This is a genomic window from Streptomyces sp. NPDC038135 (genome assembly GCF_055601245.1).
Genome location: NZ_JBVJXS010000002.1, coordinates 696,203 through 808,020, shown reverse-complemented (window position 1 = coordinate 808,020; position 111,818 = coordinate 696,203). Strand labels below are relative to the sequence as shown.

The following is a 111,818-nucleotide window of genomic DNA, read 5'->3' as shown; positions in this document are numbered from 1 at the left end:
GCGGGTGGCCGCCGGCGGCACGGCGATGGACCCGCAGGTGATCCAGCAGCTGCTGTCGCGGCGGGCGGCGGACGACCGTCCGCTCGCCCATCTCACCCCGCGCGAGCTGGAGGTGCTGGAGCTGATGGCGCAGGGCCGCTCGAACGCGGCGATCGCCGGTCAGCTCGTGGTGACGGAACGGGCCATCGCCAAACACACCTCCAACATCTTCACCAAACTGGGTCTCGAGGTGTCGGACGACGACAATCGGCGCGTACTGGCGGTGCTGGCGTACCTCGACCGCGGTCGGTGATTCCAAAGTCAACTACCGCTGGTCATGGGCCATTTGAGGCCCGAGTCGCAGGGCGTTCCGCCGGCTGTTTCGGGAGACGGCTGAACACCTCCGGGGCGGCGTCCGTATGGAAGGACGCCGCTTCACTCCTGTCGGGCGCCTCGATGCTGCCCCGCAAGGAAGTCAGAGGAGTTCCATGGGACGCAACACACGAAAACGCCGTACGCCGCTGGCCAACAAGGCCATAGCCGCATCGGCGGCCCTAGCGCTCGGTGGGGGCGGGCTGATCTGGGCGAACTTCTACGCCTCGGCGCACGAGTCGAACAACCAGTCGTGGGGAGGCAACCAGACCAAGGCCGCGACGGCGCAGGTCGCGACGATCTCGTGTCCGGACGTGGGCCAGAAGCTGACCAACGTGCCGAACCAGGCGCGGGGCGAGGTCGCCGGGGAGCTGTCCAACCTCGACCGCCAGATCACCGACGCCTACCAGCGTCTGGCGACCACGCGGGACGCGCAGGCCAGAGACACCAGCTTCGTCCAGAACTCCATCCTGCAGCCGCTCCAGGACCGGCGGAAGGCCATCCTGGACCGGATCAGGCTGGAGATCACCCGCGTCGGCGGCACCGCCCCCGGCGACCTGGACACCCTGGCCACCTGCACGGCGCAGAACGCCAACCAGACCACCGGCGGCCAGCAGCAGAACGGCGGCCAGCAGCAGGGCGGTCAACAACAGGGCGGCCAGCAGCAAGGCGGGCAGCAGCAGGGCGGGCAGCAGCAGAACGGTGGCCAGCAGCAGGGCGGTCAACAACAGGGCGGCCAGCAGCAGGGCAACAACGGGCAGCAGCAGAACAACGGCGGGCAGGCCGGCAACGGCCCGGCCGCGGCCGACTTCGTCGACATCACCAAGGTGCAGGCGAACGTGCAGGCCAAGCCCCGCAAGTCCCGCAACGCGTCGACCGGCACGTTCACCACGCGCTGCGGCGTGAACGCGAACAAGAACCACAACACCGACAACGTGATCGTGGCCCCCGGCGTGACCAACGGCGCCCACCACCTGCACGACTACGTCGGCAACCAGAAGGTCAACGCGTTCTCCAGCAACAACACGTTCCTCCAGGGCGGCACGAGCTGCCAGAACAGGAACGACCTGTCGTCGTACTACTGGCCCGTGGTCCGGGTGCAGGACGGCTCGCAGGACTTCGACCAGAACGCGGACGGCGGCGGCAAGGAGGGCAACGTCGGCAAGATCCTGGTGCCGGCCCAGGCCCAGATCAAGTACGTGGGCAGCCCCACCTCCAAGGTCGTCGCGATGCCGCAGTTCCTGCGGATCATCACCGGTGACGCCAAGACCACCACCAACGGCCTGGCCAACGCCAACGCGCACTGGAGCTGCACCGGCTTCGAGAACAAGGTGCAGCTGACCACGCAGTACCCGATCTGCCCGCAGGGCAGCAAGGTGGTGCGCACGTTCGCCTTCCAGAGCTGCTGGGACGGGCAGAACGTCGACAGCGCCAACCACCGCACGCACGTGGCCTTCGCCGACGCGAACGGCAACTGCCAGAACGGCTTCAAGGCCATTCCGCAGCTCACGATGCGCCTCGTGTACAACATCACCCCGCCGACCGTCCAGAACGGCCAGGTGAAGAACGCCTACGCGGTGGACGGCTTCCCCGAACAACTGCACAAGCCGGCCACCGACCACGACGACTTCATCAGCGTCACGACCGGCGGACTGGCCAACAAGATCGCGAACTGCGTCAACCGCGGCCAGAACTGCGCCTGATCCCCCGAGGCGCACGGACTGAAAGAGGCCGGTGGCGGGTCCCTCCCGCCACCGGCCTCCGCCGTGTCCGCGCGGCCGGCTCAGCCGCTGTGCGCGTGGTGGTCCGTGCCGATCTCCACGTCGCCGCCGAGCGTGCCGCGCAGCGCCTTCACGACGCCGTCGTCGCCGACGGCGACCCACTTGCGGCCGACCAGGTAGTAACCGCCGTAGTCCTTGGCGTCGTTGATCCACTCACGCTGGCCGCGGTCGGTGGCGAAGGTGGCGAGGACGAACCTGCCGTCGCCGTTGCGGCAGAGGGCCTGGCGGATCTCGTCGGCGTCGGTCTGCATGTTCGGCTTGCACCGCACCTCGGCGGCCAGGCTCTCCAGGCTGCCGGTCGCGGTGGGCGGCACCTTCTCGCCCTCCCCGCCCGCCCCGCAGCCCGCCAGCGCCAGTACGGCCGCGGCGCCGAGCACCGCACGTGTCACCCTCATCGTTCCTCCGGTCCTGGTACGCCCCAGCATGCCGCGTGGAGCCCCGGCACGGGGCCCCGCCCAACGGATACGGCCGCGGCGCCCGGTGCGCTCAAATGCGGCGCGGTGACGGGCACGGATGTGCGAGGGTGCTCCGGTGAACCAAGACTGGGAAGACCGCGTGACCGCCGCCTGGGCCTCTTTCGACGACTATCCGGAGGAGCGCGCGCAGGAGTTCCGCGACCTGATCGACAAGCTCGTGGCCGAGCTGCCGGAGGGCAGCCCGCTGGGCCCGTTCGAGCAGGCCTGCGCCTGGGACTCCACCGGCCACTCGGACCGGGCGGTGCCGCTGTACCAGGAGGCGCTGGCGCGGGGGCTCGACGGCTACAAGGGCCGCCGGGCGCGGATCCAGCTCTCCAGCTCGCTGCGGAACACCGGGCGGGCGGAGGAGGGGGTCGCCCTGCTCACTCCTGAACTCGATGCCCCGTCGGACGAGTTGGACGACGCGGTGCGCGCCTGTCTCGCCCTGTGCCTGTCCAGCCTGGGCCGCGACCGCGAGGGCCTGTCCCTGGTGCTCGGCGCCCTCGCCCCGCACCTGCCCCGCTACCAGCGGTCGATGGCCAACTACGCGCGCCTGCTGGTCGAACCGGAGGAGTGAGCCGCCCCGGCGGCCCGCCCGCGGTACGCCGCCCGCCCCGCGGTGACCTGCCGACGGCTCGCTCGTTCACCGGGATGTGCAGTCACAGGATGTAGCCCAGCGTCACACGAAAACCGCGGCCGGTCCGGAGGTCGGCGTCGACCAGGCCGAGGCCGCGCTCGTCGAGCACTACCCGCGGCTGGTCCGGCTCGCCTACCTGGTCCTGCCACCCGGCCTCGGCCGCGGCCGCCGGGTGCTGACGGCACACGCCCTCGTCCAGCGCGCCCTGCCCCGGGGCCGCCGGCGGAAGTCCGTGATCCCGGCCCAGTCCGCGGGCCGGGACGGCGACCCGGGGTACGCGTTCGTCCGGCAGGAGGTCGTGCGTACGGCGCTGGCGGCGGCCCGCAGGCGCCGGCCGCGGCTGTCGACACCGCCCCCGCTGCTCCCCCGGGTGTGGGGCCTGAGGCTGTTCCCGAGGTCCGGTGGGGCCGACGAACTCGCGCTGGACCAGCGGCTCTCGGCGCTCTCCGGCCCGGCCCGCGCCGCGTACGTGCTGCGCGGCCTGGAGCGGCTGCCGGACTCGGCCGTCCGCGGGATCCTCGCGTCCGCCGGCGCCGACCGGCCCGAGGCCGCGCTGGCCGAGGCCAACGGGGTGCCCGCGCAGGACGCCCTGCTCCACTCCCCGGAATTCGACCCCTGCTCGCTGCAGGCCAGGCCCACCGACCTGGTGCGCCGCCGCCAGCACACCAAGGCGGCGCTCGCCGCGGCGGCCGCGCTCGTGGTGTGCGGGGCGCTGGTGACCCTGCCGGGCGGCGGCTGGGGCCCCGACGGCGCCGCCGCGCCGCTCTACGCGCGGAACCCGGCCGCCGAAGCCGCCCTGGATCCCGGCAAGCTGGTCCGGGTCGCCCCGGCCGCCTGGCGGTCCGCCGCCCGCACCGACTTCTCCGTGTGGCCGGCGCGCGGCACGCTCACCGGCGACCGGGCGCTGCTGCGCCGCGCCCTCGCCGTCTGGGCCCGGCCCGGCGAGACGGTCCGGGTCTCCGCGACGCCGGGCACCCGGACCGGCGGTCCGGCGGGACCGCCCCAGCTGCTGTACGCGGGCGACGTGGACAGCGCGCGCGTCGTGATCCTCTACGACGGGCTGCGCATCGCCCGCTACGCCGAGCCAAGGGACGGCACGGTGGGAGCGGCCCTGGACTTCGCCCGGGTCGACGGCGCGACCGGCACCGAGGCGAGCGCGCTGGTGCTCGGCCGCTCCGACGGCAACGTGCGCTATCTGACCGCTCCCTGGGTGCGCGGGGCCGCGCAGCGGGACCTGATGAAGCCGGACGCGGCCCCGCTGCCGCTCCCCGTCACCGACGGCGTCACCGCGCCGCTGGCCAGCCCGGCGCTGCGGACCGGCGGCTGCACCTCGTGGAACGTCCTCCAGCTCACCGGCCCCTCGGGCGATCAGCTCCACACCGACCTGGGCGAGCTGGTGCCGGCCCATCTCACCGCCGGACGCCCGGGCGCCCCCGTCGAGGCGGCCGGGGCCGAGGGGCTGCACGCCTGGGCGCCGTTCGCCTGCTCGCTGGCCACGGAGCGCTCGGTGGGGGTGCGGGGCGTCAACGCCTGGGCGTTCGCCGAGCAGCGGCTGCCCGACGGGAGCGGTGCGGGCCAGTGGGTGTGCACCAGGGCCGAGACCTGGCGCGGCGGCGGTACGGCGGCGCTGGCCCAGTTCCGGACGCCGGGCCGGACTGCCGGGGCGGTCGTCGCCAAGGGCGCCGATGTGGCGGCCTGCGGCCCCCGCGATCCGCAGGTGCTGGCCGGGGTGTTGTGGAAGGCGAGGACCGGGGACTGGTATCTGCTGGCCGCGGGCGGCCCGGACGTCACCGCGATCCGGGCGAGCGGCGGGATCACCGCGGCCGGCCAGGGGCCGCTGCTGGCGGTCAAGGCCGGCCAGGGCACGCGGGCCGATCTGAACGGGACGCTGAAGGACGGCAGGACGATCGGCGGGCTGCGCTAGGCCGGTGATCGGGAGAGCTAGTTGACAGTGGCGTCAACAAGGCGGCGCGAAGGGGTTCTCAGCGGGCCTACCCGTCAGTACATTGACGCCATGTCCAACAAGCAGGCCCGGCCGGTGGAGTCCGAGCGGATACCTCTCAAGGCCCGCGACGTGTCCTTCTCCTGGCAGGACACACCGCTGCACTGGGTGCCCGGCGACCCGTTCACCACCCACACCATCAACGTGCTGCACCTGCTGCTGCCCGCCGGTGAGCGGTGGTTCGTGCACGTGTACAAGCAGGTGCTGCCGCTGATCCGGGACGACCGGCTCCGCGAGGACGTCATCGGCTTCATCGGCCAGGAGGCGATGCACTCCCAGGCCCACGACGAGGTCCTGCCGCACCTCAGGGAGCAGGGGCTCGACCCGACGCCGTACACCGCGCAGGTCGACTGGTTCTTCGAGAAGCTGCTCGGCGACCGCACCCTGCCGCCGGGCCGGGCGCGCCGGTGGTGGCTGCTGGAGCGGGTCGCGCTCATCGCGGCCATCGAGCACTACACGGCGTTCCTCGGCGACTGGGTGCTGAACGCCGGTGAACTGGACCGGCGGGGCGCCGATCCGACCATGCTGGACCTGCTGCGCTGGCACGGCGCCGAGGAGGTCGAGCACCGCTCGGTGGCCTTCGACCTCTTCCAGCACCTCGACGGCGGCTACCGGCGCCGGGCGCGCACCTGGGCGGCCGCCTTCGGCGCGCTGGTGTTCCTCTGGCAGCGCGGGGCGCGCTTCTTCATGGAGAACGACCCCACCCTCGTGGACGGCAGGGCCTCCTTCGGGGAGTTCTACCGCAGCGGCCGCCGGGGCACGCTGCCCACCGCCGGCGCCATGCTGCGTTCCGTCCCCCGCTATCTCAGCCGCTCCTACCATCCCTCGCAGGAGGGTTCCACGGCCCAGGCCGTCGCCTATCTGGCCGTCTCCCCCGCCGCGTCGGCCGCGCGGAAGGGCGGGTCGTGATGCCGAAGCCGCTGACCGTCGCACTGGTCGCGGGCGCCGCCGTGCTGACCCGGCGGGCGCTGCGCCGCCGCGTGCGGGCCTCTCCGCTGTGGCCGCTGCCCGCCCTGGACCCGCCGGTCTCCGGCCGTCCCCGCGCCGGCGCCCTGCGGCCGCTGCTCACCGGGATCGAGACGATCGCCGAGGGCGTCGTGCAACTCCGCCTGGAGGGGCCCGGCCTGCCGCGCTGGGAGCCCGGCGCGCATCTGGACCTGGTGCTGCCGTCGGGTCTGGTACGGCAGTACTCGCTGTGCGGCGACCCGGCGGACGCCTCGTCGTACACGCTGGCCACCCGGCTGGTGGCGGACGGGCGGGGCGGCTCGCGTGAGGTGCACGAGCGGCTCGCCGAGGGGATGGCGCTGGAGGTGCGGGGCCCCCGGAACCGCTTCCCGCTCCGCCCCGCGCCCTCGTACGTGTTCGTCGCCGGCGGCATCGGCATCACCCCGATCCTGCCGATGCTGAGCGCCCTGCCGGACGGCGCCGAGTGGCGGCTGCTGTACGGCGGGCGGACGCGGGCCTCGATGCCGTATCTGGAGCGGGTGCGGGAACTCGCCGGGGACCGGCTGACGCTCGTCGCCGAGGACGAGGACGGACGCCCGGACCTGGACGCGCTGTTCGCCGGTGTGCCCGAGGGCACGGCGGTGTACTGCTGCGGGCCCGAGGGGCTGATGGCGGCGGTGGAGGCGCGGCTGCCCCGGGGCGCCGCGCTGCACCTGGAGCGGTTCGCCGCCGGCGCGTCCGCCGCGGGGGACGCCGGGTTCGAGCTGGAGCTGCGGCGCAGCGGGCGGACGCTGACCGTGCCGGCCGGCTCCTCCGTGCTGGCCGCCGTGCGCCGCGAACTGCCGGACACCGCCTACTCCTGCGAGCAGGGCTTCTGCGGGACCTGCCAACAGCGGGTCCTGGAGGGCGAGGTGGACCACCGGGACGAGCTGCTGACGGACGCGGAGCGTGCGGACTCGATGCTGATCTGTGTGTCACGGGCCAGGAGCGACCGGCTGGTGCTCGACATGTGAACGCCGACGGCCGAATTCGATCGGTAAGGTGTTCGTATGACTACCGGGGTTCGCCGCAGGATGGGCGTGGAGGAGCGGCGGCAGCAGCTGATCGGTGTCGCCCTGGACCTGTTCAGCAGGCGCTCGCCGGACGAGGTCTCCATCGACGAGATAGCGGCCGCCGCGGGTATCTCGCGCCCGCTGGTCTACCACTACTTCCCCGGCAAACTCAGCCTGTACGAGGCCGCGTTGAAGCGCGCCTCGGAGGATCTGGCGAGCCGCTTCGCCGAGCCGCACGAAGGCCCGCTCGGCGCCCGGCTGCTGCGGGTGATGCGCCGCTACTTCGACTTCGTGGACGAGCACGGCCCGGGCTTCTCGGCGCTCATGCGCGGCGGCCCGGCGGTGGGCTCCTCCACCACCAACGCGCTGATCGACTCGGTGCGCCAGGCCGCGTACGAGCAGATGCTCGCGCACCTCGGCGTCACCGACGCTCCCCCGCGCCTGGAACTGGTCGTCCGGAGCTGGATCTCGCTGGCCGAGGCGACGGCGCTGATCTGGCTGGACGGCCGGCGCGTCCCGCGTGCCGAACTGGAGGTCCAGCTCGTGCACGACTTCGCCGCCCTGGCCGCCGTCAGCGCCGCACACGACGCGGACATGGCGCGGCTGCTGCGCACGATGGTGCGGAACGAACCGGCCGACGGCCCCTTCGCGGAGCTCGTCGGCCGGCTCATCGCCCTGGCCTCCTAGGCCGGGGCGCCAGACCCTTACCGGTCGAACTTCCGGTAGGAGGGGTCGAGGTCGCGGACCTCGGCGGACCCGTGCACGCGCGGGCCCCCTTCGCCGATGTGCTCACCGAGCAGTTCCAGCACGGCCTCGGTGAGCCGTGCCTTCGTCTCGTCGCTGCGGCCGGCGAGGAGCCCGATGGTCACGTGCACGATCGCGTGCCCGTGGTCCGCCGGGTCCTCGTACCCGTACGCCGTGTGCGCGCTCGGCCGGAACTGCGTCTTGCAGGCCTCCGGCTTCGCCGCCGCGATCCCGACGGTCGCCTCGTGCAGCGCCCGCGCGAAGCCGGCGCGGTCGAAGGCGTCCTCCAGCGTTCCGGAGTAGTCGACGGTGATCTGCGGCATGAGCACTCCTGTTCTCGGCGTCGGCCCGACCCTACTCGGCCGGCCGGCTGAACACCGCCACGGTCCGCGCCGGGACGCTGAACGTGCCCGTACCGGTCGCGAAGGAGGCGGTCCTCACCACCGGGTCGGCGCCCTTGGCCTGCGCCGGGTGCAGCCGGAAGTGGCCGCCGGCGAGGGCGCCGATCCGCTGCTCCTGCCGCTGCGGCGTGGCGTTGAAGACGACGACCAGGTCACCGAGTCGCATGGTGATCACGCCGGGCGTCTCGTCCTTGCCCGACAGCGGGAAGGACAGCCGGTCCTGCACCTGTGCGGCCGTGCCGAGGGAGAAGGCCTTCTCCGAGGTACGGATGCGCAGCAGGTCCTGGTAGGCGGCCGAAGCACCGGTGATCTGCGGGCAGCCCACCTTCACCGTGCTCAGCAGCGGCTTGGCGTACGGCCACTTGGACTCGTTGTCGGCCGCCATGGGCAGTCCGCGCCCGAAGCCGTTGCCGTCCGCGCAGTTCCAGTGGATGGCGTTGAACCAGTCGCCGCTGTCGAAGGAGTTGCGGTCCAGCGACTTCGAGCGCAGCAGGTCGGTGCCCGCCTGGGAGAGCGCCGGGCCCTGCGAGAGGGCGGCCGTGGCCATCGCCAGGACCTGCATGCGGGCCCGGTCGGACGCGGAGGTGCCCTTGGGGAGCTTGTAGGTCAGGGCGTCGAACAGCGACTCGTTGTCGTGCGCGTCCACGTAGGCGAGGGCGTCGCCGGGCGCGGCCGCGTAACCCGCCGGGGCGCCGTTGTAGTCGATCTCGGCGCCGGTGACCTCCTTGCCGGCCGAATCGGTGAAGCGGTACTTGGCGAGGTTGCCGCTCAGGCCGACCTTGATCAGGTCCTGGTAGTGCAGCAGCCGGGCCTTCTGCTCCGCCTCGGTGCCGTTGGCCGTGGAGGAGTTGGGGTCGGTGTACAGACCGGAGGCGAAGCCCTGGACGCCGGGGTCGGAGTCGAAGGGGCTGCCGCCGCGGACCGCGTCACGGGCCCGGTCGGAGAAGGTGGCGATGCCGGTGCCGGCCATGTTCTTCTGCGTGGCCTGCACGAAGCGCGCGTCGTCCGCGACCTCGCCGAAGTTCCAGCCCTCCCCGTACAGGATGATCTTCTTGCCGTCGACGCCGTCCTTCTTGACGGTCAGCGCGTCGAGGGCCTTGCGGACCGCGAGGATGTTGGCCTTCGGGTGGTGGCCCATGAGGTCGAAGCGGAAGCCGTCGACCTTGTACTCCTTGGCCCAGGTGACGATCGAGTCCACGACCAGCTTGCCCATCATCGCGTTCTCGGTCGCGGTGTTGGCGCAGCAGGTGCTGTTGGCGACCGAGCCGTCGGCGAGGAGCCGCTGGTAGTAGCCGGGCACGATCCGGTCCAGCACGCTGGTGTCGGCCTGGCCGCTGGCGGCCGTGTGGTTGTAGACGACGTCCATGACGACCCGCAGGCCGTCCTGGTTGAGCGCCTGCACCATCTTCCGGAACTGGACGGTACGGGCGGTGCCGTCGGGGTCGGTGGCGTACGAGCCCTCGGGGACCGTGTAGTGGTACGGGTCGTAGCCCCAGTTGTAGGCGTCCTTTGCTGCGGTCTTCGCCACGCACTCCTGCTGCTTGTCGGAGTCGGCCGGGTAGGAGGCCAGGTCGCAGTCGGGGCTCGCCTGGTCGGCCTTCTTCTCGGGGATGGTGGCGATGTCGAAGGCCGGCAGCAGGTGCACGTACGAGGTGCCGGACTTCGCCAGCGCGCGCAGGTGCTTCGAGCCGTCGCTGTTCTTGTCGGTGAAGGCCAGGTAGGTGCCCTGGTCCTTGGCCGGGACCGTCTTGTCGGCGACCGAGTAGTCCCGGATGTGCAGCTCCTGGATCTGCGCGTCCTTCAGCGGCACCGCCTTGGGCTTGCTCAGACCCGCCCAGCCGCTCGGGGCGAGGGACTTGTCGTTCAGGTCGACGACGAGGCTGCGCTCGGAGTCGGTGGTCAGGGCGACCGAGTACGGGTCGGTGACCTTGTTGGTGACCAGCTTGCGGACGCTGGGCGCCCACACCTTCACGACGTACCGGTAGGGCTTGCCCTTCCAGGACGCCGGGCCGGTGACGGACCAGACGCCGGTGGCGGCGTCGCGGTGCATCCTCACGGCCTTGCCGTCGAGGTCGAGGTGGACGCTCTGCGCGGTCGGCGCCCAGACGGCGAGCGTCGGCCTGCCGTCGTGGAAGGTCGGCCCGAGGGCGGCCTTCGTCGCACCGGGGTACAGGTCGTCCAGCACCCCGGCGATCTGCACGCCGGTCGCGGCCAGCACGGCGCCGTTGGCGGCCCGCTGCGAGGCCACGAGCTGCCCGTTCAGGGCCGCGCGCACCCGGTCCCGGTCACGCGGGTCGACGGACCAGGCGGTGTAGTTCTTCAGGTGCGGGAACTTCGCCTTCTGGGCGTCGGTGAGCGCCGTCTTGGTCAGGCGCAGCCAGTGCTCGTCGTCGCTGGTCAGCGCCCCGTCCTTGACGGCGATGGAGCCGTGCGGGGAGTAAAGGAGCTGGGTGGAGGCGGCGCCGTCGGCGCCGTTCCAGGCGACGGTGTCCCGGTCGATCCAGACCGCCTTGGAGGTGGTCAGGTCGAGGGCGGCGGCGCTGCCCGCGGGCTGCGGCAGCAGGTGCTGCTCCTGCCCGTTCAACAGCCACACCTCGTGCCCGTCGGCCTTGAGGTCGAGGGCCTGGTCGGTGGGGAGATCCTTGTCGTCGCCCTTGTGGATGATGTAGCTGAGGCTGGTGGCACCCTCGGTGAGGGGAACCTCGAAGACCGCGCCATAGGCGTCAGTCTTCACCGGCTTCAGGGGGTTCGACCAGTCGGTGGGGTTCGCGGCGCCCGTCCAGACGTGCAGGCCCCAGCCGTCGTAGTCGCCGTCGGCGCGGTGGTAGTGGACGACCGCCTTGGCGGTGTCCTGGGCCGGGTAGTCGGGCTTCTCGGTGAGTACGCCGTCCTTGCCCTGCTCGATCCAGACCTCACCCGTCCGGGTGACGTCGATGGACCGGTCGGCGGAGACGTCCTTGTTGCCGTCCTTGTCGATGACCAGGAAGCCGACGTTGGAGGCGCCGGGCTTGAGCTTGACGTAGGCGAAGGCGCCGTAGGCGTCGCGGCCGACGAAGGGGTGGCTGGCGGGCCAGTCCGTCGCCTCGCCGTCGGCGAGGTCGCCCCAGGCGTACAGGCCCCAGTCGGCGTAGTCGCCGTCGGTGCGCTTGTAGTGGACGACCGCGTAGTCGCGGGAGGAGGCCGTGGGGACCTCCGGGGCGGCCGGGGCGCCGGTGGTGCTGGTCGCGGTGGCGCTCGCGGTGTGTCCGGCCGAGTCGATCACGACCGCCTTGTAGCGCAGGGCGGTGCCGGCCGGCACGTCGTCCCCGATGGCCTGGGTGACCTTGTAGGGGGCGTGGTCGGCGGAGCCGAGCGTGCGCCACTTGCCGTTGCCGACCTGTGCGGCGAAGACGACGCGGTTGAGCCGCCCGCCCTCGACGTCCGCGCTCGGCTCGACGGTGCCGGTCGCCCCGGCGGCCGGTGCGCTCAGGGTGATGGCCGGCTTCGTGGCGGGCTTGGCGAGGGCGCCCGCGGCCCGGTAGACGACCGTGGCGCCGGCCGGGACGGTGACGGTGAGCCGGCGGTCGGCGTCGGAGGCGCGGGTGTCGTCGGCGCCGTAGACACCGCGGTAGGACATGCCGGCCGAACCGGTGGTGAAGGTCGCCGTCTTCGCCTCGTCGGCGTTGTTGAGGGCGACGACGTACTCCTGGCCGGTCTTCGCGTCCGTGCGGGTGAACGCGTAGACGCCGGCGCCGTCGGCGGCGTAGCGCTCGGTCTGGACCCCGTCGGTGAGCGCCGGGTTGGCCTTGCGGAGCTTCGCGAGGGCGGCGATCTGCCGGTACAGCGGGGCGCCGGTGTCGTAGGCGTCGCTCGCGTGGGTGCGGGCGGTGCCGATCTCGTCGTCGTCGAGGTAGTCGGCGACCTTCGAGGCGAACATCGTCTGGCGGGCGTCCTTGTCGCCGCCGGAGCCGGTGAAGCCCTGCTCGTCGCCGTAGTAGACGACCGGGTTGCCGCGGCTGAGGAACATCAGCTCGTTGGCGAGCTTGTCCTTCTTGAGGATCTCGGCGTCGGTGGCCTTGGGGTTGTCCTGCTTCAGGAAGTACCCGACGCGGCCCATGTCGTGGTTGCCGAGGAAGGTGACCTGCTCGTACGCGTTGGCCTTGTCGGTCGTGTACTTGTAGTCGTCACCGAAGACGCTCGCCAGCTTCCGCGCGCTGCCGCCCTGGGAGGCGTAGGCGCGGGCCGCGTCCTGGAAGGGGAAGTCGAGGGTGGCGTCCAGCCGGCCCTGGGTGACGTACGGGGAGGTGACGGAGGTGTCGGCGGAGTAGACCTCGCCGAACATGAAGAAGTTCTTCCGCCCGTGCGCGGCCGCGTAGGCGTCCAGCGCGGTCGCCCACTGGGTCCAGAAGTCCATGTCGACGTGCTTGACGGTGTCGATGCGGAAACCGTCGATGCCGTAGTCCCCGACCCACCGCTGGTAGATCTTCTCCATGCCCTTGACGACCTCGGGGCGTTCGGTCCACAGGTCGTCGAGGCCGGAGAAGTCGCCGTAGGTGGTGGACTCGCCGGCGTACGTCGAGTCGCCCCGGTTGTGGTACATCGTCGGGTCGTTGAGCCAGGCCGGGACCTTGCTCCTGCTCGTGACCTTCGGGGTGTAGGGGAAGGAGCCGGCGTCGGTGGCCGGGAACTTCCGCGTGCCGTCGGCGTAGTCGGCGTCGTCGAAGGGCCTGCCGTCCTTCGTCAGGTACGGGAAGGCGCCCTTGGACAGGTAGCCGTAGGACTTCTCCCGGTAGTCGACGACGTCGGCGGTGTGGTTGGTGATGACGTCGAAGAAGACCTTCATGCCCTTGGCGTGCGCCTTGGAGATGAGGGTCGCGAGGTCCTTGTTGGTCCCGAAGTGCGGGTCGACCTGGGTGAAGTCGGTGATCCAGTAACCGTGGTAGCCGGCCGAGGCGTTGTCGCCGGCGCCCTGGACGGGACGGTTCTTGAAGATCGGCGCCATCCAGATGGAGGTGGTGCCGAGCCCCTTGATGTAGTCGAGCCGCTTGGTCAGGCCCTTGAGGTCACCGCCCTGGTAGAACCCCTTGTCGGTGGGGTCGTAGCCGGTGCTCAGGCGCGAGCCGGTGAGTCCGCCCTTGTCGTTGGAGGCGTCCCCGTTGGCGAAACGGTCCGGCATGACGAAGTAGAACTGCTCGCGCGTGTCGTCGTGCCGGGCGGCCTGGGCGGCCAGCGCGGCGTCGGAGGGAGGCGCGGGCGGTGTGTCCGCGTGGGCGGACACCGGCTGCACGAGGGCGGCGGCGAGGGCGGCTGCGGTCACGACCGCGGCCCTGCGCCGGTACGGGGTACGGCGCGTCGAGGGCGCCGGCCATCTCGGTATCACAGGCGGGAACTCCTAGCGATTACGGCTCTTCTGGGTCCGACCCCACGCCGCGGCTCGGCTCCGATGCCGGGCGCCCGCGCGACCGTACCGCCCGCGAAAGGGTTGCAGCAAGAGGCTTGAAAGCATCGGTAAGCAATTTCAACCGAGTTGGCCCGTGCCGCCGTGCGGGCGGCGGCACGGGCCTCATCGCGTCAGCAGCTCGACTTGCCGGCGTAGATGGCCAGGGCCGTGTTGGAGCCGAGGGTGGCCGAGAACTGGCCGCTGGAGTTCACGGTCACGGTGGTGTTGTTCTGGACGTTGCAGTAGGTGCCCGCGGGCAGCGAGGTCTGGTAGGTGCGGGTCAGCGCGGAGGACTCGTGGTTGATGGCCACGTAGCCCTTGCTTCCCCGGCCGAACGCGATCGCGTTGTTGCCGTTGTCCCACCAGTTGGTGACCGACTGGCCCCGGGTGGCGTTGCGGAAGGGGACCATGCCGATGATCTCCGGCCACTTGTGCTGGCACTTCCAGCCGTCCTGCCAGCAGGCGTTGACCTGACCGCCGTTGGGCGGGCCGGCGTCCGCGTCGGACCACTCGTAGCCGGAGTTGACGTCCGGGGCGCCGTAGGGCCAGGCCAGCATGAAGACGTTGGCGAGGGTGTAGTTGGCGCCGCTCTTGTAGTTGAGGGTGGAGCCGTTGCGCTCGGTGTCGTGGTTGTCCACGAAGACGCCGGCACTGGCACTGCTCAGGTAGCCCCAGCCCTCGCCGTAGTTGCTGAGGTAGGCCAGCTTCTCGTTGTTGAAGACCCGCTTGAGGTCGTAGGCGTAGCGGAACTCCTGGACGTCGCCGTTGCCGGTGTACTCGGTGGGCTGGACGGCCTCGCCCGCGCCGTAGATGACCTCCTGCTTCCAGTAGACGCCGGGGTTCGTCAGCCGCGACTTGATGTTGGCGAGGTCGGCGCTGTCGATGTGCTTGGCCGCGTCGATGCGGAAGCCGTCGACGCCCAGCGTGAGCAGGTCGTTCATGTAGCCGGCGATGGTCTTGCGGACGTACTCCTCGCCGGTGTCGAGGTCGGCCAGCCCGACCAGTTCGCAGTGCTGGACGTTCCAGCGGTCCTGGTAGTTGCCGACCTGGGAGGTGCAGTCGTCGAAGTCGTAGGACGAGTACAGGCCCGGGTAGTTGTACTTCGTGTACGACGAGCCGCCGGTGCCGGTGCCGCTGCCCGCCGACATGTGGTTGATGACCGTGTCGACGACGACCTTCACGCCCGCCGAGTGGCAGGTGTTCACCATGTTCTGGAAGGCCGCGCGGTTGCCGAGGCGGCCGGCGATCTTGTAGCTGACGGGCTGGTACGAGGTCCACCACTGCGAGCCCTGTATGTGCTCGGCGGGCGGGGAGACCTGGACGTAGCCGTAGCCGGCGGGGCCGAGGGTGCTGGTGCACTCGCGGGCCACCGAGGCGTAGTTCCACTCGAAGAGCACCGCGGTGACGTCCTTGGCGCCGGGCGGGGACGCCTGTGCGGTCGTCGGGGTCATGACAAGGGCGGCGGCCGTGAGGGCGACCGCCGCGGAGAGGGTTCTGCGTGCCATGTGGGGTTCCTTCTTCATCGAAGGGTGTGGGGTACCGCCGATGGCGCTTGCTGAAATGTTTCAGCAAACTTGCGGTGACGCAGATGTTAAAGGCCCGCTGCCTGAAAGGCAGCGGGCCGGTGTGAAGTTGATGCAAGAAATTTCAGAGCGGGCGTCAGTCCGCCGCGGTCCACCAGACGGTGGTGTCCGCCGGCACCTTCGCCTCGCCGCCGGCCTCGGTCACCTCACCGCTGGCGAGCAGCACCCGGCCGTACGCCGGCATGGTCACCGACTCGCCGGTGGTGTTGGCGACGCACACGAACTCGCCGCGCCGGAAGGCCACCACGCCCTCCGGGGCCCGCAGCCACTCCACCGACTCGCCCGCGCCCAGACCGGGCTGGGAGCGGCGCAGGCCGAGCGCGGAGCGGTACAGCTCCAGCGTCGAACCGGGCACGCCGGTCTGCGCCTCCACGCTCAGTTCGGCCCAGCTCGCCGGCTGCGGCAGCCAGCTCCCGCCGCTGCCGAAGCCGTAGCTGGAGCCCTCGCGGGTCCACGGGATCGGCACCCGGCAGCCGTCGCGGAAGCCGTCCTGGCCGGCGCCCCGGAAGTACGCGGGGTCCTGGCGCACCTCGTCCGGGAGGTCCACCACGTCCGGCAGGCCCAGTTCCTCGCCCTGGTAGATGTACGCCGAGCCGGGCAGGGCGAGCATCAGCAGGGAGGCCGCGCGGGCCCGGCGCAGGCCGAGGTCGCGGTCGCCGGCGGTGCGGATCTGGGTGCCGAGGCCGGGCGGGTTGGCGAAGCGGGTGGCGTGCCGGGTGACGTCGTGGTTGGACAGCACCCAGGTGGCGGGGGCGCCGACCGGGCGCATCGCCTCCAGGGTGCGGTCGATCACGGTGCGCAGCTCGGCGGCGTCCCACTCGGTGCCCAGGTACTGGAAGTTGAAGGCCTGGTGCAGCTCGTCCGGGCGGACGTAGTTGGCGGTGCGCTCGACGGTCGGGGTCCACGCCTCGGCGACGAAGATACGCCCGCCCGTCTCCCGCCCCCGCCCTTCTGCGGAAGGCCCTTCGGGCCCCATTGCATCCGCGTACTCGTCGAGGACCGTGCGCCACTGGCGGTAGACCTCGTGCACGCCGTCCTGGTCGAAGAACGGCATGACATCGTTGCCCAGCAGCTTGAGCTGGTCGTGGGAGCCGAGGTCGGGCAGGCCCTCGGCCTTCACCAGGCCGTGGGCCACGTCGATGCGGAAGCCGTCCACGCCCATGTCCAGCCAGAAACGCAGGATGGAGCGGAACTCGTCGCCGACGGCCGGGTGCTCCCAGTTGAAGTCGGGCTGCTCGGGGGCGAACAGGTGCAGGTACCACTCGCCCGGGGTGCCGTCCGGCTCGGTCACCCGGGTCCACGCCGGGCCGCCGAAGATGGACTCCCAGTCGTTGGGCGGCAGCGCGCCGTCCTTCCCCTTGCCGGGACGGAAGTGGTAGCGCTCGCGCAGCGGGGAGCCGGGGCCCTCGGCGAGGGCGCGCTTGAACCACTCGTGCTGGTCGGAGGAGTGGTTGGGGACCAGGTCGACGATGACCCGCAGGCCCAGCCCGTGGGCGTCGCGGATCAGGGCGTCGGCGTCGAGCAGGTTGCCGAACATGGGGTCGACGGCGCGGTAGTCCGCGACGTCGTAGCCCGCGTCCGCCTGCGGGGAGGCGTAGAAGGGGCTGAGCCACACGGCGTCGACACCGAGGTCGCGCAGGTACGGGAGGCGGGAGCGCACGCCCTCCAGGTCGCCCATGCCGTCGGCGTTGCTGTCGGCGAAGCTGCGCGGGTAGACCTGGTAGATGACCGCGTCCCGCCACCAGTCACGGCTGGTGGCGACGGTGGCGACGGCGGAGTCGGTGGCCGGGGCTGCAGAATTCTGCTGGCTCATGGCGTCCTTGATGCGGTGGGGGTCCCCCCTCCTGGGCGGGGCCCGGCGGGGGGAAGGGTCAATGGTGGGCGTGGGTACGGCGGCGGGGCCGGTGCGCTGCGAGGCGGCCGCGGTGCCGGCGGGGTCGGATGGACACCGCGGCCGCCTACCCGCGCGCACTGCGGCGCGCGGGAGCATTCCTCCGGCGGGCGTCAGCCCTTGGTGCCGCCGGCGGTGAGGCCGGTGACGAGGTTCTTCTGCACGAGGTAGAAGAACGCGGACACGGGTATCGCGACCAGCACGGCGGTGGCCGCCATCAGGTTGCGCTGGGCGTCGTGCTCGCTGACGAAGCTCTGCAGACCGACGGCGAAGGTGTACTTGGTGTCGTCGAGCATGAACGTCGAGGCGAAGGCGACCTCACCGAACGCGGTGATGAAGTTGTAGAAGGCGGCGACCGCCAGGCCCGGCTTGGCGAGCGGCAGGATCAGCCGGAAGAAGGTGCCGAACGGGGTGAGGCCGTCGACCCGTCCCGCCTCGTCGATCTCGAACGGGATCGTGTCGAAGTAGCCCTTGAGCAGCCAGGCGCTGTAGGGCACCGCGGTCGAGCAGTAGACCAGGATCAGGCCCAGGTAGCTGTCGATGAGCTGCAGGTCCGAGAGGATCTGGTACATCGGCACGATGAGCACGGCGATCGGGAACATCTGGGTGACGAGCAGCACCCACATGAACTTCTTGTAGCCCGGGAAGCGCATCCTGGACACGGCGTAGCCGGTGGTGGCCGCGACGAAGACGCCGATGACCGTGGTGCCCAGCGAGACGATCAGCGAGCTCTTCATCCAGTCGAAGAAGCCGGTGTGCTGCAGGACGAACGAGTAGTTGCTGAACGTCATCTTGTGCCAGATGCCGCCCGGGTGCAGGTAGTCGTCCTTGTCCGGGCCGAGGGAGAGGAAGATCAGCCAGGCGATCGGGAACAGGGCGATCAGGCTCGCGACGGTGAGGATGCCGTGGGAGGCGAGGGCGGCCAGGGGGCGGCGCTTGCCCCGGCGGGGGGCCGGGCCGCGGTTCAGGGCCTCGAGGACCTGGGGGGTCACCGGCTTCTGGGCGGTGGCCTCGGGAGGTGTCGTGGTGCTCATGGGGACTCCTGCCTCAGATCGCGAGCTGCTGCTCGTTGCGGTTCAGCCAGCGGCGGTAGAACGAGGTGAAGACGATCAGAATGGCCAGCAGCAGGATGCCGTAGGCGGCCGACTGCGCGAAGTCACGCGGCTGCTGTCCGAAGCCCAGGTAGTAGGCCCAGGTGACGAGGATCTGTGCGTCCGGCGCCGTGTTGCCGAAGAGCAGGAAGATGACCGCGAACTGGTTGAACGTCCAGATGATGCCCAGCAGCACGACGGTGGAGCTGACCGACCGCAGGCCCGGCAGGGTGACGTAGCGGAAGCGCTGCCAGGAGTTCGCGCCGTCCATCTCGGCCGCCTCGTAGAGCGAGGAGTCGATGGACTGCAGGCCGCCGAGCAGGGAGACCATCATGAAGGGCACACCGCACCAGGTGTTGACCATGATGGCGGCGAACCGCTGCCAGAAGGTGTCCTCCAGCCACAGCGGGGCCGGCAGGTGCAGCGCGTCGAGCGCCGAGTTGATGATGCCCCCGTCGGCGAGCATGAAGCGCCAGCCGAAGACGGTGACGAAGGTGGGCACGGCCCACGGCAGGATGAGGATCAGCCGGTAGAAGGTGCGGCCGCGCAGCTTCTGGTTGAGCAGCAGGGCGAGGCCCAGGCCGATGCAGTAGTGCAGCGCGACGCAGAGGACGGTCCAGGCGATCGTCCAGATGAAGTGCGACCAGAAGCGGTCGTACGCCGTCGGGCCGAACAGGATGTCCTTGTAGTTGTCGAGCCCGATGAACTTGTAGGTGGCGTCGATGTGGTTGACGCCGATGGTGCGGGCGGTGTTCAGGCTGTTGGCGTCGGTGAGCGTCAGGTACAGGCCGTACACCAGCGGGTAGATCACCAGCGCGCCCAGCACGACCGCCACCGGGGCGATCATCGCGTACGCGTACCAGTGTTTCTGGTAGCCACTCTTGATGCGCCGGCCCAGCCCGGGCCGAGGCGCGCGGTCACCGCGGCGCTTGCCGGTCGCGCGGTCGATGGCGACTGTCATGGTTCGACACCTTCTGGAAGATCAGGGTTGGGCCGGGCACAGGGCGGCGGCCGCCGGATCCTTCCCCCCTTCGAGGAGAGGATCCGGCGGCCACCCGGGCTCACTTGCTGAAGTCGGGCACCAGCTTGGCGACGGCCAGCTCGGCGTTGCTCAGGCCCTTGTCCAGCGACTCCTTGCCACCCGCGATCTTGGGCAGCTCGGTGTCCAGCGGACCCCACAGGGAGCTGTACTCGGGCAGCGCCGGGCGGGGCTGGGCGGCGGAGAGGACGCCCTGGTAGCCGGCGATGCCGGGGTCGGCCTTGACCTGGTCGGTGTAGGCGTCGCCGCGGGTCGGCAGGGTGGAGTTCTTCAGGGCGATGGTCTCCTGGGACTTCGCCGAGGTCATGAACTTCACGAACTTCAGCGCCGCGGCCTGGTGGGCCTTGTCGGAGCCGGCGTAGACCGAGAGGTTGTGGCCGCCGGTCGGGGCGCCCGCCTTGCCGGACGAGCCGGCCGGGACGGTGGCGATGCCGAGGTTGTTCTTGTCCTTGAAGGCGCTGCCCTTGTAGAAGTTCGTGATCTCCCAGGGGCCCTGGATGATCGCGGCGACCTTGCCGTTGACGAACGCGTCCTGGATGTGGGCGTACGCGTCGGCGGTGGTGTCGGCCTTGTGCAGGCCCTTGCCGGAGAACAGGCTCAGCCAGGTGCCGTAGGCCTTCTTGGCGGCCGGCGAGTTCACCGTGACCTTCTTGGCGGCGGCGTCGACGGTGTCGGTGCCCTCGCCGTACAGGAAGGACTGGGCGTAGTAGGCCTGGGTGGAGCCCCAGTAGCCGGGCACGCCCGCCTTGGCCTGGACCTTGGCGGCGTCGGACTTCAGCTCGTCCCAGGTCTTGGGGGCCTCGGTGATGCCGGCCTTCTTGAAGAGGGCCTTGTTGTAGACCAGGGCGAGGGTGTCGGTGACCAGCGGCGCGCCGTAGGTCTTGCCCTCGTACTGGGCCTGCTTGATCAGGTTCGGCTCGAACTTGGCCTGGTCGGCCAGGGCGTCGGTGCCGTCCAGCGGCAGGAAGTAGCCCTTCTTGGCGAAGGCCGGGGTCCAGCCGACCTCGGAGCGCAGCACGTCCGGGGCGCCCTTGGAGCCGGCCGCCGTGTCGAACTTGTTCTGCGCCTGGTCGAAGGGCACGTTGACGTACTTGACCTTGACGTCCTTGTTGGCAGCCTCGAACTGCTGGACCAGGGCCTTGTACGTCGGTGCCTCGTTGGTGGCGTTGGAGGTGTCCCACCAGGTGATGGTGACCGGGCCGTCCGACTTGCTGTCGCTGTCGCCACCGCCGCACGCCGTCGCCGCCAGGGCGAGGGACGCCACCAGCGCGGAGGCCGCTATGCCACGCCGCATGAGTTCTCCTTGAGGGTTAAAGCCCGTGTGATGCAGGGGCGGTCCCGTCCGCCGGCCCTGCTGTCTTGCCGACTGCGCCGTTGCCGCGGCCGGGCGACCAGGAACGTAACAGCGATGTAAGCCCCGCGAAAGACCTTGCAGCAAAAAAGTGCAAGAGAACACGAGGGTTACCTCGCCGTGACCTGCGCTAGATCCCACCGAAACCCTTATCCGTCGCCGGTACGCGGGTTGACGGACACTTGTGCAAGACTCTGCAAGGCCTTGCCATCCGTCTCCGTCGCCGGAATCATCCCCTTGCGAGCGGACACCGGCTCGACAAGGACCTCACAAGGGACCGTGAAGGACGAGGAGCGCGATGAGGCAGCAATCCACCGCAGGCCGATCAGCCGCCCGCGCACGGCGTCCCGTCGGTGTGCAAGGAGGAGTCCGGCCGGTACAGTCCGGTGCCGTGACCACAAGGCTTGCGGACATCGCTGCGCAGGCGGGGGTGAGCGAAGCGACCGTCAGCCGCGTTCTCAACGGCAAGCCGGGCGTCGCGGCCACCACCCGCCAGTCCGTGCTGGCCGCGCTGGACGTGCTCGGCTACGAGCGTCCGGTGCGGCTGCGGCAGCGCAGCGAGGGGCTCGTGGGGCTGATCACCCCCGAGCTGGAGAACCCGATATTCCCGGCCCTGGCCCAGGTCATCGGCCAGGCGCTGACCCGGCAGGGCTACACCCCGGTGCTCGCCACCCAGACCCCGGGCGGGTCGACGGAGGACGAGCTGACCGAGATGCTGGTGGACCGCGGGGTGGCCGGGATCATCTACGTCTCGGGGCTGCACGCCGACACCACCGCCGACATGCAGCGCTACGAGCGGCTGCGCGCGCAGGGCGTCCCGTTCGTGCTGGTGGACGGGTTCTCGCCGAAGGTGCAGGCGCCGTTCATCTCGCCGGACGACCGGGCCGCGATGTCGCTGGCCGTGACGCACCTGGCGTCGCTGGGCCACACCCGGATCGGGCTGGCGCTCGGCCCGAAGCGGTTCGTGCCGGTGCAGCGCAAGATCGAGGGCTTCGTGCGCGCGGTGCAGGAACAGCTCGGGCTCCCCGCGCAGACGGTGGAGACCGAGCTCATCCAGCACTCGCTGTACACCCTGGAGGGCGGCCAGGCGGCCGCGACCGCGCTGATCGGGCGGAACTGCACGGCGGTGGTCTGCGCGAGCGACATGATGGCGCTCGGCGCGATACGGGCCGCCCGGCAGCTCGGCCTGGAGGTGCCCCGGGACGTCTCGGTGGTGGGCTTCGACGACTCCCCGCTGATCGCGTTCACCGACCCGCCGCTGACCACGGTCCGCAAGCCGGTCCCGGCGATGGGCCAGGCGGCGGTGCGCACGCTGCTGGAGGACATCGGCGGGACGCCTGCGCCGCACAGCGAGTTCGTGTTCATGCCCGAGCTGGTGGTGCGCGGTTCGACCGCCTCCGCCCCGGGGGACCGCGCCCGCGGCTGAGCCCCGCGCGGGCCGCAGGACGTGCGGCCGGGAACCGGGCTTGGGATGATCTGTCGGAGAAGTCTTTTCTGGCAGACTGCGTGGCTATGAGTGACTCGACCGTGACAGAGCCGGAAGGTCGCGAGGAGGTGGCCGTTCCGCGGGCCGTCACGGGCGAGGACAGACAGGGTCGTCGGCGCGGCCTGCGCAGTCCGCGCCGGCCCCGGCTGTGGTTCGAGATCCTGCTGATCGCGGTGAGTTACTGGACGTACTCCCTGATCCGCAACGCGGTCCCGGAGCAGCGGGCGAAGGCGCTGCGCAACGCCGACTGGGTCTGGCGGGCCGAGCACCAGGCCGGCATCGCCGTCGAGCAGTCCGTCAACCATGCCGCCAACGCGGTGACTTGGCTGATCGTCGGGATGAACTACTACTACGCCACGCTGCACTTCGTCATCACCATCGGTGTGCTGGTGTGGCTCTACCGCCGGCATCCCGGGCGCTACGCGGCGACCCGGCTGGCGCTGTTCGCGACGACGGGCGCCGCGCTGGCCGGCTACTACCTGTTCCCGCTGGCCCCGCCCCGACTGATGCACGGCGGGCGCTTCGTCGACACGGTGATGGTGCACCACACCTGGGGTTCGATGGCCTCGGGCGACCTGAAGCACATGTCGAACCAGTACGCGGCGATGCCGTCGATGCACATCGGCTGGTCGCTGTGGTGCGGTCTGACGGTCTTCGCGCTGGCGTCGGTGCCGTGGGTGCGGGTGCTGGGACTGGTGTACCCGGCGGTGACCCTGCTGGTGATCGTCGCCACCGCCAACCACTTCTGGCTGGACGCGGTGGGCGGGGCCGTCTGCCTGGCCTTCGGCTTCACGGTGGCCCGCCTCTGGTACGGCAGCCTGCCGTACGGGCTGCCGCGCAGGCCGGCGCCGTCCCGGGCCGCCGCGCGGGCTCAGGCGCCGTCCGCGTAGAACTGCTGCTCCACGACCGTGCGCGCCCTGCGCGTGGTGCGGCGGTACGCGTCCAGCATGTCCCCGACATGCCCGGAGCCGTAACCGAGGTAGCGGCCGACGGCGGCGAGTTCGCGCGGCTCGGTGGGGAACGTGTCGCCGGCCCGGCCGCGGACCAGCATGACCGCGTTGCGCACCCGGGTGGCCAGCACCCACGCCTCGTCCAGCACGGCGGTGTCCTCGGCGGAGAGCAGCCCGGCCTCCCGGGCGGCGGCCAGGGCCGCACGGGTGCGGGTGGTGCGCAGGCCGGGGACCTGCGCGCCGTGCCGGAGCTGGAGCAGCTGCACGGTCCACTCGACGTCGGACAGGCCGCCGGGGCCGAGCTTGGTGTGCAGCTTGGGGTCGGCGCCGCGCGGCAGCCGCTCGGACTCCATGCGGGCCTTGAGCCGGCGGATCTCCCGGACCGCGTCCTCGCCGAGCCCCGCCTCGGGGTGGCGCAGCGGGTCGATCAGCTCGATGAAGCGGCGGCCGAGGTCGGCGTCCCCGGCGACCGGCTCGGCCCGCAGCAGCGCCTGCGACTCCCAGACCAGGGACCAGCGGCGGTAGTAGGCCGCGTACGACTTCAGGGTGCGCACCAGCGGTCCCGACTTGCCCTCGGGGCGCAGACCGGCGTCGATGAGCAGCGGCGGGTCGGCGCTGGGGAGCTGCAGCAGCCGGCGCATCTCGGCGACGACCTTGTTGGCGGCCGCCGCGGCCTCCTGCTCGGCGACGCCGTCCTGCGGTTCGTGCACGAACAGCACGTCGGCGTCGGAGCCGTAGCCCAGTTCGTTCCCGCCGAAGCGGCCCATGGCGATGATCGCGAACCGGGTCGGCAGGGTGTCGCCCCAGCCCTCGCGGACCACCGCGCGCAGGGTGCCGGCCAGGGTGGCGGCGGTCAGGTCGGAGACCGCGGCGCCGACCCGGTCCACCAGGGCGCCCTGGTCGGCCTCGGCGTCGCTGGTCTCGGTGCCGTAGGAGCCGACGATGTCCGCGGCGGCCGTGCGGAACAGCTCGCGGCGGCGGACGCCGCGGGCCGCGGTGACGCCCTGGGCGGCGTTCTCCGCGCGGCGGACGGCGGCCAGCACCTCCTGTTCGAGCTGCCCGCGCTCGCGCGGCTCCAGGCCGGCGCCGCGGTCGCCGTCGCCGAGCAGCGCGACCGCCTCGGGGGCGCGCATCAGCAGGTCGGGGGCGAGACGGCCGGCGGACAGGACGCGGGCCAGGTTCTCGGCGGCCGCGCCCTCGTCCCGCAGGAGCCGCAGGTACCAGGGGGTCTTGCCGAGGGCGTCGGAGACCTTGCGGAAGTTGAGCAGACCGGCGTCCGGGTCGGCGGAGTCGGCGAACCAGCCGAGCAGGACGGGCAGCAGGGTGCGCTGGATGGCGGCCTTGCGGGTCACCCCGGAGGCGAGGGCCTCCAGGTGGCGCAGGGCGGCGGCCGGGTCGGCGTAGCCGAGGGCCACCAGGCGCTCGCGGGCCGCCTCGGCGCTGAGCCGGGTCTCGCCGGGTGCGAGCTGGGCCACCGCGTCGAGCAGCGGCCGGTAGAAGAGCTTCTCGTGCAGCCGCCGTACGACGCCGGCGTGCCGCTTCCACTCGCGCTGCAGGCTGGTCACCGGGTCGGTGCGCAGGCCCAGTGAGCGGCCGAGGCGGCGCAGGTCGTCCTCCGCCTCGGGGACGAGGTGGGTGCGGCGCAGCCGGTAGAGCTGGATGCGGTGCTCCATGGAACGCAGGAAGCGGTAGGCCTCGTCGAGCCGGGCGGCGTCCTCGCGGCCCACGTAGCCGCCGGCCGCGAGGGCCCGCAGCGCGTCCAGGGTGGTGCCGCTGCGCAGGGTGGCGTCGGTGCGGCCGTGCACGAGCTGCAGGAGCTGTACGGCGAACTCGACGTCCCGCAGGCCGCCCGGGCCGAGCTTGAGCTGGCGGTCGAGTTCGGCGGCGGGGATGTTCGCGATGACCCGGCGGCGCATCCGCTGCACGTCGGCGACGAAGTTCTCCCGTTCGGCGGCCTGCCAGACCAGGGGGCCGAGGGCGTCGGCGTAGGCCTTCCCCAGCTCGGCGTCGCCGGCCACCGGGCGGGCCTTGAGCAGGGCCTGGAACTCCCAGGTCTTGGCCCAGCGCTGGTAGTAGGCGAGGTGGCTGCTGAGGGTGCGCACCAGGGGGCCGTTGCGGCCCTCGGGGCGCAGATTGGCGTCGACGGGCCAGATGGAGCCCTCGACGGTGGTCTCCGAGCAGATCCGCATCATGTGCGAGGCGAGCTTGGTGGCGGATCTGAGCGCCTTGTCCTCGTCCGTGCCGTCGGCCGCCTCGGCCACGAAGATCACGTCGACGTCGGACACGTAGTTCAGCTCGTGGCCGCCGCACTTGCCCATCGCGATCACCGCGAGACGGCAGGCGGCGGCGTCCTCCGGGGCGGCCTGCCGGGCCTGCGCCAGGGCGGCGCGCAGGGTGGCGGTGGCGAGGTCGGCCAGCTCGGCGGCGGTGTCGGCGACGTCGATGGTGCCGCAGACGTCCCGGGCGGCGATGGACAGCAGGCAGCGGCGGTAGGCCACGCGCAGGGAGACGGGGTCGGTGGCCTCCGCGAGGCCCCGCTCGAACTCCTCCACGCCGGGGTGCAGGTCCCGGGGCTCGTAGGTGACCAGTGCCTGCCAGTCGCCGGCGTGCCGGGCGAGGTGGTCGGCGAGGGCGGCGGAGGCGCCGAGGACGCCGAGCAGGCGGTCGCGCAGCGGCTTGGCCGCGGTCAGGGTGTCCAGCAGCTCGCGGCGGGCGGTCGGGGCGGGCTGCGCCTCCAGGAGCCGGGCCAGTCCTTCCAGTGCGAGGTCGGGGTCGGCGGTGGCGCCGAGGGCCTCCAGCAGCACCGGGTCGTCGCGCACCGGCGCCAGCTCGACGCCGTCCAGGAGGCGCTCGGCGGCGGACGGGTCGGTGAAGCCGTGCCGAAGCAGCCGCGTGAAGGTACTGCTCCTGCGCCCCGGCGTCATGCCCGGCCTCCCCTGCGATCAGTGCACCTCATCCTGCGCCGAGCCTAACCGCACCGGGGCCGGGGCCGCCTGATACGAACGACGCGGGTGCCTGCGGCGCCCCCGCCCCGCCGAGCCCGGCCGGCGGCACACGGCTGGGCCCTCGCTCAGGTCGGCTCGTGGCAGGTGGGGGTCGGCTGGTGCGGGACCGTGGCGTGCAGCAGGCCCCGCATGGTCTCCGCCGCCCTCGCCGCCGCGTCCGCGCAGCAGTTGTTGAACAGCAGGTGCACCTCTTCGGTGCGGGCCGCGAGCGCGCGGACGCGGGGCAGCCAGCCGGCGAGTTCCCGTTCGGTGTAGCCGTGCCGGAAGCGGTCCTCTTTGCTGCCGGTGCCCCAGTGCGGGCTGCGGCCGTGGAAGCGGACGACCGCCAGGCGGGCGGTGGTCACCGGCGCGACGGGGGGCATGGAGGTGGGCAGGCCCTGCACGGTGTCGACGGCGACGGCGGTGGCGTCGAGGTCGGCGAGCAGCGCGGTCGTGGCGCGTTCCCGGTCCGCCCGCCACCAGCCGGGGTCACGGAACTCGACGGCGAAGGGCCAGTCGCGGGCCCGTTCACGGCAGTTGCGGAGGAAGGCCTCGGCGGCCGGGCCCGGGGCGAGGGAGGGCGGGAACTGGAAGAGCAGGGTGCCCAGGCGGCCGGACGCGCGCAGCGGCTCGAGCGCCTCGGCGTAGCGGGCCCACACCTCGTCCAGCAGGCCGTCGTCGCGGGCGCGGCCCCGTAGGTCGGCGGGCAGTGCGGCCGGACGGGTGGGGTGGCCGGTGAGCAGCGAGTGCGCCTTGACGTCGAAGCGGAATCCGGCCGGAGTGCGCTCCGCCCACAGCCGGGTGGTGCCGGGGCTGGGGAGCGCGTAGTACGGCGAGTCGGCCTCGACCACGGGGAAGCGGCCGGCGTAGTACCGCAGCCGGCCCTCGGTGTCCCGGTGGCCGCGCGGGTACCAGCCGCTCGTCACCAGTGCCCGGTCGGTCCAGCCGCAAGTGCCCACGTGAATACGCGTCATGGGCGCGTGGGTACCCGCTCGCGCGGGACCGGCACCCAGCAGTTCACCCGCTCTTCATCCGCGGGGTCCGGGCCCGTGGGCCACGGGGTTATTGGCGTGTGCATGCTCTGTCTGCACCGCCAGCCCCGTACCCCTCCCGGAGGTTGATGTGTCCGGCAGTCCCGTGCACCGCCGTGTCCGTACGCTCGTGGCCTCGGCGACCGCCCTCGCCGCGGCCGCCATCGGCCTGTGGACCGGGCTCGGCGGTGAGTCCGCGCACGCCGCGGGCGCCGTGCCGAGTCCGGACCACGTGGTCGTCGTGGTCTTCGAGAACCACGCCTACAGCCAGGTCATCGGCTCCTCCAGCGCCCCGTACATCAACTCGCTGAAGTCCGGCGGCGCCAACCTGAGCCAGGCGTACGCCGAGACGCACCCGAGCCAGCCCAACTACTTCGCCCTGTTCTCCGGTTCGACGCAGGGCGTCACGGACGACAGCTGCTACACCCCCGGCTTCACGTCCGCGCCGAACCTGGCCTCGGAGATGATCGCCGCCGGCCGCAGCTGGGCGAGCTACAACGAGACGCTGCCCAGCCAGGGTTCGACCACGTGCAGCAGCGGCAGCTACGCGCGCAAGCACAACCCGTGGTTCGGCTTCAGCAACGTGCCGACGTCGACGGCCAGGACCTTCGCGCAGTTCCCGGCGGACTACTCGACCCTGCCCCAGCTCTCCTTCGTCGTCCCCAACCTGTGCAGCGACATGCACGACTGCTCCGTGTCGACGGGTGACACCTGGCTCAAGAACAACCTGGGCGCGTACGCGACATGGGCCAGGACCCACAACAGCCTGCTCGTCGTCACCTTCGACGAGGACAACCGGCTCAGCGGCAACCGCATCCCGACCGTCCTGTACGGGCAGCCGGTCACCCCGGGCGCCTCGTCCTCCACCACCTACAACCACTACGACCTGCTGCGCACCCTGGAGGACACCCAGGGCCTGAGCACGCACGCGGGCAACGCGGCCTCCGCCAAGGACATCACCGGCGTCTGGGCGTCGTGACGTGCCCGTAGCGGACGGCCGCGGCGGCGTCCGCGGACGCCGCCGCGCCCCGGCCGGTGCGGAGCGGCCGCCCGGTACCGGCCGCGGCGGACGGGCGCCCCGGCCGGGTGCGCGGCCGTCCGCCGCGGCGGGCGGCCGGGTGCGCGGCGTTCCCCCCGACCCCGCGTCCCGGGCGCGCGCCCCGCGTCCCGGGCCCACCGGAAGGCACCACGACGGCATGACCGCACGCACCCGCATCCTGATCCTGCTCACGGCCGTCGCGGTGCTGGCGGCGGTCGCGCTGACGACCGTGCTGCACGCCTCGGCGCGCGCCGACCGCCGCGACCGCCCCCAGGCCGGCGACCCCGCGGTCGCGCCGGGTCCTGTGACACTGACCGGGCCCGGCCGGATGGTCTTCCGCAACATGGCGTGGGGCCCGCACCGCGACGAACTGGTCGCGGTCCCGGCCGCCGACCCGTCCGGGCCGCGCACCGCCTCGGGCGTCAAGTGCCTGCGCTTCCACGCCGCCGCCGGCATCGGGGTGTGCCTGCAGGCCGTGCACGGCCCGGTCTCGGACACCTACCGCGCGCTCGTCCTGGACGCGCACCTCAGGGAACGGGCGCACTACGACGTCCCCGGCATCCCCTCCCGGGCCCGGGTCTCCCCCACCGGGCACTTCGCCGCCTGGACGGCGTTCGTGGGCGGGGACTCGTACGCGGGCACCGACTTCTCCACCCGCGCGGCCATCGCCGACACCCGTACCGGCAGGCTGATCCCGTCCCTGGAGTCGTTCCGGATCGTCAAGGACGGGCGTGCCTACCGGGCGGCCGACGTCAACTTCTGGGGCGTGACGTTCGCCGCCGACGACCGCACGTTCTACGCGACGCTGGCGACCGGCGGCAGCACCTACCTGGTGCGCGGCGATCTGCGCACCCGCACGGTCACCACCCTGCACCGCAACGTCGAGTGCCCGTCCCTCTCCCCCGACGGCACCCGCGTCGCCTACAAGAAGCGGGTCGAGGGCCTGCCCCGGGACGCCCCCTGGCGCCTGTACGTCCTCGACCTGCGCACGATGCGCGAGACGCCGCTGGCGGAGACCCGGAGTGTGGACGACCAGGCGCTGTGGCGGGACGGCCGCACGGTGGTGTACGCGCTGCCGGGCGACTACGGGGCCGACCTGTACGCGGTCCCGGCGGACGGGACCGGCACCGCCCGGCGCCTGCTGACGGCGGGCCTGTCCGCCGCTTTTCCCCGTTGAACGCCTTTTTAACGGAGTATTCGACTCTTCATCAGAAATGACGTCCCACTGCTCCGTCCGGATCAGACTCACTCGAATGCCGCGCATCCGGAGGAGGCCGGTGGCGTTAGCGGAATATGACGAACGCAAGGCGCTTGAGGGTGCTCGAAGCGGCCCAGGGGGACCTCGGCCGGCGCCGGAACGACCAGGGACGCTGCGGCTGCCACGCGGCCGGCTGACGGGGGCGGATCTCTTCCGTGAACAACGAATACGCGGATTTCTATTCGACGGCACCCCTGGAGGAGAGCTGGGACCCGGTCGAAGAACTCACTTATCTGCTGCAGGACGCGGCGAGCGCGCAGGCGGCACAGCAGACGGCCGCCGTGCCGCCGCCGCGCAGCGGGTATCCGTACGGCTCGGAGCCGGTGTACGGCGTCGCCGAGCCGGTGTACGGCTCCGGGACCGTGTACGGGGGTGAACCGACGTACGGCACCGGGACCGTCTACGGGGGTGAGCCGGCGTACCGGGGCGAACCGGCCTTCGCGGCCGAACCGGTGTACGGGGTCGAATCGACGTACGGGGCCGAACCGGCCTACGGCGCCGAGCCGTCGTACGGCGCCGGCGCCGAACCGCCGTACGGGGCGGGCCCCGAGGCCCCCTACGGGGCCGAGCACGGCACCGGCGACCCGCTGGAGAACCTGGCGCGGATCGCCAGCGAACTGCCGCCCATCCGGCGCCATCCCGCCGGGCACCGGAAGGTGCGGACGCGGAAACTGCGCATCACGTGGCTGCAGACGGTCAGCTTCCTGATCGCGGCGCTCGCCGCCGTCATCGTGGCGATGGTGAGCGTCTTCGGCGGCCTGGCCGCCTACGCCCCGCTGCAGCACATCGCGGCCAGCACCCGGAGCGGCCCGCTGCACTGGTGGCCGCTGCTCGTGTACGGCCCCTGGATGGTGGCCTCGCTGTCCATCCTGCGGACCGCGCTGCACCGGCGGCGCGCCCTGCACTCCTGGTGCGTGGTGCTGCTGTTCTCCTCCGTCGCCATGACGCTCTGCGTGGCCGAGGCCGAGCGGTCCTTCACCGGGGTGGCCGCGGCCGTCCTGCCGGCCCTCGCCGCCCTGACCTGCTTCCAGCAACTGGTCCGGCAGGTCACCCTGACCCGGCCGCCGCGCCAGCGCATCTCCCGCCACCGGCAGCGTCCCGCCCCGGGGGCCCGGGGCCGATGACCCGCGCGACGGGCCACCGGCGTCCGGTGGCCCGTCCGGGGCGGTCCGCCGCCCGGACGGTGGTGTGACCGGCGGTTCCGGATTGCGATCACACGGTCCCCGTGAACCATTCATTACATGATCAGACACGCGATGCGCACGCTCTGCGCCGCCGCCCTCGTGGCCGCTCCCGTCGCCCTGACCGCGACGCCCGCCCAGGCCTTGACGTCGTGCACGGTCAACGGCGTTCCCGTCTCCGGCACGACCGTCAGCGGCACCGCCGGCTCCGACTTCATCAGCTGCGGCCCCCTCGCCCCGGGCGACACCGTCAACGGCCTCGGCGGGAGCGACTACATCACCGTCAGCGGCGTCGTCGCCGGCACGGTCGACGGTGGCGCCGGCGGTGACACCGTCATGGCCAACTCCGGTACGGCGGCGGGCGGCAGGGTCCTCGGCGGCGACGGCGGCGACTCCCTCTTCGTCGGCCCGAACGCCGGGACGGTCGACGGCGGGCCCGGGGCGGACTTCTGCCGGGTCGCCTCCGGCAACCCGCCCGTCAACTGCTGAGCTCCCGTCGGGGAGTTGCCTAGTCCTCCGGCTCCCAGGCCCGGAGCAGGGCGAGGAGTCCGGCGTCCCCGTCGATCCGCACGGAGTCCGCGGGGACCCGGTCGTAGAGGAAGAGGACCAGTTCCCCGGCCGTGCCCCGGACGGAGACGCCGGTCTCGTCCGGGCCCTCGCCGGTGGCGGGCAGACGGGCGAACCGCGCGCCGTCGCCGTCGACCGTGAGGCGCCAGGAGCGGCCCTCGGTGGCGTGGAAGTCGAACGCGGTGGGCTTGTGCGGCCAGGCGCTGGTCGTCGCGCAGCAGGTGGACAGGAACTCCTCGACGCCGTCGAGTCCCACCTCGTCCGGCAGCGGCCGCGGGGCGCCCAGGGTGAGCTGGGCGTCGTAGGTGTGCACGGCGCTCTCCTGGACCCGGTGCCGGGCGACGCCACCGGAGGTCCGCGGCGACTGCGACGCGCCCCACCAGGTCCAGCAGCCGCGGTCGGGGCCCGCCGCGCGCAGCGCGTCCAGCAGCAGCCCCGTCGACTCGGCCAGCCAGGCCACGAGGGCCTCGCGCTCGCGCGGCGCGGTCACGGAGGCGCGCGCGGCGACCGCCTCGGCCGACGGGACCTCGGCGGACCCCGCGCCCACGACACCGGCCCAGAAGCGGTCTCCCCCGCCCAGGTGCTCGGCCAGCTCGAACAGCGTCCAGTCGGGGCAGGTGACCACCCGCGCGTCTAGACCGGGCGCGGAGGCGACGGCATCCCGGAAGGCGCCCGACCGCTCGTCGATCAGCCGCAGCAGACCGGAGAACTCCAGATTGTTTTCCACTGCGGCTGTCTATCACCGGGCCCCTGAGCCGGGACAGCGCTTTTCCCCGCCGCGAGGCCCGACCGGCGACGGCTCGGCCGGAGAAGAACCTCGGCGAGCAGGCCCGGGCGGCCCTTGCCGCCGTCCGCGGCGGAACGCCGGTCGAGGCCGGCGCGGAACGCGTGACAGACGGTATTCACAGCGAACCCACCCTGACCAAGGGCAGGACCTACCGGATCAGCCTCGCGTGCGCCGGCAAGGGGGCCGCGGAGCTGACCTTCGTGCCCGCGAACGCCGGCACGAAGACCACGGTGCCGTGCGACAGGTCAGTGGTCCAGCAGCGGATCATCGCGGAAGCGCCGGTCCACGTCGACGTCGACGGCACCAGAGGATCGACCGGCGTGATCGCCTGGCAGATCAGCCCTCTGTAACCCGATCGCCGGCCGAGACGCCGTGTGGCCGGCCGCCACAGGCGGCCGGCCACGCGGAACGGTCCAGGCTCGACACCGCTGACCGGCGCCTACAGCACCGGCAGGTTCTTCCGCAGCTCGAAGGCCGTGACCTCGGACCGGTACTCCTCCCACTCCGACTTCTTGTTGCGCAGGAAGAAGTCGAAGACGTGCTCGCCGAGGGTCTCGGCGACCAGGTCGCTGCTTTCCATGAGGGTCAGGGCCTCGCCGAGGTTCTGCGGGAGGGGCTCGATGCCCATCGCGCGGCGCTCGGCGTTGGACAGGGCCCAGACGTCGTCCTCGGCGCCGGGCGGGAGCTCGTAGCCCTCCTCGATGCCCTTCAGGCCCGCCGCCAGGAGGACGGCGTACGCCAGGTACGGGTTGGTGCCGGAGTCGAGGGAGCGGACCTCGACGCGCGCGGAGCCGGTCTTGCCGGGCTTGTACATGGGGACCCGGACCAGCGCGGAGCGGTTGTTGTGGCCCCAGCAGATGTACGAGGGGGCTTCCCCGCCCGCGCCCGCCGTGCGCTCGGAGCCGCCCCAGATCCGCTTGTAGGAGTTCACCCACTGGTTGGTGACCGCGGAGATCTCCGCGGCGTGCCTGAGCAGGCCCGCGATGAAGGAGCGGCCGACCTTGGAGAGCTGGTACTCGGCGCCCGACTCGTAGAACGCGTTGCGGTCGCCCTCGAAGAGGGACAGGTGGGTGTGCATGCCGGAGCCGGGGAACTCCGAGAACGGCTTCGGCATGAAGGTCGCCTGGACGCCCTGCTCCAGCGCCACCTGCTTCATGACCAGGCGGAACGTCATGATGTTGTCCGCCGTGGACAGCGCGTCGGCGTAGCGCAGGTCGATCTCCTGCTGGCCGGGGGCGCCCTCGTGGTGGGAGAACTCCACCGAGATGCCCATCGACTCCAGCATGGTGATCGCCTGCCGGCGGAAGTCCATGCCCACGTTCTGCGGGGTGTGGTCGAAGTAGCCCGAGTTGTCGGCCGGGGTCGGGCGGGAGCCGTCGACGGGCTTGTCCTTGAGCAGGTAGAACTCGATCTCGGGGTGGGTGTAGAAGGTGAAGCCCAGGTCGGAGGTCTTGGCCAGGGCCCGCTTGAGCACGTAGCGCGGGTCGGCGAAGGACGGGGAGCCGTCGGGCATCAGGATGTCGCAGAACATGCGGGCGGTGCCGGGGGCCTCGGCGCGCCAGGGCAGGATCTGGAAGGTGGAGGGGTCCGGCTTGGCGATCATGTCGGACTCGTAGACCCGGGCGAAGCCCTCGATGGCGGAGCCGTCGAAGCCGATGCCCTCGTCGAAGGCCTGCTCCAGCTCGGCCGGTGCAACGGCCACGGACTTGAGGAAGCCCAGCACGTCCGTGAACCACAGGCGTACGAACCGGATGTCGCGCTCCTCCAACGTCCGGAGCACGAACTCCTGCTGCTTGTCCATCTTCCGCTTCCCCATCCTTGCTGGTCAGGCCGCCCGGTTTCCCACATCGCGGGGGCAGGCGGTCGGGCACCTGAGCATCACACCACAACACCGTTTCACGTGCGTTGCGGACCTTGATCACCCGGGCGTCCTCGGCCTGAACGCCTCACATACGGCAGGTGTACCGCTCTGCCGCCCATCTTGCCTGTCCGGGGCGGCATCCGTAATGGCCGGTCCGCTTCGGGCGTGACCGACACCACCACTCTTAAATTTGCATCTCAGATGCAAATTTCTCTACCGTTCTGATCAGCCGAGCGATCGAGCGAGTCGAAGCGATCGAGCCCATCGAGGAGTCCTGATGCTGTCCGAGCAGTCAGCAGCCACCGTCCGCGCCACCCTGCCCGCCGTCGGCGCGGCCATCGGCGAGATCACCGAGCGCTTCTACGCCCGGCTGTTCGAGGCCCACCCGGACCTGCTGCGGGATCTGTTCAACCGCGGCAACCAGGCCGCCGGCGTCCAGAAGCAGGCCCTGGCCGGCTCCATCGCCGCCTTCGCCACGCACCTGGTGAACAACCCCGAGCAGCGGCCCGACGCGATGCTCGAGCGCATCGCCCACAAGCACGCCTCGCTGGGCATCGTGCCCGAGCAGTACCCGGTCGTCCACGAGCACCTGTTCGCCGCCATCGCCGAGATCCTGGGCGACGCGGTCACCCCCGAGGTCGCCGCCGCCTGGACCGACGTCTACTGGCTGATGGCGAACGCCCTCGTCGCCATCGAGAAGCGGCTGTACGCGCAGAGCGAGCAGCGGGGCTGGCGCGAGTGGCGGGTGGTCGAGCGGACCGACGAGACCGCCGACGTCGCGAGCTTCACGCTCCGCCCGGTGGACGACGGCCCGGTGCCCGGCTACCGCGCCGGCCAGTACGTCTCGGTCGGCGTCACCCTCGCGGACGGCGCCCGGCAGATCCGCCAGTACAGCCTGACCGCGGCCCCCGGCTCGCCGGAGCGGCGGTTCGCCGTGAAGCGGGTGGCCGGCGCCGGCGCCGCGCCCGACGGCGAGGTCTCCGACCACCTGCACGCCCACGTGCGCGAAGGTGACGTGCTGCAGCTCTCCGCGCCCTACGGCGACCTGGTCCTGGAGGACACCGAGGCGCCGCTGCTGCTCGCCTCGGCCGGCATCGGCGTCACCCCGATGATCGCCATGCTGGAGCAGCTCGCCCTCACCGGTCACCGTGCCCCGGTGACCGTGGTGCACGCCGACCGCTCCCCCGCCGCGCACGCCCTGCGCTCCGACCACGAGGCGTACACGTCGAAGCTGCCGGACGCGAGGCCCTTCTTCTTCTACGAGGAGGACGCCGAGGGCGCCGGGCGGCCCGGCCTGGCCGACCTGACGGACGTCGACGTCCCGGCGGGCACGCACGCCTACCTCTGCGGTCCGCTGCCCTTCATGCGCGCGGTGCGCGCCCAGCTCATCGAGAAGGGCGTGGCCCCCGCCGACATCCACTACGAGGTGTTCGGCCCGGACCTCTGGCTCGCCAAGGCGGCCTGACCCGGACGTGCGCGAAGGGCGCCTCGCGGGACCTCACCGGTCCCCCGAGGCGCCCTTCGGCGTCACCGGGTGCGTCCCCCGCCCCCTGCCGAAGTCGGGGACCGCTCGATCACCGGCGCTGCGGCGCCCGGCCGATCTCCAGCAGCAGCGGAGCCGTCGGGTCCACGACGATGTCCTGCACCGTCACCGGGTCCAGCGCCGCGTAGAACGCCTCCTGGGCCTGGCGCAGGGCGCCCCGCAGCCGGCAGCCCGAGTTCAGCGGGCAGGGTGTGACGCCCTGGCCGGCGCCCTCGCAGTCGACGACGTCCGCGTCGCCCTCGAAGGCGCGTACCACGGCGCCCACCGACGCCGTGCGCCCCTTCTCGGTCAGGCTCAGGCCGCCGCCCCGGCCGCGGCGGGCGTCGACCAGCCCCATGTGCTGGAGTTCGGCGACGACCTTGGCGGCGTGCGTGTAGGGGACGTCCATGTCCCCCGCGACCTGCCGGGTCGTGGGACTGGTCGGGTCGGGGACGGTGAGTCGCATGAGGACCCGCAGGGCCAGGTCGGTGGAGCGCAGCAGCCGCATACCACGAGGGTAGGTAATGCGCATCGCACGTTCAAATTACCCGGTCCCGTGCCCTCGCTGGGGAACGGCCGCCCGGGCGCACTACGATCGGCGAGCCGCAACGTCCACGCCTCTTTCCCCAGAAGGACACGTCTCATGGGTTCCGCGAAGAACAGCAGCGCCGCCGCGCGCAAGGCACGCGTCGAGGAGATGCGGCGCGCCGAGCGCGTCCGCGCGCGCCGCAACCGGGTGCTCACCGTCGCCGCCAGCGTGGTGGTCGTCGCCGGCCTCGCCGTCGGCGGTGTGGTGCTGGTGAACTCGCAGTCCGGCAAGAAGGACTCGGCCGCGAGCGGCGACGCCAAGAACGCCGGCGACTCGGGGCACTTCACCACCGGCGCGGACGGGGTGCGGACCTGGTCCGGGAAGCTGTCGCGGACCCATGTCACCAGCAAGGTGTCGTACCCGATGCACCCGCCGGTCGGCGGCAACCACAACCCGGTGTGGCTCAACTGCAACGGCGACGTCTACACCGACCCGGTGCAGGACGAGAACGCCGTGCACGCGCTGGAGCACGGCGCGGTCTGGGTGACGTACACCGGCAAGGCCGCCAAGGCGGACGTCGACGCGCTCGCGGCGAAGGTGAAGAAGACGCCGTACTCGCTGATGAGCCCGTACGAGAACCAGGCCGCCCCGATCATCCTGTCCGCCTGGGGCCACCAGGTGACCGTGAAGAGCGCGAGCGACCCGGAGGTGGACAAGTTCTTCGCCGCCTACGTGCAGGGCAAGCAGACGCCCGAGCCGGGCGCCTCCTGCACCGGCGGGGCGATGAAGTGAGGCGGCAGCACGTCGGCTGGGCGGCGGGCGCGGCCGCGGCGGTGCTCGTCGCGGCCGGGGCGATCACCTACGCGGTGGCCGAGGACGCCGGCGGGACAGACCCGGCGACGCCGGCGGCCGACTCCGCCGACGCCGGGTTCGCGCGGGACATGGCCGTCCACCACCAGCAGGCCGTCGAGATGTCGTACATCGTGCGGGACCGCACGAAGAACGAGGAGGTGCGCCGCCTCGCCTACGACATCGCGCAGACGCAGGCCAACCAGCGCGGCATGCTGCTGGGCTGGCTGGACCTGTGGGGGCTGCCGAAGGTCTCCGCCGACCCGCCGATGACCTGGATGGGCATGGGGGACATGCCCGCCGGCAAGGACGGGGCGCTGATGCCGGGGATGGCGACCGACTCCGAGATGAAGAAGCTCGGCACGCTCAACGGCAAGCAGGCGGAGGTCCTCTACCTCCAGCTCATGACGGACCATCACAAGGGCGGCGTCCACATGGCGCAGGGCTGTGCCGCCAAGTGCACGGTAGGGGTGGAGAAGCGGCTGGCCCAGGGCATGGTCGAGGCCCAGCAGTCGGAGATCGAGCTGATGGCCGGAATGCTCAAGGAGCGTGGCGCGCAGCCCCGTTCATAGCATCACCATCCGGGCTCTCATCCTAAAAACCTCAAATCGCCTTGAATGAAGGTTCTTTGAGCTTCTCTTGACCTTCGCGTTCCCCTGACATGAACGGTTCATCGCAAGAGTGGCCATCGTCGTGTGATCCATTCGCCGGTCCGAACCGCCGCGGACCGGTGTGTTCCTCCACGACGTACCAGCCACTACGTGCATGCGAACCGCATCGCAGGGGGTTCTATGAGATCCAACCGCGCCAAGGTGCGCGCCGGCGTGAGCATGGCAGCGACGCTGCCGATGATCGCCGGCGCGCTGGCGCTGGGCATACCCACGGCGCACGCCGCGGACGGCCCGGCCCGTGACGCGCTGAAGGGCACCCGGCCCGCTTGGGCCACCGCCAAGGCGGACAAGGGCGCCACGTCGAACAACGCCCAGGTCAAGGCCCGGGTCTATCTGGCGGGACGGGACGCGGCCGGTCTTTCGGCCTACGCCAAGGCCGTGTCGGACCCGAACTCGCCGCTGTACGGCAAGTTCCTGAGCGCCAAGAAGGCGCAGGCCCGCTTCGGGGCCACCAAGGCCCAGGTGGCCGCCGTCAAGACCTGGCTGAAGTCGGCCGGCCTGACGGTCACCGAGGTCACCTCGCACTACGTCGCCGTCTCCGGTGACGTGGCCGCCGCCGAGAAGGCGTTCGGCACCCAGTTCCACAACTTCGCCAAGGGCTCGAAGACCTACCGCGCCCCGGCGAAGACCGCGTCCGCGCCGGCCGGCCTGAAGGGCGCCGTCCTGACCGTCACCGGTCTGGACAACGCCCCGCACAAGGCGCACCACAAGGACCAGCTCCCGCCGCCGGACGCCGTGTTCAAGAACTCCGGGCCGTTCTCCTCGTACTACGGCTCGAAGACCGCGAGCACGCTGCCGGACGCGTACGGCGGCAAGGTCCCGTACGCGATCAAGGGTTACACCGGCAAGCAGCTGCGCGCCGCCTACGGCGCCGGCACGTACACCGGCAAGCACGTGCGCATCGCCATCACGGACGCGTACGCCTCGCCGACCATCGCCTTCGACGCGGGCAAGTACGCGGTGAAGAACGGTGACGCGGCCTGGAACACCAGCCAGCTCCACCAGGTGCTGCCGAAGAACTACACGAAGACCGAGGAGTGCGGCGCGGCCGGCTGGTACGGCGAGGAGACCCTCGACGTCGAGGCCGTGCACGCGGTCGCGCCGGCCGCCGACGTCACGTACGTGGGCGCCGCGTCCTGCTACGACGACGACCTGCTGGACTCGCTCAGCAAGATCGTCGACGGTCACCTGGCCGACATCGTCTCCAACTCGTGGGGCGACGTCGAGGCCAACCAGACGCCGGACCTCCTGGCCGCCTACGACCAGGTCTTCCAGCTCGGCGCGGTACAGGGCATCGGCTTCTACTTCTCCTCCGGTGACAACGGCGACGAGGTCGCCAACACCGGCGTGAAGCAGGTCGACACCCCGGCCAACTCCTCGTGGGTGACCGCGGTCGGCGGCACCTCGCTGGCCGTCGGCAAGGGCGACAAGTACCAGTGGGAGACCGGCTGGGGCACCGAGAAGGCGTCCCTGTCGGCCGACGGCAAGAGCTGGACGGGCTTCCCGGGCGCCTACACCTCGGGCGCGGGCGGCGGCACCAGCAAGACCGTGCCGCAGCCGTACTACCAGAAGAACGTCGTCCCGAAGGCGCTCGCCACGGCCAACAACGCCGCCGGCAACCGCGTCGTCCCGGACATCGCGGCCATCGCCGACCCGAACACCGGCTTCCTGGTCGGCCAGACCCAGACCTTCCCCGACGGATCCGAGCAGTACAGCGAGTACCGCATCGGCGGCACCTCGCTGGCCGCCCCGGTGATCGCGGCGGTCCAGGCCCTGGCCCAGGAGGCGAGCGGCGGCAAGGCGCTCGGCTTCGCCAACCCGGCGATCTACGCGAAGTACGGCAAGACCGGCGTGTTCCACGACGTCACGGACAACCCGACGGGCTCCGGCCTGGCGGTCGCCCGGATCGACTTCGTGAACGGCTTCGACGCCGCCGACGGCCTCGCGACCTCGGTCCGCAGCCTCGGCAAGGACAGCTCGCTGTCCGCGGTGAAGGGCTACGACGACGTCACCGGCGTGGGCTCGCCCGCGAACGGCTACGTCCAGTCGTACCGGCGTCACTGATCCGCTGACCCGGTAGGAGGGGCGTGGGGTGCGTGCACCCCGCGCCCCTTCGTCGTCCGTGGGCGCGGCGCACACCCCCGCACCCCCATCGTGTCGCTCTGACGATTACACTGGGCCCGTGCCTGCGATGAACTTCTGGTCGATCTATCAGCACGGCTTCGCACGGGTCGCCGCGTGTACGGGTCACACCGTCATCGCCGACCCGTACGCCAACGCCGAAGCGGTCCTGCGTCACGCGCGCCGGTGCGCCGAGGAGGGCGTCGCGGTCGCCGTCTTCCCGGAGATGGTGCTGTGCGGCTACTCCATCGAGGACCTGCTGCTCCAGGACGCGCTGCTCGACGAGGTCGAGACGGCGCTCCAGGACGTGGTGGCGGGGTCGGCGGAGCTGCTGCCGGTCCTGGTCGTCGGAGCACCGCTGCGCCACCGCAACCGGGTCTACAACTGCGCGGTGATCGTGCACCGCGGCCGCGTCCTCGGTGTCGTGCCGAAGTCGTACCCGCCGAACTACCGCGAGTTCTACGAGCGCCGGCAGATCGGCGACGGCGCCGACGAGCGCGGCGGGACGATCCGCCTCGGCGGCGAGAGCGTGCCGTTCGGCGTGGACCTGCTGTTCGCGGCCGGGGACGTGCCCGGTCTCGTGCTGCACGCGGAGATCTGCGAGGACATGTGGGTGCCGGTGCCGCCCAGCGCGGAGGCGGCCCTCGCCGGCGCGACCGTCCTGGTCAACCTCTCGGGCAGCCCCATCACGGTCGGCCGGGCCGAGGACCGCAAGCTGCTGTGCCGCTCGGCGTCCTCCCGCTGCCTCGCCGCGTACGTCTACGCGGCGGCCGGTCTCGGCGAGTCGACCACCGACCTGTCCTGGGACGGCCAGGCGATGGTCTACGAGAACGGCGTGCTGCTGGCCGAGACCGAGCGCTTCCCGCTCGGCGACAGCTACGCGGTGGCCGACGTGGACCTCGACCTGCTGCGGCAGGAGCGGCAGCGGATGGGCACGTTCGACGACAACCGCCGTACCCACAAGGCCCGCACCGACGACTTCCGCACCATCGCCTTCGAACTCGAGGCGCCCCTCACCGACCTGGGCCTGCGCCGCCGCCTGGAGCGCTTCCCGTTCGTGCCGTCCGACGCCGACCGCCTCGCCCAGGACTGCTACGAGGCGTACAACATCCAGGTGGAGGGCCTTCAGCAGCGGCTGGGGGCGATCGGCGGCCCGAAGGTGGTCATCGGGGTGTCCGGCGGCCTGGACTCCACCCACGCGCTGATCGTCGCCGCCCGCGCGATGGACCGCGCGGGCCGCCCGCGCAGCGACATCCTGGCCTGGACCCTGCCCGGCTTCGCCACCAGCGACCACACCAAGGACAACGCCCACAAGCTGATGGAATCGCTCGGGGTCACCGCCGCCGAGCTCGACATCACGCCGACCGCGCGGCTGATGCTGCAGGAGATGGGCCACCCGTTCGCCTCCGGCGAGCCGGTGTACGACGTCACCTTCGAGAACGTGCAGGCGGGCCTGCGCACCGACTACCTCTTCCGGCTGGCCAACCAGCGCGGCGGCATCGTGCTCGGCACCGGTGACCTCTCCGAGCTGGCGCTCGGCTGGTCCACATACGGCGTCGGCGACCAGATGAGCCACTACAACGTCAACTCCGGCGTGCCGAAGACGCTGATCCAGCACCTGATCCGCTGGGTCATCAGCAGCGGGCAGTTCGGCGAGGAGACCGGCCGGACGCTCGCCGCGATCCTCGACACCGAGATCAGCCCGGAGCTGGTCCCGGGCGAGGAGATGCAGTCGACGGAGTCGAAGATCGGCCCGTACGCGCTGCACGACTTCACGCTCTTCCACGTGCTGCGCTATGGCTTCCGGCCGTCGAAGATCGCCTTCCTGGCCTGGCACGCCTGGCACGACCCGGACGCCGGCGACTGGCCGCCGAACTTCCCCGAGGCCAAGCGGGTGGCGTACGACCTGCCGGAGATCCGGCGCTGGCTCGAGGTCTTCTGCCGCCGCTTCTTCGCCTTCGCGCAGTTCAAGCGCTCGGCCATGCCGAACGGGCCCAAGGTCTCCGCCGGCGGCTCGCTCTCCCCGCGCGGCGACTGGCGCGCTCCGTCCGACGGCAACGCGCGCGCGTGGCTGCGGGATCTGGCCCGCTTCGACGACCCTACGACTTGAGCGCGTCCACGAAGGGAGCCCAGGCGGCCGCGCCGAGCAGGACGGCGGGGCCGTCCGGGACCTTGGAGTCACGGACGGGGACGAGGCCGGGGAGGTTCCGGGCGACTTCCAGGCAGTTGCCGCCGTCGCCGTTGCTGTAGCTGCTCTTGACCCAGAGCGCGTCACTCAAGTCGGTCCCGATGCTCGCCATTTCGGTAATCCTCTGCCGCTGCCTTGATCCTGGCCAGGGACGTGACTGGTGACAGCGCGACGGCCCTGAGGCGATCGTATGCCTTGCGGTACTGCTTCACGAGGCCTGGATCATCGATGGTGTCCCCACTGTAGGACGCCTCGGTGTAGATCAATGGCGGCGCGTCCGGGAAAGTCATGACCATGATGGAGGCCGCCATCAACGGATACGGACCGCAGTTCCGCGGCACGATCTGCGGAACGATGCGGCGCCGCTCGGTCAGCTTCACGATGCGGTCGAGTTGCTCGACCATCTCGCCCGGCGCCAGGAAGGCGTCGGTCAACAGCGACTCGTGCAGGATCGCCCAGTATTCCGGCACGGCGTGGTCGTCCTCGAAGAGGCGCGCGCGGTCGAGCCGTGCCTGCACCTTCTCCTCGACCCAATCGTCGGAGGCCGCGGGATGGGCCGACCTGACCAGCGCCCGAGCGTACGGGGCCGTCTGAAGCAGCCCCGGCAAGGTGCTCGGAGACCATTCCTCGATGGACTCCGCGTGCCTCTCCGCCTCCAGAACCCGCTCGAAGTAGGCGGCGTGCGGCCCCCGCCGCGCCCTCCGCACATCCTCGCAACGCCGCTCGAAGAACCCGTCGGTGCCCAGCACCCGGTCCGCATGCCGGGCCAGGTCCATCGGCATGCGTCGTTCACCGCGCTCGATGTCGCTCAGATACGTCTTGCCGTAGAAGCTGCCCTCAAGGAACGCTTCCAGCGACAGCCCCGCGGCCTCCCGCTGCCACCTCAACTCCTTGCCGTAGAAGTCCGGGACGCTGACCGAACCGTCGATGTCCTTGCGTCGGACCACGTGCTCACCGCCGTAGCTCACCTTGCCGTTTCCGCTGCTCGCGTCGCGGACGCGAGACCTCTTCCACGGTAGCGAGGCGGGCGACACTCTGTGAGGTGTTCGTAACTCACCGCACAGAAGGCCGGAGCCCCCCATGCCCGACCACTCCCCCACCGCCCACGACGTCACCCTCTGCGCGGAGAACCTGCGCGCCCTCGCCCTGCACGGGACGGCGGCGGAGCGGTGACCTTCGAACTCGACCTGCTCGCCACGCCGAAGGCCGTACCGGACCTGCGCCACCGCCTGCGCGACCTCGACCACGAAGTGCAGCTCTGTGCCACGGAGTTGCTGACGAACGTCATCGACCACCTCGGTGCGGGCACTCCGGTCACGGTCCGGGTGACCGGCACGCTCCACGGCCACACGCGCGTCGAGGTCACGGACCCCGCCGCGCACGCCCTCCCCGTCCTGCGGCCGGCCACCGACACCGCCGAGTCCGGCCGGGGCCTGGTCCTGGTCGAGGCCCTCGCCCGGCGCTGGGGCGTCGACCAGGGTCCGGGCCACAAGACGGTCTGGTGCGAGCTACCGGGAGACCGCGGAGTTCGTGCGCGTTGAGGGCGCGCGTCGGAGGGCGGCCCGTGAGGCCGGATGGGATGGTGCGCGGAACTGTGGCCTCCACCATGGCGGAGATGGTCATGTCCCTGATGAGATCACCGGGTGCTCGGTCTACTCCTCCGCGTCCTGCCCTTCTGGGTCCGCGAACCCCTGCTCATCGTCGTCGGCTCCGTCTTCGGCGTGCGCATCATGTACCTCGCCGTCGTGGAGCGCAGCTGGGTCGCCGCCGGCATCGGCGCGGTGTTCCTCGTGTTCACCGCGATACGCGTCCACACGGTGGTGCGGGCACTTCAGGCGCGCCGGAACCCGGGTCCGGGTCCGGCCGCCCCGGCTCAGGTGCGGGTTCCTGACCCGGCTCAGGCGCAGGTCCCGGACCCGGCTCAGGTGCGGGTTCCGGCGCAGGTGCCGACACCGGTGCACGTCCCGGCCCAGGCGCCGGCCCAGGGGCAGGTTGCGGCTCAGGCCGCGGCGACCCCGCGCCCCGCCGCCGGGCCGCCGGAGAAGGACCACAACGCGTGGGGCCAGGCCCTCGCCGCCGTGGGTGTGTTCGGCGCCCTCGCGGCCGCCGTGTGGCTGGGCCCGCGTGTGATGCCGTCCGCCGACAACACGCCGCAGCCCGCCTCGTGTTCGGACTCGGAGCACGAGAAGCTGCCGAAGGCGTACGAGAAGACGCCCCGGCCCGTGACCGGCGACGAACTGTGCGAGGCGCTCAACCGGCCCGATCTGGCCCGGCTCCTGGGCACGCCCCGGGAGATCGCGGACACGGCTTCGGGCAGCAACGGCACCGCCGCGCTGACCGACGGGAAGGTCGCCGAGCCGGAGGCGGAGATCAAGTTCGACACGTACACCGTGAACCTCTCGGCCACCTACAACCACCTGTCGACCGCGCAGTACGTGAGGCTGTTCGACATCGCGGGCGACAGGATGGAGAAGGACGTCAAGACGCTCAAGGTCCTCGGCCGGCCCGCGTTCTTCTCCTCGGACCACACCATGAAGTTCCAGATCGACTTCAGCAAGGAGCACCAGAGCGCACCGGTCCAGGAGGGCCCCCTCGCCAGGACGCTGTCCGTCGCCCTGGAGCGGAAGGACCGGGGCGGCTTCTACGACCTCACCGTGTGGAGCGAGTCCGGCGCCCTCCCGGACGACGGGGTCCTGGTCGACATCGCCGAGAAGGTCCTCCCGAAGGTCCTCGAACGGAGCGCTCACTGAGCCGTCCCGCGCTCTACGTGCCGCCGCCGTGCGGGCGCGGGCGCTTCCGGCGCCGCACGCCCACGGCTCCGGCGAGGAGGAGTACCCCGAGGACGACCGCCGCGGCCTCGTAGCGGCCGGGAGTGGCCCAGGAGGGGCCGGGCCAGACCGCCACGGCCACCTCGGCGGTGTCGTTGGCGGTCGTGGCGTCGAGAGCGGGGCGCCCGGCCTCGCCGCCGGAGACGGTGACCCGTCCGCCGTGGTGGGGGCCGCCCCGGTCGATGCGGAGGGTGAAGGGGAAGGTCTTCGTGGCGCCCACCGCCGCGCTGCTCGCCGTGCACACGTACCGGCGCGCCGTCGGCTGTCTCAGGGACGGCTCGGCCAGGGGCGTGCCGTCCGGGGCGAGGGCGCGGCACTCCTGGTCGATCACTTCCTCGTCCCTGTCGAACTCGTAGGGGGAGGACACGACGGTGGTGCCCGACGGCACGGTGAACTCGACCCGCACCGGGGCCGGCAGCGCGCCGGGGCCGTCGTTGCGCACGCCGACCCGCACGTCGGCGAGGCTGCCGACGGGTCCTCTGGCGGTGCCGGCGACGGCGGCCAGGTCGGCCTCGTTGCGCACCGGCACCGTCAGCTCCGACGGGCTTCCGTCCGCCTTCCCCGCGCCGCCCCGGCCGCCGGCGGGCACCAGGCGGAGCGCGGCGCCGTCGCCCGGCTCGTACTGCGACGCCAACTCGTCCGGGGGCACGTAGTCGGTGCCGAGGGCGGCGGCCTGGAACGAGACGCTGGGGTAGGTGGCGTCACGGCCGGCCCTGAGGACTTCCCGGGCACCGAGGCGGTAGGACGCGCCAGGGGGGATGACGACGTCGGCGGCCGGCAGCCGGCACCACGTCGATGTGGCGCCCCGGTAGCGGCAGTTGCCGTGCTTCACGGCCGGTGCGAGGCCGTCCCGCGTGCTCATGAAGAGCGCGACTCCGCGGGCGGGCACGTCGCCGGTGTTGCGCAGGGTGAGCGAGACGCCGAGGGTGCCGCCCGGGTCGACGTCGTGCCGGTCGGGGCGCGCGTCGACCGCCAGAACCGGCTTGCCGACGACGATGCGGGTGCTTCCGGTGACGGCGGGCGAGCCGGACGAGGTCACCCGGTAGCGCAGCACGGCCGACTCGCCCGCCGTGGCGCCCCGCGCGGGACTGAGGCGGAAGTGCTGGTGGATCCCGCTCCGGGAGATGTCGTCCTGCCCGGTGCAGCGGAAGACCGGCAGCCGGACGGGACAGATGTCCATCGCCGTTCTGACGACGGCGACGCCCTCGAGGTCGCGGGCGTCGAAGGTGACCGTGACGCGGGCGGCCCCCCGCTCCTGGACGTCGAGTTTGTCGGTGCTGTCGGGGTCGCGCGAGACGTAGAAGACCGACGGCACGACGAGCTCGGGCTCGTCGGAGGGCGCGCAGCCGGCGAGACCCGCCAGCACCGCGACCAGGAGGAGGACGGGCCCGACGGTCGCACGAAGCAGCTCGGTCGGGGTGGCGCCCCTCCTCCGCCCCGTCCCCTGGCGGCAGTTGACTCCCTCACGCATGTCCACCGGGATCACCCTGCCAGGAGGACGTCACGTCGGTGCATCGGTACGGTCACGCGGCCCCGCCGCGCGCAGGGGCCTGCCCGGCGGATCCCGCCGGGCAGGCCCCTGGTCCCGGGGAGGGCTCAGCGCTTCAGCGTGAAGGTGAAGTCACCGGAGATCCTGCCGTTCAGCCGGACCGCCGAGACGAGCTTCCCGGCAGCGATGAGCCGCTCCACCTCGGCCCGTGAGAGACCGCAGCCGTCGGCGATCAGCCGCACGGGCCGGACGGGGATCGGCGCCGCGAAGCGGACCGACACGTCGATCACCTCGCGGTCCAGGTGATCCGAGCCGCCGGTGTCGAGCCGCCAGGCGCCGTCCCAGTCGAGGGCGATGCGATTGCGTCGCCGCACCACCGGGTCCCGGAGCGACTCGGCCGCCAGGGCGGGGTCGTTGCCGTGGGCCCGGTCCAGCAGTTCGGGCCGTACGGAGCGCACGTTCGCCCGCTCCAGGACCGTGATTTTCGTCGTCTCCCCGCAGCCGGCGCAGAGCGCGAGGAGCCAGACGTCGATGAGTTTGTGGTTCGCGTTGACCCGGAACTTGCCGGTCGTCCGGAAGCGTTCGGACGCGCAGGCGTGACAGCGCCGGAGAACCGTCGGCAGGCAGGTGGGCATGACCACCCAGCTATTGAGCACAGAAGTACACCGTCTTCAGTGAGAAGTCCGCAGCAGAAAGCAGCGCGGCGCGAAACGCGCGACGCGCGACCAATCAGCACTCGGGGGGTCTCACACGGTGTACAACGGCACGTCCTTGCCTGGGCGACTCGGTTCGGCAGCACGGTAGTTAGAGCCAGCGGTACCGCTCAACAGGTTTTCGAGGAGAGTCTGACGAACTGGGAGCTCTACAAGATCAGCCTGGTACAAGGGAGGAAGGGTGGATGCCAACCCCTGCAAATGATGACGTCGATCCCGCCGTCATGTTCAAGTCCGACCGGACCTTCAGGGTCTGGCGTTATGGGATCGGTCATTCCCAACTGCTGCTTCGGGCGGTTCCCGACAGCGGGAACCCCGCTTGCCTGGATCTGCGCTTCGAGGGCGTGAGCGCCATGCAGTTGGTCCAGCAGTACAAGTCGATCGAGCTGTGCTCCGCGAACGTGACCGAGGCCGAGAAGATCTTCGGTTTCTCCGGTGTCGGCCCGTCCGGCAGGGAGCTCCACCTGCCTGTCGTCCTCCGCTCCGGAAGCGGGTCGGGGTTCGTGCTGTGCCGAAGCGTCACCGCTGAGCGTGGCGGGGAGGACCCGGTCGGACCCGGTCCCGGACGCGAGGACCGCAGCGTCGTCTGGAGCAGCCGCCCGCGGTCATAGGCGGACCGGAGGCGCCGGGGCGGGTGGAGGGCCGAGGTCCTCCACCCGCCCGGACGGCGTCTCAGCGGTGCAAGGCCCCCGCCTGCTCCGGCACGTGTGTGGCGACCACGCGGCCGTCACGGGCGACCTCGTGGCGGCGGTCCACCGCGTAGGCGACGCCGGCCACGCCGAGACCCAGTACCGCCAGGGCCGCTCCCGCCAGGGCCGGTGAGGTCACGCCGAAGCCCGCCGCGAGGGCGATCCCGCCGATCCAGGCGCCGCCGGCGTTCGCCAGGTTGAAGGCCGCCTGGTTGGCGGAGGAGGCGAGGGAGGGGGCCGTCGTGGCCTTCTCCATGACCATGAGCTGGAGGGGGGAGCCGGTGACGAACGCCGCCATGCCGAGGAGGGCGACCGACAGGGCAGCGCTCCACTCCGCCCGCATGAGGACCGGGAAGAGCAGCAGCACCACCGCCAGGGAGGTGAGGCCGCCGAAGAGGGTGCCGCGCAGGGAGTGGTCCGCCAGGCGGCCGCCGAGGAGGTTGCCGGCCGTCGCGCCGACGCCGAAGAGCGCCAGCAGCAGCGTCACGTTGGTCTCGGCGAAGCCCGCCGCGTCCGTGAGCATCGGGGTGATGTAGCTGTAGGCGGCGAAGAGGGCGCCGAAGCCCGCCACCGTGGTGCCCAGGGCAAGCCACACCGGCACCGAGCGCAGCGCCGCCAGCTCGCCGCGCAGGCCGGTGGTGGGGGCGGCGGCCCGGTCGTGCGGGATCAGCAGGGCCAGCGACGCTATCGCCGCCAGGCCGATCGCGCTCACCCCGAGGAAGGTCGCCCGCCAGCCGAGGTGCTGGCCCATCAGCGTGGCGGCGGGGACGCCCGCGATGTTGGCGACGGTCAGGCCGAGGAACATCAGGGACACCGAGCGGGCCTTGCGCTCCGGCGCCACCATGCTCGTGGCGACCACCGCGCCGACGCCGAAGAACGCGCCGTGCGGCAGGCCGCTGAGGAAGCGGGCGGCCAGCAGGGCGTCGTTGCCGGGGGCGAGGGCGGAGAGCGCGTTGCCCGCCACGAAGAGCCCCATCAGGGCGATGAGGACCGTGCGCCGGGACATGCGCGCGGTCACGGCGGCCAGCAGCGGCGCGCCGATGACCACGCCGAGCGCGTACGCCGAGACCAGGTGCCCGGCGGCGGGGATGGAGATGTGCAGGTCGTCCGCGACGTCGGGGAGCAGCCCCATCATCACGAACTCGGTGGTGCCGATACCGAAAGCGCCGACGGCCAGTGCGAGCAGGGCCAGGGGCATGAAGGGCCTGTGCCTTTCGAAGGGAGAGCGGAGTTCCGTTGCAGAGTATGTTCTCGTCCGGAACAAAGTCTCCCGCGCCCGCTATTCCAACCGGTTACGCGGACGTGTCGAGCTTCACACGGGCGGCGATCGGCAGGTGGTCGCTGTCGGTGCGCGGCAGGGTCCAGGAGCTCTCCGGCTGGACGCCCTTGACCAGGATCTGGTCGATCCGCGCCATCGGGAACGACGCCGGCCAGCTGAACCCGAAGCCGCTGCCCGCCGCGCCCTGGGTGGAGCGGAGCTGGGAGGTGACGGCGTTCAGCGCGCGGTCGTTCATGGTGCCGTTGAGGTCGCCGAGCACGACCACCCGCTTCAGCGTCTCGTCGGCGATGGCCTCGCCGAGCGCGTCGGCGCTCTTGTCCCGCTGGCGCGCGGTGAACCCGGCCTCCACCTTGACCCGCACCGAGGGCAGATGGGCGACGTAGACGGCGACCGGGCCCTCGGGGGTCGTCACCGTGGCGTGCATCGCGCGCTTCCAGCCGAGCTTGATGTCGACCGCTTCGACGCCGGTCATCGGGTACTTGCTCCACAGGCCGACCGTGCCGACGACCGCGTGGTACTTGTACGTCGCCGCCAGCGCCTTCTCGTACACCGGGACGGCCGGGGCCGGCAGCTCCTCCAGGGCCAGCAGGTCCGCGCCCGAGGAGGCGACGTCCTGGGCGGTGGCGGCCGGGTCGGGGTTGTCGGCGTTGACGTTGTGGGTGGCCACCATGAGGTCGCCGCCGCCGTCCGCCTTGTCGAAGACGAGGCCGCCGAAGAGGTTCAGCCACACGATCGCCGGGAGCAGCACCGCGATCAGCGCGGTCGCCGACCTGCGCAGCAGGCCGAGGACCAGCAGCACCGGGATGGCCAGCCCCAGCCAGGGCAGGAAGGTCTCGGTGAGGCTGCCGAGGTTGCCCAGCCGGTTGGGGATGCGCGAGTGCACCAGCATCACCAGGGCGAGCAGCAGCGCGAGGACGGCGAGCACGATGCCCCGCCGCCAGATGCGTGGGTCGCCGCGCCAGCCCGTGACGAGGCGGTGCGTGAGGCGCCGAAGCCGGGATCCGGGTCGCTCGGGCCCCGAGCCGCCGTTGTCCGTCTCCGTCATGTACGCCTGCTGCGCCATACCGTCTGCCTCACTGCCTGCCGTGCACGCCGTCGCTCCCCCGTGCTTCTTCGACCCTAGGGGATGATCGGCTCGTTCCCGCCGTCCCATGACGGCCGTACGCAAGACGAGGACGAACGAGGCGGCGCCGGAGGTTCCGGTTGTCCCCCGGGCGGACGGGGTCTGTGACGAAACGCGCACATTGGACCGGCGGTGCCTAGGGGCTGACGGGGCGTAGGCCCGCGAGGACCGTGTCCACGATCCGCTCGGACAGCCCCTCGGGCAGGTCGGCGTCGGGGCGCATGACGGAGCGGACCAGCATCGGGCCGACGAACATGTCGTTGGCGAGTTCCAGGTCGATGTCCGGCCGGAGTTCGCCGCTCTCCTGACCGCGGCGCAGCACGTCCATGACCAGGTCGCGGCGGGGCGCTATGACGCTCGCGTGGTACGCCACCCAGATCTTGGGGCTGGACTTCATCTGCGCGTACACGTTGTGCAGGATCGCCGAGGAGCGGCTGACGAGGCCCCGCCGGCGCAGTGCCTCGACCAGCACGACGAGGTCGTCTCGCATGGAGGTGCCGGGGAGTTCGGGGTCGGGGGGTTCGGCGGCGCGGATGACGTCGACGAACAGTTCCTCCTTGCCGCTCCAGCGGCGGTAGATCGTGGCCTTGCCGACCCCGGCCGTGCGCGCGACGCGCTCGATGGAGAGTTCGGCCAGCGGGACGCCCTCCTCCAGGAGCTTCATCACTCCCTCGATAATGGCGTGTTCCACGGCCTCGCTGCGCGGGCGGCCCCGTACGGGTCCGTCCGGTCGCGGCCGGCTGTCGGCAAGGCTCACGTCGTCCGTCCTTCCACTGTGCTGCGGGAATTGTCCCGCAGCCGCCTCCTTCCCCCGTGGAACCGCCGTCCCCGTTGCTTCCCGGTCAGTCCGCGGCCGACACCAACTCCGGTTCCCGCTCGCCCCGCTGACCGGCGGGCGGCCTGCCCGGCAGGAACAGGGCCACGACCACGGCGCCGATGATCGCGACGCCCGTACCGCACAGCGCGGTGACGTGCATGGCGTGCAGGAAGGCGTCGTTGGCGGGCGTGACCAGGGCCTGGCCGCGCGCGCCGAGCTTCTCGGCGATGCCCAGGGTGGCCTCGATGGACTCGCCGGCCGTGTCCCGCAGGGCGGGCGGCAGCATGTTCAGCTTGCCCTCGACGCCGTTGCGGTAGGCGGTGGAGAGCACGGAGCCGAGGACGGCGATGCCGAGCGCGCCGCCGACCTGGCGGAAGGTGTTGCTGAGCGCGGAGGCGGAGCCGGCCTTCTCGCGGGGCAGGGCCTGCATGATGACCACCGAGGTCGGCGTCATGATGTGGGCCATGGCGGTGCCCATCAGGAAGAAGACGACCTCCAGCAGCCAGATCGGCGTGTCGGCCTCGAAGGTGGCGAACGCGGCCAGCGTCGCCGCGATCAGCACCAGACCGGCGGTGGTGGTGGCCTTGTTGCCGAACCGGTCGACGACCAGCCGGGCCCGCGGCGCGAAGATCATCTGCGCTGCGGCCAGCGGCAGCATCATCACACCGGACTTCAGCGGCGAGTAACCGCGCACGCTCTGCATGTAGAAGACCGAGAAGAACGTGACGCCCATCAGCGCGAAGAAGACCAGCGCGATGGCGGCCATGGCGGCCGAGAACACCTTGTTCTTGAAGTAGGTGACGTCCAGCGACGGGTGGTCGCTGCGCTTCTCGAAGATCACGAAGCCGGCCAGCACGGCGAGACCGGCGACGATCGTCGCCAGCACCTTGGCGTCGGTGAAGTCGGCCAGCTCGCCGCCCTTGATGATGCCGTAGACGAGCAGCACCAGGCCGACGACGGACAGGACCACGCCGACCGGGTCGAGGCGGCCGGGCTTCGGGTCGCGGGAGTCGGGCACCAGCCACACCATCAGCACGACCGCGAGGATCACGATCGGCACGTTGATGAGGAAGACCGAGCCCCACCAGAAGTGGTCGAGCAGCGCGCCGCCGGTGATCGGGCCGATGGCGATGCCGAGGCCGACGCCGCCGGCCCAGATGCCGATGGCCTTGGGCTGCTCCTCGCGCTCGAAGACGTTCATCAGCACGGCGAGGGTCGCCGGCATCACGAAGGCGGCGCCGAGGGCCATCACGGCGCGGTAGGCGATGAGCTCGTTCGGGGTGCCGGACTCGGCGGCCAGGGCCGAGCCGATGCCGAACACGACGATGCCGCCGAGCAGGACCTTCTTGCGGCCCAGCCGGTCGCCGATGAGGCCCGCGGTGAACAGCAGGCCCGCGAAGACCAGGGTGTAGCTGTTGATCGCCCACTCGATCTCGCTCTGGGTGGCGCCGAGGCCGGTGGGCGCCGGGGTCGAGATGGTCTTGATGGCGACGTTCAGGATGGAGTTGTCGAGCACCACGATCAGCAGGCTCAGCATCAGCACGCCGAGGATCGCCCAGCGGCGCCGGTGCACCGCTTCCGGTATCCGGGAGGCAGGGACGGAAGTTGTCATGTGTTCGAGCCTAGAGCCATTTCAATACGGAACCGTCTCGTATCTTATTTCTTTACCGAGACCTTACGCGCCGGAGTCTTCCGTCCCGCGCCGACGGCTCCGCCGGAAGGGATCACAGTGGGGTCCCCTGGCCCTCGGCGGCACCAGGTGCCACCATGGAGGCGATCCGGGGACGCCGTCAGGGCGCCTCGAGATGACCGAAGGAGCCGTTGCAATGACGCAGCTTTCGGCTGCCCACACCAAGCCTTCCGACGGCAGCAAGGCGCTGTACGGGGGGAAGGGCACCCGCCGCATCACCGTCCGCGACATCGCCCTCGCCAAGGAGCGCGGCGAGAAGTGGCCCATGCTCACCGCCTACGACGCGATGACCGCGTCCGTGTTCGACGAGGCCGGCATCCCGGTGATGCTCGTCGGCGACTCGGCGGGCAACTGTCACCTCGGGTACGAGACCACCGTGCCCGTCACCCTCGACGAGATGGCCGTGCTGTCGGCGGCCGTCGTCCGCGGCACCCAGCGCGCCCTGATCGTCGCCGACCTGCCGTTCGGCTCCTACCAGGAGGGCCCGGTGCAGGCGCTGCGCTCGGCGACCCGGCTGGTGAAGGAGGCCGGCGTGGGCGCGGTGAAGCTGGAGGGCGGCGAGCGCTCGCACGAGCAGATCCGGCTGCTGGTGGAGTCCGGCATCCCGGTCATGGCCCACATCGGGCTGACCCCGCAGTCCGTCAACGCGATGGGCTACCGCGTGCAGGGGCGCGGCGAGGAGGCGGCGGCGCAGCTGCTGCGGGACGCGAAGGCGGTGCAGGACGCGGGCGCGTTCGCGGTCGTCCTGGAGCTGGTCCCGGCCGAGCTGGCGGCCGAGGTGACGCGGGTGCTGCAGATCCCCACCGTCGGCATCGGCGCCGGACCGGAGACGGACGCACAGGTGCTGGTGTGGACCGACATGCTCGGTCTCACGTCCGGCCGGGTGCCGAAGTTCGTCAAGAAGTACGCGGACCTGCGTGAGGTCATGGGCAACGCGGCGAAGGCGTTCGCCGAGGACGTCGTCGGCGGGACCTTCCCGCTGGAGGAGCACTCCGTCCACTGACGGCTCCGGCGACCCGTTCGTCCCCCAGAGCCAGTCCGGCACCACGGCGGCCCCGTCGATTTCCCCCGTCGGCGGGGCCGCCCCGCGTCCGCTCGGGCTCACACGTCGACGGCGCCGAGCTGCCGGAGCTGGGCGAGGACGTCGACGACGCCCCAGATCTCGGCGATCCGGCCGCCGGCGAGGCGGAAGACGAAGATCTCGCCGTACCGGACCGGCCTCCCGGTCGGCGCGAGGCCCCGGTACTCCCCCAGGTGGGTCCCGGTGACGGTGTTCCGGCAGACCACGTTGTCGCCCTCCGTGATCACCTCCTCGACCTCCACCCGCAGGTCGGGGAAGGCGCGCAGGAGCACCGTCCACACCTCCTTGAGCGCCTGCACGCCCGTCACGCCCGTCGGCAGGGGCGCGTGGAAGACCAGGCCGGGATCGACGACCTCGTCGACGGTCCGCGCGACCACTTCCGGGTCGCCGGTGCGCACGGCGTCGTGCAGCCGGCCGAAGGGCGTCGTGCCGCTGGATGTCCGGTCCGCTGTCATGGGTGCTCCTCCGTGGCCGGTCGGTACAGCCACATGACGCGCCGACGGGCCCGCGTGTGACATGTCGGGGCGGTGTCGGCGCCCGTAGGCCGGATGTCGGCGGTTTGTCGGTGGGGGCTGGCACTGTCCTGGCCATGACGCGAATCGATGACAACCCTGCCGGCGGACGCTCCGCCGTGACCGTGCGGGGACTGGTCAAGCACTACGGCGAGACCAAGGCGCTGGACGGGGTCGACCTGGACGTCAGGGAGGGCACCGTGATGGGGGTCCTCGGGCCGAACGGCGCCGGGAAGACCACCCTCGTGCGCATCCTGTCCACCCTGATCACGCCGGACGCCGGAGAGGCCGTCGTGGCCGGCTACGACGTCGTACGGCAGCCCCGGCAGCTGCGGCGGGTGATCGGGCTCACCGGGCAGTACGCCTCCGTGGACGAGAAGCTCCCGGGCTGGGAGAACCTGTACCTGATCGGGCGGCTGCTGGACCTGCCCCGCAAGGACGCCCGGGCCCGGGCCGACGAGCTGCTGGAGCGGTTCTCCCTGACGGAGGCCGCGCGGCGGCCCGCCGGCACCTACTCGGGCGGTATGCGGCGGCGGCTGGACCTCGCCGCCTCGATGATCGGCCGGCCCGCCGTGCTCTACCTGGACGAGCCGACCACCGGACTGGACCCGCGCACCCGCAACGAGGTGTGGGACGAGGTCAAGGCCATGGTCGGGGAGGGGGTCACCGTGCTGCTGACCACCCAGTACATGGAGGAGGCCGAGCAGCTCGCCTCCGAGCTGACCGTCGTGGACCGCGGGAAGGTCATCGCGAAGGGCGGCATCGAGGAGCTGAAGGCCCGGGTCGGCGGGCGCTCGCTGCGGGTGCGGCCGGTGGATCCGCTGCAACTGCGGCCGCTGGCCGACATGCTGGACGAGCTGGGCATCACCGGGCTCGCCACCACCACCGTGGACAACGAGACCGGCACGCTGCTGGTGCCCGTCCTCAGCGACGAGCAGCTCACCGCGGTGGTCGGCGCGGTCACCGCGCGCGGCATCACCATCTCCTCCATCACCACCGAACTCCCCAGCCTGGACGAGGTGTTCCTCTCCCTCACCGGCCACCGCGCCAGTGCCCCGCAGGACTCCACGCCCGCCGACTCCCCCGAGGAGGCCGCCGCATGAGCGCCCACCCGTCTTCCACCGCCACCCTGGACGAGGCGCTGCGCCCCGCCTCTTCGCCCTCCGTGACCGGCTCCGCCCTCTTGAAGGGCGACGCCCCCATCCCGCTCCGCGCGCACCTGCGGCACACCGGCGCGCTCATCCGCCGCAACCTGCTGTGGATCCGGCAGGACCCGGAGTCGATGTTCGACGCCATCCTGTTCCCGGTGATCTTCACCCTGCTGTTCGTGTACGTCTTCGGCGGTTCGATCGGCAAGTCCCTGGGCGGCGGGCAGGACCAGTACGTCCAGTACGTCGTGCCGGGCCTGATGGCCATGATGGGCATGAACATGGCCCAGGGCGTGGGCACCGGCTTCAACCAGGACTTCAACTCCGGTGTCATGGACCGTTTCCGGTCCCTGCCCATCGGGCGCGGCTCCGTGCTCTTCGCCAAGATCGCGGTGGAGCTGATGCGGATGCTGTTCGCGACCGCGGTGCTGATGGTGGTCGCCGTGCTCGTGGGCTACGACGTCCACCGCTGGGACGGTCTGCTGGCCTCCGTGGGCCTGTCCGTGGTGTTCGGCTCGGCGCTGATGTGGGTGTTCCTCACCCTCGGCGTGGTGATGAAGAACGCGCAGTCCGTGCAGGCGATGGGCTTCCTGGTGCTGATGCCGCTGCAGTTCGGCTCCTCGATCTTCGCGCCGACCGCCTCGATGCCGGGCTGGCTGCGCAGCTTCACCGACTACAACCCGCTCTCCGCGCTGGCCGACACCGCGCGCGGTCTGATGGAGGGCGGCCCGGTGGCGCACGACCTGTGGGTGACGCTGATCTGGTCGGTGGGGCTCACCGCGGTGATGGCCCCGGTCGCCATCCACAAGTTCCGCACCAAGAGCTGACGTAAGGCGATGTCACACCAGGGCGGTGGCCTCCGCGAGGGAGAGGCCACCGCCTTCGGCGTAGGCGGCGTCGAACGCCGCCCGGTCGAGCACGGCGAGGACGGCCCCCTCGGCGTGCTCGCGCGTCGCCCGCTCCACGGTCGCCGCGACATGGCCCGGGGGCAGCAGCGCGTGGGCGGCGCCCAGGCAGCGGGCGGCGTCGGCGGCGCGGCTGCCGCCGTCGGCCTCGGCGAGGGCGGCAGCCGCGACGGTGAGGTACAGGGGCTGCAGGTGCGGGGTGATGGCCTGGGCCAGCGGGTCGGCGGCCCGCGCCAGCGCCCGGCGGATCTTCTCCATGGCGTCCTCGACGCGGCCGTCGACGATGTCCACCCAGGCCTCCTGGCCGAGGATGAGGGCGTCGAAGACGACGAAGTGCGCGATGCCGAAGCCCTCGCGCAGCAGCCGCAGTTGCTCGCGTGCCTCGGCCACCCGGCCGGTCAGGCAGAGCCGGGAGGACAGGAAGAGGCGTGCCATGGGCAGCGCCTCGCTGTTGCTGCCGTCCGTGCGCTCGATGACCTCGCGCAGCAGGCTCTCGCCCCGCTCCGGCTCGCCCGTCTCCAGCAGCACGGCGCCCAGGCGGATGGCGAGCACCGACGTCTGGGCGCGGGCGCCGAGGCGCTCGGCGTGCGCGACGGCCGCCTGGAAGTCGGCGGCGGCCGCCTGGTACTCGCCCTTGCGCTCGCGCGCCTCGCCGCGCGCGGAGAGCGCCTCGGCGGCGCCCCAGGCGTCCCCGAGGCGCTCGAAGATCTCCAGCGCCTCGTCCGCGTCGCGGGTGGCGTCGCCCGCCCACTCGGTGCGGTTGGCGAGGATGTTGGCCCGCATCTGCAGGGTGCCGGCCAGCTCCCACTCGAATCCGGGGGTCTCCCGGCAGGTGCGGACGCAGGAGTCGAGGATGGTGCGCAGCCGGTCGAAGCCGCTGGTCAGCAGCTCGGCGAAGAACCAGAGCATGCCCGGGGCGCGGCAGGTCTGCGGCATCCCGGGTTCGTAGACCCGGGTGATGGCGCGCAGCTTGGCCTGGGCCGCGGGGGTCTGCCAGGTGTCCAGCTCCGTGTCCATGCAGGCCAGGTGGGCCAGGTGCAGCCCGCGCCGGGCCTCGTCGAGCAGCTCCCCGGTGTAGGGGGGCGGGATGTCGGTGCAGCGCTGCCACACCGGGGCGGCGCGCCGCACGGGCTCCTCGAACGGGTCGGGGCCGAGCGCCATGACCTCGCGGCACAGATTGCGGGCCTCGACGCGCAGGTCGCGCATCTGCCAGTACCAGATCAGGCCGTGGACGATGCAGAGCGCCTCCTGCTCGTCCCGGCCGGCGACGGCGTGCCGCAGGGCGGTGCGCACGTTCTCGTACTCGAGCTGGAGCCGGTCCACGGCCGTGCGCTGGCCGGGTCCGCGCAGCAACGGGTCGGTGGTGCGCACGAGTTCGCGGTAGTACGTCAGATGGGCGCGTTCGGCCTGGTTGCGGCGCCCGGTCTCGTCCAGCCGTTCGGCCGCGTACTCGGCGACGGTCTCCAGCAGGCGGTAGCGCATCTGGCCGTCGGCCGAGGGGGCGGCCACCACGAGGGACTTGTCGACCAGGGAGCCGAGCGCGTCCAGGGCGACCGGGCCGCAGACGGCCTCGGCGGCGGCCAGGTCGCAGCCGCCCGCGAACACCGACAGCCGGCTGAGGACGTCGCGTTCGTCCGTGTCGAGCAGGTCCCAGGACCAGTCCACGACGGCGCGCAGGGTCTGCTGGCGAGGCAGCACGGTACGGCTGCCGCTGGTGAGCAGCCGGAAGCGGTCGTCCAGCCGGTCCGCTATCTGACGGGGGGTCAGCATGCGCAGCCGAGCGGCGGCCAGCTCGATGGCGAGGGGAAGCCCGTCGAGCCGCCGGCAGATCTCGGCGCACGCATCGGGGTCGTCCGCCACCCGGAACCCGGGCCGGGCCGCCGCGCCCCGGTCGGCGAGCAGCCGCAGGGCGACCGGCTCGGGCAGCGGCTCCACGGGCCGCACCACTTCCCCGGGCACGCCGAGCGGTTCCCGGCTGGTGGCGAGCAGGGTCAGCTCCGGGCAGTGCGCCAGCAGGCGTTCGGCGAGCTGGGCGGCGGCCTCGACGACGTGCTCGCAGTTGTCCAGGACGAGCAGCATGCGGCGCCGGGCGCAGTGCTCCACCAGCCGCTCGACCGGGTCGTCGTGCCGGTCGGCGACGGCGCGCATGCTCTCGGCGCCGGCACCGTGCAGCACGGTCTCGCGGGCGCCGATCGCGGTCAGCACGGCCTGCGGCACGGCGTCCGGGTCGTCCACGGGCGCGAGTTCGGCCAGCCACACCCCGTCCCGGGCGGTGTGCCGCACCGACTCGGCGGCCTCCTGGGACAGCCGGGTCTTGCCGGCCCCGCCGGGTCCGAGCAGGGTGACCAGCCGGGCGGCCCCGAGATCGGCGCCGATGGCCGCGATGTCCGGTTCGCGGCCGACGAAGGAGGTGAGCCGGGCCGGCAGGTTGCCGAGGCCGCCGGCGGCCGAAGTGCCGCCGGGTTCCACGGCGGCGGGCGCGGCCGGCGGTGCGGTGCGGACGGTCTCGGTGAGCAGCAGCTCGCCGTGCAGCGCCCGCAGTTCCGGGCCCGGGTCGGAGCCGAGCCGGTCGGCGAGGAGTTGCCGTACGTCGTCGTAGGCGGCCAGCGCCTGGGCGGGGCGGCCCAGGTCCCGGAGCGCCCGCAGCCGCAGCGCCTGCAGCGGTTCGTCCAGGGGATGGCTGTCGCACAGCGCGGCCAGCTCCGGCAGCGACCGCTCGGCGTGGCCGAGGGCGAGGGCGGCGGTGTGCCGGGCGCGCAGGGCGTCCAGTCGGCGGGTCTCCCAGCGGGCCGCCTCGGCGGTGCGGTCCGGCAGGTCGGCGAGGGCGGGGCCGCGCCACAGGGCGAGCGCGTCGTCCAGGACGGCGGCGGCCTTCGCCGGGTCGCCGTCGGCCAGCGCGCCGAGCCCCTCGCGGGTCAGCCGGTCGAAGCGGGTGAGGTCGACGTCGTCGGGCGCGGCGACGAGCCGGTAGCCGCCCTCGGCGGAGGCCACGGCGCCGGCGCCGAGCGCCCTGCGCAGCCGGCCGACCAGCGCCTGCAGCGCGCCGGCCGCGTCCGCGGGCGGGTCGGCGCCCCACACCTCGTCCACCAGGACGCCCGCCGGGACGGTCCGGCCGGCCCGCAGGGCGAGCACGCTGAGCAGGGCACGCAGCCGTGCTCCGCCGACCGGGACGGCCGTGCCGTCGGGTCGGTGGGCCTGGGTGGTTCCGAGGAGGCGATAGCGCACGGGGTCCATTCTCTCCGGAGCGGTCAGCGCCGGTCACCGGGTGCGCGCGGCGCCCGGTGGCGGCACCTCCAGGGTGACGAGGGCGCCGAGGACCCGGCGGACGCGGTGCGGACCCCGCGGCGGCGCGTAGTCCTCCTCCGCGAACCACTTCGGGCAGTGGCCGGCGGACTCCAGGGTCACCGAGCCGGGCACCGGTTCCAGGGAGTGCCCCGAGGCCAGGAGCGTCACCTTCCCGTACGGCGGCGAGGCGCGCTGGAGGTCGCGCAGGTCCATGTCGACCGTGAACTCCTGGTGCACCAGGTCGATGGCGCGGACCCGGCCGGCGGTCGGGTGCGCGGTGTCCCCGTGGTTCTCCACCCACGCCTCGGCGCCGTGGCAGTCCCCCGCCCGCAGCCGCTCCTCGTCCAGGGCGACCAGCGGCCAGTCGATCTCGTCGCCCACCGAGAAGGGCTCCCCGCAGCAGCCGAGCTGCCATTCCTCGTAGAACACCGTCTTCAGTGCCATCGCCCCACCATCCCGGAACCCGACGGCCACCGCTAAGCGTTTTCCCGGCGTGTCCGCCGCCAGGTACGGTCGGCCTTTCCGACCGCCCCGTCCACAGGAGCCGCCCATGACCACCGCCACCACCAGCCGCGGCGACCGCCGGGTCAGTCCCGTCTTCGTCGGCATCATGGCCGTGACGGCGGTGACCGGCTGGGCCACCTGGACCGGCTTCGCCGAGCAGCCCGGTGTCGCGGTGTTCCTGTTCGTGACGGCGGCCTGGATCGTCTCCCTGTGCCTGCACGAGTACGCGCACGCCCGCACCGCGCTGCACTCCGGGGACATCTCGGTGGGCGAGAAGGGCTATCTCACGCTCAACCCGCTGAAGTACACGCACGCGCTGCTGAGCATCGTGCTGCCCGTGGTGTTCGTGATCATGGGCGGGATCGGCCTGCCGGGCGGCGCGGTGTTCATCGAGCGCGGCCGGATCCGGGGCCGCTGGCGGCACAGCCTGATCTCGGCGGCCGGCCCGCTGACGAACGTGCTGTTCGCCGCGGTGTGCACCGCGCCCTTCTGGCTGCACGCGCTGGACGGCGTGCCGCGCGACTTCCGCTACGCGCTGGCGTTCCTCGCCCTGCTCCAGGTGACGGCGGCGATCCTGAACTTCCTGCCGGTGCCCGGCCTGGACGGCTACGGCGTGCTGGAGCCGTGGCTGCCGTACGGCGTGAAGCGGCAGGTGGAGCCGTTCGCGCCGTTCGGGCTGCTGTTCGTGTTCGCGCTGCTGTGGGTGCCGTCGGTGAACATCGCGTTCTTCGACGCCATCGACGCGATCCTGCGCGGCCTGGGCGTCGACGACTTCTCCCAGGCCTGCGGCCACGAGCTCTACCAGTTCTGGCGCGAGAGCCCGCAGGTGTGCGCGATCAGCCCGTGACGGACCTGCCCTGCCCGGCGCCGGCGCGGCCGCGCTTGACGTAGTACCACGTCATGTTGGACGACAGGCCCGCGAGGAGCACCCACACGATCCCCAGCCAGCTCCCCTGGACGAAGGAGACGACCGCGGCGGCGACGGCGAGGACGCAGACGATCAGGGTGTAGAGGGCGATGCGGGGCATGGGGCTCGGCTCCTGTCGGGGGACACTGCTCGGTACTGCTTCGCCGACCAGTGTCCCCCATCGCCCGGGACGGCTCACACGTCGGTGACGCGGAGCCCGGCGTGCGCCTTGTACCGGCGGTTGACGGAGATCAGGTTCGCCACCAGGGACTCCACCTGGTGGGCGTTGCGCAGCCGCCCGGCGAAGACGCCGCGCATGCCGGGGATGCGGCCGGCCAGCGCCTGCACGGTCTCCACGTCGGCCCGGTCCTCGCCGAGCACCATCACGTCGGTGTCGATCCGCTCGATCTCCGGGTCCTGGAGCAGCACGGCCGACAGGTGGTGGAAGGCGGCGGTGACCCGGGAGTCCGGCAGCAGCGCGGCGGCCTGCTCGGCGGCGCTGCCCTCCTCGGGCTTCAGGGCGTAGGCGCCCTTCTTGTCGAAGCCGAGCGGGTTGACGCAGTCCACGACGAGCTTGCCGGCCAGCTCCGCGCGCAGCGACTCGAGGGTCTTGCCGTGGCCCTCCCAGGGCACGGCGACGATCACGATGTCGCTGCGGCGCGCGGTCTCGGCGTTGTCGGCGCCCTCGACGCCGTTCCCCAGCTCCTCGGCGGCGGCCCGGGCCCGCTCGGCGGCCCGGGAGCCGATGATCACCTTCTGGCCGGCCTGGGCGAGCCGGTGGGCGAGGCCCTTGCCCTGCGGGCCGGTGCCGCCGAGCACGCCGACGACTAGCCCGGAGACGTCGGGCAGGTCCCAGGGGTCCTTCGCGGGGGCCTTGGCGGGAGTCTGTGCGCTGTCGGTAGAGGTCATGGGCCGACTCTACGTCCGCGGGGGCGGTCGCAGCGGGTCGGGTGAGCCACGGAGTCAGGGGCCGGCCGTCCGGTACCCGGGCGGGCGAATTCGGCGTGAACTGCGGGCCGCGGGCGGACGGTTGCGGCAGGATGCGGCCGCATGGACGCCGTACGTGTCGCACTGCTGCGCGAGGTGCTCGCCGGGACCGAGTGGCTGGGCGCCACCCGGCGGTTCGCGGGGGTGCTGCGCGGGTCGGTGGTGTCGCACGGGGGCGGGCTGCTGCTGGTGGGCACGCCCGAGTACGAGCCCTGGCACCTGGCCGCGCACCTGGTGGACGAGGCCGCCTGGTCCGGCACCCCCGAGCTGGCGCCCACGCTGGTACGGCACCACGCGCGCCCCGCGGACCCCGCCCACCTGGCCGTCGGACCCGGCCGGATCGAGGCGGCGCGGCGGGGCGAGACCCTGCTCGTGGTCGCCCCCGAGGAGCCGGCGGAGCTGCTGGAGCGGGTGCACGAGGCCCGCCGGGCCGGGGTGACGGTGCTGGCGCTCGGCGCGGGCGGCGGCGAGCTGGCCGCGATGGCCCACGACACGCTGGCCGTGCCCGAGGGCGCGGAGCTGGACCTGGACAGCGTGCAGCACCTGGTCAGCGCGGCGGCCGGCGAGAACAGCACGCCGCGGGCCCGCCGCGGCTTCCGGGACCGGCTGTCCCGCCTGGCGGACATCCTCACGGCCCCGCCGGCCGCCCCCTGGTGACGCGCGCCGGGTCCGCGGAAAACCGGTTGCCCGCCGGCCCGGCCCCGCGCAGCATGCCCGGGTGCCCAAAGCTCTCCTCCCCGATCTCGCCCCCTGGAAGGCCTCCGCCGACTTCCGCAGGCTCTGGGCCTCCGGCCTGGTCAGCAACTTCGGCAGCTTCCTGACCTTCGTGGCGCTCCCGGTCCAGCTCAAGGAACTGACCGGCTCGGCGGCGGCCGTCGGCGCGATCGGCGCCGTGGAACTGGTACCGCTGATCGTCTTCGGCCTGTACGGCGGCGCCCTCGCCGACGCCCTCGACAAGCGCCGGCTGATCGTGTGGACGGAGGCCGGTCAGGGCCTGCTCAGCGCCGCCCTGCTGGTCGACGCGCTGCTGCCGCGCCCCGCCGTGTGGCCGCTGTACCTGATCGCCGCTCTCTCCTCCGCGCTCGTCTCCGTCCAGCGGCCCGCGCTGGACTCCCTGCTCCCGCGGATCGTCGCCCACGAGCACCTGCCGGCCGCGGCCTCGCTGAACTCCCTGCGCTGGACGGTCGGCGGAGTGGCCGGCCCGGCGGTCGCGGGCGTGGTCGTCGCCTACGCGGGCCTGGGCTGGGCGTACGCGGCCGACCTGCTGACGTTCGCCGTGTCGCTGCTGTTCGTCGCCCGTCTCGCCCCCTCCCCCGCCTCGCACGAGGCGGCGAAGCCGGACCTGCGGGCCGTCGCGGAGGGCGCCCGCTACGCCTGGAGCCGCAAGGAACTCCTCGGCACCTACGCGGTGGACCTGGCGGCGATGTTCCTCGCCATGCCGCTCGCCGTACTGCCGTTCCTGGCCGACGAACTGCACGCCGAGTGGGCGCTCGGGCTGATGTACGCGACCTTCCCGCTGGGCGCGCTGCTGGTGAGCCTGACCAGCGGCTGGACCTCGCGGGTGCACCGGCACGGCCGGATGGTGGTGCTGTCGGCGGCCCTGTGGGGCCTGGCGGTCGCGGCCGCGGGAGTGGCCGGCGAGGTCTGGCTGGTGCTGCTGCTCCTGACCGTCGCGGGCGGCTGCGACATGGTCAGCGGGATCTTCCGGGGCGCGATGTGGAACCAGACGATCCCCGACGAGCTGCGCGGCCGGCTCGCCGGCATCGAGCTGCTGTCCTACTCGGTCGGCCCGCAGCTCGGGCAGGTCCGTTCCGGCGGCGTCGCGGCCTGGGCGGGCGTGCGGGCGTCCGTGTGGTCGGGCGGGGCGCTGTGCGCGGGCGCGATGGGACTGCTGGCGCTGTGCCTGCCGGGGCTGATGGCGTACGACGCCCGGACCAGCGAGCACGCGGTGCGGCTGCGCGAGCAGCGCGCCGCCACCGCGTCCACGCCGGTGTGAGTCAGTCCTCGTCCGCGTCCCGGCCGCCCGCCGGGGCGTCGTGCCAGCGGGGGTCGGTCTCCCATTCGAGGTTGCGCTCCTGCGCGGTCTCCATCGCGCGCTGCGCCTCCTGCGGGCTGGCGTACGGGCCGAAGCGGTCCTTGCCCGGGCAGTCCGGGCCCTCCTCGACCTTCTTGTGCTCCAGGCAGTAGTACCACTCACCCGGCTTGCCGGCGGTGCGCTTCTTGAACAAGGCCATGGACAGCTCCTCTCGCCACGCTCATATTCCCCCATGGCCGCTGGATAGACTCCTTGGCATGTCAGGCCAGTCGCTGCTCGTACCAGGGGAGATCTCCCCCACCCGTTCGGTACCCGGGAACATCCGCCGTCCCGAGTACGTCGGCAAGCCCGCGCCGGCGCCGTACACCGGTCCGGAGGTGCAGACGCCCGAGACCGTCGAGGCGATGCGTCTCGCCGGCCGCATCGCCGCGCAGGCGATGGAGGAGGCGGCGAAGCTCATCGCGCCCGGCGTCACCACCGACCAGCTCGACAAGGTCGCCCACGAGTACATGTGCGACCACGGCGCCTACCCCTCGACCCTCGGCTACCGCGGCTTCCCCAAGTCGCTGTGCACCAGCGTCAACGAGGTCATCTGCCACGGCATCCCGGACACGACGGTCCTCCAGGACGGCGACATCGTGAACCTGGACGTGACCGCGTACATCGGCGGGGTGCACGGCGACAACAACGCCACCTATCTCGTCGGGGACGTGGACGAGGAGTCGCGGCTGCTGGTGGAGCGGACCCGGGAGTCGCTGAACCGCGCGATCAAGGCGGTCCGGCCGGGCCGGCAGATCAACGTCATCGGGCGGGTGATCGAGTCCTACGCCAAGCGCTTCGGCTACGGGGTGGTGCGGGACTTCACCGGGCACGGCATCAGCTCGTCGTTCCACTCCGGTCTGATCATCCCGCACTACGACAGCCCGCACGCGACGACGGTGATGCAGCCCGGCATGACCTTCACCATCGAGCCGATGCTGACGCTGGGGACGTACGAGTACGAGATGTGGGACGACGGCTGGACCGTCGTGACCAAGGACCGCAAGCGGACGGCGCAGTTCGAGCACACGCTGGTGGTGACGGAGACCGGCGCGGACATCCTGACCCTGCCGTGACCCCGGCCGCCCGAATCGTCTGAAGACCCGCTCCCACCAGGTGGGGGCGGGCCTCCTGCCCGGCGCTCCGCCCGGCCCGCCGGTGTCTTACCGACACCGTGTCGGTAAACTTGCCGCAGCGGGTCGGCGAACCGCCGCGCGCCCGAGTCCCGGGAGAGCCCATGGAGTCGTTCTCGACCGTCATCCGCACCGCCTCGCACCAGCAGCACGTGGCCGCGGAGACCTCGTCGTTCATGAGCGACCTGCTCGGCGGGCGGCTGGGGGTGGCCGCGTACGCGCGCTACACCGAGCAGCTCTGGTTCGTCTACGAGGCGCTGGAGAGCGCGGCCGGGCGGCTGGCGGCGGATCCGGTGGCCGGTCCCTTCGTCCGGTCCGAGCTGCTGCGGCTGCCCGCGCTGGAGCGGGACCTGGCGCATCTGCGCGGCCCGCGCTGGCGCTCGCGGGCGTCCGCCCTGCCGGCGACCGAGGCCTACGCGGACCGGGTCCGGGAGTGCGCCGAGCGCTGGCCCGGCGGTTACGTCGCCCACCACTACACCCGCTACCTGGGCGACCTGTCCGGCGGCCAGATCATCCGGGACCGGGCGGAGAAGACCTGGGGTTTCACGCGCAAGGGCGACGGCGTCCGCTTCTACGTCTTCGAGGGCATCGCCAACCCGGCGGCGTTCAAGCGGAGTTACCGGGAGCACCTGGACGCCGTCGACGCGGACGAGCTGGAACGGCAGCGCATCGTGGCGGAGTGCAAGCGGGCGTTCGCCCTCAACACGGCCGTCTTCGAGGCCCTGGGCGAGGAGTTCGCGCGGAGCGCCTGAGGCGGCGGACGCCGGGGCGCCCCGCGGGCGGCTAGCGTTCGAGCAGGACCCGGCCGCCGACCTCCACCCAGCCGTGCGGCTGGGGTGCGGTGAGGATCTGGGAGCCTCTGCCCTGGGTGATGTTCAGCGCCCGGCCCAGTTCCTCGGTGAGCAGCAGCGCCGCCGCCCCCGTCGCCTCGTCCTCCTCGATGCCGTCGTCGCGACCGGGGAAGGCGCGGGCGCGGACCCGTCCGGCCGCCTCGTCCTCCCACGCCCAGGCGTAGATCCACTCGCCGGGCGGCGGCACCTCCAGGGCGTCGACCTCGGCGGCCGTGCCGTACCGGCGCAGGGTGCGCGGCGGGGCCCACTCCGCGCGGGCCTCGATCCAGCTGAACTCGCCGTCCAGCCGGGCGCCCACCAGCCCGGCGGGCGTGACCAGCTCGGGGACGTCCAGCAGCCAGGCCGTGCCGACGCAGGGGTGACCGGCGAAGGGCAGGCGCAGGGTGGGCGTGTAGATGTCGATCACCCCGCGCTCGGGGTCGTCCACGAACACGGTCTCGCTGAAGCCGAGCTTGGCGGCGAGCGCCTGCCGGTCGTCCCGCTCCGGCAGCACCGATCCGTCCCGGACGACGCCCAGCTCGTTGCCGTAGCCGCCGCCCGGTCCGCAGAACACGCGGAGCACGTCGTAGTCAGTCACGAGAAGATTGAATCACCCCTTGACCTCCCCTTTACCTCGCGCTGGCGCCCCCTTGGAGGCGCCGAGACCAAGACGTGTCTGTGATCTTTCCGTGAGAGCCGAATCACGACCCGGGTGTGTATCGCTGAGGTAAGCCTCAGTTATGTTAGGTCAGCCTCACCACACCAGATCCGTCTTGGAGCCTGCATGCGAGCCGTCCGACTGACCGTCACCGCCGCCACCGCCATGGCCGCTCTGACCGCCCTCTCGGCCTGCACCGCGAAGAGCGATGCCGAGGACGGCAAGGCCATCGAGGTCACCGCCGCCGACTCCAAGTGCGACACCTCGGCGAAGTCCGTGCCGGCCGGCCAGGTCACGCTGAAGATAGAGAACAAGGGCTCCAAGGCCACCGAGGTCGAGATCGTCTTCCCGGACGACCGGATCGTCTCCGAGAAGGAGAACATCGGCCCCGGCACCAAGTACACGCTGACCGCCGAGGTGAAGGCGGGCACCTACGAGATCGCCTGCCGCCCCGGCATGAAGGGCCACGGCGTCCGGCAGAAGCTGACCGTCACCGGCGGCGGCAAGACGGCCCAGCGCGATCCCAGGCTGGACAAGGCGGTCGCCGACTACCGCCAGTACGCGCAGGACCAGGCGGACGAGACGCTGCCGCGCGTGGAGACCTTCGTGAAGGCGGTCAAGGCCGGCGACGTGGCGGCCGCCAAGAAGGCCTACCCGCTCTCCCGCCTCGGCTGGGAGCGCACCGAGCCGGTCGCCGAGTCCTTCGGCGACATCGACCCGAAGGTCGACGTCCGCGAGGACGGGCTCGAGGAGGGCCAGAAGTGGACCGGCTGGCACCGGCTGGAGAAGGCCCTGTGGAAGGACGGGAGGATCGGCGCCGAGGAGAAGACCCTCGCCGGGCAGCTCGTCACCGACCTCGAGGACTGGCAGAAGCGCGTCGGCAAGGCGGAGATCAGCCCGTCCTCCATGGCCAACGGCGCCAAGGAGCTGCTCGACGAGGTCGCCACCGGCAAGGTCACCGGCGAGGAGGACCGCTACGCCCACACCGACCTCGTCGACTTCAAGGGCAACGTCGAGGGCGCGCAGAAGGCCTACGAGCTGCTGAAGCCGGTCGCCGCCAAGAACGACCCGGAGCTGGCCAAGGAGCTGGACAAGCAGTTCACGGCGCTGAACGCCGTGCTCGACAAGTACCGCTCCGACAAGAACTCCTACGAGTTCACCTCCTACGACAAGGTCACCGGGGAGCAGCGCAAGGAGCTGTCGGACGCGGTGAACGCGCTCGCCGAGCCGCTGTCCAAGCTCGCCGCCGCCGTCGTGAAGTGAGCAGGGGGAACAAGGCGATGACCGAGACCCAGGAGACCGTGCAGACCGAGGAGTCCCGCGACGGCGGCCCGTCGCGCCGGGCGCTGATCGGCTGGGGAGGCGCCGGGCTGGCGCTCGGGGCCGCCGCGGCCGGCGGCGGGATGGCGATGGCCGGGGCGGGCGACGACGCCGACCCCGCCTCCGCCGAGGCGGGCGGAGCGGTGGAGTTCCACGGCGCCCACCAGGCCGGCATCGCCACCCCCGTGCAGGACCGGCTGCACTTCGCCGCGTTCGACGTGAAGACCGACGACCGCGAAGCGTTCGTGCGACTGCTGAAGGACTGGACGGACGCGGCCCGGCGGATGACCGCGGGCCGGACCGTCGGCGAGGGTGCCTACGGCGGGCTCGCCGAGGCGCCGCCGGACGACACCGGCGAGGCCCTCGGTCTCAAGCCGTCCCGGCTGACGCTGACCATCGGGTTCGGGCCCTCGCTCTTCGAGAAGTTCGGCCTCCACGACCGGCGTCCTGCGGCCCTGGCCGACCTGCCCGCCTTCCCCGGCGACAACCTGGACAGGGCCCGCAGCGGCGGCGACCTGTGCATCCAGGCCTGCGCGGACGATCCGCAGGTCGCCGTGCACGCCATCCGCAACCTGGCCCGGATCGGCTTCGGCAAGGTCGCCATCCGCTGGTCGCAGCTCGGCTTCGGCAAGACCTCCTCGACCACCCCCGGCGCCCAGACCCCGCGCAACCTGTTCGGGTTCAAGGACGGCACCCGCAACATCGCCGGAACCGAGAGCGACCGCCTGAAGAAGTTCGTGTGGGCCGGCGAGGGGGACGGTCCGGACTGGATGACCGGCGGGTCCTACCTGGTCGCCCGGCGCATCCGCATGAACGTCGAGACCTGGGACCGCACCTCGCTGCAGGAGCAGGAGGACGTCTTCGGCCGCGACAAGCGCGAGGGCGCCCCCGTCGGCAAGGCCAAGGAGCACGACGAGCCGTTCCTGAAGGCGATGAAGCCGGACTCGCACGTGCGGCTGGCGCACCCCGACTCCAACGACGGCATCACCATCCTGCGCCGCGGCTACTCCTTCACGGACGGCACCGACGGCCTCGGGCGCCTCGACGCCGGCCTGTTCTTCCTCGCCTACCAGCGGGACGTGCGCAAGGGGTTCATCCCGCTGCAGCGCAGGCTGGCCGCGCACGACGCGCTCAACGAGTACATCCAGCACGTGGGTTCGGCGGTCTTCGCGGTTCCCCCCGGCGTCCGGGACACCGGCGACTGGTGGGGCCGCTCGCTGTTCCAGAAGGAGGCGTAGCCCGTGTTCTCCAACTACCTGATCGGTCTGCGCGAGGGTCTGGAGGCGTCGCTCGTCGTCTGCATCCTGATCGCCTACCTGGTCAAGACCGGCCGCCGGGACGCCCTGAAGCCGATCTGGATCGGCATCGGCATCGCCGTCGCCATCGCGATGGGCTTCGGCTGCGCCCTGGAGTTCGGCTCCCAGGAGATGACCTTCCAGGCGCAGGAGGCGCTCGGCGGCTCGCTGTCCGTCGTCGCCGTCGCCCTGGTGACCTGGATGGTGTTCTGGATGCGGCGCACCGCCCGGCACCTGAAGTCGGAGCTGCACGGCAAGCTGGACGCGGCCCTGGCGATGGGCACGGGCGCGCTGGTCGCCACCGCGTTCCTGGCCGTCGGCCGGGAGGGCCTGGAGACCGCCCTGTTCGTGTGGGCGTCGGTGCACGCGGCGAGCGACGGCACCCCGCGCCCGCTGATCGGCGTGGCGCTGGGCCTGGCCACGGCCGTCCTGCTGGGCTGGCTGTTCTACCGGGGCGCCCTGAAGATCAACCTGGCCAAGTTCTTCACCTGGACCGGCGGCATGCTGGTCGTGGTCGCGGCGGGCGTGCTGGCGTACGGCTTCCACGACCTGCAGGAGGCGAGCTGGATCCCCGGCATCAACCGCCTGGCCTTCGACATCAGCGGCACGATCCCGCCGGACAGCTGGTACGGCACCCTGCTCAAGGGCGTGTTCAACTTCCAGCCGGACCCGACGGTCGTCCAGCTCACGGTGTGGGCGCTCTACCTGGTGCCGACCCTGGCCGTCTTCCTGCTCACGCCGGAGTTCCGCGCCCGGCTGCGCGGCGGCCGGCGGGACGCGGCGGCTCCGGCCCGCGGCAAGGTGCCGGCGTCCGAGTGACCGGCGCGGGCAACGGGACGGCACAGTAAGGGAACCGGCCGTCCGCGCGCCTTCCCGTCCCGGTAGGGTTCGCCTCCGGGAAGGGGAGGGTGAAGGCACCTCATGAGCAGGGATCGCAGTCGTCGCGGGCATCGCAGGCGTGACCGGAACGCACTCATAGCGGCCTCGCTGACCGCTTTGTCGCTGACGGCGAGCGGATGCGTGGTCGTGCACGGGGAACGCGAGGTGCTCCCGGCCGCCGGCCGCGCCGAGGCCGCCAAGGCCCTACGGCAGTTCACGGACGCCTACAACAGGGCCGACAAGGCCTACGACCGCTCCCTGGACGCGAAGTACGTCACCGGCCCCCTCGCCGACATCGACGGCGCCCGGCTGAAGGCCGGGCACGCCAACAGCCCGTCGGGCAACGCGAACCACTCCCCGCTGGAGCTGACGGACGCGAAGTTCACGATCCCGAAGAAGGCCGGGTGGCCGCGCTGGTTCGTCGCGGACGCCAAGGGCAACAAGGGCGGCAACGCCCGCTGGCTGCTGGTCTTCACCCGGGACGGCCTCGGCGAGCCGTGGCGGGTGGCGTATCTGACGCTGGTGGCCCAGGGTGACGTACCGGAGTTCAGGACGGACGCCGACGGCTACGCCGAGGCCGTGCCGGCCGGCTCCACCGGTCTCGCCGTGCCGCCCGCCGAGCTGAGCAAGGGGTACACCGGCCACCTGAAGAACGGCGGCAACACCTTCGCGGACGGCCCGTACACCAGCACCCTGCGCACGAACCGCAAGAAGCTGGCGAAGCGGCCGGGTCTGGTCCGGCAGTTCATCGACGAGCCGCTGACCAGCGGCGACTATGCGCCGCTCGCGCTGCGCACGGCGGACGGCGGGGCGCTGGTGTTCTTCACCACGCACCACTACGAGAAGCAGACCGCCGCCGCGGGGACGTCGGTGCCCACCCCGAACCGGGACGTGCAGGCCCTGACCAAGGGCGAGATCAAGCAGTCGCTGACGCTGGAGATCATCGCGAACGAGGCCGCCCTCGACCCGGCGGGCGGCGGCCGGGTGTCGGTGCTGGGGCGGGTCCAGGGGCTGACGGCGGCGCAGGGCGAGTAGCCGGCGCCGGCACGGCGCCCGGCGCGCCTCAGTGCCCCAGGGGCCAGGCGGTGCCCGCGGGGTCGCCGGTGTGGCGGGCGCAGGCGTCGGTCAGCGTCTCCAGCAGGGTCAGCGGATCGGGCAGCGGGTGCTCCAGGCCGCGCAGCCAGCGCAGGCCCCGCTCCCCGTCGCCGGGCAGCCGGGCGGGCGGTACGAGGACGTAGGAGCCGCGGCAGTGCCAGCGCAGGCCCGGGTGCTCGTCCATGGTCTCGGGGTGGCAGTCCAGCTCGCAGGGCCACCACTCGTCCTCGTCCTCGGGGGTGCCCCGGGTGAGGGTGAAGAACATCATGCGGCCGTCGTCGCTCTCGGCGACCGGCCCCACCTCCACACCGGCGTCGAGCAGCCGCTCCAGCGCCTCACGGCCGGCCTCCAGGGGCACGTCCAGGACGTCGTGCACCATGCCGGTCGCGGTGATGAAGTTGGCCTGCGGCTGGTTCCGGGCCCAGCGCTCGATCTGGGCGCGGTCGGTGGTGGACTGGGTCTGCCAGGCGAACGACACCGGGTGCCGGGCCGGGGTGGGACAGCCGACGCGGTCGCAGGAGCAGCCGTAGCCGGCTCCGGGGTGCGCGGCGGGCGCGAGCGGCAGGCCCGCGGCGGCGGCGGCGAGCAGCAGGGCCTCACGGCCGCCGGGGTCGGCGGTCTCCTTCGGGCGGCGTCCGCGCAGCCACTGGGAGAGTTTGCCCTGCCGGCCGCTACGGCCGCCGAACGTCGCGCTCATTCGTCCCCTTCGCCTCGCCTGGTGCGGACAGCATGCCTCATCGTCCCATTCTCCTGCTCTTCGGGGTGTCACCGGGGCCTTCCGGAGAAACCGGACGAGACGCACCCCACACGGGGTCAGCGCGGGGCGAGGCCGTACAGGGCGTAGTCGACCAGGGTGTCCGTGTACGCGTACGAGATCGGGCCGGTGCGCTGGAGCCAGCGCTGGGCCAGCGGGGAGACGAAGAGCTCCAGGCCGATGCGCGGGTCGACGTCGGGGCGCACCGCGCCGGTCTCCTGCGCGGAGCGAAGCCGGTCGACGTAGAGCCGGAGCTGGGGTTCGAGGAGCTTCCCGACGAACTCCCGGCCGAGCTGCTCGTCGACCAGGCCCTCGGCGGCCAGTGCGCGGGCGGGCGCCTCGAAGCGCGGGTCGAGCAGTTCGTCCACGGTGGCCCGGAGCACGGCTTTGAGGTCGGCGGCGAGGTCGCCGGTGTCGGGGAGGGTGTACGGCTGCTGTCCGGCCGCTTGCGCCGCCTGTTCCCCGAGGTCCAGGAACGCCTCCAGCAGCACGTCCGCCTTCGACGACCACCACCGGTAGATGGTCTGCTTGCCGACCCCGGCGCGGGCGGCGATGCCCTCGACGGTGGTCTTCCGGTACCCGGTCTCCCCGACCAGGGCGAGGGCGGCGGCGTAGATCGCCCGGCGGGACTTCTCACTGCGCCGGGCGGCGTCGGGGGCGGGCTTCTTGACCATGGGGTGACGCTAACAAGCCGGGCGGACACGGCCTAGGCGGGCGGGTCCTGAGGCGGCCAGGGGTCGCCCCAGTCGGTGTCCCGGGCCGCCCGGTACAGGCCGCCGTGGCGCTTGGTGACGGTGGTGCGGCCCAGCCGCTCCTCCGCCTCGCACAGGTCCAGCAGCACCTGCCCCTTGCGGATCTGGGGGCGGCGCACCACCCGGTTCGGGGCGGGCTCGGCGGGCAGCCGGGTGGCGGCCACGTAGGCGAACTTCTCGTCCTCGTAGGCCAGGGAGCCGCCCTTGACCTGCCGGTGCAGCGAGGAGCGGCTGACCCGGGCGGAGAAGTGGCACCAGTCCGTGCCGGGGGCGATGGGGCAGGCGGCGCTGTGCGGGCAGGGCGCGGCCACCCGGAATCCGGCGCCGATCAGGCGGTCGCGCGCCTCGATGACGCGTTCGTAGCCGGCGGGCGTACCGGCCTCGACGATCACGACGGCCTGCGCGGCGGCCGCGGCGGCGTCCACGAGGGCGGCACGGTCGGCCTCGGCGAGTTCGTTGAGCACGTACGACACGGTGACGAGGTCGGTGGGGTCGAGGGTGAGCGCCGCGCCGATCCGGGCGCGTTCCCAGCGGGCGTCGCGCAGGGCCGGGTTGGCGGCGGCGATCTCCCGGCCGAGGGCGAGCGCGGGTTCGGCCCAGTCCAGCACGGTCACCGGCCGGGTCCCGTCCCAGGTGGCGGTGACCGCCCAGGTCGCCGCTCCGGTGCCGCCGCCGACGTCCGTGTGACCGCCGGGCGCCCAGCCGGGCAGGGTGTCCGCGAACGCCTCCAGCGCCGAGCGGACCGCCTCGAAGGTGGCGGGCATCCGGTAGGCGGCGTACGCGGCCACGTCGGCGCGGTCGCGCAGGATCGGGGCGTGGGTGGGGGTGTCGCCCCGGTAGCTGGCGATCAGCCGCTCCACGGCCCCGGCGGCCTGCCGGGGCGGCAGCCCGTCGAGCAGCGCACTGACGGAGGCACGGAGGGCGTCGGCTGGGGAGACTGGGACGTTCACCCGGCGATTCTCTCAGCTACCGGGAGGGGCCCGGTCCGGGCGGGGGCGGAGGCGGCGGGGGCCTGGGGCGGAGGCTGCAGGGCGCCTGGGGCGGGGATTGTGGGGCGTCCGGGGCGGAGGCGGCGGGACGACCGAGGCGGAGGCCGCGGGACGTCCGGCGCCGAGGTGACGGCGGGGTCGCAGTCCCGTGCTTACGAAGTGCCCGTCGGTCAGGCTCCGCGGACGGCTCGGGACAAGGGCCGGGGGACGCCCGGCGCGGAGGCCGCGGGACACCCGGTGCGGAGGCCGCAGGACGCCCGGGAAGGAGGCCGCATGACGCCCGGCGCGGAGGCCGCAGAACACCTGGGGGCACGGGCCAGGGGACGCCCGGCCGGAGGTCACAAGGCACTCGGGACAGAGGTCACAGGACACCCGGCCGGAAGCCACAGGGCACCCGGGACGCAGGTCGCACCCAGGACGGAGGCCACGGGACACCGGGACGGGGGCCGCAGGACGAGCGGCGGGGGCCGTGGGGTCGCGGCCCCGTGCTGACGAAGTGCCCGTCGGTCAGGCTCCGCGGACGGCTCGGGACAGGTGGGTCGCCATGGTCGCTCTCGGTCTGCTGTCCGGCAGGCGTCTGCGGGGGTGGACCGTGTTCGCCAGCAGGACCAGGAAGGTGTCCGTGGCGGGGTCCAGGACCAGGGAGGTGCCGGTGAAGCCGGTGTGGCCCGCCGCGCCCCGGCCCGCGAGCTCGCCCATGAACCACGGCTGGTCCACCGCGAAGCCCAGGCCGGGCGGGGTCAGCAGGAGTTCCGTGAAGTCGGGGCCGAGGATGCGGGCCGGGCCGTACGCGCCGCCCGCCAGCAGGGCCCGGCAGAAGACCGCGAGGTCCGGCGCGGTGGAGAACAGGCCCGCGTGGCCCGCCACCCCGCCGAGCGCCCAGGCGTTCTCGTCGTGCACCACGCCCCGCAGCATCCCCCGGTCCGCCTTGGCCCACGGCAGCCGCTGGTCCTCGGTGGCCGCAGCGCCGGGGCGGGGTCCGAAGCCGGTGGCCGTCATCCCGAGCGGCCGGGTGATGCCGTCCTCGATCAGCACGTCCAGGGTCCGGCCGGTGATCCGCTCCAGGACGAACTGGAGCAGGATCATGTTCAGGTCCGAGTAGAGGTAGGTGCCGGGCGCGGCGGCCGGCGCCTCGGCGCGCAGCATCGCCAGCCGGGCGGCGGCGTCCGGGCGGTCGTACAGCGGGAGTTCGGGCCGCAGACCGGAGGTGTGGGTGAGCAACTGCCGCACGGTGATGCCGTGTTCGGCGGCGGCGGTGAACTCGGGCAGGTAGGCGCCGACCCGGGCGTCCATGCCGAGGGTGCCGCGCTCGATCTGCTGCACGGCGGCGACGGACGTGAACAGCTTGGTGAGGGAGGCCAGGTCGAAGGGGGTGTGCACGTCGGCCGGGACCCGTTCGGCGGGCGGCAGTTCGACACCGGCGCCGGTCTCCGCGTCGTAGGAGGCGTAGCGCACCGCCCAGCCGGCTGCCTCGGCGACGGCGACCACCGGCCCGCGTCCGGCCAGCACGACGGCGCCGGCCGCCCAGGGGCGGACCCCGGCGGTCAGGGCGTGCACCTCGTCGGCCAGGTGACCGAGTTCCGCGGGGTCCAGCCCGGCGCGGTCGGGGTTGCCTGGGCGCAGTCTCGGCGTGCTCAGTTCTGGTCCCCCTCCGGACTCGTGCCTGCCCTCCACGGACGGCACAGTCCCACGAAGCAGGCCACCGCGACCAACGCACCCGCCAGTTGGACGACCGCCATGGGCACGGCGGTGTGCTCCCCGGCGACGCCGACCAGCGGGGAGACGACCGCGCCGATCAGGAAGGAGGAGGTGCCGAGCAGCGCGGAGGCGGAGCCGGCGGAGTGCCGGGTGCGCAGCAGGGCGAGGGACTGGGCGTTGGGCAGGGTGACGCCCATCGCCGACATGAGCACGAAGAGCGCGGCGGCGACCGGGACCAGGCCCACCTCGCCGAAGGCCCCGGCGGACATCAGCAGCAGGGCGGTGGCCGCGAGCACGGTCACCGCCAGGCCGGCCGCGAGCACCTTCTCCAGCGCGACCCGGCCCACCAGCAGCTTGCCGTTGACCTGACCGGTGATCATCAGCCCGACCGAGTTGAGGCCGAAGAGCAGGCTGAAGGTCTGCGGGGAGGCGCCGTAGATCTCCTGGACGACGAACGGCGAGGCGCTGACGTACGCGAACAGCGAGGCGAAGGCGAAGCCGCCGGCCAGCAGGTAGCCGCTGAACGGCGCGTCGGCGAGCAGGCCGCGCATCGCGCGCAGCGCCTCCCCCACTCCGCCCTGGTGCCGGCGGGCGGGCGGCAGGGTCTCGGGCAGCCGCGCCCAGACCAGGGCGGTGAGTGCGGCGCCGGCGACGGTGAGGACGACGAACACGCCGCGCCAGTCCGTCACCCGCAGGATCTGGCCGCCGATCAGCGGCGCCACGATCGGGGCGACCCCGGAGACCAGCATCAGGCTGGAGAAGAAGCGGGCCATGGCCAGGCCGTCGTAGAGGTCGCGCACCACGGCCCGGGCGATGACGATCCCGGCCGAGCCGGCGAGGCCCTGCGCCAGCCGGAGTGCCACCAGCGTCTCGACGTTGGGCGCGAACGCGCACAGGGCGGTGGCGACGAGGTAGACGGCGAGGCCGGCCAGCAGCGGCCGGCGGCGTCCCCAGCGGTCGCTCATCGGCCCCACGACCAGCTGTCCGAGGGCCATGCCGGCCAGGCAGGCGGTGAGGGTGAGCTGCACGGTGGCGGCGGGGGCGTGCAGGGTGCGGGTGACCTCCGGCAGCGAGGGGAGGTACATGTCCATCGCCAGCGGGGTGGTCGCGGTGAGGCCGCCGAGGAGGAGGACGAGGAGCGGGCCGGCGGGCCGCGCGGCGCCGGCCGTGAGGCGCTCGGCGCCGGCCGGGTGCGCCGTCTCCGGTGCCGATGCCGTGGTGTCCTCGGGCATGTGTCCCTCCCTCTCGTGCTCTCCCGGCACCTATGCTCTCAGCTCGTACACACTGCCGAGGTACACATGAGCGAGGGCGGGGCGGGATGGGGCAGCAGAGCGTGCGGTGGGGGATCCTGGCGACGGGCGGGATCGCGGCGGCCTTCGCGGCGGACCTGGTGGATCTGCCGGACGCGGAGATCGTGGCCGTGGCGTCGCGCAGGCGGGAGTCCGCGGAGGCGTTCGCCGAGCGGTTCGGGGTGACCCGCGCCTACGGCGACTGGGAGTCGCTGGCGGCGGACCCGGACATCGATGTCGTGTACGTCGCCACCCCGCACGCGGCGCACCGGGCCGCGGCCGGGCTGTGCCTGACGGCGGGGCGCAACGTGCTCTGCGAGAAGGCGTTCACGCTCAACGCCCGCGAGGCCGGGGAACTGGTGGCGCTGGCCAAGGAGCACGACCGCTTCCTGATGGAGGCGATGTGGATGTACTGCAACCCGCTGGTACGCCGGCTCAAGGCGCTGGTGGACGACGGGGCGATCGGTGAGGTCCGCACCGTGCAGGCCGACTTCGGCCTCGCCGGCCCGTTCCCGGCGGCGCACCGGCTGCGCGATCCGGAGCTCGGCGGCGGGTCGCTGCTGGACCTCGGGGTGTACCCGGTGTCGTTCGCGCAGCTGCTGCTCGGCGAGCCGGACGCCGTCGCCGCGAGCGCGGTGCTCTCGCCGGAGGGCGTCGACCTCCAGACCGGGGCCCTGCTCTCCTGGGAGAGCGGCGCGCTGGCCTCGCTGCACTGCTCCATCGCCGGGGGCACCGGCACCACCGCCTCGGTCACCGGCTCCCTCGGCCGGATCGACATCCCGGCCGGCTTCTTCCACCCCGAGCGCTTCGTGCTGCACCGGGACGGCCGCGACTCCGAGGAGTTCACCGCGGACCCGGCCGACGGGCCGCGCACCAGCCTGCGGCACGAGGCGGCCGAGGTGATGCGGGCACTGCGGGCGGGCGAACGGGAGTCGCCGCTGGTGCCGTTGGACGGCAGCCTCGCGGTGATGCGGACGCTGGACGCGATCCGGGAGCGGATCGGCGTGCGCTACCCCGGGGAGGCCGTGACCGCGGCCGCGGTCGCCGGCTAGGACCTCCCGGCTCGCGCCGGGTTCCGCCCGGCCGCTTCCCTGCTCCTGTCCGGCCGCCGCCGGGTTCCCGCGCCGCCCCAGCCGTATGGCGGACAGCCGATTCCGCATGGCGGACTCGCCGCCTACGCTGCGGAGCCATGACTGACAGGGAATCGAAGATCGCGGTGGTGACCGGCGCCGGTTCCGGCATCGGGCGGGCCGTCGCCGTGGAACTGCTGCGCGCCGGCTGGTCGGTGGTCCTGGCCGGCCGGCGCACGGAGACGCTGGAGGAGACGGCCGTGCGGGCGGCGGCGGGCCCGTGGCTCGCGGTGCGCACCGACGTGTCCCGGCCCGAGGACGTGGCGGCGCTGTTCTCGGCCACCGTCGAGCGGTTCGGCCGGGTGGACCTGCTGTTCAACAACGCGGGCACGTTCGGGCCCGGCGGGGTGCCCGTCGAGGACCTGCCCTACGACGCCTGGCGGCACGTGGTGGACACCAACCTCAACGGGGCGTTCCTGTGCGCGCAGGCGGCGTACCGGGTCATGAAGGAACAGGACCCGCAGGGCGGCCGGATCATCAACAACGGCTCGATCTCCGCCCATACGCCCCGGCCGATGTCGGTCGCCTACACCGCGACCAAGCACGCGCTGACCGGCCTGACCAAGTCGCTGTCGCTGGACGGGCGGCCGTACCGCATCGCCGTGGGCCAGATCGACATCGGCAACGCTGCCACCGAGATGACGGCCCGGATGGAGACCGGCGCGCTCCAGGCCAACGGGCAGACCGCCGCCGAACCCGTGATGGACGTGGCGGACGTGGCGCGCACCGTGCGGCACATGGCCGAACTGCCGCTGGAGGCGAACGTGCAGTTCGCGACGGTGCTGGCGACCGCGATGCCCTACATCGGGCGCGGCTGAGGCCGGTTGGGCGGCCGGTATTCGAACATTCGCGGTATTGCGGCCGATCGGCCGCATATGGTCAACTTCTCTTCACAAGAGCTTCACACTTGGGGCACGGCAGTTCCAGAGCCATTCCGAGGGGGGAGACGGCAGCCGTTCCACCGGCCGCAGGTTGGGGGTGAACCCCGCGGACTACCGCGGGGTGTGCACCGGCCGGCGGAACGGCTGCCGCGAATCTCCACCGCGCCTTCTTCAGGTTCCGCTCTCCGGCCGGGTCCCGGCCTCGGTCGCGGCCGCCTTCCCCCTCCCCCGGGTCAGCCGCCGGCGCAGCGCCCACGCACCCGCGCCGAGCAGGGCCGCGGAGCCGGCCGCGCCCTCCAGCAGCCGCCACGACGAGGGGCGCCCGGGCCCGCTCCCGGGGGCGCCCGCCGCGGCCTGGGCCGCCTTCCGGGACGCGCCCGGCGCCGGGCTCGCGCTCGCCCCGCCCTCGCTGAGCGGCTCGACCAGCGCGCCCACCGCCTGCGCCGAACCGCCGTGCCTGAAGCCCCAGTCGAGCAGCGCGGCGGTCTGCTCGTACACCGCGTTCCCGCCGACCCGGGGATGCATCACGGTGACCAGCAGGGTGCGGCCGCCCCGGGTGGCCGCACCGGTGAAGGTGTTCCCGGCGTGGCTGGTGTAGCCGTTCTTCACGCCGATCAGGCCCTCGTACACCTCCAGGCCCCACGCCCCGGTGAGCAGGCGGTCGGTGTTCTGGATCTGGAAGGTCTTCCTGCCGCCCGCCGGGAAGTCGGCGGTCCGGGTGCCGCAGTAGCCGCGGAAGTCGGCGTCCTTCAGGCCATGCCGGGCGAACAGCGTGAGGTCGTACGCCGAGGAGAGCTGCCCCTTGTGGTCGAAGCCGTCGGGGCTGACCACCCGGGTGTCCAGCGCCTGCAGGTCCTCCGCCCTGGCCTGCATCTCGGCGACGGTCTTGGCGATGCCGCCGTTCATGTGCGACAGCACGTGCACCGCGTCGTTGCCGGAGCGCAGGAACACCCCCTGCCACAACTGCTCGACGGTGTAGGTGATGCCGGGCTTGATGCCGACCAGGCTGGAACCGGCCGGGACGTCGGCCAGGTCCTCGTCGGTCACCCTGTACCGCTCGGCGCGGTCGAACTTCTTCAGCACGGTGTCCGCGAAGAGCATCTTCAGCGTGGACGCGGGGGCGAGGCGCCGGTGCGCGTTGAACGAGGCGAGCACCTCGCCGCTCTCGCCGTCGGCGACGAGCCACGCGCGGGCGTCGAGCTTCCTGGGCAGTCCTGAGGCGCCGCGCACCTGGACTCCGCCACGCGCCAGGCGCTCACCGCCCACGACGGTGGCGGCGGCGGCCGGCGCGGCCGCGGAAAGGGGAAGGGCGGCGGCCGTCAGCCCGAGGACGGCACGCCGGCTGAGCCGGGAACTATCACGCACCCCGGGACCGTACACCGCGTCGAACAGGGGTTTGTCCGCGGGAGCCGGGTATACGACCGGAATTTGCCGTCCCATGAGAATCCGGTGAGTCAGCCGCCTTCCCAGCCCTTGCACATCCTTTACCCAGGGCTCCTCCAAGGTCCCTCCCTGGCTTGGGGCCGCGCCCACACCGGGCGCCAAGTACCTTCGAGGAACGGGATGTTCGCATCCATCTCAAGCGCGCGCTGAGCCGCCGCAAGAAGGCCGCTCTGGTGATCGCGACGGGTCTGGCGTTCGGTATCGCGCTGGTCATCACCGTCGAATCGGTGTCGGCCGGCATGACGCAGGCTCAGGACAAGGTCCGGAAATCGCTGTACGGCCTCGGCGCCGACATGACGGTCGCCAAGGCGCGTTCGGCTCCCGAGGCGGGCGGTTCGCAGGGGCCGGGCTTCGATGCCGGCCGGCTGGCCTGCGATGCGCTGCCCCGCGGCCATCGCGTCGGCACTCTCCCGGCCTGGGGACGGACCGGAAGTCCGGGATCGGCACGGTGCTCTGGCTGCGCGCCCTTCGCAAGGGGCCCGTGCGTTCAGGCCTGGCCGGTCTCGAACCGCGAGATCCGCCCGTCGTCGCCGACGGTGAAGGTCCACCGCGTGCGCATCTCGCCCCAGGTGTCGTTGCGGTAGCGGGCGAGGAGGGTGTGACCGCCGTTGGACTCGTTGTCGACCTCCATGTGGCCGTGCGAGGAGAAGATCTCCCGGTCGATCCAGTCGGCGAGGTCGCGGTCCGAGCCGTCGTCGGCCATCGTCGCGTCGGGCGCGAGGAGGGACAGGAAGCTCTCGCGGTCGTGGGCGTTGACGGCGTGGACGAACGCCCGGACGGCCGGATCGCGCAGCTTGGCTGGCTGAATGGTCATGGCGTCAGGCTCACACCGGTCCCCCGCGGTCGCCACCCGAACGCCACCCAGGACGCGCCCGGTGGGGTGAGGGGTGCGACGGTGGGAACGCGGAGGGGGACCTGTCGCCTGCTGATGGAGAGTCACCGTGACCTGTTACGACCGACGCGATGTGGGCCTGCTGCTGCTCCGGCTGGGGACCGGCGGGGTGCTGGCCGCACACGGCGCGCAGAAGCTGTTCGGCTGGTTCGGCGGGCACGGCCTTGAGGGCACCGGCCAGTTCATGGAGTCCGTCGGCTACGCCCCGGGCAAGGCGAGCGCGACGGCGGCGGGCCTCGCCGAGGCGGGCGGCGGCGCGCTGCTGGCGCTGGGCCTCGCCACCCCGGCGGCGGGCGCGGCGGCGGCGGGCGCGATGGCCGGGGCGTCGGCGGTCCACATGCCCAACGGCTTCTTCGCCCAGGAGGGCGGCTACGAGCACGCGGCGTCCCTGGGGCTCGCCGCGGCCGGCCTCGCCATCACCGGCCCCGGCCGCATCTCCCTCGACCACGCCTTCGGCCATGTCTTCGACCGCGGCTGGATGGTCCCGGTGGCCCTGGGCGTGACGGCGGCGGCGACGGCCGTGGTGGTGGGCGCCCGCAACCGGCGGCTGCGGCAGCAGAAGGAGGGCGAGCAGGAGGCCCTGTTCGAGGAGTAGGCCCGGTTCGAGGAGTAGGCCCGGTTCGAGCGGTCGGGGCCTGTTTCCGGAGCGGCGGGGCGGCGCCGCGCGGCGGCATGGCAGTCTGCGCGGCATGACCCACCAGGACACCACCGGCACGGCCGGCACCGCGGATCCCGCCCCCGGCCTCTGGCCGGCCGTGGACGAACTCTGGTCCCGCCTGGAGGCCACCCGCGTGCACCCCGGCCCGGAGAACCTGCTGCTGCGCATCCTCAAGCTCTCCGAGGAGGTCGGCGAGGTCGCCGAGGCGGTCATCGGCGCGACCGGCCAGAACCCCCGCAAGGGCATCACCCACACGTGGGACGACGTCCAGTCGGAACTCTGCGACGTGGCCATCACCGCCCTGGTCGCCCTGCGCACCCTGACCCCGGAGGCGCGCGAGGTCTTCGAAGGACACCTGACCCGGGTGCGCGAGCGGCCGCTGGAGCCGCCGGCGTGACGGGGAGGCGTGGGCCGGCTCGACGTGCCGGGTGACGTGCCCGGCGGAGTGGGGACGTGGCGGAGCCCGGGAGTCGTATCCAGCTCCCGGGCCCCTGGGGATGCCACCCAATTGCGCACGCCGGCGGCGTTTAAGAGGACGGATCAGTCATCATGCGGTCGTGTTCTTCCTTTGAACTACCGCACCGCGCAAGAGGTGCAGGCGAGATTCGAACTCGCATCCGACGGCGTTCGTCCGGCCCCGTTCGATCCGGCGATCGGCGGCGATGCTGAGACTGGAGCGAGAGTCTGAGATTGACCGCGGCTGCCTCTGCCATGTTGGGCTACCCCGGCCCGTTGGTGCGGCTGTGCCGGGGGAAGGACTCGAACCTTCACTGTCACCGCGTTTTTCAGGCTGAACTTCAGTGTCAGCTTGCGCTCCTCACGCGGACCGGTCCTCAGTCCGGCCCGCGCCTGTCGCGCACCCCCGCGCTCGCACGCGGGGGCGATCATGGATGCTACTCGCCGGCCGTTGTCAGCCGAACAGGTAGCCGAACACCGCGTCGCCGACCCGCTGGTCGGTGACCTCGGTGCCGTTGGCCTCCTCACGGGCGAACTTCACCGCCTGCTGGAGCTTCTCCACCCGCTCCAGCAGTTCGTTCACCCGGCGCGCCGGGAGCGCTCCGGAGAACTTCACGGTGGTCCAGTACCCGATGGGCACGTCCTCGTAGTACACCTCGACCTGCGCCGGGTGCTTCTCGGTCGCCTCCGCCTTGACGTGGTTGCGCGGGACCTTCTTCGTACGGATCGTGCGGACCGGGTCCGTCTTCCACCAGTCCGTCGACGGGTCGTGGGACCAGGACTCGGCGGCGTCGAGGGTGGGGAGCTTCCTGACGAACGTGTGCAGGTCGGTGAGCTGCTTCTCCAGGAAGAGCAGATAGCTGACCGGGACGTCGGCGACGACGGTGCGGCCGTCGACCGTGACGTCCGCGCGGGCCGCGCAGTTCGCCCAGTCCTTGGTGGCGGTCACGTCGAAGAGCCGGGTGAGCGAGGCGGACATCTCCCGCAGCACGTCCTCACCCTGCACCTGCACGCGCGTGGACTCGGGCGGAAGCTGCTCGCCCTCCTCGTCCTTCGGCTGGTACGTGCGCGAGATGCCGGCCAGCAGCGCCGGCTTCTGCACCTTGTGGTGCGCGGCGGTGATGTCCTGGAGCGACTTGCTCTTGACGCCCTTCTCGACCGCGATGATCTGGTTCAGTTTCGCCACTTCGGCTCCCCCTTCGAACAGGCAGGAACGTATCGCAGCGGCTCGAACACACGCACTCGATTTACCGGGCGGTGAGGGCGGTGAGGGGCAGACGAGTCGGGCTGTACGCCGGGTTCTGTTCCCCGGGGTCCTCGCGGGCCCCGGGGCGACGGCCATCCATCTAGGACCGGTGTTGCCACCGGCCTCGTGCGGTCTACCCGCGGACTCGGGCGGGCAGCCCTCGAACGTCCGCGCAGAGCGCTTTTCACGGCGCTCCTTTTGACCTTGCTCCAGGTGGGGTTTACCTAGCTGCCCAGGTCACCCTGGGCACTGGTGGTCTCTTACACCACCGTTTCACCCTTACCGAGGGCCGAGGCCCCCGGCGGTCTGCTTTCTGTGGCACTGTCCCGCGGGTCACCCCGGGTGGCCGTTAGCCACCACCCTGCCCTGTGGAGCCCGGACGTTCCTCGGGAAGCCCCTTGCGGGAACTTCACGCGGCCGCCCGCCCGGCTCGTCTGCCGTGCCGACCATGGTACCGGCCGCGCGGGGCGCCCGGTCCCGCCGCCGGTCAGACGAAGTCCGCGGTGTCCAGATCCAGGGCGAAGGGGTTCTTCGCCGCACGCGCGGCCTCCTCCCGCACCTCGGGCGGGAAGTCCTCCGGTACGCGGAGTCCGGCGCGCAGCGCGGTGAGTGCGGCCCGCAGCGGGGCCTCGGGGGCGCCGGTCAGCCGGATCCTGCGGCGGGGCATGTGTCGAGCGTAGGGCGAGGGGGCGTGCGCGGCACCCCGTACGCTGGCGCTGAACCGATGAGAAGGAGTACGTGTGCTTGTCCTGCTGCCGCCCTCGGAAGGAAAAGCGTCCTCGGGTCGTGGCGCCCCGCTGAAGCCGGAGTCGCTGTCCCTGCCGGGGCTGGCCGAGGCGCGGGAGGCGGTGCTGGCGGAACTGGTCGAGCTGTGCGCCGCCGACGAGGAGAAGGCGCGCGAGGTGCTGGGGCTGAGCGAGGGACTGCGCGGCGAGGTGGCGAAGAACGCCGCCCTGCGCACCGCCGGGGCCCGGCCGGCCGGGGAGATCTACACCGGTGTGCTGTACGACGCCCTGGACCTGGCCTCGCTGGACGCGGCGGCGAAGAAGCGGGCGGCGCGCTCGCTGCTGGTCTTCTCGGGGCTGTGGGGCGCGGTGCGCGTGACCGACCGCATCCCCTCCTACCGCTGCTCGATGGGCGTGAAGCTGCCGGGGCTCGGCGCGCTGGCCGGGCACTGGCGGGCCCCGATGGCGGAGGTGCTGCCGGAGGCCGCGGGCCGCGGCCTGGTGCTCGACCTGCGCTCCGCCGCCTACGCGGCGGCGTGGAAGCCCAAGGGCGAGGTCGCCGGGCGGACCGCGACCGTACGGGTGCTGCACGCGCCGACCCGGAAGGTCGTCAGCCACTTCAACAAGGCCACGAAGGGCCGGATCGTACGGAGCCTGCTGTCGGAGGGGGCCGCGCCGAAGGGCCCGGCGGAGCTGGTGACGGCGCTGCGGGACCTCGGGTACGCGGTGGAGGCACAGGCGCCGGGCACGGCGGGGAAGCCGTGGGCGCTGGACGTCCTGGTGGACGAGGTCCACTGAGCACGGCCGGCCGGGCGCCGGCGCCTTTCGGAAGCCGTTGCATCATGCGCAACGTTCGTTGCGCAGGGTGTCGCCGCTGGGCACGATGAGGGCATGACTTCACCGCTGCCCTCCGCTTCGGCTGCCTCCGTGCTGGATCTCGCGCCGGTCGTGCCGGTCGTGGTGGTGTCGGACGTGTCCGACGCCGTACCGCTGGCGCGCGCGCTGGTGGCCGGGGGGCTGCCCGCCATAGAGGTGACCCTGCGGACGCCCGCCGCGCTGGACGCGATCCGGGCCATCGCCGGCGCGGTGCCGGACGCGGTGGTCGGGGCGGGTACGGTCCTCACGCCGGAGCAGGTGGCCGACTGCGTGGCGGCCGGGGCGCGGTTCCTGGTGAGCCCGGGGTGGACGGACTCGCTGCTGGCGGCGATGCGCGGGTCAGGGGTGCCGTTCCTGCCCGGGGTGTCCACCACCTCGGAGGTCGTGGTGCTGCTGGAGCGCGGGGTGCGGGAGATGAAGTTCTTCCCGGCGCAGGCCGCGGGCGGCACGGCGTATCTCAGGTCGCTGGCCGGCCCGCTGCCGCAGGCCCGCTTCTGCCCGACGGGCGGGATCGGGCCCGCGACCGCGCCCGAGTATCTGTCCCTGCCCAACGTCGGGTGCGTGGGCGGGAGTTGGATGATCCCGGCGGAGGCGGTGGCCGCCGGGGACTGGGGGCGGATCGAGGAGCTGGCGCGTGGCGCGGCGGGCCTCGGTCGGCCGGTGCCCGATTAGCCGGGGCCCGTCGGCCGGGCTCAGGGACGCAGGTGGGACGTGTCGTTGAACAGCCGTACGCTCGCGTTGCCGTCCGCGTAGTACGCGACCGCGGACAGGGATGCGGCGGAGAGTTCCATCCGGAACAGGGACTTCGGCGGCGCGCCCAGGGCGAGCCGGATCAGGGTCTTGATCGGCGTGACATGGGTGACCAGCAGGACCGTGCGGCCTGCGTGGGCCGCGACCAGCTTGTCCCGGGTGGCCTCGATCCGGGTGGCGGTCTCGGCGAAGCTCTCGCCGCCACCGGTCGGGCGGACGTCCGGGTCGTCCAGCCAGGCGCTCAGGTCGTCCGGGTACCGCTCGTGGACCTCGCCGAAGGTGAGACCCTCCCAGGCGCCGAAGTGCGTCTCCCTGAGCCCCTCTTCGACCGTCACGTCCAGGCCGAGGCGGGCGGCGACGATGCGGGCGGTCTCCTGGGTCCGGGCGAGGGGCGAGGCCACCACGGCCTGGACGGTGCCGCGCCGCGCCAGCGCGGCGGCGGCCCGCCGGGCCTGCTCCCTGCCCGCTTCGGACAGGGAGGGGTCGGTGCCGCCGCTGCCGGAGAAGCGCTTCTGCGCGGTGAGGGGGGTCTCGCCGTGGCGGAGGAGCACCAGGGTGGCGGGGGCGCCCATGTCGGGGGCGGCGCTCCAGCCCCGCGTCCGCGACTGCTCGGCGGAGCCGGTAGGCCGGGGTGCACTGGAGCCGGAAGGCCGCTGCTCGGCAGCGCCGGAAGGCCGGGGTGCGCTGAGGCCGGAAGGCCGGGGTGCGCTGAGGCCGGAAGGCCGCTGCTCGGCAGCGCCGGCCGGGCGCCGCTCGCCCGCACCCGGGGCGCTCTCGGCGGCACGCTCGCCCGCGGTCACGTCGGTGCCGGCGTCGGCCGCACCGGCGGCCGCGGCGGCGGCGTCACCGGGCACGCCCGGCGCCGCGTCCGAGGACACGGCGGTCACGGCCGCCCGGGTCCGCGCCGCACCCGACGCCTCGCGCAGCGCCTCGGCTTCGACGTCGTCCCCGGACGCGGACCACTGCTCGCCTCGCGCGCCCGCGTCCATGGCCTCGTTGGCGAGGCGGTCGGCGTGGGTGTTCTGGGCGCGGGGGATCCACTCGTAGGTGACCCGGCCGGGCGGGAAGACGCGGTTCGCCTCCGCCGCCAGGGGCTTCATGTCGGGGTGCTTGATCTTCCAGCGTCCCGACATCTGCTCGACGACCAGCTTGGAGTCCATCCGGACGTGCACCCGGGCGCCCGGGTCCAGGGCGTGCGCGGTGCGGAGGCCGGCGAGCAGGCCCCGGTACTCGGCGACGTTGTTCGTGGCGACGCCGAGGTACTCGGCCGCCTCGGCCAGGGTCTCCCCCGTCACCGCGTCGCTCACCACGGCGCCGTAGCCCGCGGGCCCCGGGTTGCCCCGTGACCCGCCGTCCGCCTCGACGATGAACTCCCGCACCGCGCCGGTTCCCTACAGACCCGACTCGGCGGTGCGCACCAGGATCCGGCGGCAGTTCTCGCAGCGGACCACCGTGTCCGGCGCGGCCGCGCGGATCTCGTTCAGTTCGGTGATCGCCAGCTCCTGACGGCAGCCCTGGCAGGTGCGGGCGTACAGCTTGGCCGCGCCGATGCCGCCCTGCTGCCCGCGCAGCTTGTCGTACAGCTTCAGCAGGTCGGCGGGGACGGACCCGGCGACGACCTCGCGCTCCTTGGTGACCGAGGCGGCCTCGCCGTCGATCTCCTCGAACGCGGCGTCCCGGCGGCCGGTCGCGTCGTCGATCTTCGCCTGGACGGAGCCGACCCGCTCGGTCAGCTCGGCGACCCGCTCCTGCGCGGACTCGCGGCGCTCCATGACCTCCAGGACGACGTCCTCCAGGTCGCCCTGCCGCTTGGCGAGGGAGGCGATCTCGTGCTGGAGGTTGGACAGGTCCTTGGGCGAGGTGACCGCGCCGGAGTCCAGGCGCTGCTGGTCGCGGGTGGCGCGCTGGCGCACCTGGTCCACGTCCTGCTCGGCCTTGGTCTGCTCGCGGGCGGTGTCGCTCTCCTCGGTCTGCGCGGCCACCAGCAGGTCGCGGAGCTGCGTGAGGTCCTTGTTCAGCGACTCGATCTCGGCGTGCTCGGGCAGCGACTTCCGCTTGTGGGCGAGCTGCTGCAGGCGGACGTCGAGGGCCTGGACGTCGAGGAGTCGGATCTGGTCGGCGGGCGCGGCGTTCAGTTGGGGGCTCCCGATTGTCGAGTCGTGGTGGTGGACGCCGCGTGGGCGGTCCAGGGGTCGGTGACCGTCTTGGAGACATGGACCCTGAGGTCCCAGCCGTGACGGTCGGAGATCTCGTCGAGCTGGGCTGCGGCCAGCTCGCACCAGGGCCACTCGGTGGCCCAGTGCGCCGCGTCGAGCAGCGCGAGAGGACTGTGGGCAACGGCCTCGGAGGCCGGGTGGTGACGCAGGTCCGCGGTGAGGAAGGCGTCCACGCCGGCCGCGCGGACCTGGTCGAAGAGGCTGTCGCCGGAACCGCCGCTGACGGCGACGGTGCGGACGACGGCCTCGGGGTCGCCGGCCACCCGGACGCCCTGCGCGGTGGCCGGCAGCCGCTCGGCGACCCGGGCGGCCAGCTCGCGCACGGTGAGCGGGTGGTCGAGTTCGCAGACCCGGCCCAGGCCCCGGCAGCCGGCCGGGTCGGTCGGGTCCGGCACGAGCGGGCGTACGACCCGCAGGTCGAGCGCGCCGGCCAGCGCGTCCGAGACGCCGGGATCGGCGGTGTCGGCGTTGGTGTGCGCCACGTGCAGCGCGATGTCGTTCTTGATCAGCGTGTGCACGACGCGGCCCTTGAAGGTGGACGCCGCGACCGTGGTCGTCCCGCGCAGGTACAGCGGGTGGTGGGTGACCAGCAGGTCGGCCCCGAGCCGCACCGCCTCGTCGACGATCTCCCGCACGGGGTCGACGGCGAACAGGACCCGGGTGACCTCCTGGTCGGGGTCGCCCACCACCGTGCCGACCGCGTCCCAGGACTCGGCCCGCTCGGCGGGCCACAGGGTCTCCAGCGCGGCGATGACTTCAGACAGACGGGGCACGGGGAAAGGCTACCTGGCCGTTCTGTGCGGATGTACCGCCTCCGGCCCGGGCGGAGGCGTTCAGCACAGGGGCCGCCGTGCCCTCAGCTGAATCGCTTCTGCGCCACCCGTATGTGTGAAGCCGCCGTCCCCTGCTCCCCCGCCCGTGCGTACGAAACTAGCTTCGTCGCCGGAGGTGACCGAACGATGACGGCCTGTGCGATCGAACCCCCTTCGACCGACCGGTCCGGCGAGGACGACGGCGTGCCGGGGACGGGGTGCGCCATCACGGCGGACGGCGCGTACGCCGCCCGCCTCGCGCCGGACGGTGACTCCTGGTTCCCGGAGCGCTGGACGCTGGACGGCCCGGAGCCGTACGCGGTGCCGCTGCCCGGCCACCAGCCGGAGGAGCCCGGCACCGAGGTGCAGCCGATGGGCGACGGAAGGGTGCTGATCCACCGGCTGGTGGAGGGCCGCCGGCACACCTTCTGCCTGCTGTACCCGACCGGGCCGGGCACCGGGGAGCTGCCGCTGGGCGCGGTGGCGTGCCCGGACCCCGGCACCCGGCTGACGCTGCTGCCCCCGGCGCCGGGCGGCGCGCGGGCGTACGCCCTGGCCGTCGGCCCCCGCGCCACGGCGGTGTGGCTGGTGGCGGGCGGCGCGGCGGGGCCCGAGCGGCTGGCCGAGGTGCCGGGGCGCTGCTCGGGCGGGGTCTGGCTGGACGGCGACGGGCGGCTGCTCGCGCTGGACCGGGAGCTGGACGGGCGCACCAAGACGGTGGTCGTGGACCTGGGGCGCGGCGGCGAGGTCTCGCCGCTGCTGCAGATCGCGGACGGCAGCGACGACCGGCTGCTGCTGGCCGATCCGGACAGCGGTCTGCTGCTGATCTCCTCCGACGCGCCCTCCCCCGGGCAGGAACGATTGGGCTGGGGGGTCCTGGGGAGCACGCTGCCGGTGCGCTTCCCGGAGTGCCTGCGCGTCCCGGACTGCTCGGTGACGCCGTTCGCGATCCAGCCGGGGCAGGTGCTGCTGCCGGAGAACTGCGCCGTGGCGCTGCGCTTCGCGGGGCCGTCCGGCGACTGGGTGGGCACCTGGCGGCCGGCCGAGCGGCGGGTGTGTCATCTCGCGGCTCCGCAGGGGTGGCTGACCGGGTGCGGGCTGTGGACGCGCGACGGGGTGCTGCGGCTGCCGTACGCCACGGGAGAGGTCCCGTGCGGCGTGGCGGAGCTGGCCGCGGCCTGGACGGGGATGGAGGCGGCGGGGCCGGGGGATCCGGTCCGGGACCGCACGGCCGGCGAGGCGCCCGGAGCGTCCGAGGCGCCCCGGCGGACGCCGGCACCGGACTCGCCGGAACCGGTGACGGTGCGTCCGGTGCCGTTGCGGGAAGCGCCGCTTGGACGTCTTGTAACGAAGTAGTGCCGGTCGGCGCGCCCGCCTGGATCCGGCCGGAGGTGGGTTGGTTACACTCGCCCGGCTGTAAAAAGATCATGTTGACGGGGTGAATTCTTCCGATGAGCGACACCAGCACGACTCAGCAGCTGTCTGCCGACTCTCAGGACGCGGACGGCCACGGCCGGCACCGGGGGCCGGTGGCGGTCCAGGACGGTGACACGGCTCCGCGTGGGCGTCACCGCAAGCCGGCCGAGGAGACCGCCGAGGCGGCTGCCTGACGGCAACGCGCGAGGAGGGGCTCCCCGTCGTACGACGGGGAGCCCCTCCTTCGTTTCCAGGAGCGTCCGTACTCAGGAGTGTCCGACGTTCTCAGGAGTGTTCGACGGCGGTGTCGGCGAGGACGGGCGCCTCGTCCCGCTCGACGGCGCTCACGGCCACCCGCACGGCGCCCTCCCCCCGCCACATCCGGATCCGCAGGGTCTCCCCGGGGAAGACCACCCCCTCGAACCGGGTCGTGTAGGACCGCACCCGGCTCGCCTCGCCGCCCAGCAGCGTGTCGACGACCGCCTTGAGGGTCATGCCGTAGGTGCACAGGCCGTGCAGGACGGGCCGTTCGAACCCGGCGGCCGCGGCGAAGTCGGGGTCGGCGTGCAACGGGTTCCAGTCGCCGGAGAGGCGGTAGAGGAGGGCCTGGTCCTCGGCGACCGGCCGGTCGACGATCAGATCGGGCTCGCCCTCGGGCGGGGCGGGGCGGGCGGAGGGGCCGCGGTCGCCGCCCCAGCCGCCCTCGCCGCGCAGGAAGATCTGTGCCTCGCCGGTCCACAGCGGGCCGTCGGCGTCGGCGACGTCGGTGCGCAGCACGAGGACGGCGGCGCTGCCCTTGTCGTACAGGCCGGCGACCCGGGAGGTGGCGGTGGCGGCGCCCCGCACCGGGACGGGGCGGTGGAGCGTGAGCGACTGGCCGCCGTGCAGGACGCGGGCCAGGTCGGTGTCGACGCCCGGCGTGGACAGGCCGCTGATCACACCGGGCGGTCCGCCGCCCGCGACCGTGGCGAAGCTCGGCAGGACCCGCAGCCGGGACTCCAGGGTGTAGCGCAGCTCCCCGGGGTCGGTGGCGGGGATGCCGGCGCCGATGCCCAGGTGGTAGAGCTGGACGTCCTTCGCGGTCCAGGCGATCTCACCGGAGCGGGGCTCGGCGGCGAGAACCTTCGCTGCGTCGATGGGCATGGAACTCCTGAACTGAGGCCGGCCGGAGTGGAACGCGTTCCGGTGCGGCGCCCTCTGTATAGCCGAGCCCCCACGGGTTGGGAAGGCTCGCGGTGCCGCGCCGGACCGGCGCCCGTGACATTTGTCCCGCCGGAGTCGGTACGCGCGGACCTGCCGTGGGCGGGCGCCCTGTTCGTACGCTGGCCGACGTACCGCCGCCGGGCGGTGACCATTCGATCGGGGGACGACGGACATGGCGTGGTGGGCACGGACAAGAGGCGGGCCGCGGGAGCAGGGCGAGGCGCGGTCCTGCCGGCGGACGGACACCGTGCGCTTCGGCGCCGCGCGGCGGGCCGGGCGGAAGGACGGCGGGGAGGCGGGCGCCGGTCATCCGGGGCCGCCTCCCACCGGCTTCTCCCTGCTGCCCTGGCTGCTGATGGGCCTGGGGTCCTTCTCCAACCTGCTCCAGGGCGAGACCCCCAACCCGTGGGTCGGCGGCCTCGGCCTGCTCGCCTTCAACTCCCTGTACGTCTACGTCACCTTCCGCGCCTTCGACCGGGACAGGCGCCGGGCGCCCTCCACCCGGGTGGCGCTGCTGCTGATGGGGCTGCTGACCACGGCCCTGGGCCTCGGGTACGGCGGGAGCTGGCTGATGTTCTTCCCGCTGCTCGGGCTCGCGACCGGCGCCACCCTGCGCGGCCCGTGGCTGGGCCGCGTCGGTCTGCTCCTCACGGTGTACGCGGGCGCCGTCTCCGCCGTCCGCGGCGGCTGGTCGGACGCCACGAACATCGCCTACGCGACCTTCCTGTCCAGCATGGTGACCGCCGCGATCCTCGGCCTGTCCGAGGCCGTGCGGGAACTGCGCGCCGCCCGGGAGGAACTGGCCCGGCGGGCGGTGGAGGAGGAGCGGCTGCGCTTCTCCCGCGATCTGCACGACCTGCTCGGCCACACCCTGTCGGTGATCGTGGTGAAGTCCGAGGCGGCCCGGCGGCTGGCCCCGCGCGACATGGACGCGGCGCTCGGCCAGATCGGCGACATCGAGTCGGTCGGCCGGCAGGCCCTCACCGAGATCCGGGAGGCGGTGACCGGCTACCGCGAGGGCAGCCTGGCCACCGAGCTGGCCCGGGCGCGCTCGGCACTGTCCGCGGCGAGCGTGGAGCCGGTGGTGCACCGGTCCGGCAGCCCGCTCGCCCCGGCGGCCGAGGCGCTGCTCGGCTGGGTGGTGCGCGAGGCGGTCACCAACGTCGTCCGGCACAGCGACGCCACCCGCTGCGAGATCACCGTCGACAGCGCCGTCGAGCGGGTGCGGCTCACGGTCACCGACGACGGCACCGGCGGGGCCGCCCCGCGCGCCGCGGAGGGCATCGGCGGCACCGGGCTGACGGGCCTGACCGAGCGCCTCGCGGCGGCGGGCGGCACCCTGCGGGCGGGCCCGACGCCGCGCGGCGGGTTCACGGTCACCGCCGAACTCCCGGTGGAGCCGCCGGCCCGGACGACGGCCGTGGCGGCGGCTACGGCGCCCAGGGACTGCTGACCGCCCAGCTCACGTCGTCGCTCCAGGAGGCGCCGGCGTCCCAGGCGTTGGAACCGCCGTTGCCCGCTATGTAGACGTCGTGGTCGTAGTGGCGCAGGTACCGCGTCGGGTAGTTGTACGACGCGAACGAGGTACCGGCGCCGCTCCTGCCGGTCTGCGGGCAGAAGGTCGCGTCGGCCCGGAACTGTGCGGTGCCGTCCATGGGCTGCCGCCGGAGCCGGAAGTCGAAGTGGCGCAGGAAGTCACCGGGGTAGTTCCGCGACTCGAAGGAGACGCAGGAGGCGTCGGCGAGTCCCCGGCGCACGATCCAGGTCGCGTCGTTCCTGTCGAGGGCGGAACTGCCCGACGCCACCGGCGAGATGACCGCCGCGTCGTTCTGGTGGCGGACGTACTCGGTGGTGCAGCAGGAGGTCGTCGCGCGCAGCGAGATCTCCGAGCCGGGTGTCAGGGAGCCGGTGCTGCCGGTCGGGCCACCGTAGCCGACGGAGACGATGCCGGCCTGGACGGCGTTGTCGGCGGCGTCCGTCGGGATGCCGGCGGTCATCACGCCCTCGAAGAAGGACCCGATGGAGCCGTTGCTGTTGTCGCCGCCGGTGCCGAGGACGATCGCGCCCTCCTGGTGCATCGGGGAGTAACCGCCGGCGGTGGGCTCACCGCCGGAATAGGTGGTCGTGAGTCCGCCGGATTGCGCGTTGCCGTATTTAAGCGCGAAATGGTTCTGGCCGTTGTTCTTCAGCAGCGCGGTCACGAACGGCATGGGTCCGGTCCCGGTGTTGTAGGTGTTCCTGCTGTACCCGGCGTCCGACTGGAACAGTCCGTTCTCCAGGTCGGCCTGCACCCAGGGGCCCTGTCCGTAGCAGGGCGCGAACCAGCACTCGGTGCCGAAGTTGATGGCGTCCATGTGGCCGTTGCCGGTGTCCAGGTTGTTGGTCTCGGCGTTGCCGTAGTCGAAGCAGCAGCGGTTGTTGACGTGGGTGCCGGAGGTCACCATGTACATCCCCTCGGCCTGCCCGTTCACGGCCACGCCGGAGGTGGAGTTGTCCCGGTAGCCCATGCCGGCGGAGATCTCCAGGCCGTAGACCTGGTGGCCGCCGGCCGTCACCGGCAGGGCGTCGGCGGGCGCTCCCACGTCGGCCGCGCCGGCCCCGCCCGCGCCCTCGACCGTCAGGTCGTTGTGGCGCGGGGACTGGTCGTAGATCTCGGTGACGATGCAGGTGGTGCCGGAGCAGAAGGTGTCCTGGGCGGCCGCGTCGGCGTATCCGCCGGCGGACAGCAGGCGGATGTCCTTCTTCGCCCCGTCCTTGGCGCGCTGCACCTGGTACAGCGGGCCGTTGTACGAGGAGTACAGGGCGCGGACCAGGCTGTGCGCGGCGACGCAGGGCGTGCCGGCGGCGCCGTAGACGTCGCAGGGCAGCGAACTCGCGGCGGCGGCGGGCGGGGCGCCGGCGCCGAGCAGCAGCGCGGCGAGGGCGGCGCACACCGCGAGGACGGAGAGGGCGGCAGTTCTCAGCCGCGGGGGGCGCGGGCGCGGAGGAGTGGGAGACACGGGTGCACCTCGGTCGGTTGTGGGGGGTCGCGGATTCCGTACCTGGTGAGCGGTGGTGCGAGAACGGCCGGTCGGTATACCGGACATCGTTCGACCGAAATACCGAACCAATTCAGCCGTCGAAATACCGAACAATTACCGGAAATGCAGAGGCGATTGTTTTCGCATTACCGAGGGGCCGTCAACCCCTGCGGCGGCGAACGAGGGGGAGTCTTTATGGGCGGCCCTGGCTACCCTTGGCCCGTGAACGACATCCGAGTCCTGCTCGCCGAGGACCAGGGCATGATGCGCGGGGCCCTCGCCCTGCTGCTCGGCATGGAGGACGACATCGAGGTGGTCGCCCAGGTGTCGACCGGCGACGCGATCGTGGAGGCGGCGCTGCTCCACCGGCCGGACGTGGCCCTGCTGGACATCGAACTCCCCGGCATCAGCGGCCTGGACGCGGCGGCCGCGCTGCGGGAGGAGGCGCCCGGCTGCCGGGTGCTGATCCTGACCACCTTCGGCCGGCCCGGCTATCTGCGCCGGGCCATGGAGGCCGGTGCGGCCGGCTTCCTCGTCAAGGACGGGCCGGTGGAGGAACTGGCCGCGGCGGTCCGGCGGGTGCTGGGCGGGGAGACCGTGGTCGATCCGGCGCTGGCCGCGGCGGCGCTCAGCGCCGGGCCGAATCCGCTGACGGCCCGTGAGCGCGAGGTGCTGAAGGCGTCGGTGGACGGGGCGACGGTGGCCGACATCGCCGGCCGGCTCCATCTGTCCGAGTCCACCGTCCGCAACTACCTCTCCTCGGCGATCGGCAAGACCGGCACCCGCAACCGCGCGGAGGCGGTCCGGGAGGCCCGGCAGCAGGGCTGGCTGTGAGCTGGGCGATCATCTTCGAGGTCCGGTAGCCCGTCCCGGCCGGGGATCGCGCGCCGGCTGACGTGAGGTCAGAAACCCATGAGCGGGTCAAGGATTCGTTAGGGACTCGAAGCAACGGAATAGTTGCCCGTGCATACGAGGTTTACCCGGCACTCATGTCACGCGGGAGGCCTCACTCAATGACCCACACGACCGATCCCTCACCCCGGCGGGCCGGCGGGGCCGTGGTCCCGGTGCTCGCCTTCGCGGGCATCGTGGTCGCGGTGATGCAGACCCTGCTCGTGCCGGTCGTCAAGGACCTGCCGCAACTGCTGGCGACCGCTCCCAGCAACGCCACCTGGGTCCTCACCTCGACCCTGCTGTCCGGCGCCGTGGCCACCCCGATCATGGGCCGGCTCGGCGACCTCTACGGCAAGCGCCGGATGCTGGTCCTCAGCCTCGCCGTGATGGTGGCGGGCGCCCTGGTCAGCGCCGTCACCAGCACCCTGCTCACCATGATCGTGGGCCGTACCCTGCAGGGCTTCGCCATGGGCGCGATCCCGCTGGGCATCGGTCTGATGCGGGACATGCTGCCGCGTGAGCGGCTCGGCTCGGCCATGGCCCTGATGAGCTCCTCCATCGGCGTCGGCGGCGGCCTCGCCCTGCCCGCCGCCGCCCTGGTCGCCCAGCACACCGACTGGCACGCCCTGTTCTACGGCGCGGCCGGGCTCGGCGCGCTCGCCATCACCCTCACCCTGCTGGTCGTGCCCGAGTCCCCGATGCGCGCCAAGGGCTCCTTCGACCTGCTCGGCGCGCTCGGCCTGTCCGCCGGCCTGGTGCTGCTCCTGCTGCCCGTCACCAAGGGCAGCGACTGGGGCTGGTCCTCCGGTACGACGCTCGGTCTGTTCGGCGCGTCCGTCGCGGTGTTCCTCCTGTGGGGCCTGTACGAACTGCGCGTCCAGGCGCCCCTGGTCGACCTGCGCACCACCGCCCGCCGCGAGGTGCTGCTCACCAACCTGGCCTCGATCATGGTCGGCGTCAGCTTCTACGTCGTCTCGCTCGTCCTGCCCCAGCTCCTCCAGCTCCCCAGCGCCACCGGCTACGGCCTCGGCCGGTCCATGGTGGTCGCGGGTCTGTGCGTGGCCCCGCTGGGCCTGACGATGATGTTCACGGCGCCGGTGTACGCCCGCCTGTCGGCCCGCTACGGCCCGCGCACCACTCTCATCACCGGCCTGCTGATCATCGGCATCGGCTACGGCGGCGGCCTCGGCCTGATGGACGCCGCCTGGCAGACGATCGTCACCTCGGTCGTCCTGGGCGCCGGCATCGGCCTCGCCTACTCGTCCCTGCCCGCCCTGATCATCGGCGCGGTCCCGGCCTCGGAGACCGGCGCCGCCAACGGGCTCAACACCCTGATGCGGTCCATCGGCACCTCCGTCTCCAGCGCCGTCATCGGCATGGTGCTGGCCAACACGGCGAACGACGTGGGCGGGGTCGCGATCCCCACCATGCACGGCTTCCGCGTCTCCTTCCTCATCGCGACGGCCGCCGTCGCGGTGGGTCTGCTGCTCGCGGTGTTCCTGCCCCGGGCGCCGCGCCCGGCCCAGCACACCCAGCTGCGCGCCAGCAGCGAGGAGGAGGCCGGCATCCGGCACGCCGAGGAGGTCCTGCGCGGCTTCCGCGGCCGGGTGCTGGACGCCGCCGGCACCCCGGTCGCCCGTGCCAAGGTGACGCTGATCGACCGCCGGGGCCGCCAGGCGGGCGCCACCCTCAGCAAGGAGGACGGCTCCTACGCCCTCGAGGTCCCCGCCGAGGGGCCGTACGTGCTGGCCGCCAAGGCCGCCGGGCACGGGCCGCTGGCCTCGGCCGCGACGCACGCCGGCGACGACCGCCCCGTCGACCTGGACCTGCCCCTGCCGGGCGGGACGCCCGGCGCCTGACCCGGCCGCCCGAGCGGCCCCGCCCGCCCAGCGCTCCGCGCGCCTGAGAGGCACGGCATACGCACCCCCTGTCGCCACGCGGCAGGGGGTGCGGCAGCATGGGCGCCCGGAAGATCCAGCGACCGGGCGCGACCGGGTCCGGCACCGAGTCCGGCCGCACCCGGCACGACCGCACCGATGTACGACCGCACCGATGTACGACCGAGAGGAATCCCCATGCCCGCGGCACCCAAGCCCGAGATCCTGGCCGCGTTCGAGGCGGCGAAGGGGTTCATGCCCGCGGACGAGGGGCTGGCGCTGTACGCGGCCGCGGCCGAGGCCGCGCGGCTCGGGCTGCCGCTGCTGGAGATCGGCACCTACTGCGGGCGGTCCACCGTGCTGCTCGCGGACGCGGCCCGCGAGGCCGGCGTCACCGCGCTGACCGTGGACCACCACCGGGGCAGCGAGGAGCAGCAGCCGGGCTGGGACTACCACGACCCGGAGACCGTGGACCCCGAGATCGGCCTGATGGACACGCTCCCCGCCTTCCGCCGCACCCTGCACCGGGCGGGCCTGGAGGAGCACGTGGTCGCCCTCGTCGGCCGTTCGCCGCGGATCGCCGCGATCTGGAACTCCCCGCTCGGCCTCGTCTTCGTCGACGGCGGCCACACCGACGAGCACGCCACCGCCGACTACGAGGGCTGGGCGCCGCATGTCGCCGAGGGCGGCTTCCTCGTCATCCACGACGTCTTCCCGCACCCCGAGGACGAGTTCACCGGACAGGCGCCGTACCGGGTCTACCTGCGGGCCCTGGAATCGGGCGCGTTCACCGAGACCGCGGTGACCGGCTCGCTGCGCGTGCTGCGCCGGACCGGCCCGGGGATCTGACCCCGGCGCGGTCGGCTGCGGCACCGGGGCCCGTCGCCCGTTGGGCCCCACCGCCATGTGGGCGTCCCGCACGGCGGTTAGGGTGGCAGACGTGTCGTACGTAGGACCGGACTTCGATCCCCCGCAGCCGCGCCGGCCCCGGCGCGGACCGCTGACCGTCGCGCTCGCCGCGCTGGTGCCCGGCGCGCTGCTCGGCTGGCTCGTCTACGAGACGGCGGGCGGTTCGGGCGGGTCCTCCGGCGGCGCGGGCTCCGCCTCGCCCGCCGTCTCCTCCTCCTCGGCCGGCGTGTCCGCCCCGCCGGCCACGCCCCCGCGGGCCGGCGACTCCGCTCACGACGCCAAGGACCCGGGCCCGGCGGACAGTTCGGCGCCCGCGGCCTCCGGAGCGCTCAAGGGCAAGGTCGTCGTCGTCGACCCGGGCCACAACCCCGGCAACTTCCAGCACCCCTCCGAGATCAACCGCCAGGTGGACATCGGCACGAACCGCAAGGAGTGCGACACCACCGGCACCTCCACCAACTCGGGTTACACGGAGGCCCGGTTCACGCTGGACGTCGCACACCGGCTGCGCACGCTGCTGGAACGGCAGGGCGCCACCGTGAAACTGACGCACGACGGCGACTCGCCGCCCTGGGGCCCGTGCGTCGACGAACGTGCCCGCATCGGCAACACCGCGCGCGCCGACGCGGCCGTCTCCATCCACGCGGACGGCTCGGCCGAGGGCAACCGCGGCTTCCACGTCATCCTGCCCGCGTCCGTGCACGCGGGCGGCGCCGACACCCGCCCCATCACCGGCCCCTCCAAGGATCTGGGCACCCGCATCGCGGGCCGGTACGTGCGGCTCACCGGCGAGCCGCCGTCCAACTACGTCGGCGGCGGCACCGGTCTCGTCACGCGGAGCGATCTCGGCGGTCTCAATCTGTCAACGGTTCCCAAGGTGTTCATCGAGTGCGGCAACATGCGCGATAGCAAGGACGCGGCGCTGCTCACCAGCGGCGCCTGGCGGCAGAAGGCGGCGCAGGGAATCTCCGAGGGAATCGTGAGTTTCCTGCGCGGGTAGCGATCGGCTGGTCCATCCGGGCGGACAGTGTGATCGTGCGGGCGATAGTGTCGTCCCTACGATGAGGGGCCACCCCTGCGCTTCACACCGGGACCTGGAACGACTTGGTGACAGCGACGCCTCCTCCGACGACGAGACGACCTACGAAGGACCTGCTGAAGTGAATATCCGCTCCCTCACTCGAGGCGACGGCGTGGTGATCGGAGCAGCGGTGTTGCTGTTCATCGCGTCGTTCCTCGACACGTTCGACAAGTCCGGCAGTGGCGCCCCGAACGCCTGGGACAACCTCGGCCTGGTGATGAGCATGTACGTCGGCGGCATCGCCGGCGCGGTCCTTATCGTCCTCACCCGGGCGCTCCCGCTGTCGCGCAAGGTCATCGGGCTCGACCTCGGTCAGGTCGGCGTGGCTCTGACGATCTTCGCCGCGTGGACCTCGTTCTGGACCATCATCGACCCGCTGGGTTCGTTCACCGACAGCTTCGGCAGCTTCGACGTCGGCGCGGGCTCCGGCCTCATCCTCGGTCTCATCGCCGCCCTGCTGCTGGCGGCCGCCGCCGTCGCCACCCCGCTCGTCCCGGCCCTGCAGGCCGCGCTGGTCCCGGCTCCCAAGCCGGCCGCCCCGCAGCCCTACGGCGCCCAGCCGCCCGGTGGTTACGGCTACCCGGGCGCCCAGCAGCAGCCGGGGCAGCCCTACGGCGCCCAGCCGCAGCCGGGCCAGCCGTACGGCCAGGCCCCCGCCGCGGCGGCCGCCCCGGCGCCGCAGCCGGCCGGCGGGGACTTCTCGCCGTTCTGGTTCGCCGTGCCGGCGACCCGCGCGCTGTTCGCCGAGGACGGCGGCGCGACGCCGATCGCCGAACTGGCCCCCGGCACCTGGTACCTGGCGGTCGAGCAGCGCGGTACCGCGCTGGTCGCGCAGACGCAGGACGGCCGCCGCGGCGTCCTGCAGGACACCTCGGGGATCCAGCGCGGCTGAGCCGCCGCCCGTACCCGCGTGCACGGCCCCTCGCCCGTCCGGGCGGGGGGCCGTCGCCGCCTCAGGAACCGCTCTTGACCTCGGACAGGGACGGCACCTTGTTCTTGACCTCGGCGCCCGCGCCCTTCCCGGCGTCCTTCACCTGGTTGATGACGTCGTTGAAGTCGGTGGCCGCCGAACCGTCGCCCTTGCGGAGCTTGGCGGGCAGTTTCTTCAGCGACTCGATGCCCGCCGTGATGGGGGCGATCGCCTTGGAGAGGGTCGGGTCGCCCTTGGCGTTCTGCGCGGCCGCCTTCAGGCGGTTGTAGGCGAACGCGCCGGCGAGGCCCGCCTTGACGAGAGTCAGCTTGCGGCCGTGCGCGCCCTTCTTGAACTTGCCCGCCTTGTACGGCTTGTAGATCCACTGGTAGACAGCTCCGGCCGCGAGTCCCGCGTTCGCCACGAACCGGGTCTTGGCGAACTTCTGCTTCTCGGCGGAGGTGCTGGGGCTGGGCTCGGCCGCCGCGACGGCGACCGTCGGGTTGCGCTGCGAGGTGTCGTGGCTCGAGGCGTAGGCCGTGGAACCGGCGAGCAGGGCGCAGCACAGGGTGAGGGCCACGGCGATGTGGCGTATCGGTACGGGCACGGTGTCCTCCCGTGGAGGTGTCGCGTTTGGTCCGTGTGCTCCGTGGAGCCGTGTGACCTCACACACCTCATCCGAAACATGGACATGTCCCGCAACATGCGCAGATCCCACCCCGGTTCGGCACGCCGAGTAGCGGTCGGCGACTCGGCGTGCCGTCCGTCAGGCGCAGCAGTCGGGGTCGAGCCCCGACGGCAGGTACTCCCCGCCGAAGACCGCGCAGGTGGCGTCGTGACCGCCGAGCGCGGCGACGGCCAGCAGCAGCGAGCCCGCCGTCCAGGTGGTGAGTTCGCGGGGCCATATGGTGTCGTCGTCGAAGACGTAGCCCGTCCAGTACAGGCCGCTCTCCGCGTCCCGCAGGTGCTGCACCGACTGAAGGATCTCCAGCGCCCGGTCGGACTCGCCCATCGCCCACAGGGCCAGCGCGAGTTCGCAGGACTCGCCGCCGGTCACCCAGGGGTTGGGGACGACGCAGCGCACGCCGAGGCCCGGGACGACGAAGCGGTCCCAGTCGGCCTCGATGCGCTCCTTGGCCTCGGCTCCGGTGAGCGCGCCGCCGAGGACCGGGTAGTACCAGTCCATCGAGTAGCGGTCCTTGTCGAGGAAGCGCTCGGGGTGCCGGCGGATGGCGTGGCGCAGCGCCCCGGCCGCCAGCTCCCAGTCCGGCTGCGGCTCCTCGCGCTGCTCGGCGATGGCGAGGGCGCAGCGCAGCGCGTGGTGCACGGAGGAGCTGCCGGTGAGCAGGGCGTCGGCGGTGGGGGTGCCGTCCTCGTCGCGGCGCCAGCCGATCTGCCCGCCGGGCTGCTGCAGCCGCAGCACCCACTCGACCGCCGCGTACACGGTGGGCCACATGCGGTCCAGGAACGTGTCGTCGCCGGTGGACAGGTAGTGGTGCCAGACGCCGACCGCTATGTAGGCGACGAAGTTGGACTCGCGGCCGCGGTCGGTGACGTCGTCGTGGGCGCCGTCGGCGTAGGCCGCGTACCAGGAGCCGTCCTCGTTCTGGTGGGCGGCGAGCCAGTCGTACGCCCGCTCGGCGGCCTCGTGCTCGCCGGCCGCGTCCAGGGCCATCGCGGCCTCGGTGTGGTCCCACGGGTCGAGGTGGTGCCCGCGGAACCAGGGGATCGCGCCGTCCTCCCGCTGCACGGCGAGGATGCCGCTCACGGTCGCGGCCGCCTGCCCGGCGGTGAGGACCCCGGGCAGGACGAGGTGTTCTGTCCGGGGTGTGGTCACTTGGCGGCCGCCTCGGCGGTCGCGTCCACCCGCGGGAGGTGGGGCTTGGTGGCGTAGACGACGAAGCTCTTGCCGATGACCGGGTTCAGCGCCTGCTCGGCGATCCGGGTGGCGAGCGGCTTCTTCATGATGTCCCAGACCAGCATCTTGTGGTACGCCCGCACCGGCAGCGCCTTGTCGTTGTCCACGCCGAACGCGCACTTCAGCCACCAGTAGGGCGAGTGCAGGGCGTGCGCGTGGTGGCTGCCGTACGGCCGCAGGCCGGCCTCGCGGACCTTGCCCAGCAGCTCGTCGGCCTTGTAGATGCGGATGTGGCCGCCCTCGACCTCGTGGTAGGCGTCGGACAGCGCCCAGCAGACCTTCTCGGGGCCGTAGCGGGGCACGGTGATGGCGATGCGGCCGCCGGGCCGGAGCACCCGCACCATCTCGGCGAGGACGCCCTTGTCGTCGGGGATGTGCTCCATCACCTCGGAGATGATGACGACGTCGAAGGACTCGTCGGGGAAGGGCAGCGCGAGGGCGTCGCCCTCCATGGCGGTGGCGGTGGCGCCGGCGGGCGCCTCACCGGCCTCCTTCATGGCCGCGAACCACTTGGCGACCTCGCGGATCTCCTCGGCGTTCTGGTCCAGGGCCACGACCTGCGCGCCGCGCCGGTAGCACTCGAAGGCGTGCCGGCCGGCCCCGCAGCCGAGGTCCAGGACACGGTCGCCGGGGGCGAGCGGGAACCGGGAGAAGTCGACGGTCAGCACGTGGCCCTGCTTTCGCGGTCGGAGGTGGCGCGGTCGGAGGCGAGTGGTTCTCGGAGGACGGCGGCGGGCGGCGCGTCCGGCCGGTCCTGGGCGCCCGTGCGGCAGCCGTGGCCGGCGATGGCCTCCCGGTAGCGGGCCACCGTGCCCTCGGCGGCCCTGGCCCAGGTGAAGCGGCTCAGCACCCGCTCGCGGCCCGCGCGGCCGAGGCGCTCGCGCAGTCCGGGGTCGCCCAGCAGCCGGACGAGCCCGACGGCGAGGGCCCCCGCGTCGCCGGGCGGCACGGCCAGGCAGGTCTCGCCGTCGCGTCCGGCGACCTCGGGGATGGCGCCGCCGGTGGTGGCGACCAGGGGGGTGCCGGTGGCCATGGCCTCGGCGGCGGGCAGCGAGAAACCCTCGTAGAGCGAGGGCACGCAGGCGACCTCGGCCGAGCGGATCAGGTCGACGAGTTCGGCGTCGGAGATGCCCTTGACGAACCGGACGGCGTCCTCGAGGCCGTAGCGCTCGACCGCCTGGGCGACGGGGCCCTCCGTCGGCCGCTTGCCGACGACGACGAGGTGGGCGGCCGGGTGTTCGGTGCGCACCTTGGCGAGGGCCTCCACCAGGAAGACCAGGCCCTTGAGCGGGACGTCGGCGCTGGAGGTGGTGACGATCCGGCCGGGCACCTCGGCGACGGCGGGATTCGGCGCGAAGAGGTCGGTGTCGGCGCCGATGTGGACCACGTGGACGCGGTCGTCGCGGACGCCGAGGTGGTCCACGATCTCCTGGCGGGAGCTGCCGGAGACGGTGAGCACCGACGGCAGGCGGCGGGCCACGCGCTTCTGCATCCGGGTGAAGGCGTACCAGCGGCGCACGGACAGCCGGCGCTGCCGGCTCCCGGCCGCGTCCAGCTCCAACTGCCGGTCTACGGTGATGGGGTGGTGGATCGTGGTGACCAGGGGGGCGCCGATGTCGCCGAGCAGGCCGTAGCCGAGCGTCTGGTTGTCGTGGACGACGTCGAACTCGCCGCGCCGGGCCCGCAGGTGGCGCCGGGCACGCAGGGAGAACGTGAGCGGCTCGGGGAAGCCGCCGGTCCACATGGTGGCGACCTCGAGGGCGTCGATCCAGTCCCGGTACTCGTCCCGGCCGGGGGTGCGGAAGGGGTCGGGCTGGCGGTACAGGTCGAGGCTGGGCAGCTCGGTGAGGCTCAGGCCGTCGTGCCCCTCGTCGAGCACGGGATACGGCTGGGCGCCGATGACCTCGACGCGGTGGCCGAGGCGGGCCAGCTCACGGGAGAGGTGCCGGACGTAGACGCCCTGGCCGCCGCAGAACGGGTTCCCCTTATAGGTGAGAAGCGCGATGCGCAGCGGTCTCCCACCGTCGGCTGCTAGCTCCGGTCGGGGCCCCGCCTGACTGGCCTCAGCGGTCACTCCGGGCCCCCTTCTGGCTGCACTCTCCCGCGACACTATGACGGGACGTTAATCTAGAACAAGTTTCAGACTTGATCGTTCAAGAGGCTCTGAATCTACCGGCAGGTAGGGGCCCTGACAGCAGTGGATCAGGTGATTCACGCCACGGCGTGAACCCCCGCCATGCTGGATGATCACGTGCCCTACAGATGTCCTCACCGACTGTCACGGAGCGGGACCCATGCCTGCGGAACCCAAGCTGGAAGCCGGGAGTGTCCGGCCCCCCACGGCGCCGCTGACCGAGCGGCAGGAGGCCCGCCGCCGCCGGATCCTGCACGCGAGCGCTCAACTGGCGAGCCGGGGCGGCTTCGACGCCGTGCAGATGCGGGAGGTCGCCGAGTCCTCGCAGGTCGCCCTCGGCACCCTCTACCGGTACTTCCCGTCGAAGGTGCATCTCCTGGTCGCCACGATGCAGGACCAGTTGGAGCACATGCACGGCACCCTGCGCAAGAAGCCCCCGGCGGGCGACACCCCGGCCGAGCGGGTCGCGGAGACCCTGATGCGGGCGTTCCGGGCCCTGCAGCGCGAGCCGCAACTGGCGGACGCGATGGTCCGCGCCCTCACCTTCGCCGACCGCAGCGTCTCCCCCGAGGTCGACCAGGTCTCCCGGCAGACCACCGCGATCATCCTCGACGCGACGGGCCTGGACCGTCCGACCCCGCAGCAGCTCTCGGCGGTCCGCGTCATAGAGCACACCTGGCACTCGGCCCTGATCACCTGGCTCTCCGGCCGCGCCTCCATCGCCCAGGTGAAGGTCGACATCGAGACGGTGTGCCGGCTGATGGACCTGACGGACCCCGAGGCGGGCGCGAAGGCGCGTTGAGGGCGGCTCCCACGACGGGCGTCAACTCCCCCCGCCACGGCCGTGACCCCGGTCACCGGGTCCGTGTGCGCACAGCCACTCATCAGCGCTGTCAGGGCTGCCGGTAAAGTGGCGGCGTCGTCATCACACCCGTACGGGGGGAAGCCGGTGCAATTCCGGCGCTGACCCTTCCCCACTTCTCGACTTCGCTCGAACCGGGGAGGCCCCTACCCGTGAGCCGTTCGTCCACCGGACGGTGAGCCGGAACGCCTCGTACGGAACGTTGACCGGCCCACGTGCGCGGCGGCCCGCCGCGCACCGCACCGTCGAGGTATACGGAGCCGAGCCGCCCGGGGGTCTCCCGTGCGCTGCCGGTTCCCCCCGCAGGAGAGGCAGTCGCCGACCATGAACGTCCGCCGCAGTGCCGCGGCTCTCGCCGCCATAGGCGTGCTGGCCGCCGCCGCGCCCGCCACGGCCGCCGACCCGTCCCCCTCCGCCTCGCCCAAGGTGGCGGTCCCGTCCGGGCTGTTCGGCAAGTCCGACCCGACGTACGACGGCGTGTGGCGGCAGTCCCTCGCCCTGATCGCCCAGCGCACCCTCGGCTACCGGCCCGCCGCCTCGGCCGTCGACTGGCTGGTGGGGCAGCAGTGCGCCAAGGGCGGCTTCGCCGCGTTCCGCGCGGACACCGCCAAGTCCTGTGAGGGCAAGGGCGGCGCCCAGCCCGACACCAACAGCACGGCCGCCGCCGTCCAGGCCCTGCAGGCGCTCGGGGGCCACGGCGGCGAGATACGCAAGGCCCTGGTCTGGCTGAAGAACGCGCAGAACAAGGACGGCGGCTGGGGCTACACGCCGGGCAGCCCGAGCGACGCCAACTCCACCTCGGTCGTCATCGGCGCCTTCGCCGGAGCCGGTGAGGACCCGGGCAAGCTGCGCGCCGACAAGGGCACCCCGTACGAGCTGCTGGGCGCGCTGGCGCTCGCCTGCGACGAGGACGGCGGTGGCGCCCTCGCCTACCAGCCGGACAAGAAGGGGCGCCTGGTCGCCAACGCGGACGCCACGGCGGCCGGCGTGCTGGGCGCCCTCGGCAAGGGGTTCGTCAACGCGCCCGCCGAGGCCCGCGCCAAGGCCCCCGCCTGCTCCTCCTCCGGCAGGGCCACCGAGACCCGGGTCGCGGACAACGCCGCCGCGTACCTCACCCACGCCGTCGCCGGCTCCGGACACCTCAAGTCGGCTATGCCCGGCGCCGAGGACCAGCCCGACTTCGGCAACACCGCGGACGCGGTGGTCGCGCTCGCCGCTGACGGCTGGAACACGCAGGCGAAGAAGCCGTACGCCTGGCTGGAGAAGAACGCGGCCGCCTGGGCCGGGCAGAGCGGCCCGGCCGCCTACGCCCAGCTCATCCTCGCCGCACACGCGGTCGGCGCCGACGCACGGCACTTCGGCGGCACCGACCTGGTGCGCTCGCTCAACGCCACCGGCCCGGCGCCGCGCGCGGCCGCCCGCACCGAGGAGTCAGGCGAGCGGGCCGAGGACGACTCGAACGCCGGTGTCTGGTGGATCGTCGGCGTCGGCCTCGTGGCGGGCATCGGCATCGGCTTCCTGCTCAGCGGCCGCCGGAAGAAGCAGCAGCCGTGACCGCCGTCCGCCGCGCCGCCGTCCTGCTCCTCGCCGCGTTCGCCGTCCTGGCCGGCGCGGCGCAGGCGCAGGCCGCCGGATACCGCTACTGGTCGTTCTGGGAGCGGACCGGCGGACACTGGTCGTACGCCACCGAGGGTCCCTCGACCGCCCGCCCCGACGACGGCGCCGTCCAGGGCCTGCGCTTCGCGGTGAGCGAGGACTCGCAGGACGCGACCCGGCCGCGCGGCACGGCGGACTTCGCCACGATCTGCGCCGGCACGCCCGCGAAGGCGGGCGCCAAGCGGGTGGCCCTCGTCATCGACTTCGGCACGCCCGCGGACGCCCCCTCCGGCGAGACCCCGCCCGAGCGCCGCACGGCCTGCGCCCGGGTCTCCCCCGACGCGACGACGGCCGAGGCGCTGGCCGCGGCCGCGAAGCCGCTGCGCTACGACGCCAACGCCCTGCTCTGCGCGATCGCCGGATACCCGCACAAGGGGTGCGGGGAGCAGGTGTCCTCGGACGGGAAACCGGCGAAGGCCGCCAAGGAACCGGAGCCGGACGGCGGACCCTCGCTGGGGCTGCCGATCGGTGTGGGCGTGGTCGCGCTGCTGGCCGGGGCGGCGGTGTGGCAGTCCCGGCGGCGGCGTGGGAATGCGTAGTCACGACAGCACCGTCACCGCGGCCTCCGCGGCCACCGCCCGGACCGCCGGCCGCGCCGGCGCGGCCCCGGAGGGTCGTCTCGGCGCGGCCGCGGAGGGCTCTGACGGCGCGGCCGCGGACGGTCTTGCCGCCGCCGACGCGGAAACCGGCACCACCACTGCCGTGGGCGGCCGTGCCCCTGGCGCGGGGAGGCCGGAGGCGGTCGCGCTCCGGCGGCGCGGGCGGGCGGAAGCCGCTCCCGTCCGGCCCCGGCACGGCCGCACGACGCTGCACCCCGGCGCCTGGTGGCTGTGGTCCGTCGGTCTCGGCACCGCCGCCACCCGCACCACCAACCCCCTGCTGCTCGCCCTGCTGGTCGCCGCGGCGGGCTATGTGGTGGCGACCCACCGCTCCCCCTCCCCCTGGTCCCGGTCCTACGCCGCCTTCGCCAAGCTCGCCGTCGCCGTGCTCCTCGTCCGCCTCGCCTTCACCGTCGTCCTCGGCTCCCCCATCCCCGGCACCCATGTGCTGCTCACCCTTCCCGAGGTCCCGCTCCCGCACTGGGCCCAGGGCATCCGGCTCGGCGGCCGGGTCACCGCGGAGGCGCTGCTCTTCGCCGGCTACAACGGGCTGAAGCTGGCCACCCTGCTCATCTGCGTCGGCGCCGCCAACGCCCTCGCCAGCCCGGCCCGGCTGCTGAAGTCCCTGCCCGGAGCGCTGTACGAGGTGGGCGTGGCCGTGGTCGTCGCGCTCACCTTCGCGCCCCACCTCATCGCCGACGTCCAGCGGCTGCGCGCCGCACGCCGGCTGCGCGGCCGTCCGGACCGGGGCGTGCGGGGCCTGCTGCAGGTCGGACTGCCGGTGCTGGAGGGCGCGTTGGAGCGTTCGGTCGCGCTGGCCGCCGCGATGGACGCCCGGGGCTACGGCCGAACCGCCGAGGTCCCGGCCCGCGTGCGCCGTACGACGACCGCGCTCACCCTCGGCGGCCTGCTCGGCGTGTGCGCGGGAACCTACGGGCTGCTGACCGCGGAGGGCGGCACGTACGGGGTGCCGGTGCTGTGCGCCGGGGTCGTCGCCGCGCTGGCCGGCCTGCGCCTGGGCGGCCGCCGCTCCCCGCGCACCCGGTACCGGCCGGATCCGTGGGGGGTGCGGGCGTGGCTGGTCGCCGGCTCGGGGGCCGGGGTCGCCGCGCTGCTCACGCTGGCCGCCGTACGCGATCCGGAGGCGCTGCACCCAGGAGTGGTCCCGCTGGTGGCGCCCGCCCTCCCCCTGTGGCCGGCCGCGGCCGTACTGCTCGCGCTGCTGCCCGCCTTCGTCGTACCCAAGCCCGTCGAGGAGCCGTCGTGATCCGCTTCGAGGATGTCAGCGTCACGTACGAGGGCGCGGGCGAACCGACCGTCCAGGGCGTGGACTTCGAGGTGCCCGAGGGTGAACTCGTGCTGCTCGTCGGCCCGTCCGGGGTCGGCAAGTCGACCGTGCTGGGCGCGGTCAGCGGGCTGGTGCCGCACTTCACCGGCGGCACCCTGCGCGGACGGGTCACCGTGGCCGGCCGGGACACCCGCACCCACCGGCCGCGTGAACTCGCCGACGTGGTCGGCACGGTGGGCCAGGACCCGCTGGCGCACTTCGTGACGGACACGGTGGAGGAGGAACTCGCCTACGGCATGGAGTCGTTGGGGCTCGCTCCGGAGGTGATGCGGCGCCGGGTGGAGGAGACCCTGGACCTGCTGGGCCTCGCCGACCTGCGCGACCGCCCGATCGCCACGCTCTCCGGCGGGCAGCGGCAGCGGGTCGCGATCGGCTCTGTCCTCACCCCGCACCCCCGGGTCCTGGTCCTCGACGAGCCGACCTCGGCGCTCGACCCGGCAGCGGCGGAGGAGGTGCTGGCCGTGCTGCAGCGTCTGGTCCACGACCTCGGTACGACGGTGCTGCTGGCCGAGCACCGCCTGGAACGGGTGATCCAGTACGCCGACCGGGTCGTCCTGCTGCCCGCCCCCGGCGCCGCCCCGCGCTACGGCGACCCGGCCGAGGTGATGGCGGTGTCCCCGGTGTACCCGCCGGTGGTGGGCCTGGGCAGGCTGGCGGGCTGGTCCCCGCTGCCCCTGACGGTCCGCGACGCCCGCCGCCGCGCCTCCACCCTCCGCGACCGCCTCACCGGCCACCGCCCCCCGCACGACGCCGAACCACCGGCCGGCCCCGCCTCCCGCTCGCCCGAGCCGCAGACCGCCGGGCCCCTGCCGACCGACCCGGCCGGCTCGCACTCCGGGACGACCGCCCAGCCCGGCCCGCCCATCCGGCCGACCGAGTCGACCGACTCCGGCAGCCCGCTGCCCAAGGCGACCGGCCCGACCGGTCCGTTCACCGAGCCCTCCGACCCGACCCGTCCGACCGCCCCCGAAAGCCCCTCCTCCGAGCCGACAACCGGCACCCCCGTACCGGGCACACCGACCGGCACCGGCAGCCCCCTGCCCAAGGCGACCGATCCCACCGGCCCGACCGGTTCGTTCACCGAGCCCTCCGACCCGACCCGTCCGACCGCCCCCGAAAGCCCCCCCTCCGAGCCGACAACCGGCACCCCCATACCCGGCACACCGACCGGCACCGGCAGCCCGCTGCCGACCGGGCCGGCCGGCTCCCGCACCCCGCCGCTCGAACCAGACGCCCCGGGCCGAGCCGCCGCGGCCAAGGCGCCCTCCGCTCTCGCCTCGCTGCGTCGTCTCTTCCGGCGGGACTCCGCCGCACTCGGCTCGTCCTCCGGGGCGCCCCGGGTCGCCGAGGTTCGGGGGCTGGCGGTCCGGCGGGGGCCGGTCACGGCGCTGCGGCACGTCGATCTGGGCGTGGCGCGTGGTGAGACGGTCGCGCTGATGGGGCGCAACGGCGCCGGGAAGTCCACCCTGCTCGGTTCGCTGGTCGGCCTGGTGGAGCCCACCGCCGGCGCGGTGCGCGTCGGCGGGGCCGTCCCGCACCGCACTCCGGCCCGGGAACTGGTCCGCCGGGTCGGTCTGGTCCCGCAGGAGCCGCGGGACCTGCTGTACGCGGACACGGTGGCCGCCGAGTGCGCGGCCGCCGACCGGGACGCGGGCGCCGAGCCGGGCACCTGCCGGACGCTGGTGTCCGAGCTGCTGCCCGGCATCACCGACGGCATCCATCCCCGGGACCTGTCCGAGGGCCAGCGGCTGGCGCTCGCCCTGGCGGTCGTGCTGACCGCCCGTCCTCCGCTCCTCCTGCTCGACGAGCCGACGCGCGGCCTGGACTACGCGGCCAAGGCCCGGCTGGTGGCCGTGCTGCGCGCGCTGGCCGCCGAGGGGCACGCGATCGTGCTCGCCACGCACGACGTGGAACTGGCGGCGGAGATCGCGCACCGGGTGGTGCTGCTCGCCGACGGCGAGGTGATCGCCGACGGCCCCACGGCGGAGATCGTGGTCTCGTCGCCGTCCTTCGCCCCGCAGGTGACCAAGATCCTCGCCCCGCAGCGATGGTTGACGGTGTCCGAGGTCCGGGAGGCCCTCGCATGACCCCCTTGCCCGCTCCCCGCTCGGCCGCCGCTCCCCGTGCCGTGCGGGCCGTGCGCCTCGGCCCGCGCTCCGTCGCCGCGCTCGGCCTGGTCAGCGCGGTCGGCGTGGCGGCCTTCTTCTGGCCCTTCCTCGCACCGCCCGCCTCGCAGCTCAGCGCGCACGCCGAGGACGCTCCCTGGCTGTTCGCCGGTCTGCTGCTGATGATGATCGCGGTCGTGGCCGCGACGATCTCCGAGTCCGGCCTCGGCCCCAAGGCGGTCGCGATGCTGGGGGTGCTGGCCGCGACCGGCGCGGCCCTGCGCCCGGTGGGCGCGGGGACGGCGGGGATCGAGCCGATGTTCTTCCTGCTGGTGCTCAGCGGCCGGGTGCTCGGTCCGGGCTTCGGTTTCGTCCTCGGCTCGGTGACGATGTTCGCCTCCGCGCTGCTCACCGGCGGTGTCGGGCCGTGGCTGCCGTTCCAGATGCTGGCGATGGGCTGGTTCACCATGGGCGCCGGGCTCCTGCCGGGGCAGACCCGGCTGCGCGGCCGGGCCGAGCTGCTGCTGCTGGCCGCCTACGGCTTCTGCGCGGCCTTCGCCTACGGCACGGTCATGAACCTGGCCGGCTGGCCCTTCATGGGCTCCGGCACCTCGAACATCGCCTTCGACGCGCACGCCTCGGTCCCCGCGAACCTGGCCCGGTTCGCCGCCTACTGCGTGGCCACATCTCTCGGCTGGGACCTGGGCCGGGCGCTGTGCACGGTCGTGCTGACCCTCGCGTTGGGCCCAGTGCTGCTGCGAGCGCTGCGCCGGGCCACGCGGCGCGCCGCTTTCGAGACCGCGGTCACGTTCGACGCACCCGCTGGGTGAGGGCTCGTATCCGCACGGTCAGGTGGCCGGTGAAGCACCCCACATGACGCAGGTCACCTACGATCCGGGGCCGTACTCCGATTCGTCCGGAACGTCCCCTCATGCACCCCTCCTGACCTGCACTTTGAGACGCGGGCCACACGAGCCCGACGGACCGCCGTTCCGGCCACAACTAGTAAAAGGGGTCATTGCGGACATCCCACTGGCCTGTTTCTCTGGAGCACGTCGCCAGGCGCCGCAGCCCGAAAGGGCCGGGGCGCCGACGTACGCGGCCCCCGCCTCGCGGGTGGCTCCGGCATACGGGCGATCCCCCGTCCCCGACGCAAGAGGTTCTCCGTGTCCGTCTCCTTCATCCGCCGCATCGCCTCCCCGAAGAAGGCCCTCACGACCGTCGCCCTGGCCGCCGCCACCGCCGGCATGGCCCTGTCCGCGGCGCCCGCCCAGGCCGCCACCGACTCGGCCGCCACCGCCCAGACGATCGC

Annotated in this window: 101 protein-coding genes, 1 other RNA gene and 1 pseudogene (2 of these 103 running past the window's edge); 56 read left to right on the top strand and 47 right to left on the bottom strand. The window is 72.7% G+C overall.

Going from position 1 to position 111,818, the window contains the following annotated elements:
• Both ACZ7JA_RS07975 and ACZ7JA_RS07970 read left to right on the top strand, forming a co-directional pair.
• Positions 1–292, top strand: the end of a protein-coding gene (locus tag ACZ7JA_RS07975; RefSeq protein WP_351670628.1) for a response regulator transcription factor. 362 nt of this gene lie to the left of the window's left edge; the window shows 292 of its 654 coding nt (coding positions 363–654); the start codon falls outside the window, past its left edge; its stop codon occupies positions 290–292.
• A gap of 175 nt (positions 293–467) precedes the next feature.
• Positions 468–2,054: a DUF1996 domain-containing protein gene (locus tag ACZ7JA_RS07970; protein WP_389306131.1), complete on the top strand. Its 1,587-nt coding sequence runs from the start codon at positions 468–470 to the stop codon at positions 2,052–2,054.
• 80 nt (positions 2,055–2,134) lie between these two features.
• Here ACZ7JA_RS07970 and ACZ7JA_RS07965 read toward each other — a convergent pair whose 3' ends face one another.
• Entirely contained in the window at positions 2,135–2,527 is a 393-nt protein-coding gene (locus ACZ7JA_RS07965) for a hypothetical protein (protein WP_351670622.1), read from the bottom strand.
• Positions 2,528–2,645: 118 nt separating this feature from the next.
• Between ACZ7JA_RS07965 and ACZ7JA_RS07960 the strand changes: the two genes are divergently transcribed.
• From ACZ7JA_RS07960 to ACZ7JA_RS07940, 5 genes are all read left to right on the top strand, one after another.
• Complete coding sequence (locus ACZ7JA_RS07960) at positions 2,646–3,164, top strand: tetratricopeptide repeat protein (protein ID WP_470807665.1); 519 nt, start codon at positions 2,646–2,648, stop codon at positions 3,162–3,164.
• Positions 3,165–3,240: 76 nt separating this feature from the next.
• Complete coding sequence (locus ACZ7JA_RS07955) at positions 3,241–5,148, top strand: hypothetical protein (protein WP_470807663.1); 1,908 nt, start codon at positions 3,241–3,243, stop codon at positions 5,146–5,148.
• A gap of 90 nt (positions 5,149–5,238) precedes the next feature.
• On the top strand, positions 5,239–6,135 hold the full coding sequence (locus ACZ7JA_RS07950; protein WP_351670613.1) for a metal-dependent hydrolase: 897 nt from the start codon (positions 5,239–5,241) through the stop codon (positions 6,133–6,135).
• Complete coding sequence (locus ACZ7JA_RS07945) at positions 6,135–7,184, top strand: PDR/VanB family oxidoreductase (protein ID WP_470807661.1); 1,050 nt, start codon at positions 6,135–6,137, stop codon at positions 7,182–7,184. Before ACZ7JA_RS07950 ends, ACZ7JA_RS07945 begins: the two co-directional genes overlap by 1 nt.
• A 36-nt stretch (positions 7,185–7,220) precedes the next feature.
• Positions 7,221–7,910, top strand: coding sequence for a TetR/AcrR family transcriptional regulator (locus ACZ7JA_RS07940; RefSeq protein ID WP_351670607.1), 690 nt, complete (start codon positions 7,221–7,223; stop codon positions 7,908–7,910).
• Between the two features lie 17 nt (positions 7,911–7,927).
• Here ACZ7JA_RS07940 and ACZ7JA_RS07935 read toward each other — a convergent pair whose 3' ends face one another.
• The 7 genes from ACZ7JA_RS07935 to ACZ7JA_RS07905 all read right to left on the bottom strand — a co-directional run bounded on the left by ACZ7JA_RS07935 (position 7,928) and on the right by ACZ7JA_RS07905 (position 20,685).
• Complete coding sequence (locus ACZ7JA_RS07935) at positions 7,928–8,290, bottom strand: 5-carboxymethyl-2-hydroxymuconate Delta-isomerase (RefSeq protein ID WP_389447002.1); 363 nt, start codon at positions 8,288–8,290, stop codon at positions 7,928–7,930.
• 31 nt (positions 8,291–8,321) lie between these two features.
• A complete protein-coding gene (gene pulA / locus ACZ7JA_RS07930) occupies positions 8,322–13,727 on the bottom strand; it encodes a pullulanase-type alpha-1,6-glucosidase (RefSeq protein ID WP_470807658.1) in 5,406 nt (1,801 codons plus the stop codon).
• Between the two features lie 191 nt (positions 13,728–13,918).
• Complete coding sequence (locus ACZ7JA_RS07925; protein WP_470807656.1) at positions 13,919–15,292, bottom strand: alpha-amylase; 1,374 nt, start codon at positions 15,290–15,292, stop codon at positions 13,919–13,921.
• A gap of 154 nt (positions 15,293–15,446) precedes the next feature.
• Complete coding sequence (locus ACZ7JA_RS07920) at positions 15,447–17,183, bottom strand: glycoside hydrolase family 13 protein (RefSeq protein ID WP_450751467.1); 1,737 nt, start codon at positions 17,181–17,183, stop codon at positions 15,447–15,449.
• Positions 17,184–17,374: 191 nt separating this feature from the next.
• Entirely contained in the window at positions 17,375–18,295 is a 921-nt protein-coding gene (locus tag ACZ7JA_RS07915; protein WP_351670593.1) for a sugar ABC transporter permease, read from the bottom strand.
• Positions 18,296–18,308: 13 nt separating this feature from the next.
• The gene (locus ACZ7JA_RS07910; protein WP_351670590.1) at positions 18,309–19,313 is read right to left on the bottom strand and encodes a carbohydrate ABC transporter permease; all 1,005 of its coding nucleotides are present in this window, start codon (positions 19,311–19,313) and stop codon (positions 18,309–18,311) included.
• A gap of 100 nt (positions 19,314–19,413) precedes the next feature.
• A complete protein-coding gene (locus ACZ7JA_RS07905; RefSeq protein WP_389446996.1) occupies positions 19,414–20,685 on the bottom strand; it encodes an extracellular solute-binding protein in 1,272 nt (423 codons plus the stop codon).
• Positions 20,686–21,133: 448 nt separating this feature from the next.
• On the opposite strand from ACZ7JA_RS07905, the gene ACZ7JA_RS07900 reads away from it, so the two are divergent.
• Positions 21,134–22,168 (top strand): LacI family DNA-binding transcriptional regulator, encoded by a 1,035-nt coding sequence (locus ACZ7JA_RS07900; protein WP_351670584.1) that lies wholly within the window; start codon positions 21,134–21,136, stop codon positions 22,166–22,168.
• An 86-nt stretch (positions 22,169–22,254) separates the two neighbouring features.
• On the top strand, positions 22,255–23,118 hold the full coding sequence (locus ACZ7JA_RS07895) for a phosphatase PAP2 family protein (protein WP_351670582.1): 864 nt from the start codon (positions 22,255–22,257) through the stop codon (positions 23,116–23,118).
• On the opposite strand, the gene ACZ7JA_RS07890 is transcribed toward ACZ7JA_RS07895, so the two are convergent.
• Entirely contained in the window at positions 23,100–26,102 is a 3,003-nt protein-coding gene (locus ACZ7JA_RS07890) for a bifunctional [glutamine synthetase] adenylyltransferase/[glutamine synthetase]-adenylyl-L-tyrosine phosphorylase (RefSeq protein WP_351670579.1), read from the bottom strand. The genes ACZ7JA_RS07895 and ACZ7JA_RS07890 overlap by 19 nt on opposite strands.
• Before the next feature lie 146 nt (positions 26,103–26,248).
• Positions 26,249–27,136: a DUF72 domain-containing protein gene (locus ACZ7JA_RS07885; RefSeq protein ID WP_404024887.1), complete on the bottom strand. Its 888-nt coding sequence runs from the start codon at positions 27,134–27,136 to the stop codon at positions 26,249–26,251.
• A 148-nt stretch (positions 27,137–27,284) separates the two neighbouring features.
• Here ACZ7JA_RS07885 and ACZ7JA_RS07880 point away from each other — a divergent pair, with 148 nt between their 5' ends.
• The 4 genes from ACZ7JA_RS07880 (at position 27,285) to ACZ7JA_RS07865 (ending at position 31,160) form a co-directional block, all read left to right on the top strand.
• The gene (locus ACZ7JA_RS07880; RefSeq protein ID WP_351670573.1) at positions 27,285–28,172 is read left to right on the top strand and encodes an alkaline phosphatase family protein; all 888 of its coding nucleotides are present in this window, start codon (positions 27,285–27,287) and stop codon (positions 28,170–28,172) included.
• A gap of 217 nt (positions 28,173–28,389) precedes the next feature.
• Positions 28,390–29,409 carry a TolB family protein gene (locus ACZ7JA_RS07875; protein ID WP_470807651.1) on the top strand — a complete coding sequence of 340 codons (1,020 nt, stop codon included), beginning with the start codon at positions 28,390–28,392 and terminating at the stop codon, positions 29,407–29,409.
• A gap of 236 nt (positions 29,410–29,645) precedes the next feature.
• Positions 29,646–30,614 carry a DUF2637 domain-containing protein gene (locus ACZ7JA_RS07870; RefSeq protein WP_404024890.1) on the top strand — a complete coding sequence of 323 codons (969 nt, stop codon included), beginning with the start codon at positions 29,646–29,648 and terminating at the stop codon, positions 30,612–30,614.
• Positions 30,615–30,731: 117 nt separating this feature from the next.
• Positions 30,732–31,160: a hypothetical protein gene (locus ACZ7JA_RS07865; protein ID WP_351660131.1), complete on the top strand. Its 429-nt coding sequence runs from the start codon at positions 30,732–30,734 to the stop codon at positions 31,158–31,160.
• A gap of 19 nt (positions 31,161–31,179) precedes the next feature.
• On the opposite strand, the gene ACZ7JA_RS07860 is transcribed toward ACZ7JA_RS07865, so the two are convergent.
• Positions 31,180–31,965, bottom strand: a complete 786-nt coding sequence (locus ACZ7JA_RS07860) for a maleylpyruvate isomerase family mycothiol-dependent enzyme (RefSeq protein ID WP_389446988.1) — start codon at positions 31,963–31,965, stop codon at positions 31,180–31,182.
• A 161-nt stretch (positions 31,966–32,126) separates the two neighbouring features.
• Here ACZ7JA_RS07860 and ACZ7JA_RS07855 point away from each other — a divergent pair, with 161 nt between their 5' ends.
• A complete protein-coding gene (locus tag ACZ7JA_RS07855; RefSeq protein ID WP_470807649.1) occupies positions 32,127–32,375 on the top strand; it encodes a hypothetical protein in 249 nt (82 codons plus the stop codon).
• Between the two features lie 89 nt (positions 32,376–32,464).
• Here the strand turns inward: ACZ7JA_RS07855 and glnA are convergent, their stop codons facing one another.
• The gene (gene glnA / locus ACZ7JA_RS07850) at positions 32,465–33,826 is read right to left on the bottom strand and encodes a type I glutamate--ammonia ligase (RefSeq protein ID WP_199210301.1); all 1,362 of its coding nucleotides are present in this window, start codon (positions 33,824–33,826) and stop codon (positions 32,465–32,467) included.
• A gap of 337 nt (positions 33,827–34,163) precedes the next feature.
• On the opposite strand from glnA, the gene ACZ7JA_RS07845 reads away from it, so the two are divergent.
• A complete protein-coding gene (locus ACZ7JA_RS07845) occupies positions 34,164–35,351 on the top strand; it encodes a globin domain-containing protein (RefSeq protein ID WP_470807647.1) in 1,188 nt (395 codons plus the stop codon).
• 109 nt (positions 35,352–35,460) lie between these two features.
• On the opposite strand, the gene ACZ7JA_RS07840 is transcribed toward ACZ7JA_RS07845, so the two are convergent.
• Positions 35,461–35,916: an RrF2 family transcriptional regulator gene (locus tag ACZ7JA_RS07840; protein WP_351660118.1), complete on the bottom strand. Its 456-nt coding sequence runs from the start codon at positions 35,914–35,916 to the stop codon at positions 35,461–35,463.
• A gap of 135 nt (positions 35,917–36,051) precedes the next feature.
• Here ACZ7JA_RS07840 and ACZ7JA_RS07835 point away from each other — a divergent pair, with 135 nt between their 5' ends.
• The 4 genes from ACZ7JA_RS07835 (at position 36,052) to ACZ7JA_RS07820 (ending at position 41,688) form a co-directional block, all read left to right on the top strand.
• Positions 36,052–36,729, top strand: coding sequence for a DUF3105 domain-containing protein (locus ACZ7JA_RS07835; protein WP_351660115.1), 678 nt, complete (start codon positions 36,052–36,054; stop codon positions 36,727–36,729).
• Complete coding sequence (locus ACZ7JA_RS07830) at positions 36,726–37,358, top strand: DUF305 domain-containing protein (protein ID WP_351660112.1); 633 nt, start codon at positions 36,726–36,728, stop codon at positions 37,356–37,358. Before ACZ7JA_RS07835 ends, ACZ7JA_RS07830 begins: the two co-directional genes overlap by 4 nt.
• A 219-nt stretch (positions 37,359–37,577) precedes the next feature.
• Positions 37,578–39,521 (top strand): S53 family peptidase, encoded by a 1,944-nt coding sequence (locus ACZ7JA_RS07825; RefSeq protein WP_351660109.1) that lies wholly within the window; start codon positions 37,578–37,580, stop codon positions 39,519–39,521.
• A 127-nt stretch (positions 39,522–39,648) separates the two neighbouring features.
• Positions 39,649–41,688, top strand: a complete 2,040-nt coding sequence (locus tag ACZ7JA_RS07820) for an NAD(+) synthase (RefSeq protein WP_470807713.1) — start codon at positions 39,649–39,651, stop codon at positions 41,686–41,688.
• Here the strand turns inward: ACZ7JA_RS07820 and ACZ7JA_RS07815 are convergent.
• Positions 41,678–41,878 (bottom strand): DUF397 domain-containing protein, encoded by a 201-nt coding sequence (locus ACZ7JA_RS07815; protein WP_468891877.1) that lies wholly within the window; start codon positions 41,876–41,878, stop codon positions 41,678–41,680. The genes ACZ7JA_RS07820 and ACZ7JA_RS07815 overlap by 11 nt on opposite strands.
• Entirely contained in the window at positions 41,850–42,713 is an 864-nt protein-coding gene (locus tag ACZ7JA_RS07810; protein WP_470807712.1) for a helix-turn-helix domain-containing protein, read from the bottom strand. The genes ACZ7JA_RS07815 and ACZ7JA_RS07810 overlap by 29 nt, the downstream gene beginning before the upstream one ends.
• Positions 42,714–42,935: 222 nt before the next feature.
• Here ACZ7JA_RS07810 and ACZ7JA_RS07805 point away from each other — a divergent pair, with 222 nt between their 5' ends.
• Positions 42,936–43,307, top strand: a complete 372-nt coding sequence (locus tag ACZ7JA_RS07805) for an ATP-binding protein (protein WP_351660103.1) — start codon at positions 42,936–42,938, stop codon at positions 43,305–43,307.
• A gap of 102 nt (positions 43,308–43,409) precedes the next feature.
• Complete coding sequence (locus ACZ7JA_RS07800; RefSeq protein WP_351660100.1) at positions 43,410–44,516, top strand: DUF6215 domain-containing protein; 1,107 nt, start codon at positions 43,410–43,412, stop codon at positions 44,514–44,516.
• Positions 44,517–44,529: 13 nt separating this feature from the next.
• On the opposite strand, the gene ACZ7JA_RS07795 is transcribed toward ACZ7JA_RS07800, so the two are convergent.
• Positions 44,530–46,065, bottom strand: coding sequence for a COG1361 family protein (locus tag ACZ7JA_RS07795; protein ID WP_389306087.1), 1,536 nt, complete (start codon positions 46,063–46,065; stop codon positions 44,530–44,532).
• Positions 46,066–46,190: 125 nt separating this feature from the next.
• A complete protein-coding gene (locus ACZ7JA_RS07790) occupies positions 46,191–46,739 on the bottom strand; it encodes a DUF1062 domain-containing protein (RefSeq protein ID WP_351660094.1) in 549 nt (182 codons plus the stop codon).
• A 242-nt stretch (positions 46,740–46,981) separates the two neighbouring features.
• Here ACZ7JA_RS07790 and ACZ7JA_RS07785 point away from each other — a divergent pair, with 242 nt between their 5' ends.
• Positions 46,982–47,407 carry a hypothetical protein gene (locus ACZ7JA_RS07785; RefSeq protein WP_470807639.1) on the top strand — a complete coding sequence of 142 codons (426 nt, stop codon included), beginning with the start codon at positions 46,982–46,984 and terminating at the stop codon, positions 47,405–47,407.
• Positions 47,408–47,468: 61 nt separating this feature from the next.
• Here the strand turns inward: ACZ7JA_RS07785 and ACZ7JA_RS07780 are convergent, their stop codons facing one another.
• The 4 genes from ACZ7JA_RS07780 to ACZ7JA_RS07765 all read right to left on the bottom strand — a co-directional run bounded on the left by ACZ7JA_RS07780 (position 47,469) and on the right by ACZ7JA_RS07765 (position 52,316).
• Positions 47,469–48,683, bottom strand: a complete 1,215-nt coding sequence (locus tag ACZ7JA_RS07780; RefSeq protein ID WP_389446934.1) for an MFS transporter — start codon at positions 48,681–48,683, stop codon at positions 47,469–47,471.
• 94 nt (positions 48,684–48,777) lie between these two features.
• Positions 48,778–49,827, bottom strand: a complete 1,050-nt coding sequence (locus tag ACZ7JA_RS07775; protein WP_351660086.1) for an endonuclease/exonuclease/phosphatase family protein — start codon at positions 49,825–49,827, stop codon at positions 48,778–48,780.
• Positions 49,828–50,023: 196 nt separating this feature from the next.
• Positions 50,024–50,644: a TetR/AcrR family transcriptional regulator gene (locus ACZ7JA_RS07770; RefSeq protein WP_351660083.1), complete on the bottom strand. Its 621-nt coding sequence runs from the start codon at positions 50,642–50,644 to the stop codon at positions 50,024–50,026.
• Positions 50,645–50,729: 85 nt separating this feature from the next.
• The gene (locus tag ACZ7JA_RS07765; RefSeq protein WP_351660080.1) at positions 50,730–52,316 is read right to left on the bottom strand and encodes an MFS transporter; all 1,587 of its coding nucleotides are present in this window, start codon (positions 52,314–52,316) and stop codon (positions 50,730–50,732) included.
• Between the two features lie 214 nt (positions 52,317–52,530).
• Here ACZ7JA_RS07765 and panB point away from each other — a divergent pair, with 214 nt between their 5' ends.
• Positions 52,531–53,397: a 3-methyl-2-oxobutanoate hydroxymethyltransferase gene (gene panB, locus ACZ7JA_RS07760; RefSeq protein WP_358927106.1), complete on the top strand. Its 867-nt coding sequence runs from the start codon at positions 52,531–52,533 to the stop codon at positions 53,395–53,397.
• 98 nt (positions 53,398–53,495) lie between these two features.
• On the opposite strand, the gene ACZ7JA_RS07755 is transcribed toward panB, so the two are convergent.
• Positions 53,496–53,930, bottom strand: a complete 435-nt coding sequence (locus ACZ7JA_RS07755; RefSeq protein ID WP_470807634.1) for an ester cyclase — start codon at positions 53,928–53,930, stop codon at positions 53,496–53,498.
• Positions 53,931–54,064: 134 nt separating this feature from the next.
• Between ACZ7JA_RS07755 and ACZ7JA_RS07750 the strand changes: the two genes are divergently transcribed.
• Together ACZ7JA_RS07750 and ACZ7JA_RS07745 are read left to right on the top strand one after the other, a co-directional pair.
• Positions 54,065–55,090, top strand: coding sequence for an ATP-binding cassette domain-containing protein (locus ACZ7JA_RS07750; RefSeq protein ID WP_351660071.1), 1,026 nt, complete (start codon positions 54,065–54,067; stop codon positions 55,088–55,090).
• A complete protein-coding gene (locus ACZ7JA_RS07745; RefSeq protein WP_351660068.1) occupies positions 55,087–55,962 on the top strand; it encodes an ABC transporter permease in 876 nt (291 codons plus the stop codon). The genes ACZ7JA_RS07750 and ACZ7JA_RS07745 overlap by 4 nt, the downstream gene beginning before the upstream one ends.
• Positions 55,963–55,974: 12 nt before the next feature.
• On the opposite strand, the gene ACZ7JA_RS07740 is transcribed toward ACZ7JA_RS07745, so the two are convergent.
• Positions 55,975–59,274, bottom strand: a complete 3,300-nt coding sequence (locus ACZ7JA_RS07740; RefSeq protein WP_470807631.1) for an AfsR/SARP family transcriptional regulator — start codon at positions 59,272–59,274, stop codon at positions 55,975–55,977.
• A 24-nt stretch (positions 59,275–59,298) separates the two neighbouring features.
• Entirely contained in the window at positions 59,299–59,769 is a 471-nt protein-coding gene (locus ACZ7JA_RS07735; protein ID WP_351660062.1) for a DUF6578 domain-containing protein, read from the bottom strand.
• 106 nt (positions 59,770–59,875) lie between these two features.
• Here ACZ7JA_RS07735 and ACZ7JA_RS07730 point away from each other — a divergent pair, with 106 nt between their 5' ends.
• Entirely contained in the window at positions 59,876–60,676 is an 801-nt protein-coding gene (locus ACZ7JA_RS07730) for a site-2 protease family protein (RefSeq protein WP_351660059.1), read from the top strand.
• On the opposite strand, the gene ACZ7JA_RS07725 is transcribed toward ACZ7JA_RS07730, so the two are convergent.
• Positions 60,666–60,857: a hypothetical protein gene (locus tag ACZ7JA_RS07725; RefSeq protein WP_351660056.1), complete on the bottom strand. Its 192-nt coding sequence runs from the start codon at positions 60,855–60,857 to the stop codon at positions 60,666–60,668. The genes ACZ7JA_RS07730 and ACZ7JA_RS07725 overlap by 11 nt on opposite strands.
• 74 nt (positions 60,858–60,931) lie before the next feature.
• On the bottom strand, positions 60,932–61,645 hold the full coding sequence (npdG, locus tag ACZ7JA_RS07720; protein ID WP_351660053.1) for an NADPH-dependent F420 reductase: 714 nt from the start codon (positions 61,643–61,645) through the stop codon (positions 60,932–60,934).
• Positions 61,646–61,786: 141 nt separating this feature from the next.
• Here npdG and ACZ7JA_RS07715 point away from each other — a divergent pair, with 141 nt between their 5' ends.
• Positions 61,787–62,380 carry a hypothetical protein gene (locus ACZ7JA_RS07715; protein WP_351660047.1) on the top strand — a complete coding sequence of 198 codons (594 nt, stop codon included), beginning with the start codon at positions 61,787–61,789 and terminating at the stop codon, positions 62,378–62,380.
• A gap of 61 nt (positions 62,381–62,441) precedes the next feature.
• Positions 62,442–63,719 (top strand): MFS transporter, encoded by a 1,278-nt coding sequence (locus ACZ7JA_RS07710; RefSeq protein WP_389306062.1) that lies wholly within the window; start codon positions 62,442–62,444, stop codon positions 63,717–63,719.
• A gap of 1 nt (position 63,720) precedes the next feature.
• Here the strand turns inward: ACZ7JA_RS07710 and ACZ7JA_RS07705 are convergent, their stop codons facing one another.
• On the bottom strand, positions 63,721–63,957 hold the full coding sequence (locus ACZ7JA_RS07705) for a hypothetical protein (protein ID WP_351660041.1): 237 nt from the start codon (positions 63,955–63,957) through the stop codon (positions 63,721–63,723).
• Between the two features lie 58 nt (positions 63,958–64,015).
• Here ACZ7JA_RS07705 and map point away from each other — a divergent pair, with 58 nt between their 5' ends.
• Both map and ACZ7JA_RS07695 read left to right on the top strand, forming a co-directional pair.
• Positions 64,016–64,873 (top strand): type I methionyl aminopeptidase, encoded by an 858-nt coding sequence (gene map / locus ACZ7JA_RS07700; RefSeq protein WP_351660038.1) that lies wholly within the window; start codon positions 64,016–64,018, stop codon positions 64,871–64,873.
• A gap of 161 nt (positions 64,874–65,034) precedes the next feature.
• Complete coding sequence (locus tag ACZ7JA_RS07695; protein WP_470807627.1) at positions 65,035–65,682, top strand: biliverdin-producing heme oxygenase; 648 nt, start codon at positions 65,035–65,037, stop codon at positions 65,680–65,682.
• Positions 65,683–65,713: 31 nt separating this feature from the next.
• On the opposite strand, the gene ACZ7JA_RS07690 is transcribed toward ACZ7JA_RS07695, so the two are convergent.
• Positions 65,714–66,358: a PhzF family phenazine biosynthesis protein gene (locus ACZ7JA_RS07690; protein ID WP_351660032.1), complete on the bottom strand. Its 645-nt coding sequence runs from the start codon at positions 66,356–66,358 to the stop codon at positions 65,714–65,716.
• A gap of 186 nt (positions 66,359–66,544) precedes the next feature.
• Between ACZ7JA_RS07690 and efeO the strand changes: the two genes are divergently transcribed.
• The 4 genes from efeO (at position 66,545) to ACZ7JA_RS07670 (ending at position 70,947) form a co-directional block, all read left to right on the top strand.
• Positions 66,545–67,681, top strand: coding sequence for an iron uptake system protein EfeO (efeO, locus tag ACZ7JA_RS07685; protein WP_470807626.1), 1,137 nt, complete (start codon positions 66,545–66,547; stop codon positions 67,679–67,681).
• Positions 67,682–67,698: 17 nt separating this feature from the next.
• A complete protein-coding gene (gene efeB, locus ACZ7JA_RS07680; RefSeq protein WP_389306057.1) occupies positions 67,699–68,976 on the top strand; it encodes an iron uptake transporter deferrochelatase/peroxidase subunit in 1,278 nt (425 codons plus the stop codon).
• Between the two features lie 3 nt (positions 68,977–68,979).
• Positions 68,980–69,852 carry an iron uptake transporter permease EfeU gene (efeU, locus tag ACZ7JA_RS07675; RefSeq protein WP_351660023.1) on the top strand — a complete coding sequence of 291 codons (873 nt, stop codon included), beginning with the start codon at positions 68,980–68,982 and terminating at the stop codon, positions 69,850–69,852.
• 102 nt (positions 69,853–69,954) lie between these two features.
• A complete protein-coding gene (locus ACZ7JA_RS07670; protein ID WP_470807625.1) occupies positions 69,955–70,947 on the top strand; it encodes an SCO2278 family lipoprotein in 993 nt (330 codons plus the stop codon).
• Positions 70,948–70,975: 28 nt separating this feature from the next.
• On the opposite strand, the gene ACZ7JA_RS07665 is transcribed toward ACZ7JA_RS07670, so the two are convergent.
• The 5 genes from ACZ7JA_RS07665 to ACZ7JA_RS07645 all read right to left on the bottom strand — a co-directional run bounded on the left by ACZ7JA_RS07665 (position 70,976) and on the right by ACZ7JA_RS07645 (position 76,432).
• Positions 70,976–71,704: a bifunctional DNA primase/polymerase gene (locus tag ACZ7JA_RS07665; protein WP_351660017.1), complete on the bottom strand. Its 729-nt coding sequence runs from the start codon at positions 71,702–71,704 to the stop codon at positions 70,976–70,978.
• Positions 71,705–71,820: 116 nt separating this feature from the next.
• The gene (locus ACZ7JA_RS07660; protein WP_389306051.1) at positions 71,821–72,435 is read right to left on the bottom strand and encodes a TetR/AcrR family transcriptional regulator; all 615 of its coding nucleotides are present in this window, start codon (positions 72,433–72,435) and stop codon (positions 71,821–71,823) included.
• A 32-nt stretch (positions 72,436–72,467) separates the two neighbouring features.
• Positions 72,468–73,463, bottom strand: coding sequence for a small ribosomal subunit Rsm22 family protein (locus ACZ7JA_RS07655; protein ID WP_351660011.1), 996 nt, complete (start codon positions 73,461–73,463; stop codon positions 72,468–72,470).
• Positions 73,464–74,009: 546 nt separating this feature from the next.
• Positions 74,010–75,176 carry a serine hydrolase domain-containing protein gene (locus tag ACZ7JA_RS07650; protein WP_389446916.1) on the bottom strand — a complete coding sequence of 389 codons (1,167 nt, stop codon included), beginning with the start codon at positions 75,174–75,176 and terminating at the stop codon, positions 74,010–74,012.
• Positions 75,137–76,432: a multidrug effflux MFS transporter gene (locus tag ACZ7JA_RS07645; protein ID WP_351660005.1), complete on the bottom strand. Its 1,296-nt coding sequence runs from the start codon at positions 76,430–76,432 to the stop codon at positions 75,137–75,139. Before ACZ7JA_RS07645 ends, ACZ7JA_RS07650 begins: the two co-directional genes overlap by 40 nt.
• Positions 76,433–76,518: 86 nt before the next feature.
• Between ACZ7JA_RS07645 and ACZ7JA_RS07640 the strand changes: the two genes are divergently transcribed.
• On the top strand, positions 76,519–77,541 hold the full coding sequence (locus ACZ7JA_RS07640) for a Gfo/Idh/MocA family protein (RefSeq protein ID WP_351660002.1): 1,023 nt from the start codon (positions 76,519–76,521) through the stop codon (positions 77,539–77,541).
• A gap of 137 nt (positions 77,542–77,678) precedes the next feature.
• A complete protein-coding gene (locus ACZ7JA_RS07635) occupies positions 77,679–78,437 on the top strand; it encodes an SDR family oxidoreductase (protein ID WP_351659999.1) in 759 nt (252 codons plus the stop codon).
• Between the two features lie 234 nt (positions 78,438–78,671).
• Here the strand turns inward: ACZ7JA_RS07635 and ACZ7JA_RS07630 are convergent, their stop codons facing one another.
• Complete coding sequence (locus ACZ7JA_RS07630; RefSeq protein ID WP_470807711.1) at positions 78,672–79,940, bottom strand: D-alanyl-D-alanine carboxypeptidase family protein; 1,269 nt, start codon at positions 79,938–79,940, stop codon at positions 78,672–78,674.
• Positions 79,941–80,071: 131 nt separating this feature from the next.
• On the opposite strand from ACZ7JA_RS07630, the pseudogene ACZ7JA_RS07625 reads away from it, so the two are divergent.
• Positions 80,072–80,305 (top strand): annotated as a pseudogene (locus tag ACZ7JA_RS07625) (ABC transporter permease); the annotation flags it as partial.
• Positions 80,306–80,430: 125 nt separating this feature from the next.
• Here the strand turns inward: ACZ7JA_RS07625 and ACZ7JA_RS07620 are convergent.
• A complete protein-coding gene (locus ACZ7JA_RS07620; protein ID WP_351659993.1) occupies positions 80,431–80,757 on the bottom strand; it encodes a nuclear transport factor 2 family protein in 327 nt (108 codons plus the stop codon).
• Between the two features lie 127 nt (positions 80,758–80,884).
• Here ACZ7JA_RS07620 and ACZ7JA_RS07615 point away from each other — a divergent pair, with 127 nt between their 5' ends.
• Both ACZ7JA_RS07615 and ACZ7JA_RS07610 read left to right on the top strand, forming a co-directional pair.
• Positions 80,885–81,430, top strand: coding sequence for a DoxX family membrane protein (locus ACZ7JA_RS07615; RefSeq protein ID WP_351659990.1), 546 nt, complete (start codon positions 80,885–80,887; stop codon positions 81,428–81,430).
• Positions 81,431–81,524: 94 nt separating this feature from the next.
• Positions 81,525–81,890, top strand: coding sequence for a MazG-like family protein (locus tag ACZ7JA_RS07610; RefSeq protein WP_351659987.1), 366 nt, complete (start codon positions 81,525–81,527; stop codon positions 81,888–81,890).
• A gap of 513 nt (positions 81,891–82,403) precedes the next feature.
• Here ACZ7JA_RS07610 and ACZ7JA_RS07605 read toward each other — a convergent pair.
• The 3 genes from ACZ7JA_RS07605 to ACZ7JA_RS07595 all read right to left on the bottom strand — a co-directional run bounded on the left by ACZ7JA_RS07605 (position 82,404) and on the right by ACZ7JA_RS07595 (position 83,862).
• Positions 82,404–83,135: a DUF7873 family protein gene (locus ACZ7JA_RS07605; RefSeq protein WP_351659984.1), complete on the bottom strand. Its 732-nt coding sequence runs from the start codon at positions 83,133–83,135 to the stop codon at positions 82,404–82,406.
• A gap of 88 nt (positions 83,136–83,223) precedes the next feature.
• An RNA gene (rnpB, locus tag ACZ7JA_RS07600) (RNase P RNA component class A) lies at positions 83,224–83,628 on the bottom strand.
• A 54-nt stretch (positions 83,629–83,682) separates the two neighbouring features.
• Positions 83,683–83,862 (bottom strand): hypothetical protein, encoded by a 180-nt coding sequence (locus ACZ7JA_RS07595; protein ID WP_450744990.1) that lies wholly within the window; start codon positions 83,860–83,862, stop codon positions 83,683–83,685.
• A 73-nt stretch (positions 83,863–83,935) separates the two neighbouring features.
• Between ACZ7JA_RS07595 and yaaA the strand changes: the two genes are divergently transcribed.
• Together yaaA and eda are read left to right on the top strand one after the other, a co-directional pair.
• Complete coding sequence (gene yaaA / locus ACZ7JA_RS07590; protein WP_351659981.1) at positions 83,936–84,718, top strand: peroxide stress protein YaaA; 783 nt, start codon at positions 83,936–83,938, stop codon at positions 84,716–84,718.
• A gap of 93 nt (positions 84,719–84,811) precedes the next feature.
• On the top strand, positions 84,812–85,468 hold the full coding sequence (eda, locus tag ACZ7JA_RS07585) for a bifunctional 4-hydroxy-2-oxoglutarate aldolase/2-dehydro-3-deoxy-phosphogluconate aldolase (protein ID WP_470807618.1): 657 nt from the start codon (positions 84,812–84,814) through the stop codon (positions 85,466–85,468).
• 20 nt (positions 85,469–85,488) lie between these two features.
• Here the strand turns inward: eda and ACZ7JA_RS07580 are convergent, their stop codons facing one another.
• Genes ACZ7JA_RS07580 through ACZ7JA_RS07570 form a run of 3 tightly spaced genes read right to left on the bottom strand, consistent with a single transcriptional unit; the run spans position 85,489 to position 88,535 of the window.
• Positions 85,489–86,925 carry a bifunctional RNase H/acid phosphatase gene (locus ACZ7JA_RS07580; protein WP_470807616.1) on the bottom strand — a complete coding sequence of 479 codons (1,437 nt, stop codon included), beginning with the start codon at positions 86,923–86,925 and terminating at the stop codon, positions 85,489–85,491.
• 12 nt (positions 86,926–86,937) lie between these two features.
• The gene (locus tag ACZ7JA_RS07575; protein ID WP_351660191.1) at positions 86,938–87,681 is read right to left on the bottom strand and encodes a zinc ribbon domain-containing protein; all 744 of its coding nucleotides are present in this window, start codon (positions 87,679–87,681) and stop codon (positions 86,938–86,940) included.
• Positions 87,678–88,535, bottom strand: coding sequence for a Nif3-like dinuclear metal center hexameric protein (locus ACZ7JA_RS07570; protein WP_389299883.1), 858 nt, complete (start codon positions 88,533–88,535; stop codon positions 87,678–87,680). The genes ACZ7JA_RS07575 and ACZ7JA_RS07570 overlap by 4 nt, the downstream gene beginning before the upstream one ends.
• 186 nt (positions 88,536–88,721) lie before the next feature.
• Between ACZ7JA_RS07570 and ACZ7JA_RS07565 the strand changes: the two genes are divergently transcribed.
• Together ACZ7JA_RS07565 and ACZ7JA_RS07560 are read left to right on the top strand one after the other, a co-directional pair.
• Complete coding sequence (locus ACZ7JA_RS07565; protein WP_351659975.1) at positions 88,722–89,930, top strand: hypothetical protein; 1,209 nt, start codon at positions 88,722–88,724, stop codon at positions 89,928–89,930.
• A 95-nt stretch (positions 89,931–90,025) separates the two neighbouring features.
• A complete protein-coding gene (locus ACZ7JA_RS07560) occupies positions 90,026–90,184 on the top strand; it encodes a hypothetical protein (protein WP_389446908.1) in 159 nt (52 codons plus the stop codon).
• A gap of 91 nt (positions 90,185–90,275) precedes the next feature.
• On the opposite strand, the gene ACZ7JA_RS07555 is transcribed toward ACZ7JA_RS07560, so the two are convergent.
• Entirely contained in the window at positions 90,276–91,133 is an 858-nt protein-coding gene (locus ACZ7JA_RS07555; RefSeq protein WP_470807613.1) for a MaoC/PaaZ C-terminal domain-containing protein, read from the bottom strand.
• 232 nt (positions 91,134–91,365) lie between these two features.
• Here ACZ7JA_RS07555 and ACZ7JA_RS07550 point away from each other — a divergent pair, with 232 nt between their 5' ends.
• On the top strand, positions 91,366–92,646 hold the full coding sequence (locus ACZ7JA_RS07550; RefSeq protein ID WP_389299874.1) for a sensor histidine kinase: 1,281 nt from the start codon (positions 91,366–91,368) through the stop codon (positions 92,644–92,646).
• Here the strand turns inward: ACZ7JA_RS07550 and ACZ7JA_RS07545 are convergent.
• Entirely contained in the window at positions 92,624–94,192 is a 1,569-nt protein-coding gene (locus ACZ7JA_RS07545; protein WP_351659967.1) for an alpha-L-arabinofuranosidase B, read from the bottom strand. The two genes, ACZ7JA_RS07550 and ACZ7JA_RS07545, sit on opposite strands and share 23 nt — an antisense overlap.
• A 216-nt stretch (positions 94,193–94,408) precedes the next feature.
• On the opposite strand from ACZ7JA_RS07545, the gene ACZ7JA_RS07540 reads away from it, so the two are divergent.
• The 5 genes from ACZ7JA_RS07540 (at position 94,409) to ACZ7JA_RS07520 (ending at position 99,866) form a co-directional block, all read left to right on the top strand.
• Positions 94,409–95,047, top strand: coding sequence for a response regulator (locus ACZ7JA_RS07540; protein ID WP_389299868.1), 639 nt, complete (start codon positions 94,409–94,411; stop codon positions 95,045–95,047).
• A gap of 179 nt (positions 95,048–95,226) precedes the next feature.
• The gene (locus tag ACZ7JA_RS07535) at positions 95,227–96,966 is read left to right on the top strand and encodes an MFS transporter (protein WP_470807610.1); all 1,740 of its coding nucleotides are present in this window, start codon (positions 95,227–95,229) and stop codon (positions 96,964–96,966) included.
• Between the two features lie 216 nt (positions 96,967–97,182).
• Positions 97,183–97,833: a class I SAM-dependent methyltransferase gene (locus tag ACZ7JA_RS07530; protein WP_389299862.1), complete on the top strand. Its 651-nt coding sequence runs from the start codon at positions 97,183–97,185 to the stop codon at positions 97,831–97,833.
• 91 nt (positions 97,834–97,924) lie between these two features.
• Complete coding sequence (locus ACZ7JA_RS07525) at positions 97,925–98,893, top strand: N-acetylmuramoyl-L-alanine amidase (protein ID WP_389299859.1); 969 nt, start codon at positions 97,925–97,927, stop codon at positions 98,891–98,893.
• A gap of 160 nt (positions 98,894–99,053) precedes the next feature.
• Positions 99,054–99,866, top strand: a complete 813-nt coding sequence (locus tag ACZ7JA_RS07520; RefSeq protein ID WP_351659952.1) for a hypothetical protein — start codon at positions 99,054–99,056, stop codon at positions 99,864–99,866.
• Positions 99,867–99,927: 61 nt separating this feature from the next.
• Here ACZ7JA_RS07520 and ACZ7JA_RS07515 read toward each other — a convergent pair whose 3' ends face one another.
• The 4 genes from ACZ7JA_RS07515 to ACZ7JA_RS07500 all read right to left on the bottom strand — a co-directional run bounded on the left by ACZ7JA_RS07515 (position 99,928) and on the right by ACZ7JA_RS07500 (position 103,876).
• The gene (locus ACZ7JA_RS07515; RefSeq protein ID WP_351659950.1) at positions 99,928–100,491 is read right to left on the bottom strand and encodes a hypothetical protein; all 564 of its coding nucleotides are present in this window, start codon (positions 100,489–100,491) and stop codon (positions 99,928–99,930) included.
• A 159-nt stretch (positions 100,492–100,650) separates the two neighbouring features.
• Positions 100,651–101,721, bottom strand: a complete 1,071-nt coding sequence (locus ACZ7JA_RS07510; RefSeq protein ID WP_351659947.1) for a prenyltransferase/squalene oxidase repeat-containing protein — start codon at positions 101,719–101,721, stop codon at positions 100,651–100,653.
• Positions 101,718–102,470, bottom strand: a complete 753-nt coding sequence (locus tag ACZ7JA_RS07505) for a class I SAM-dependent methyltransferase (protein WP_470807608.1) — start codon at positions 102,468–102,470, stop codon at positions 101,718–101,720. Before ACZ7JA_RS07505 ends, ACZ7JA_RS07510 begins: the two co-directional genes overlap by 4 nt.
• Entirely contained in the window at positions 102,464–103,876 is a 1,413-nt protein-coding gene (locus ACZ7JA_RS07500; protein ID WP_470807606.1) for a glycosyltransferase family 4 protein, read from the bottom strand. Before ACZ7JA_RS07500 ends, ACZ7JA_RS07505 begins: the two co-directional genes overlap by 7 nt.
• A gap of 220 nt (positions 103,877–104,096) precedes the next feature.
• On the opposite strand from ACZ7JA_RS07500, the gene ACZ7JA_RS07495 reads away from it, so the two are divergent.
• From ACZ7JA_RS07495 to ACZ7JA_RS07465, 7 genes are all read left to right on the top strand, one after another.
• Positions 104,097–104,738 (top strand): TetR family transcriptional regulator, encoded by a 642-nt coding sequence (locus tag ACZ7JA_RS07495; protein WP_351659938.1) that lies wholly within the window; start codon positions 104,097–104,099, stop codon positions 104,736–104,738.
• Between the two features lie 384 nt (positions 104,739–105,122).
• Positions 105,123–106,352, top strand: coding sequence for a prenyltransferase/squalene oxidase repeat-containing protein (locus ACZ7JA_RS07490; protein ID WP_470807604.1), 1,230 nt, complete (start codon positions 105,123–105,125; stop codon positions 106,350–106,352).
• Positions 106,349–106,993, top strand: coding sequence for an SCO2322 family protein (locus tag ACZ7JA_RS07485; RefSeq protein ID WP_351659932.1), 645 nt, complete (start codon positions 106,349–106,351; stop codon positions 106,991–106,993). The genes ACZ7JA_RS07490 and ACZ7JA_RS07485 overlap by 4 nt, the downstream gene beginning before the upstream one ends.
• A complete protein-coding gene (locus tag ACZ7JA_RS07480) occupies positions 106,986–108,320 on the top strand; it encodes an energy-coupling factor transporter transmembrane component T (protein WP_470807602.1) in 1,335 nt (444 codons plus the stop codon). The genes ACZ7JA_RS07485 and ACZ7JA_RS07480 overlap by 8 nt, the downstream gene beginning before the upstream one ends.
• Positions 108,317–110,488, top strand: a complete 2,172-nt coding sequence (locus ACZ7JA_RS07475) for an ATP-binding cassette domain-containing protein (RefSeq protein ID WP_470807600.1) — start codon at positions 108,317–108,319, stop codon at positions 110,486–110,488. Before ACZ7JA_RS07480 ends, ACZ7JA_RS07475 begins: the two co-directional genes overlap by 4 nt.
• Entirely contained in the window at positions 110,485–111,336 is an 852-nt protein-coding gene (locus tag ACZ7JA_RS07470; RefSeq protein WP_470807598.1) for an ECF transporter S component, read from the top strand. The genes ACZ7JA_RS07475 and ACZ7JA_RS07470 overlap by 4 nt, the downstream gene beginning before the upstream one ends.
• Before the next feature lie 336 nt (positions 111,337–111,672).
• Positions 111,673–111,818, top strand: partial view of an aggregation-promoting factor C-terminal-like domain-containing protein gene (locus ACZ7JA_RS07465; RefSeq protein ID WP_351659920.1) — the beginning only. Its footprint extends 268 nt past the window's final position; the window shows 146 of its 414 coding nt (coding positions 1–146); the start codon lies at positions 111,673–111,675; its stop codon lies beyond the right edge, outside the window.

What these genes read in the sequence shown, in the direction of transcription:
- ACZ7JA_RS07895 (WP_351670582.1), top strand. Translation starts at nt 22,255, where the DNA reads ATGAGTGACTCGACCGTGACAGAGCCGGAAGGTCGCGAGGAGGTGGCC.
- ACZ7JA_RS07865 (WP_351660131.1), top strand. Translation starts at nt 30,732, where the DNA reads ATGATCAGACACGCGATGCGCACGCTCTGCGCCGCCGCCCTCGTGGCC.
- ACZ7JA_RS07965 (WP_351670622.1), bottom strand. Translation starts at nt 2,527, where the DNA reads ATGAGGGTGACACGTGCGGTGCTCGGCGCCGCGGCCGTACTGGCGCTG.
- ACZ7JA_RS07925 (WP_470807656.1), bottom strand. Translation starts at nt 15,292, where the DNA reads ATGGCACGCAGAACCCTCTCCGCGGCGGTCGCCCTCACGGCCGCCGCC.
- ACZ7JA_RS07610 (WP_351659987.1), top strand. Translation starts at nt 81,525, where the DNA reads ATGACCCACCAGGACACCACCGGCACGGCCGGCACCGCGGATCCCGCC.
- glnA (WP_199210301.1), bottom strand. Translation starts at nt 33,826, where the DNA reads ATGGACAAGCAGCAGGAGTTCGTGCTCCGGACGTTGGAGGAGCGCGAC.
- ACZ7JA_RS07780 (WP_389446934.1), bottom strand. Translation starts at nt 48,683, where the DNA reads ATGCCCCTGGCCCTGCTCGCACTGGCCGTCGGCGCTTTCGGTATCGGC.
- ACZ7JA_RS07670 (WP_470807625.1), top strand. Translation starts at nt 69,955, where the DNA reads ATGAGCAGGGATCGCAGTCGTCGCGGGCATCGCAGGCGTGACCGGAAC.
- ACZ7JA_RS07695 (WP_470807627.1), top strand. Translation starts at nt 65,035, where the DNA reads ATGGAGTCGTTCTCGACCGTCATCCGCACCGCCTCGCACCAGCAGCAC.
- ACZ7JA_RS07795 (WP_389306087.1), bottom strand. Translation starts at nt 46,065, where the DNA reads ATGCGTGAGGGAGTCAACTGCCGCCAGGGGACGGGGCGGAGGAGGGGC.
- ACZ7JA_RS07970 (WP_389306131.1), top strand. Translation starts at nt 468, where the DNA reads ATGGGACGCAACACACGAAAACGCCGTACGCCGCTGGCCAACAAGGCC.
- eda (WP_470807618.1), top strand. Translation starts at nt 84,812, where the DNA reads ATGACTTCACCGCTGCCCTCCGCTTCGGCTGCCTCCGTGCTGGATCTC.
- ACZ7JA_RS07845 (WP_470807647.1), top strand. Translation starts at nt 34,164, where the DNA reads ATGCTGTCCGAGCAGTCAGCAGCCACCGTCCGCGCCACCCTGCCCGCC.
- ACZ7JA_RS07645 (WP_351660005.1), bottom strand. Translation starts at nt 76,432, where the DNA reads ATGCCCGAGGACACCACGGCATCGGCACCGGAGACGGCGCACCCGGCC.
- ACZ7JA_RS07875 (WP_470807651.1), top strand. Translation starts at nt 28,390, where the DNA reads ATGACCGCACGCACCCGCATCCTGATCCTGCTCACGGCCGTCGCGGTG.
- ACZ7JA_RS07640 (WP_351660002.1), top strand. Translation starts at nt 76,519, where the DNA reads ATGGGGCAGCAGAGCGTGCGGTGGGGGATCCTGGCGACGGGCGGGATC.
- ACZ7JA_RS07945 (WP_470807661.1), top strand. Translation starts at nt 6,135, where the DNA reads ATGCCGAAGCCGCTGACCGTCGCACTGGTCGCGGGCGCCGCCGTGCTG.
- ACZ7JA_RS07535 (WP_470807610.1), top strand. Translation starts at nt 95,227, where the DNA reads ATGACCCACACGACCGATCCCTCACCCCGGCGGGCCGGCGGGGCCGTG.
- ACZ7JA_RS07705 (WP_351660041.1), bottom strand. Translation starts at nt 63,957, where the DNA reads ATGGCCTTGTTCAAGAAGCGCACCGCCGGCAAGCCGGGTGAGTGGTAC.
- efeB (WP_389306057.1), top strand. Translation starts at nt 67,699, where the DNA reads ATGACCGAGACCCAGGAGACCGTGCAGACCGAGGAGTCCCGCGACGGC.
- ACZ7JA_RS07715 (WP_351660047.1), top strand. Translation starts at nt 61,787, where the DNA reads ATGGACGCCGTACGTGTCGCACTGCTGCGCGAGGTGCTCGCCGGGACC.
- ACZ7JA_RS07730 (WP_351660059.1), top strand. Translation starts at nt 59,876, where the DNA reads ATGACCACCGCCACCACCAGCCGCGGCGACCGCCGGGTCAGTCCCGTC.
- ACZ7JA_RS07540 (WP_389299868.1), top strand. Translation starts at nt 94,409, where the DNA reads ATGGGCGGCCCTGGCTACCCTTGGCCCGTGAACGACATCCGAGTCCTG.
- ACZ7JA_RS07665 (WP_351660017.1), bottom strand. Translation starts at nt 71,704, where the DNA reads ATGAGCGCGACGTTCGGCGGCCGTAGCGGCCGGCAGGGCAAACTCTCC.
- ACZ7JA_RS07825 (WP_351660109.1), top strand. Translation starts at nt 37,578, where the DNA reads ATGAGATCCAACCGCGCCAAGGTGCGCGCCGGCGTGAGCATGGCAGCG.
- ACZ7JA_RS07635 (WP_351659999.1), top strand. Translation starts at nt 77,679, where the DNA reads ATGACTGACAGGGAATCGAAGATCGCGGTGGTGACCGGCGCCGGTTCC.
- ACZ7JA_RS07910 (WP_351670590.1), bottom strand. Translation starts at nt 19,313, where the DNA reads ATGACAGTCGCCATCGACCGCGCGACCGGCAAGCGCCGCGGTGACCGC.
- ACZ7JA_RS07740 (WP_470807631.1), bottom strand. Translation starts at nt 59,274, where the DNA reads ATGGACCCCGTGCGCTATCGCCTCCTCGGAACCACCCAGGCCCACCGA.
- ACZ7JA_RS07490 (WP_470807604.1), top strand. Translation starts at nt 105,123, where the DNA reads ATGAACGTCCGCCGCAGTGCCGCGGCTCTCGCCGCCATAGGCGTGCTG.
- ACZ7JA_RS07480 (WP_470807602.1), top strand. Translation starts at nt 106,986, where the DNA reads ATGCGTAGTCACGACAGCACCGTCACCGCGGCCTCCGCGGCCACCGCC.
- efeO (WP_470807626.1), top strand. Translation starts at nt 66,545, where the DNA reads ATGCGAGCCGTCCGACTGACCGTCACCGCCGCCACCGCCATGGCCGCT.
- ACZ7JA_RS07885 (WP_404024887.1), bottom strand. Translation starts at nt 27,136, where the DNA reads ATGACGCGTATTCACGTGGGCACTTGCGGCTGGACCGACCGGGCACTG.
- ACZ7JA_RS07935 (WP_389447002.1), bottom strand. Translation starts at nt 8,290, where the DNA reads ATGCCGCAGATCACCGTCGACTACTCCGGAACGCTGGAGGACGCCTTC.
- ACZ7JA_RS07620 (WP_351659993.1), bottom strand. Translation starts at nt 80,757, where the DNA reads ATGACCATTCAGCCAGCCAAGCTGCGCGATCCGGCCGTCCGGGCGTTC.
- ACZ7JA_RS07915 (WP_351670593.1), bottom strand. Translation starts at nt 18,295, where the DNA reads ATGAGCACCACGACACCTCCCGAGGCCACCGCCCAGAAGCCGGTGACC.
- ACZ7JA_RS07750 (WP_351660071.1), top strand. Translation starts at nt 54,065, where the DNA reads ATGACGCGAATCGATGACAACCCTGCCGGCGGACGCTCCGCCGTGACC.
- ACZ7JA_RS07820 (WP_470807713.1), top strand. Translation starts at nt 39,649, where the DNA reads ATGAACTTCTGGTCGATCTATCAGCACGGCTTCGCACGGGTCGCCGCG.
- ACZ7JA_RS07630 (WP_470807711.1), bottom strand. Translation starts at nt 79,940, where the DNA reads ATGGGACGGCAAATTCCGGTCGTATACCCGGCTCCCGCGGACAAACCC.
- ACZ7JA_RS07950 (WP_351670613.1), top strand. Translation starts at nt 5,239, where the DNA reads ATGTCCAACAAGCAGGCCCGGCCGGTGGAGTCCGAGCGGATACCTCTC.
- ACZ7JA_RS07560 (WP_389446908.1), top strand. Translation starts at nt 90,026, where the DNA reads ATGAGCGACACCAGCACGACTCAGCAGCTGTCTGCCGACTCTCAGGAC.
- ACZ7JA_RS07595 (WP_450744990.1), bottom strand. Translation starts at nt 83,862, where the DNA reads ATGCCCCGCCGCAGGATCCGGCTGACCGGCGCCCCCGAGGCCCCGCTG.
- ACZ7JA_RS07960 (WP_470807665.1), top strand. Translation starts at nt 2,646, where the DNA reads ATGTGCGAGGGTGCTCCGGTGAACCAAGACTGGGAAGACCGCGTGACC.
- ACZ7JA_RS07905 (WP_389446996.1), bottom strand. Translation starts at nt 20,685, where the DNA reads ATGCGGCGTGGCATAGCGGCCTCCGCGCTGGTGGCGTCCCTCGCCCTG.
- ACZ7JA_RS07835 (WP_351660115.1), top strand. Translation starts at nt 36,052, where the DNA reads ATGGGTTCCGCGAAGAACAGCAGCGCCGCCGCGCGCAAGGCACGCGTC.
- ACZ7JA_RS07745 (WP_351660068.1), top strand. Translation starts at nt 55,087, where the DNA reads ATGAGCGCCCACCCGTCTTCCACCGCCACCCTGGACGAGGCGCTGCGC.
- ACZ7JA_RS07840 (WP_351660118.1), bottom strand. Translation starts at nt 35,916, where the DNA reads ATGCGGCTGCTGCGCTCCACCGACCTGGCCCTGCGGGTCCTCATGCGA.
- ACZ7JA_RS07755 (WP_470807634.1), bottom strand. Translation starts at nt 53,930, where the DNA reads ATGACAGCGGACCGGACATCCAGCGGCACGACGCCCTTCGGCCGGCTG.
- ACZ7JA_RS07660 (WP_389306051.1), bottom strand. Translation starts at nt 72,435, where the DNA reads ATGGTCAAGAAGCCCGCCCCCGACGCCGCCCGGCGCAGTGAGAAGTCC.
- map (WP_351660038.1), top strand. Translation starts at nt 64,016, where the DNA reads ATGTCAGGCCAGTCGCTGCTCGTACCAGGGGAGATCTCCCCCACCCGT.
- ACZ7JA_RS07775 (WP_351660086.1), bottom strand. Translation starts at nt 49,827, where the DNA reads ATGGCGCAGCAGGCGTACATGACGGAGACGGACAACGGCGGCTCGGGG.
- ACZ7JA_RS07920 (WP_450751467.1), bottom strand. Translation starts at nt 17,183, where the DNA reads ATGAGCCAGCAGAATTCTGCAGCCCCGGCCACCGACTCCGCCGTCGCC.
- ACZ7JA_RS07550 (WP_389299874.1), top strand. Translation starts at nt 91,366, where the DNA reads ATGGCGTGGTGGGCACGGACAAGAGGCGGGCCGCGGGAGCAGGGCGAG.
- ACZ7JA_RS07785 (WP_470807639.1), top strand. Translation starts at nt 46,982, where the DNA reads ATGCCAACCCCTGCAAATGATGACGTCGATCCCGCCGTCATGTTCAAG.
- panB (WP_358927106.1), top strand. Translation starts at nt 52,531, where the DNA reads ATGACGCAGCTTTCGGCTGCCCACACCAAGCCTTCCGACGGCAGCAAG.
- ACZ7JA_RS07495 (WP_351659938.1), top strand. Translation starts at nt 104,097, where the DNA reads ATGCCTGCGGAACCCAAGCTGGAAGCCGGGAGTGTCCGGCCCCCCACG.
- npdG (WP_351660053.1), bottom strand. Translation starts at nt 61,645, where the DNA reads ATGACCTCTACCGACAGCGCACAGACTCCCGCCAAGGCCCCCGCGAAG.
- ACZ7JA_RS07890 (WP_351670579.1), bottom strand. Translation starts at nt 26,102, where the DNA reads ATGACGCCGGGGCGCAGGAGCAGTACCTTCACGCGGCTGCTTCGGCAC.
- ACZ7JA_RS07815 (WP_468891877.1), bottom strand. Translation starts at nt 41,878, where the DNA reads ATGGCGAGCATCGGGACCGACTTGAGTGACGCGCTCTGGGTCAAGAGC.
- ACZ7JA_RS07725 (WP_351660056.1), bottom strand. Translation starts at nt 60,857, where the DNA reads ATGCCCCGCATCGCCCTCTACACCCTGATCGTCTGCGTCCTCGCCGTC.
- ACZ7JA_RS07735 (WP_351660062.1), bottom strand. Translation starts at nt 59,769, where the DNA reads ATGGCACTGAAGACGGTGTTCTACGAGGAATGGCAGCTCGGCTGCTGC.
- ACZ7JA_RS07940 (WP_351670607.1), top strand. Translation starts at nt 7,221, where the DNA reads ATGACTACCGGGGTTCGCCGCAGGATGGGCGTGGAGGAGCGGCGGCAG.
- ACZ7JA_RS07565 (WP_351659975.1), top strand. Translation starts at nt 88,722, where the DNA reads ATGACGGCCTGTGCGATCGAACCCCCTTCGACCGACCGGTCCGGCGAG.
- ACZ7JA_RS07765 (WP_351660080.1), bottom strand. Translation starts at nt 52,316, where the DNA reads ATGACAACTTCCGTCCCTGCCTCCCGGATACCGGAAGCGGTGCACCGG.
- ACZ7JA_RS07555 (WP_470807613.1), bottom strand. Translation starts at nt 91,133, where the DNA reads ATGCCCATCGACGCAGCGAAGGTTCTCGCCGCCGAGCCCCGCTCCGGT.
- ACZ7JA_RS07530 (WP_389299862.1), top strand. Translation starts at nt 97,183, where the DNA reads ATGCCCGCGGCACCCAAGCCCGAGATCCTGGCCGCGTTCGAGGCGGCG.
- ACZ7JA_RS07470 (WP_470807598.1), top strand. Translation starts at nt 110,485, where the DNA reads ATGACCCCCTTGCCCGCTCCCCGCTCGGCCGCCGCTCCCCGTGCCGTG.